General features: G+C 32.5%; 115 protein-coding genes and 1 tRNA gene (2 of these 116 only partly in view). 65 read left to right on the top strand and 51 right to left on the bottom strand.

The features are described from left to right. From araA to FJOH_RS05815, 4 genes are all read right to left on the bottom strand, one after another. Positions 1-1,049 carry the 5' portion of an L-arabinose isomerase gene (gene araA, locus FJOH_RS05830; protein ID WP_012023206.1) on the bottom strand. The gene continues 460 nt to the left of window position 1, outside the view, so 1,049 of the gene's 1,509 nt are visible here — the first part of the coding sequence; the start codon lies at positions 1,047-1,049; its stop codon lies off the left edge, out of view. A 123-nt stretch (positions 1,050-1,172) separates the two neighbouring features. Further along, on the bottom strand, positions 1,173-1,874 hold the full coding sequence (locus FJOH_RS05825) for an L-ribulose-5-phosphate 4-epimerase (protein WP_012023205.1): 702 nt from the start codon (positions 1,872-1,874) through the stop codon (positions 1,173-1,175). Then, entirely contained in the window at positions 1,858-3,549 is a 1,692-nt protein-coding gene (locus FJOH_RS05820) for a ribulokinase (RefSeq protein WP_012023204.1), read from the bottom strand. Before FJOH_RS05820 ends, FJOH_RS05825 begins: the two co-directional genes overlap by 17 nt. 249 nt (positions 3,550-3,798) lie before the next feature. Further along, positions 3,799-5,343, bottom strand: a complete 1,545-nt coding sequence (locus tag FJOH_RS05815; protein WP_012023203.1) for an alpha-N-arabinofuranosidase — start codon at positions 5,341-5,343, stop codon at positions 3,799-3,801. A gap of 563 nt (positions 5,344-5,906) precedes the next feature. Here FJOH_RS05815 and FJOH_RS05810 point away from each other — a divergent pair. Continuing rightward, on the top strand, positions 5,907-6,596 hold the full coding sequence (locus FJOH_RS05810; protein ID WP_012023202.1) for an NUDIX hydrolase: 690 nt from the start codon (positions 5,907-5,909) through the stop codon (positions 6,594-6,596). 294 nt (positions 6,597-6,890) lie between these two features. Here the strand turns inward: FJOH_RS05810 and FJOH_RS05805 are convergent, their stop codons facing one another. Further along, positions 6,891-7,889 carry a GntR family transcriptional regulator gene (locus FJOH_RS05805; protein WP_012023201.1) on the bottom strand — a complete coding sequence of 333 codons (999 nt, stop codon included), beginning with the start codon at positions 7,887-7,889 and terminating at the stop codon, positions 6,891-6,893. Between the two features lie 102 nt (positions 7,890-7,991). Between FJOH_RS05805 and FJOH_RS05800 the strand changes: the two genes are divergently transcribed. The 5 genes from FJOH_RS05800 (at position 7,992) to FJOH_RS05780 (ending at position 13,978) form a co-directional block, all read left to right on the top strand. Beyond that, positions 7,992-9,047: an aldose epimerase family protein gene (locus FJOH_RS05800; protein WP_012023200.1), complete on the top strand. Its 1,056-nt coding sequence runs from the start codon at positions 7,992-7,994 to the stop codon at positions 9,045-9,047. A gap of 21 nt (positions 9,048-9,068) precedes the next feature. After that, on the top strand, positions 9,069-10,229 hold the full coding sequence (galK, locus tag FJOH_RS05795) for a galactokinase (RefSeq protein WP_012023199.1): 1,161 nt from the start codon (positions 9,069-9,071) through the stop codon (positions 10,227-10,229). Between the two features lie 13 nt (positions 10,230-10,242). Further along, a complete protein-coding gene (locus FJOH_RS05790) occupies positions 10,243-11,304 on the top strand; it encodes a UDP-glucose--hexose-1-phosphate uridylyltransferase (protein WP_012023198.1) in 1,062 nt (353 codons plus the stop codon). 248 nt (positions 11,305-11,552) lie between these two features. Then, positions 11,553-13,238, top strand: a complete 1,686-nt coding sequence (locus FJOH_RS05785; RefSeq protein ID WP_012023197.1) for a sodium/sugar symporter — start codon at positions 11,553-11,555, stop codon at positions 13,236-13,238. 134 nt (positions 13,239-13,372) lie between these two features. Beyond that, positions 13,373-13,978, top strand: a complete 606-nt coding sequence (locus FJOH_RS05780; RefSeq protein ID WP_012023196.1) for a hypothetical protein — start codon at positions 13,373-13,375, stop codon at positions 13,976-13,978. Positions 13,979-14,206: 228 nt separating this feature from the next. Here the strand turns inward: FJOH_RS05780 and FJOH_RS05775 are convergent, their stop codons facing one another. After that, entirely contained in the window at positions 14,207-15,457 is a 1,251-nt protein-coding gene (locus FJOH_RS05775) for an NAD(P)/FAD-dependent oxidoreductase (protein WP_012023195.1), read from the bottom strand. 101 nt (positions 15,458-15,558) lie between these two features. Between FJOH_RS05775 and FJOH_RS05770 the strand changes: the two genes are divergently transcribed. The 36 genes from FJOH_RS05770 (at position 15,559) to dusB (ending at position 50,538) form a co-directional block, all read left to right on the top strand. Further along, positions 15,559-17,079, top strand: coding sequence for an HAL/PAL/TAL family ammonia-lyase (locus FJOH_RS05770; protein WP_012023194.1), 1,521 nt, complete (start codon positions 15,559-15,561; stop codon positions 17,077-17,079). A gap of 68 nt (positions 17,080-17,147) precedes the next feature. After that, the gene (locus tag FJOH_RS05765) at positions 17,148-18,377 is read left to right on the top strand and encodes a WG repeat-containing protein (protein ID WP_012023193.1); all 1,230 of its coding nucleotides are present in this window, start codon (positions 17,148-17,150) and stop codon (positions 18,375-18,377) included. 9 nt (positions 18,378-18,386) lie between these two features. Then, positions 18,387-19,118, top strand: a complete 732-nt coding sequence (gene fabG, locus FJOH_RS05760; protein WP_012023192.1) for a 3-oxoacyl-ACP reductase FabG — start codon at positions 18,387-18,389, stop codon at positions 19,116-19,118. A 171-nt stretch (positions 19,119-19,289) separates the two neighbouring features. Continuing rightward, on the top strand, positions 19,290-20,525 hold the full coding sequence (locus FJOH_RS05755) for a beta-ketoacyl-[acyl-carrier-protein] synthase family protein (protein ID WP_012023191.1): 1,236 nt from the start codon (positions 19,290-19,292) through the stop codon (positions 20,523-20,525). Further along, positions 20,518-20,772, top strand: a complete 255-nt coding sequence (locus tag FJOH_RS05750) for an acyl carrier protein (RefSeq protein ID WP_012023190.1) — start codon at positions 20,518-20,520, stop codon at positions 20,770-20,772. The genes FJOH_RS05755 and FJOH_RS05750 overlap by 8 nt, the downstream gene beginning before the upstream one ends. Then, positions 20,772-21,650, top strand: coding sequence for an LpxL/LpxP family acyltransferase (locus FJOH_RS05745; protein ID WP_012023189.1), 879 nt, complete (start codon positions 20,772-20,774; stop codon positions 21,648-21,650). The genes FJOH_RS05750 and FJOH_RS05745 overlap by 1 nt, the downstream gene beginning before the upstream one ends. Before the next feature lie 288 nt (positions 21,651-21,938). Next, complete coding sequence (locus FJOH_RS05740) at positions 21,939-22,841, top strand: hypothetical protein (protein ID WP_012023188.1); 903 nt, start codon at positions 21,939-21,941, stop codon at positions 22,839-22,841. 17 nt (positions 22,842-22,858) lie between these two features. Then, positions 22,859-23,992, top strand: coding sequence for a beta-ketoacyl-ACP synthase III (locus FJOH_RS05735; protein WP_012023187.1), 1,134 nt, complete (start codon positions 22,859-22,861; stop codon positions 23,990-23,992). Further along, entirely contained in the window at positions 23,992-24,423 is a 432-nt protein-coding gene (locus FJOH_RS05730) for a hypothetical protein (protein WP_012023186.1), read from the top strand. The genes FJOH_RS05735 and FJOH_RS05730 overlap by 1 nt, the downstream gene beginning before the upstream one ends. A gap of 63 nt (positions 24,424-24,486) precedes the next feature. Continuing rightward, positions 24,487-24,894, top strand: a complete 408-nt coding sequence (locus FJOH_RS05725; RefSeq protein WP_012023185.1) for a hypothetical protein — start codon at positions 24,487-24,489, stop codon at positions 24,892-24,894. Continuing rightward, positions 24,887-25,207, top strand: coding sequence for a hypothetical protein (locus FJOH_RS05720; RefSeq protein WP_012023184.1), 321 nt, complete (start codon positions 24,887-24,889; stop codon positions 25,205-25,207). Before FJOH_RS05725 ends, FJOH_RS05720 begins: the two co-directional genes overlap by 8 nt. Before the next feature lie 9 nt (positions 25,208-25,216). Beyond that, positions 25,217-25,621 carry a hypothetical protein gene (locus tag FJOH_RS05715; RefSeq protein WP_012023183.1) on the top strand — a complete coding sequence of 135 codons (405 nt, stop codon included), beginning with the start codon at positions 25,217-25,219 and terminating at the stop codon, positions 25,619-25,621. Further along, positions 25,622-26,620, top strand: a complete 999-nt coding sequence (locus tag FJOH_RS05710; protein WP_012023182.1) for a BtrH N-terminal domain-containing protein — start codon at positions 25,622-25,624, stop codon at positions 26,618-26,620. A 7-nt stretch (positions 26,621-26,627) separates the two neighbouring features. Continuing rightward, positions 26,628-27,380: an ABC transporter ATP-binding protein gene (locus FJOH_RS05705; RefSeq protein WP_012023181.1), complete on the top strand. Its 753-nt coding sequence runs from the start codon at positions 26,628-26,630 to the stop codon at positions 27,378-27,380. Further along, a complete protein-coding gene (locus FJOH_RS05700; RefSeq protein WP_012023180.1) occupies positions 27,370-28,653 on the top strand; it encodes an ABC transporter permease in 1,284 nt (427 codons plus the stop codon). The genes FJOH_RS05705 and FJOH_RS05700 overlap by 11 nt, the downstream gene beginning before the upstream one ends. After that, positions 28,628-29,077 (top strand): acyl-CoA thioesterase, encoded by a 450-nt coding sequence (locus FJOH_RS05695; RefSeq protein WP_012023179.1) that lies wholly within the window; start codon positions 28,628-28,630, stop codon positions 29,075-29,077. Before FJOH_RS05700 ends, FJOH_RS05695 begins: the two co-directional genes overlap by 26 nt. Before the next feature lie 109 nt (positions 29,078-29,186). Beyond that, positions 29,187-30,326, top strand: coding sequence for a beta-ketoacyl synthase N-terminal-like domain-containing protein (locus FJOH_RS05690; protein ID WP_012023178.1), 1,140 nt, complete (start codon positions 29,187-29,189; stop codon positions 30,324-30,326). Continuing rightward, a complete protein-coding gene (locus tag FJOH_RS05685) occupies positions 30,323-31,123 on the top strand; it encodes a DUF5984 family protein (protein WP_012023177.1) in 801 nt (266 codons plus the stop codon). The genes FJOH_RS05690 and FJOH_RS05685 overlap by 4 nt, the downstream gene beginning before the upstream one ends. A gap of 72 nt (positions 31,124-31,195) precedes the next feature. After that, positions 31,196-32,194, top strand: a complete 999-nt coding sequence (locus FJOH_RS05680; RefSeq protein ID WP_012023176.1) for a virulence RhuM family protein — start codon at positions 31,196-31,198, stop codon at positions 32,192-32,194. Positions 32,195-32,220: 26 nt separating this feature from the next. Continuing rightward, the gene (locus FJOH_RS05675; protein ID WP_012023175.1) at positions 32,221-32,838 is read left to right on the top strand and encodes a hypothetical protein; all 618 of its coding nucleotides are present in this window, start codon (positions 32,221-32,223) and stop codon (positions 32,836-32,838) included. Positions 32,839-32,840: 2 nt separating this feature from the next. Then, on the top strand, positions 32,841-33,098 hold the full coding sequence (locus FJOH_RS05670) for a phosphopantetheine-binding protein (protein WP_012023174.1): 258 nt from the start codon (positions 32,841-32,843) through the stop codon (positions 33,096-33,098). Positions 33,099-33,240: 142 nt separating this feature from the next. Then, positions 33,241-34,440, top strand: a complete 1,200-nt coding sequence (locus FJOH_RS05665) for a beta-ketoacyl-[acyl-carrier-protein] synthase family protein (protein ID WP_012023173.1) — start codon at positions 33,241-33,243, stop codon at positions 34,438-34,440. Position 34,441: 1 nt separating this feature from the next. Next, the gene (locus tag FJOH_RS05660; protein ID WP_012023172.1) at positions 34,442-35,503 is read left to right on the top strand and encodes a beta-ketoacyl synthase N-terminal-like domain-containing protein; all 1,062 of its coding nucleotides are present in this window, start codon (positions 34,442-34,444) and stop codon (positions 35,501-35,503) included. A 92-nt stretch (positions 35,504-35,595) separates the two neighbouring features. Further along, the gene (locus tag FJOH_RS05655; protein WP_235023000.1) at positions 35,596-36,285 is read left to right on the top strand and encodes a polysaccharide deacetylase family protein; all 690 of its coding nucleotides are present in this window, start codon (positions 35,596-35,598) and stop codon (positions 36,283-36,285) included. A gap of 109 nt (positions 36,286-36,394) precedes the next feature. Further along, the gene (locus tag FJOH_RS05650; RefSeq protein WP_012023170.1) at positions 36,395-37,021 is read left to right on the top strand and encodes an outer membrane lipoprotein carrier protein LolA; all 627 of its coding nucleotides are present in this window, start codon (positions 36,395-36,397) and stop codon (positions 37,019-37,021) included. Then, on the top strand, positions 36,987-37,622 hold the full coding sequence (locus FJOH_RS05645; protein WP_012023169.1) for a hypothetical protein: 636 nt from the start codon (positions 36,987-36,989) through the stop codon (positions 37,620-37,622). Before FJOH_RS05650 ends, FJOH_RS05645 begins: the two co-directional genes overlap by 35 nt. Positions 37,623-37,659: 37 nt before the next feature. Further along, complete coding sequence (locus FJOH_RS05640) at positions 37,660-38,262, top strand: porin family protein (protein WP_012023168.1); 603 nt, start codon at positions 37,660-37,662, stop codon at positions 38,260-38,262. Beyond that, a complete protein-coding gene (locus FJOH_RS05635; RefSeq protein WP_012023167.1) occupies positions 38,262-38,879 on the top strand; it encodes an outer membrane beta-barrel protein in 618 nt (205 codons plus the stop codon). Before FJOH_RS05640 ends, FJOH_RS05635 begins: the two co-directional genes overlap by 1 nt. A gap of 12 nt (positions 38,880-38,891) precedes the next feature. Then, positions 38,892-39,263, top strand: coding sequence for a 3-hydroxyacyl-ACP dehydratase (locus FJOH_RS05630; protein WP_012023166.1), 372 nt, complete (start codon positions 38,892-38,894; stop codon positions 39,261-39,263). 2 nt (positions 39,264-39,265) lie between these two features. Next, complete coding sequence (locus FJOH_RS05625) at positions 39,266-39,751, top strand: hypothetical protein (protein WP_012023165.1); 486 nt, start codon at positions 39,266-39,268, stop codon at positions 39,749-39,751. Positions 39,752-39,769: 18 nt separating this feature from the next. Next, positions 39,770-40,957 (top strand): DUF2062 domain-containing protein, encoded by a 1,188-nt coding sequence (locus tag FJOH_RS05620; protein WP_012023164.1) that lies wholly within the window; start codon positions 39,770-39,772, stop codon positions 40,955-40,957. Between the two features lie 153 nt (positions 40,958-41,110). Beyond that, positions 41,111-44,791 (top strand): 1-acyl-sn-glycerol-3-phosphate acyltransferase, encoded by a 3,681-nt coding sequence (locus FJOH_RS05615; protein WP_012023163.1) that lies wholly within the window; start codon positions 41,111-41,113, stop codon positions 44,789-44,791. Further along, positions 44,792-46,309 carry a phytoene desaturase family protein gene (locus tag FJOH_RS05610; RefSeq protein ID WP_012023162.1) on the top strand — a complete coding sequence of 506 codons (1,518 nt, stop codon included), beginning with the start codon at positions 44,792-44,794 and terminating at the stop codon, positions 46,307-46,309. Positions 46,310-46,315: 6 nt separating this feature from the next. Further along, a complete protein-coding gene (locus FJOH_RS05605; RefSeq protein WP_012023161.1) occupies positions 46,316-47,983 on the top strand; it encodes an acyl-CoA--6-aminopenicillanic acid acyl-transferase in 1,668 nt (555 codons plus the stop codon). Then, positions 47,980-49,269: a phenylacetate--CoA ligase family protein gene (locus FJOH_RS05600; protein ID WP_012023160.1), complete on the top strand. Its 1,290-nt coding sequence runs from the start codon at positions 47,980-47,982 to the stop codon at positions 49,267-49,269. Before FJOH_RS05605 ends, FJOH_RS05600 begins: the two co-directional genes overlap by 4 nt. A 276-nt stretch (positions 49,270-49,545) precedes the next feature. Next, positions 49,546-50,538 carry a tRNA dihydrouridine synthase DusB gene (gene dusB / locus FJOH_RS05595; protein ID WP_044047535.1) on the top strand — a complete coding sequence of 331 codons (993 nt, stop codon included), beginning with the start codon at positions 49,546-49,548 and terminating at the stop codon, positions 50,536-50,538. An 85-nt stretch (positions 50,539-50,623) separates the two neighbouring features. Here the strand turns inward: dusB and FJOH_RS05590 are convergent, their stop codons facing one another. From FJOH_RS05590 to rbfA, 5 genes are all read right to left on the bottom strand, one after another. Then, the gene (locus tag FJOH_RS05590; protein ID WP_012023158.1) at positions 50,624-51,274 is read right to left on the bottom strand and encodes a leucine-rich repeat domain-containing protein; all 651 of its coding nucleotides are present in this window, start codon (positions 51,272-51,274) and stop codon (positions 50,624-50,626) included. A 338-nt stretch (positions 51,275-51,612) separates the two neighbouring features. Then, positions 51,613-51,933: a DUF7716 domain-containing protein gene (locus FJOH_RS05585; RefSeq protein ID WP_012023157.1), complete on the bottom strand. Its 321-nt coding sequence runs from the start codon at positions 51,931-51,933 to the stop codon at positions 51,613-51,615. Positions 51,934-52,009: 76 nt separating this feature from the next. After that, the gene (locus tag FJOH_RS05580) at positions 52,010-53,437 is read right to left on the bottom strand and encodes an MATE family efflux transporter (RefSeq protein WP_012023156.1); all 1,428 of its coding nucleotides are present in this window, start codon (positions 53,435-53,437) and stop codon (positions 52,010-52,012) included. A gap of 171 nt (positions 53,438-53,608) precedes the next feature. Further along, positions 53,609-54,808, bottom strand: coding sequence for an ABC transporter permease (locus tag FJOH_RS05575; RefSeq protein WP_044047534.1), 1,200 nt, complete (start codon positions 54,806-54,808; stop codon positions 53,609-53,611). 1 nt (position 54,809) lies between these two features. Then, positions 54,810-55,202 carry a 30S ribosome-binding factor RbfA gene (gene rbfA / locus FJOH_RS05570; RefSeq protein WP_012023154.1) on the bottom strand — a complete coding sequence of 131 codons (393 nt, stop codon included), beginning with the start codon at positions 55,200-55,202 and terminating at the stop codon, positions 54,810-54,812. Positions 55,203-55,374: 172 nt separating this feature from the next. On the opposite strand from rbfA, the gene FJOH_RS05565 reads away from it, so the two are divergent. Beyond that, positions 55,375-55,794 (top strand): CBS domain-containing protein, encoded by a 420-nt coding sequence (locus tag FJOH_RS05565; RefSeq protein ID WP_012023153.1) that lies wholly within the window; start codon positions 55,375-55,377, stop codon positions 55,792-55,794. Positions 55,795-55,824: 30 nt separating this feature from the next. On the opposite strand, the gene FJOH_RS05560 is transcribed toward FJOH_RS05565, so the two are convergent. The 19 genes from FJOH_RS05560 to FJOH_RS05470 all read right to left on the bottom strand — a co-directional run bounded on the left by FJOH_RS05560 (position 55,825) and on the right by FJOH_RS05470 (position 74,646). After that, complete coding sequence (locus FJOH_RS05560; protein WP_012023152.1) at positions 55,825-57,078, bottom strand: murein hydrolase activator EnvC family protein; 1,254 nt, start codon at positions 57,076-57,078, stop codon at positions 55,825-55,827. A gap of 24 nt (positions 57,079-57,102) precedes the next feature. Beyond that, positions 57,103-57,882 carry a DUF4292 domain-containing protein gene (locus FJOH_RS05555; RefSeq protein WP_012023151.1) on the bottom strand — a complete coding sequence of 260 codons (780 nt, stop codon included), beginning with the start codon at positions 57,880-57,882 and terminating at the stop codon, positions 57,103-57,105. A gap of 12 nt (positions 57,883-57,894) precedes the next feature. Continuing rightward, positions 57,895-59,244, bottom strand: coding sequence for a tetratricopeptide repeat protein (locus tag FJOH_RS05550; protein ID WP_012023150.1), 1,350 nt, complete (start codon positions 59,242-59,244; stop codon positions 57,895-57,897). 39 nt (positions 59,245-59,283) lie between these two features. Next, positions 59,284-60,300 (bottom strand): sugar phosphate nucleotidyltransferase, encoded by a 1,017-nt coding sequence (locus FJOH_RS05545; RefSeq protein WP_012023149.1) that lies wholly within the window; start codon positions 60,298-60,300, stop codon positions 59,284-59,286. A gap of 131 nt (positions 60,301-60,431) precedes the next feature. Beyond that, on the bottom strand, positions 60,432-60,866 hold the full coding sequence (gene dut / locus FJOH_RS05540) for a dUTP diphosphatase (RefSeq protein WP_012023148.1): 435 nt from the start codon (positions 60,864-60,866) through the stop codon (positions 60,432-60,434). Between the two features lie 28 nt (positions 60,867-60,894). After that, positions 60,895-62,355, bottom strand: coding sequence for a lipopolysaccharide biosynthesis protein (locus tag FJOH_RS05535; protein ID WP_044047533.1), 1,461 nt, complete (start codon positions 62,353-62,355; stop codon positions 60,895-60,897). A 94-nt stretch (positions 62,356-62,449) separates the two neighbouring features. Further along, the gene (locus FJOH_RS05530; protein WP_012023146.1) at positions 62,450-62,896 is read right to left on the bottom strand and encodes a GNAT family N-acetyltransferase; all 447 of its coding nucleotides are present in this window, start codon (positions 62,894-62,896) and stop codon (positions 62,450-62,452) included. Positions 62,897-63,487: 591 nt separating this feature from the next. Next, positions 63,488-64,348 (bottom strand): ATP synthase F1 subunit gamma, encoded by an 861-nt coding sequence (gene atpG, locus FJOH_RS05525; protein WP_012023145.1) that lies wholly within the window; start codon positions 64,346-64,348, stop codon positions 63,488-63,490. An 83-nt stretch (positions 64,349-64,431) separates the two neighbouring features. Continuing rightward, positions 64,432-66,009 (bottom strand): F0F1 ATP synthase subunit alpha, encoded by a 1,578-nt coding sequence (gene atpA, locus FJOH_RS05520; RefSeq protein WP_012023144.1) that lies wholly within the window; start codon positions 66,007-66,009, stop codon positions 64,432-64,434. 37 nt (positions 66,010-66,046) lie between these two features. After that, a complete protein-coding gene (gene atpH, locus FJOH_RS05515; RefSeq protein WP_012023143.1) occupies positions 66,047-66,580 on the bottom strand; it encodes an ATP synthase F1 subunit delta in 534 nt (177 codons plus the stop codon). Positions 66,581-66,584: 4 nt separating this feature from the next. Continuing rightward, the gene (locus FJOH_RS05510; RefSeq protein WP_012023142.1) at positions 66,585-67,085 is read right to left on the bottom strand and encodes a F0F1 ATP synthase subunit B; all 501 of its coding nucleotides are present in this window, start codon (positions 67,083-67,085) and stop codon (positions 66,585-66,587) included. An 89-nt stretch (positions 67,086-67,174) separates the two neighbouring features. After that, the gene (gene atpE, locus FJOH_RS05505) at positions 67,175-67,372 is read right to left on the bottom strand and encodes an ATP synthase F0 subunit C (RefSeq protein ID WP_008465835.1); all 198 of its coding nucleotides are present in this window, start codon (positions 67,370-67,372) and stop codon (positions 67,175-67,177) included. A gap of 33 nt (positions 67,373-67,405) precedes the next feature. After that, positions 67,406-68,581 carry a F0F1 ATP synthase subunit A gene (atpB, locus tag FJOH_RS05500; RefSeq protein WP_012023141.1) on the bottom strand — a complete coding sequence of 392 codons (1,176 nt, stop codon included), beginning with the start codon at positions 68,579-68,581 and terminating at the stop codon, positions 67,406-67,408. A 118-nt stretch (positions 68,582-68,699) separates the two neighbouring features. Next, positions 68,700-69,092 (bottom strand): hypothetical protein, encoded by a 393-nt coding sequence (locus tag FJOH_RS05495; protein ID WP_012023140.1) that lies wholly within the window; start codon positions 69,090-69,092, stop codon positions 68,700-68,702. 49 nt (positions 69,093-69,141) lie between these two features. Further along, entirely contained in the window at positions 69,142-69,369 is a 228-nt protein-coding gene (locus tag FJOH_RS05490; RefSeq protein ID WP_012023139.1) for an AtpZ/AtpI family protein, read from the bottom strand. Then, a complete protein-coding gene (locus FJOH_RS05485) occupies positions 69,350-69,745 on the bottom strand; it encodes a bactofilin family protein (RefSeq protein WP_012023138.1) in 396 nt (131 codons plus the stop codon). The genes FJOH_RS05490 and FJOH_RS05485 overlap by 20 nt, the downstream gene beginning before the upstream one ends. A gap of 4 nt (positions 69,746-69,749) precedes the next feature. Beyond that, entirely contained in the window at positions 69,750-72,362 is a 2,613-nt protein-coding gene (gene porW, locus FJOH_RS05480; protein ID WP_012023137.1) for a type IX secretion system periplasmic lipoprotein PorW/SprE, read from the bottom strand. 87 nt (positions 72,363-72,449) lie between these two features. Next, on the bottom strand, positions 72,450-73,145 hold the full coding sequence (locus FJOH_RS05475) for an ABC transporter ATP-binding protein (protein WP_012023136.1): 696 nt from the start codon (positions 73,143-73,145) through the stop codon (positions 72,450-72,452). Between the two features lie 40 nt (positions 73,146-73,185). Then, positions 73,186-74,646, bottom strand: a complete 1,461-nt coding sequence (locus tag FJOH_RS05470) for a DUF5687 family protein (protein ID WP_012023135.1) — start codon at positions 74,644-74,646, stop codon at positions 73,186-73,188. Between the two features lie 128 nt (positions 74,647-74,774). On the opposite strand from FJOH_RS05470, the gene FJOH_RS05465 reads away from it, so the two are divergent. Both FJOH_RS05465 and FJOH_RS05460 read left to right on the top strand, forming a co-directional pair. After that, positions 74,775-75,827 (top strand): ferredoxin--NADP reductase, encoded by a 1,053-nt coding sequence (locus FJOH_RS05465; protein ID WP_012023134.1) that lies wholly within the window; start codon positions 74,775-74,777, stop codon positions 75,825-75,827. A 276-nt stretch (positions 75,828-76,103) separates the two neighbouring features. Beyond that, positions 76,104-76,538 carry a hypothetical protein gene (locus tag FJOH_RS05460; RefSeq protein ID WP_012023133.1) on the top strand — a complete coding sequence of 145 codons (435 nt, stop codon included), beginning with the start codon at positions 76,104-76,106 and terminating at the stop codon, positions 76,536-76,538. 193 nt (positions 76,539-76,731) lie between these two features. On the opposite strand, the gene FJOH_RS05455 is transcribed toward FJOH_RS05460, so the two are convergent. Together FJOH_RS05455 and FJOH_RS05450 are read right to left on the bottom strand one after the other, a co-directional pair. After that, positions 76,732-77,739, bottom strand: a complete 1,008-nt coding sequence (locus FJOH_RS05455; RefSeq protein WP_012023132.1) for a glycosyltransferase family 9 protein — start codon at positions 77,737-77,739, stop codon at positions 76,732-76,734. Between the two features lie 43 nt (positions 77,740-77,782). Next, positions 77,783-78,388, bottom strand: a complete 606-nt coding sequence (locus FJOH_RS05450) for a DUF4254 domain-containing protein (protein WP_012023131.1) — start codon at positions 78,386-78,388, stop codon at positions 77,783-77,785. Positions 78,389-78,499: 111 nt separating this feature from the next. Here FJOH_RS05450 and upp point away from each other — a divergent pair, with 111 nt between their 5' ends. After that, complete coding sequence (upp, locus tag FJOH_RS05445) at positions 78,500-79,153, top strand: uracil phosphoribosyltransferase (RefSeq protein WP_012023130.1); 654 nt, start codon at positions 78,500-78,502, stop codon at positions 79,151-79,153. Here upp and FJOH_RS05440 read toward each other — a convergent pair. After that, the gene (locus FJOH_RS05440; RefSeq protein ID WP_012023129.1) at positions 79,148-80,077 is read right to left on the bottom strand and encodes a DUF6427 family protein; all 930 of its coding nucleotides are present in this window, start codon (positions 80,075-80,077) and stop codon (positions 79,148-79,150) included. The two genes, upp and FJOH_RS05440, sit on opposite strands and share 6 nt — an antisense overlap. 136 nt (positions 80,078-80,213) lie before the next feature. Between FJOH_RS05440 and FJOH_RS05435 the strand changes: the two genes are divergently transcribed. Further along, positions 80,214-80,444 (top strand): DUF6341 family protein, encoded by a 231-nt coding sequence (locus FJOH_RS05435; RefSeq protein WP_012023128.1) that lies wholly within the window; start codon positions 80,214-80,216, stop codon positions 80,442-80,444. Between the two features lie 39 nt (positions 80,445-80,483). Here the strand turns inward: FJOH_RS05435 and purD are convergent, their stop codons facing one another. Beyond that, positions 80,484-81,758: a phosphoribosylamine--glycine ligase gene (gene purD / locus FJOH_RS05430; protein WP_012023127.1), complete on the bottom strand. Its 1,275-nt coding sequence runs from the start codon at positions 81,756-81,758 to the stop codon at positions 80,484-80,486. Positions 81,759-81,892: 134 nt separating this feature from the next. Between purD and FJOH_RS05425 the strand changes: the two genes are divergently transcribed. From FJOH_RS05425 to FJOH_RS05415, 3 genes are read left to right on the top strand one after another with little or no spacing between them, the layout of a single operon-like run. Beyond that, positions 81,893-83,203 carry a phenylacetate--CoA ligase family protein gene (locus FJOH_RS05425; protein WP_012023126.1) on the top strand — a complete coding sequence of 437 codons (1,311 nt, stop codon included), beginning with the start codon at positions 81,893-81,895 and terminating at the stop codon, positions 83,201-83,203. Positions 83,204-83,213: 10 nt separating this feature from the next. Then, positions 83,214-84,302, top strand: coding sequence for a non-hydrolyzing UDP-N-acetylglucosamine 2-epimerase (gene wecB / locus FJOH_RS05420; protein ID WP_012023125.1), 1,089 nt, complete (start codon positions 83,214-83,216; stop codon positions 84,300-84,302). Beyond that, a complete protein-coding gene (locus FJOH_RS05415; protein ID WP_012023124.1) occupies positions 84,302-85,489 on the top strand; it encodes a glycosyltransferase family 4 protein in 1,188 nt (395 codons plus the stop codon). The genes wecB and FJOH_RS05415 overlap by 1 nt, the downstream gene beginning before the upstream one ends. Before the next feature lie 57 nt (positions 85,490-85,546). Here FJOH_RS05415 and FJOH_RS05410 read toward each other — a convergent pair whose 3' ends face one another. From FJOH_RS05410 to FJOH_RS05400, 3 genes are read right to left on the bottom strand one after another with little or no spacing between them, the layout of a single operon-like run. Further along, complete coding sequence (locus FJOH_RS05410; protein ID WP_012023123.1) at positions 85,547-86,530, bottom strand: UDP-glucuronic acid decarboxylase family protein; 984 nt, start codon at positions 86,528-86,530, stop codon at positions 85,547-85,549. Positions 86,531-86,581: 51 nt separating this feature from the next. Then, entirely contained in the window at positions 86,582-87,718 is a 1,137-nt protein-coding gene (locus FJOH_RS05405) for a glycosyltransferase (RefSeq protein ID WP_012023122.1), read from the bottom strand. Then, positions 87,699-88,799 (bottom strand): glycosyltransferase family 4 protein, encoded by a 1,101-nt coding sequence (locus tag FJOH_RS05400; RefSeq protein ID WP_012023121.1) that lies wholly within the window; start codon positions 88,797-88,799, stop codon positions 87,699-87,701. Before FJOH_RS05400 ends, FJOH_RS05405 begins: the two co-directional genes overlap by 20 nt. A 119-nt stretch (positions 88,800-88,918) precedes the next feature. Between FJOH_RS05400 and FJOH_RS05395 the strand changes: the two genes are divergently transcribed. From FJOH_RS05395 to FJOH_RS05380, 4 genes are read left to right on the top strand one after another with little or no spacing between them, the layout of a single operon-like run. Continuing rightward, positions 88,919-89,167 carry a hypothetical protein gene (locus FJOH_RS05395; protein WP_012023120.1) on the top strand — a complete coding sequence of 83 codons (249 nt, stop codon included), beginning with the start codon at positions 88,919-88,921 and terminating at the stop codon, positions 89,165-89,167. Between the two features lie 45 nt (positions 89,168-89,212). Then, positions 89,213-90,451 carry an oligosaccharide flippase family protein gene (locus tag FJOH_RS05390; protein ID WP_012023119.1) on the top strand — a complete coding sequence of 413 codons (1,239 nt, stop codon included), beginning with the start codon at positions 89,213-89,215 and terminating at the stop codon, positions 90,449-90,451. Further along, positions 90,444-91,346: a hypothetical protein gene (locus tag FJOH_RS05385; protein WP_012023118.1), complete on the top strand. Its 903-nt coding sequence runs from the start codon at positions 90,444-90,446 to the stop codon at positions 91,344-91,346. The genes FJOH_RS05390 and FJOH_RS05385 overlap by 8 nt, the downstream gene beginning before the upstream one ends. After that, a complete protein-coding gene (locus FJOH_RS05380) occupies positions 91,343-92,560 on the top strand; it encodes an O-antigen ligase family protein (RefSeq protein WP_044047531.1) in 1,218 nt (405 codons plus the stop codon). Before FJOH_RS05385 ends, FJOH_RS05380 begins: the two co-directional genes overlap by 4 nt. Here the strand turns inward: FJOH_RS05380 and FJOH_RS05375 are convergent. The 7 genes from FJOH_RS05375 to FJOH_RS05345 form a co-directional block, all read right to left on the bottom strand. Then, positions 92,498-93,694: an O-antigen ligase family protein gene (locus FJOH_RS05375; RefSeq protein WP_012023116.1), complete on the bottom strand. Its 1,197-nt coding sequence runs from the start codon at positions 93,692-93,694 to the stop codon at positions 92,498-92,500. The genes FJOH_RS05380 and FJOH_RS05375 overlap by 63 nt on opposite strands. Before the next feature lie 34 nt (positions 93,695-93,728). Continuing rightward, complete coding sequence (locus FJOH_RS05370; RefSeq protein ID WP_012023115.1) at positions 93,729-94,706, bottom strand: hypothetical protein; 978 nt, start codon at positions 94,704-94,706, stop codon at positions 93,729-93,731. A 9-nt stretch (positions 94,707-94,715) separates the two neighbouring features. Further along, on the bottom strand, positions 94,716-96,395 hold the full coding sequence (locus FJOH_RS05365; RefSeq protein ID WP_044047529.1) for a DUF6909 family protein: 1,680 nt from the start codon (positions 96,393-96,395) through the stop codon (positions 94,716-94,718). A gap of 119 nt (positions 96,396-96,514) precedes the next feature. Continuing rightward, positions 96,515-96,904, bottom strand: coding sequence for a hypothetical protein (locus FJOH_RS05360; protein ID WP_012023113.1), 390 nt, complete (start codon positions 96,902-96,904; stop codon positions 96,515-96,517). Then, positions 96,904-97,242, bottom strand: a complete 339-nt coding sequence (locus FJOH_RS05355) for a hypothetical protein (RefSeq protein WP_012023112.1) — start codon at positions 97,240-97,242, stop codon at positions 96,904-96,906. The genes FJOH_RS05360 and FJOH_RS05355 overlap by 1 nt, the downstream gene beginning before the upstream one ends. An 18-nt stretch (positions 97,243-97,260) precedes the next feature. Continuing rightward, entirely contained in the window at positions 97,261-98,745 is a 1,485-nt protein-coding gene (locus FJOH_RS05350; RefSeq protein ID WP_012023111.1) for a GH3 auxin-responsive promoter family protein, read from the bottom strand. 11 nt (positions 98,746-98,756) lie between these two features. After that, positions 98,757-99,260, bottom strand: coding sequence for a hypothetical protein (locus tag FJOH_RS05345; protein WP_012023110.1), 504 nt, complete (start codon positions 99,258-99,260; stop codon positions 98,757-98,759). A 210-nt stretch (positions 99,261-99,470) separates the two neighbouring features. Between FJOH_RS05345 and FJOH_RS05340 the strand changes: the two genes are divergently transcribed. Both FJOH_RS05340 and FJOH_RS05335 read left to right on the top strand, forming a co-directional pair. Continuing rightward, complete coding sequence (locus tag FJOH_RS05340) at positions 99,471-99,650, top strand: Sec-independent protein translocase subunit TatA/TatB (RefSeq protein ID WP_012023109.1); 180 nt, start codon at positions 99,471-99,473, stop codon at positions 99,648-99,650. Positions 99,651-99,765: 115 nt separating this feature from the next. Beyond that, on the top strand, positions 99,766-101,163 hold the full coding sequence (locus FJOH_RS05335; RefSeq protein ID WP_012023108.1) for a glycosyl hydrolase family 8: 1,398 nt from the start codon (positions 99,766-99,768) through the stop codon (positions 101,161-101,163). A gap of 71 nt (positions 101,164-101,234) precedes the next feature. Here the strand turns inward: FJOH_RS05335 and FJOH_RS05330 are convergent, their stop codons facing one another. After that, entirely contained in the window at positions 101,235-103,358 is a 2,124-nt protein-coding gene (locus FJOH_RS05330) for a Tex family protein (RefSeq protein ID WP_012023107.1), read from the bottom strand. 116 nt (positions 103,359-103,474) lie between these two features. On the opposite strand from FJOH_RS05330, the gene FJOH_RS05325 reads away from it, so the two are divergent. Continuing rightward, positions 103,475-103,744 carry a DUF1294 domain-containing protein gene (locus FJOH_RS05325; RefSeq protein ID WP_012023106.1) on the top strand — a complete coding sequence of 90 codons (270 nt, stop codon included), beginning with the start codon at positions 103,475-103,477 and terminating at the stop codon, positions 103,742-103,744. Positions 103,745-103,899: 155 nt separating this feature from the next. Here the strand turns inward: FJOH_RS05325 and rpiB are convergent, their stop codons facing one another. Both rpiB and FJOH_RS05315 read right to left on the bottom strand, forming a co-directional pair. Next, positions 103,900-104,331, bottom strand: a complete 432-nt coding sequence (rpiB, locus tag FJOH_RS05320; RefSeq protein WP_012023105.1) for a ribose 5-phosphate isomerase B — start codon at positions 104,329-104,331, stop codon at positions 103,900-103,902. An 815-nt stretch (positions 104,332-105,146) separates the two neighbouring features. Continuing rightward, the gene (locus tag FJOH_RS05315) at positions 105,147-105,380 is read right to left on the bottom strand and encodes a putative signal transducing protein (protein WP_012023104.1); all 234 of its coding nucleotides are present in this window, start codon (positions 105,378-105,380) and stop codon (positions 105,147-105,149) included. A 110-nt stretch (positions 105,381-105,490) separates the two neighbouring features. Between FJOH_RS05315 and rnr the strand changes: the two genes are divergently transcribed. The 3 genes from rnr to FJOH_RS05300 are packed head-to-tail and all read left to right on the top strand — an operon-like array spanning position 105,491 to position 109,055. Next, entirely contained in the window at positions 105,491-107,671 is a 2,181-nt protein-coding gene (rnr, locus tag FJOH_RS05310) for a ribonuclease R (RefSeq protein WP_012023103.1), read from the top strand. Positions 107,672-107,694: 23 nt separating this feature from the next. Beyond that, positions 107,695-108,363 (top strand): head GIN domain-containing protein, encoded by a 669-nt coding sequence (locus FJOH_RS05305; RefSeq protein WP_012023102.1) that lies wholly within the window; start codon positions 107,695-107,697, stop codon positions 108,361-108,363. A 14-nt stretch (positions 108,364-108,377) separates the two neighbouring features. Then, positions 108,378-109,055, top strand: a complete 678-nt coding sequence (locus FJOH_RS05300) for a LysE family translocator (protein WP_012023101.1) — start codon at positions 108,378-108,380, stop codon at positions 109,053-109,055. 271 nt (positions 109,056-109,326) lie between these two features. On the opposite strand, the gene FJOH_RS26785 is transcribed toward FJOH_RS05300, so the two are convergent. The 4 genes from FJOH_RS26785 to FJOH_RS05285 form a co-directional block, all read right to left on the bottom strand. Next, a tRNA-Cys gene (locus tag FJOH_RS26785) sits at positions 109,327-109,397 on the bottom strand. A 94-nt stretch (positions 109,398-109,491) separates the two neighbouring features. Next, on the bottom strand, positions 109,492-109,851 hold the full coding sequence (gene folB / locus FJOH_RS05295) for a dihydroneopterin aldolase (RefSeq protein ID WP_012023100.1): 360 nt from the start codon (positions 109,849-109,851) through the stop codon (positions 109,492-109,494). Between the two features lie 2 nt (positions 109,852-109,853). Beyond that, positions 109,854-110,150, bottom strand: coding sequence for a hypothetical protein (locus tag FJOH_RS05290; RefSeq protein WP_012023099.1), 297 nt, complete (start codon positions 110,148-110,150; stop codon positions 109,854-109,856). Further along, positions 110,150-110,371 (bottom strand): hypothetical protein, encoded by a 222-nt coding sequence (locus tag FJOH_RS05285; protein WP_044047526.1) that lies wholly within the window; start codon positions 110,369-110,371, stop codon positions 110,150-110,152. Before FJOH_RS05285 ends, FJOH_RS05290 begins: the two co-directional genes overlap by 1 nt. A 151-nt stretch (positions 110,372-110,522) precedes the next feature. Here FJOH_RS05285 and FJOH_RS05280 point away from each other — a divergent pair, with 151 nt between their 5' ends. The 5 genes from FJOH_RS05280 to FJOH_RS05260 form a co-directional block, all read left to right on the top strand. Beyond that, positions 110,523-112,640, top strand: a complete 2,118-nt coding sequence (locus FJOH_RS05280; RefSeq protein ID WP_012023098.1) for a glutamine--tRNA ligase/YqeY domain fusion protein — start codon at positions 110,523-110,525, stop codon at positions 112,638-112,640. Positions 112,641-113,944: 1,304 nt separating this feature from the next. Next, on the top strand, positions 113,945-114,424 hold the full coding sequence (locus tag FJOH_RS05275) for a hypothetical protein (RefSeq protein ID WP_012023097.1): 480 nt from the start codon (positions 113,945-113,947) through the stop codon (positions 114,422-114,424). Between the two features lie 81 nt (positions 114,425-114,505). Continuing rightward, the gene (locus FJOH_RS05270; protein WP_012023096.1) at positions 114,506-114,832 is read left to right on the top strand and encodes a YtxH domain-containing protein; all 327 of its coding nucleotides are present in this window, start codon (positions 114,506-114,508) and stop codon (positions 114,830-114,832) included. Between the two features lie 73 nt (positions 114,833-114,905). Then, a complete protein-coding gene (locus FJOH_RS05265; RefSeq protein ID WP_012023095.1) occupies positions 114,906-115,256 on the top strand; it encodes a hypothetical protein in 351 nt (116 codons plus the stop codon). 5 nt (positions 115,257-115,261) lie between these two features. Next, positions 115,262-115,343, top strand: partial view of a DUF6327 family protein gene (locus tag FJOH_RS05260; RefSeq protein WP_012023094.1) — the 5' end (the start) only. 173 nt of this gene lie beyond the right edge of the window; 82 of the gene's 255 nt are visible here — the first part of the coding sequence; its start codon is at positions 115,262-115,264; its stop codon lies beyond the right edge, outside the window.

The following is a 115,343-nucleotide window of genomic DNA, read 5'->3' as shown; positions in this document are numbered from 1 at the left end:
TGAGAACCTAAAACATACGATTTTTGAGGTGTGAAATTATACGTATAATCTTCCATGAAAGAAGTTCCGCCTTCAAGACCAATACACATTACTTTTAAAGCTCTTACCATTGCAGCGGTTTTCCAATCTCCTTCGCCTCCAAAACCGTAACCATCGGCCATTAATCTTTGTGTTGCGATTCCTGGTAATTGTTTCCAAACTCCAAGGTTTTCAAATGTATCTGTAAAAGCACCAAATCCTCCTTCTTCAAGGAAAGCTCTTAATCCTAATTCGATTTTTGCCGCTTCAACCAAAGAACTTCTTTGCGCTCCCCCTTCTTTTAAAGAATCTGTTAAGTTATAAGAAGACTCATAAACTGCTAATAAATCAGCTAATTGTTTATCTGTTACTTTCTCGATATGTTTGGTAACATCTGAAGAATCGTATCCGTTTACAGACATTCCAAAACGAATTTGAGCTTCTACTTTGTCTCCTTCCGTTACGGCAACTTCACGCATATTATCTCCAATACGAGCTACTTTTAAGTTTTGAAGTTCGTCCCATCCAAGAACCACTCTTGACCAGATTCCTAATTGTTTTTGAACTCTTTGATCTTCCCAGTGTCCAACCACAACTTTACGTTTTTTGCGTAATCTTGACATGATAAAACCAAATTCACGATCTCCGTGAGCCGATTGGTTTAAGTTCATGAAATCCATGTCGATAGATCCCCACGGAATTTCAGCATTGTATTGTGTATGTAAATGACATAATGGTTTTTTAAGAATATTTAAACCGCCAATCCACATTTTTGCAGGTGAAAAAGTATGCATCCAGGCAATAATTCCGATACAATTTTTAGCAGAGTTTGCCGCCAGACAAACATCTAAAATCTGCGAAGGCGATTTTACCACATCTTTGTAAACCACTTTTACCGGAATTGAAGACGAAGCGTCTAATCCTTTTGCAATAATCTGTGAATGTTCTGCTACTTTTCTTAGTGTTTCTTCACCGTATAATTCTTGGCTTCCTACTACAAACCATACTTCTTTTTGAGATATATCTATCATGTTGTTTAATCGTTTATTTGTTTAATCGTCAAATCGTTTTTCTTTGTCTAAAAATCCACGATTAACGAAAATCTTTTCTCTTTGTTCTTTATTCTATTTTCTTTAATCTAAAATCTAAAATCATTACTGTCCGTAATACGAATCTTTTCCGTGTTTACGATTGTAATGTTTCTTTATTAATGAATCTTTTAATCTTGGCGCGTTTGGGTTTATTTGCAAAGTCAGATATGCCATTTCGGCCACAACTTCCAGAACCTTGCTGTTATAAACTGCTTTTGCTGCATTTTTTCCCCATGCAAATGGACCATGATTTCCAATCAAAATCATTTCTACTTCTTCATAAGAAAGATTTTTTTCTTTGAAACAATCCAGAATTTGAATTCCAGTATTGTGTTCGTAGTTTCCTTCGATAAGAGAATCAGCCATTGGTGGCGCACACGGAATGTCAGCAGTTAAATGATCGGCATGCGTTGTTCCGAAAATTGGAATATCCAATTGAGATTGTGCCCAAGCCACAGAATAGGTTGCGTGTGTATGTGCAACTCCTCCAATATTTGGCCAGTGTTTGTATAAATAAGCATGCGTTTTAGTGTCTGATGACGGACGCATTGTGCCTTCGATTACATTGTTGTCAAAATCGACAATTACAATATCTTCCGGTTTTAAATCTTCGTAAGGAACACCGCTTGGTTTAATGGCAAAAACACCATTTTTTCTGTCTACGGCACTTACATTTCCAAAAGTGTACACTACCAAATTCAATGCATTTAACTGCATGTTGGCTTCGTAACATTCTTGTTTTAAATCTTTATAAAGAGAACTCATGCTGCGATATTTTAAGGTTTGGATCTGCAAAAGCGCTTAATTGTTCGTAAGCTAAAAGCAGTTTGTGATATGCTTCTACTTTATCTGTCTGAGGGAAATATTCTCCGTCAAAATCACTTCCGATTTTCTGGCTTGCTTCGATTACATTTGGATAAATTCCAGCAGCAACGGCTGCATAGATTGCTGCACCTAAAGCCGGAGTTTGGTCTGAAGCAGCAATTTTAATTGGCTTGTTTAAAACATTAGCCAAAGTCTGCATGATAAAAGGAGATTTTCTCGCCACACCGCCAATTCCGATTACGCTGTCGATTTTTACACCTTCCTCTTCAAAACGGTCTACAATTTTCTTCGCTCCAAAACAAATTGCGTTTACTAAAGCTTTAAAAATATGAGGCGCTTTTGTTCCTAAAGAAAGGTTCGAAATAGCACTTTTTAATTCCTGATTTGCATCTGGAGTTCGTCGCCCGTTAATCCAGTCCAAAGCAATTGGAAGACTTTCTGAAACGGGAATTTTCTCTGCTTCTTTCGTTAATTCAACAATTAATTTATCGCTGAATTCTTCTCTTAACTGTTCTTTTTGAGCATCATTTAAAACAGAAGAAGTTCCTAATAAATGTTCTGTTGGCCACATTAAAAGTTCTTTGTACCAAGCCAATAAATCTCCAAAAGCAGATTGTCCTGCTTCTAAACCAATAAAGCCCGGAATAACAGAACCGTCAACTTGTCCGCAGATTCCTCTAACTGTTTTTGTTCCAACCTCATCATAAGAACCAACCAGAATATCACAAGTTGAAGTTCCCATAACGCGGACTAAAGTATTTTCTTCGATTTTAGCTCCAACTGCTCCTGAGTGCGCGTCGAAAGTTCCAACAGCCACAACTGTTTCTATCGAAAGTCCTAAACGATCTGCCCATTCCTGGCTTAGTTTTCCTGCTGATAAATCTGATGTATATGTTTCATCATATAAGTTACCGCGAAGCTGCGCTAAATACGGATGTAATTTTTCTAAAAATTCAACTGGCGGTAATCCGTTCCAGTCTGTGTGCCACATAGCTTTATGTCCTGCTGCACAACGACTTCTTTTGAAGGTTTTTAAATCTTTATCTTCAATTAACAAATACGTCATTAAATCGCAGTGCTCCATCCAGGTGTGTGCTGCGTTTCTAACCGCTTCGTCTTGTCTTGCTATATGAAGAATTTTTGCCCAAAACCATTCAGATGAATAAATTCCTCCAACATATTTGGTAACATCTTCTCCGCCCCAGCTAACTGCCAGTTCGTTGATTTCGTTTGCTTCATTTATTGCTGTATGATCTTTCCATAACACCATCATGGCATTTGGATTTTCTTCAAAACCTTTTGTTAGAGCGAGCGGTGTTCCGTCTTTAGTAACCGGAACCGGAGAAGATCCTGTTGTATCAATACAAATTCCTCGTACTAGTTTTGGATCAACTTTGCTTTCTTTAATAACGGTTTGAATCGTAATTTCTAAGCCCTCGATATGATCTAAAGGATGCTGACGAAATTGATTTATGGATGCGTCGCAATACTGCTTATTTTTCCATCTTTTGTAATGAGAAACATTGGATGCCAATTCCTGCCCATTTTCAGTATCTATAAGAACCGCACGAACAGAATCTGTTCCGTAGTCTAATCCTATGACATAATTTTTCATTCGAAATTTATTTTTAATGGTGACAAATATACTTATAAAATATTATAAGTGTACAAAAAACACTTAACAAAAAAGCTATGAGATTTTTTTGCAGATATTGCACTAAAACAGCGTTTTATGGTTCAAAGAAAAAATAAACGTTTAAATAACATTTATTTTAATGCGATTATTTCATCTTTACGCTTAAAACGGTAAAATGCAGCCTGCTTTTCTAACTATATTTTATATGATTTTTTCTCTTTTTTTAAATTATTTTCCTTCTAAAACCAAAACTGAAAAAGGAGGTAAATTGATCTCTAATTTTCCTTTTTTCATATCAAAATCTTTAAATGCTGCAGGACTGATTTTATTTGGATTCTCAAAAGAATTAAAATCCTGCAATTTCGATGAAGTAATAATATGGGCAGTAAAATTTTTCACACCCAAATCTTTCGTATCAATTTCGATTTTATGTTTACTTTTTGCATCCACATTTACCAATGAAATATGTACAACACCGTTTTTATCTTTTGAAGCCGAAGCCGAAACTGCCGGAAGCGTTTGATCTTTAAATGTATATAATGGCGAACTGAAATTTATTGGCAGCAGTTTCGCATCCTGATGCACATTGTACATTTGCATAACGTGATAGGTTGGTGTTAAGATCATTTTGGTTTTATCAGTCAGGATTACTGCTTGAAGCACGTTTACGCACTGAGCCAAATTTGCCATTCGAACCCTGTCTGCATGATTATTAAAAATATTAAGTGTTGCTCCAGCCAAAACTGCATCTCTAATGGTATTTTGCTGATATAAAAATCCCGGATTTGTTCCTTTTTCTACATCATACCATCCGCCCCATTCATCAACTACCATTGCTACTTTTTTCTCAGGATCGTATTTATCCATTACTGCAGCATGCTTCGTTACGAGCTCTTCCATTTTTAAAGCCTCTTTCATGGTTTTAAAATATTGCTCTTCCGAAAAATTAACCGCATCTCCTTTTTTATTCCAGTCAATTACAGAATAATGATGAACCCCAACTCCGCCAAGCATATTAAGCGGAATATTTTTCATTAAAACTTCCGTCCAGTTATAGTCACTGCTGTTGGCTCCCGAAGCAATACGATTTATACCGCCTGTATTATTCCAGTCTGCCATAAAAGTGGCAAACTTGCGGTATTCGTTTGCATAGTATTCTGCTGTCATGTTACCGCCGCAGCCCCAGGCTTCATTTCCAATTCCCCAGAATTTAACTTTCCATGGTTCTGTTCTTCCGTTTTTTTTACGCAGATCACTCATTGGGCTTTTGCCTCCAAAATTGGCATACTGAATCCAGTCGGCAAATTCCTGAACTGTTCCGCTTCCTACATTGCCGGATAAATAAGGTTCTGCCCCCAGAACTTCACATAGATTTAAAAAGTCATGAGTTCCAAAACTATTATCTTCTGTTACGCCTCCCCACCATTGATTTACAATTGTAGGTCTTTGTTCTTTTGGACCAATTCCGTCTTTCCAGTGATAGGTATCAGCAAAACAGCCTCCCGGCCATCTTAAATTTGGAATTTTTAAATCTTTTAAGGCTTTAATAACATCATTTCTGACTCCGTTTGTATTTGGAATTTTAGAAGTATCGCCAACAAAAAATCCGCCGTATATACAGCGTCCTAAATGTTCAGCAAAATGACCGTAAATATTTTTATTGATGGTTGGTGCGGCAGGATCATTTTTTATAGTAATAACTATTGGTTCTTTCTGCGCAGAAATTGTCTGTATACAAATTGTAACAAACAATAGTAGTAGTGTTTTTTTCATAGTCTATCGTGGTTGGTGACTTTTAGAAAAGTAAGGCTGGTTAGTTATAATTTTTATTGTTTTTTGTTTTTTCTAATACATAATCAAAATAAGTGTTTGTTTGACATTTGTAAATTTAAGCAAAAAAAAGTCTTAAAAACAAATTAAAATCTTAAAACAACTGGTTGCAAAAAACGGATTTGATAATTTCATTTTTAAAAAGCACAGAAAACAATAGGCTTTTAAATGCTAATTGGTTTTTCACAAGAAGTTTAAAAATTACAAATTCTACAAAAAACCGTAAAGAACAAGTCTTTTATAACATTTTTAAAGAGGCAGAATTTTACTAAAATAAAAATTATAAGACGCATATCAATTCTCTTTAAAATGTTTTTACCTTTGATTCGGATTTCGGCATTTGATTTTGTAAGAAAAAAAGAAAACAAAGATGTTTTTAAAATTGCCGGATTCAATTGTTAAAGCTTTCGTGTTTTTATAAGTATATTTACATAAGTGTAAAAGTTACATTAATAAATTATGAAACAATTTAGGAAGTTTATATCTTTACCAATAAATTATTGAATATGTTAAACAGTTATAGCTCTGCCGATAAGGTTTTACTAGCGGTAGATTGTATTATTTTCGGATTCGACAGTGAAGGCCTAAAGATACTTTTAATTAAAAGGGATTTTGAACCTGAAAAGGGGAAATGGTCTTTGATTGGAGGTTTTTTAAAACGTGACGAAGTTTTAGATGATGCTGCTATTAGAATTTTAAATACATATACCGGTCTTAACGACATTTATATGGAGCAGTTATATGCTTACAGTGAAATTGATCGTGACCCGGTAGAAAGAACTATTTCGGTTTCGTATTTTGCTTTAATTAATATTGAAAACCACAATACAGAATTAATTAGAAATTATCATGCAGAATGGTTCCCTATTAACGATGCTCCAAACCTAATTTTTGACCACAACGAAATGGTCGATAATGCAATTAAAAGACTTCGATACAAAACTTCGATAAAACCTATTGGGTTCGAACTGCTTCCGGAAAAATTCACTATGCGCCAGCTTTTAGAATTATACGAAGCTATTTTAAGCAAAGAATTAGATAAAAGAAATTTCATCAGTAAAATAAATTCTCTTGAAATTCTAAATAAGCTTGAAGAAAAAGATATGCAGTCGTCTAGAAAAGGATCTTACCTCTATACTTTTAATAAAGAAAAATATGAAGAGAAACTTTTAAATAATTTTTCTCTTAACTTATAAAAAAACAAAACCCTGAAATCCACAACTTTCAGGGTTTTTTCTTCAATAAAACTACTATTAAAAAAAATAAACAAAATTATTATCTTTTAACCTTGTTGAAGCAATCATTATGAACACTAATCGCTGTAACAATAATAAGTGTAAAATTTACATTTGCAAATGTAAGCAAAATAAACATTCAAAAGCAAGAAATAACATCTTTATTTTTTTAATTAATAAATAAAAGATTTTTTAAACAAAAACCGATTTGCTTGTGATATAGTTAGTTTGTAAGCAAAATTCTTTATCAATTCTTTACAAAGAGTTTCGCATTATCAATGAAGACTTATTTTCTATTTGTTCTTTTTTATTTTTTAAAACCATCTCTGCCAGAATTTTTCCCATTGCTTCAAAATGAGTTGAAATAGTTGTAATTCCGTTTGCAGCAATTTTTTTCAGCGGTGTTTCATTATAGGATATAATTCCAAAATCAGATCCGAGTTTCAAATTCTGATCGCGGGCGTTTTCAATTACCCTAACCAAATCACGATCATTAGGTATTATGTATAAATCTCCGGCAGTAATTTCTCTGTTCGTAAATTCAGTTATAATTTCAGATTCAAAATTATATTCGGTACAAAAATCTTCAAAGCCCAATTTCATTCCAAGCGGTTCACGAAATCCAGGAAAAATTAAAATCAGTTTTTTGTATTTGCTTAATCTTTGATTTCCTTTTTGCAATCCTTCAAAAATATCTTTTTGATGGTTTTGGTAAATGGCAGGATAAGCTTTAAGATCTGGATTAGTTTGATCAAGAATAATAACATCACCTACTGGTAGGGTTTTTATTGAAGAAACAATATCCTGCAGATTTGTAGGCATCAGGATATACTTAGTATAATTTCCGTTGCTGTCGTTTAACAGCTTTTGAAAAACCTGACTGTTAAAATGATGAAAGAAAATATCTACCTGAACATTTTTGCCAATATTATTTAAAAAGGAATTATAAATATCTTCTTTAAAAATATTCAACTCATCAAAAAGTAAAAAAATCTTCTGCTTTATAGTGATTTCAACGCTTTTAACGTAATATCCTTTTCCTGGAATGGCATAAATGATACCTCTTTTTTTTAGTTCATCATATGCCAGTAAAACGGTATCGCGAGACAATGAAAAAGCCAGACAGACTTTGTTTACTGACGGAAGGCGGTCGCCTTTGATCAATTTTTCTTCTTCGATAGCTTTTTCTATTGAAAGAATAATCTGCTTATATTTTGGCAGGCCAATGTTATTTTGGATCGAAATGATATTCATCTGTAAATAGAATTTTGTGCAATATACAAAAACTGGTAGGTACTGGTATGTAAAAACAAAGAATGTTTCTATTTTTGAATTTTCACTTTTGGTAAAATTTGTATGGAAATAAAACATAAATCGCATTTAAAGGAAACTTCTAATTCTAAATCTTTTGGTTTCATGCCAGATAACCGAGAAATTCACTCTTTTGAATTATCGAATAAAAAGGGAATGAAGGTTACGATTATAAATTATGGAGCAACCATAACTTCATTAGAAATTCCAACTTCTGAAGGAAAAATTGTTGATGTAGTGTTAGGGTTCGACTCTCTTTCTTCGTATTTAGAATCGTATTATCTGCCAAGTGCGCCTTATTTCGGTACAACTGTAGGACGTTATGCAGGACGAATCCATAATGGGACTTTTACTTTAAATGGAACAAAATACGAATTAACCAAAAACAATAACGGAAACTCACTTCATGGCGGTAATATAGGTTTTGGAAGAAAAGTGTGGAATGTTACAAATCAAAACTCAGGTGAAAATCCGTCGATAACTTTTAGTCTGTTAAGTGAAAATCTGGACGAAAATTATCCGGGAGAATTACACATTGATTTGACCTATACACTTACAGAAGAGAATGAATTGAAATTAGATTATAAAGCTGTTTCTACAGAAGACACTATTATAAATTTAACGCATCACAGTTATTTTAACCTTGACGGACACAATACAAGTGTTTTGGATCAAAAGGTTTTTGTTAATGCAGATAAAATGCTGGAAACGAATCATGAGAATATTCCAACTGGAAATTTTACAGCGCTTACAAATCATGATTTTGATTTTAGAGCAGAAAAAAAATGTCCGGCTTCTATAGATAATTCGTTTGTTATAAACCAGACAGATACAGTTGCAGCAACGTTATTGAGCTCAAAAAATAATTTAAAAATGAGTGTTTTTACGAATCAGCCGAGTGTACATATATATGTAGGCGGAAACTGTTTTGATGTTTTGAAAGGAAAAAACGATGCTGTTTACCATAAAACAAGCGGTATTTGTTTTGAAACTCAAAATTTTCCAGATGCCCCAAATCAGGCACATTTTCCTGATTCAGTTTTAAAGAAAGGCAGAGAATATATTCAGGAAACCGTTTATAAATTCGAAAATATCAACTAAAACCAACCAATTACAATTATAATGAATGATATTTTAATACAAAATACTACTGCTTTTTTTGAAAAGTCTTTTGGTTCTAAACCAGAAAAAGTGGTGCTTTCTCCAGGAAGAATCAACATTATTGGAGAACATATTGACTACAACGACGGATTTGTTCTGCCGGCTGCAATCGACAAAGTAATTTGTTTTGCATTTGAAAAAAACAATTCAAAAAAATCAAAAATATTCGCAATTGATTTAAATGAAGATTTTGAAATAGATTTAACCGAAGAAGTAAAACTAAGCGATACTGTCTGGACAAATTATATTCGCGGCGTTATTAAACAATTACAAGACAAGGGATTTATTTTTGAAGGATTTAATTGTGTTTTTAGCAGCAATATTCCGGTTGGTTCCGGTTTATCATCTTCGGCAGCTTTAGAATGCGGCATGATCTTCGGAATTAAACAGCTTTTTGATTTAAAAATTGGAAAAGTTGACATAGCATTATTAGGACAAAAAGCAGAACACTGGGTAGGGATTAACTGCGGTATAATGGATCAGTTTTCGAGTGTTCACGGTATCGAAAACAAAGTAATAAAATTAGACTGCAATACTTTGGATTTTGAATATCATAATGCTGATTTTAAAGATTATGCACTTATTTTATTTGACAGCAATGTTAAACACTCTCTTTTTACATCTGAATACAACACGCGCAGAATAGAGTGCGAACAGGGATTAGCCGTTATTAAAGAGAGTTTTCCTGAAGTTAAAAGTTTTAGAGACTGCTCTGAAGAACAGCTTTTAAGTATACAGGATAAAATGAATCCAACAGTTTTTAAAAGAGTTCATTTTGTTGTAAAAGAAATTAACCGTGTTATAAGAGCGTGCGAAGCTCTCGACAACGGCGATATAGAACTTTTAGGACAATTGCTTTTTGAAACTCATTATGGTTTATCTCAGGAATATGAGGTTAGCTGTGCTGAATTAGACATGCTTGTAGACACTGCAAAAGCAGATAAAAATATCATTGGTTCTCGTGTTATGGGAGGCGGTTTTGGCGGCTGCACCATAAATTTAATTAAAAAAGGTCATGAAAATGAGGTAAAACGTAAGTTTTCGAATCTTTATTTAGATACATTTGGGATTGAATTAAAATTTTATGACGTAAAAGTCTCAAACGGAACAACATTACTTTAATACCAACCAACCAATGAAAAATTTTGACATTAACGAAGATCCACACAGACGTTTTAATCCTTTAATTAATGAATGGGTTTTGGTTTCACCTCATCGTGCAAAACGCCCTTGGCAGGGACAAAATGAGGTGATTTCTGCCGAAACACTTCCAAAACATGATCCAGACTGTTATTTATGCCCAGGAAATGTTCGTGCAAACGGAGTAAATAATCCGGCATACAAAAACAGTTTTGTGTTCGACAATGATTTTGCCGCTTTAAAACAAGACGAAATCATTTTTGAGGAAGATATTAAACATACTTTTTTTAAGGCAGAACCTGAACAGGGAATTTCAAGAGTGGTATGTTTTTCACCAAGACATGATTTAACTCTTCCGGAAATGGAAGTTTCTGATATCGAAAACATTGTTAAAACATGGCAGAAAGAATACGCAGAATTAGGAAGCATTAAATATATTAATCACGTTCAGATTTTTGAAAATAAAGGAAGTGTTATGGGATGCAGCAACCCGCATCCGCATGGACAGATCTGGGCACAGTCATCGCTGCCAACTCAGGTTGAAAAAACACACAACAGCTTAAAATCATATTACGAAAAAAACAAAAGAACATTATTAGAAGATTATGTTCAGGCCGAATTGAGAGTAGGAAGCCGTATTGTAATCGAAAATGATCACTTTGTGGCATTAGTTCCGTTTTGGGCAATCTGGCCTTACGAAACGATGATTGTAAGCAAAAGAGCCATCAGCAAAATCACTGATTTTAATGCTGAAGAAGTGACCGCTTACGCGAAAATTTTAAAGCAGTTAACTATCAAATACGATAATTTATTCAGTACTTCATTTCCGTATTCATCAGGAATTCATCAGGCTCCAACAGATGGTCTGGATCATCCTGAATGGCATTTCCACATGCATTTTTACCCGCCATTGCTTCGCTCGGCAACCGTAAAAAAATTCATGGTTGGATATGAAATGATGGGAGAATCTCAAAGAGATATTACACCGGAAAAAAGTGCCGAAATTATAAGACAGCAGTCCGATATTCATTATAAAAACGAAGTTAATATCCGCTAAATAATTAAATATGAAATCGTCAAATTTAAAATTTAACATAATAATCCTTCTATAAATGTAAATAACACATTTACAATGGTTGTTTTTTAAGTTTTTATTTTAAATTTGGCTTTTGTTCTTGTTTTGATAAAAAAATAACAAAATAAAAACACATATTTCATTTTTAACAAGATTACACAACACAATAAACATTTTATAACTTTTAAAACAACAATCACCTATACTAATTATCTAAAATACTATTACCAATGAAGTCAAACCTCGCTCTCGCAGATTATGCGGTTTTTATTATTTATTTCATAGTAGTTTCTGTCTACGGTTACACGGTTTACCGAAAACGTAAACAAGACGAACAAGATGCTAAAGCTTATTTTCTTGCAGAAGGAAATTTAACCTGGTGGGCGATTGGAGCATCATTAATTGCCTCAAACATTTCTGCAGAACAATTTATTGGAATGAGCGGCGAAGGTTTCTTTTTAGGAATAGCGGTTGCGGCTTATGAGTGGCTTGCGGCTATTGCTTTAATTATTGTAGCTGTTTGGTTTATTCCTGTATATCTTAAAAATAAGATTTACACTATGCCTCAGTTCTTAAAAACACGTTATAATGAATCGACTGCTTTGATTATGGCTGTTTTCTGGTTGTTTTTATATGTTTTTGTTAACTTAACTTCTATTCTATATTTAGGTGCGGTTGCAATTAACGGTCTTGCCGGCGGTGAATATCTCCATATCATTATGATTGGTCTTGCCGTTTTTGCTTTGTTTATCTCTCTTGGAGGAATGAAGGTTGTAGCTTATACTGATGTTATTCAGGTAGCTGTACTTATTATTGGAGGTTTAGTAACTTCTTATATTGCTTTAACAACAGTGGGTCAATATTTTGGAGTGGGCGAAAATGCAATCGCTGGTTTCAAAGTTTTAATGAAAGAAGCTCCTGAGCATTTTAAAATGATTATCCCTAAACCAACTGCATCTTCTTCTCAGCTGGAAATAGACAAATATTTAACTTTCCCTGGATTATTATCGTACGCGGCAGGTATCTGGATTATCAATTTAAACTACTGGGGATGTAACCAATACATTACTCAAAGAGCACTTGGAGCAGATTTACAAACAGCTCGTACCGGAATTTTATTTGCTGGTATGCTAAAATTATTAATGCCGCTTATCGTAATGCTTCCTGGTATTGCTGCTTATGTTTTATATACAAACGGACATTTACCTCAATTAGTGGGTGGAAAAGATGGTGCATATTCTGCTGTATTGACTTTCCTTCCTACTGGATTAAAAGGACTTTCGGTTGCAGCTTTAACTGCCGCAATTGTAGCTTCGCTGGCTGGAAAAGTAAACAGTATTTCGACTATTTATACTTTAGATATTCATAAAAAATACATTCAAAAAGAAGCTGGTGAAAAACAACAGGTAAACATTGGAAGACTTGCTGTTTTTGCAGCAATGCTTTTAGCTGTTTTATTTACATGGAATGATATTTTAGGAATTGGCGGTGTTGGTGGTTTCACTTACATTCAAAAATACACAGGATTTATCAGCCCGGGAGTTTTTGCTATGTTCTTCCTTGGTATGTTCTGGAAAAGAACAACCGGAGCAGCAGCTATCGTGGGTGTAATTTTAGGTTTCGTTTTATCTGTTTTATTCAACGAATATGCGCCTGCTTTATTTGGAAACGATACGCTTTTATATACAGCTTACCCTAACGGAAAAGGAGCTTTTGAAATTCCATTCCATATCTGTATGGGATTGTCATTCTTCTTTACAATGTTAGTAATGATCTTAATGAGTTTTGCTGGTCCAAAAGTAAACCCTAAAGCATTCGAAACAGAACCGGGAATGTTTAAAGTTAAACCGCAAACAACGGTTTTAATCGTTATTACAATGTTGATTATTATTGCATTATACGTTAAGTTCTGGTAACAGAATTTCAATATAAATTTCAAAAAGAGGATCCAGATTTGGATCCTCTTTTTGTTTGCACAATAAATTTTTTAATTAATTGTTTTAACTACTTTTAACCCGAAAAAAAACTAACCTTTAATCAAACCAAAAAAATGAAAAAACTAATTCTTGCCGTATTTCTTATTTCTGGCGCTGCATTTGCTCAGGACATAAATGTTGTTCAGGGAAATTTTGCCTTTTTAAAAGATCAGAAAGAAATCAATACCGAATTTGATTACAGCGGCTTTACTATGATGAAAGAAAAAAAATCGGAAGCACAGTATGTTCAGGAGCACAAAGCCGATTTAGATCAAAAAGCAAAAGGAAACGGAAACATCTGGGAGAAAAAATGGATCGCTGCAAAAGATCAGATCTGGACTCCTAAATTTTTAGAAATTGCCAATATCGTATTAACTAAAGAGAAAAAAGATTTAAACTTTCAGGAAGGTTTAAATACTCCTTACACCTTAATTGTAAAAGCTGTATGGATTTATCCGGGCTGGGATGCAGGAATTATGAAACAGCCTGCAAAAGTAACTACCAATTTAAAATTTGTTGAAACCGCTAATAAATCAAATGTTTTATTAGAAATTACAAGTGAAGAAGCACCTGGAGATCAATGGGGAAGCAACTTTAGCAACGAAACCAGAATTGGTGAAGGATTCGCTAAAACCGCAAAAACAATGTCTAAATTGATTGCAAAAAAAGCGTATAAATAAAAACATATATATTCCGTTAGGAATATCTCGTCGGTAGAAAAAAATATTATCGTTTTGCATTATGTCCTGTAGGGACATCTGATTTACGGAAATAATATACATATCCATAAATCAAACGTTCCTACGGAACGTATAACCGTAATTCAAATTTCATTCTACTACCAACGAAACATTCCTACGGAATGAATCTCGAAATAAAAATTATTCTTTTAATAGAAAAAGCCCTAATTATTCAGGGCTTTGTTCTTTTTGCATATTTAGTAAATATGCCATATTGGCTATTACGTGATCGTGTTTCTTGACAAACGAATTTTCTTCATTCCAGACATACCCTGCTAAAACAGCGCATATTTTTTCTTTTACGTCTGGATTTTCCGGCTGATGGAAAAACAACGTTTGCAGATTTCCTGTATACCACTCCTGTACATAAGTTGTGAAAACTGCGATACCTCGTTTCATATACTGTGTAAACTCAACTTCCCAGTCAACAGGAATTCCCTGTGATTCTTTTAAATATAATTTTGCCGCAAGCATTCCAGATTCAGTTGCAAAAGCTACACCAGATGAAAAAACCGGATCTAAAAACTCAGAACTGTTTCCGGTTAAAGCAAAACCGTCACCGTACATTCTTTTTACCGCTCTTGAGTAGTTTTCTAATTTAACCGGTTCAAACAGAAATTCTGTTCCGGCAAATCTTTTAATATAATAATCCGATTTTTGAATTGCATTTTTCAAAGCCTCGGCATTGTCTTTATTTTCAGAAAGAGAATTGATAAAATCTGTTGGTCCAACCACACCTAAACTCGTGTTTCCATTAGAAAACGGAATTACCCAAAGCCAAACTTCAGTTTCCAGGATATCAAATGAAATTTGAGTTCCTTCTTCCCCTTCTTCTCTATTAATATCTTTTACGTGCGTAAAAATAGAAGAATGCGGATCTAATTTCGAAGGTGTATCTAAATCTAAAAGTCTTGGCAGTACACGTCCATAACCGCTTGAGTCGATAATAAAATTGGCGTGAATTTCTTTTAGATTTCCATCTTTATCTTTTACGATTGTTTTTGATTTTTTTCCTTCAAAAGAAACTTCAAGAACTTCGGTTTCAAATTCCAGATCAACACCTTTTCTAACGACTTCCTGAGCCATTGTATTGTCAAAATCTGCACGAGGAACCTGCCAGGTCCAGTCCCAGCCTTCGCCAAATTTTTTGCTGAAATCAAAAACACAAATTTCTTCACCTCTAATGAAACGGGCTCCCAATTTTTTTTCAAAATTCATTGCATCTAGAGCCTCAAACAATTCTGCCTCAGCAAAATGATCCATTACTCTCGGAATTAAGCTTTCGCCAACAACGAGTCTCGGGAACTTTTGTTTTTCTACAACTTTTACCTTAACATTATTTTTATGAAGATACGATGCTGATACGCATCCGGACGGTCCGGCGCCTATTACTAAAACATCTACAAACTCCTTTGTCATAATAAGAATATTATCAATTATTAACCTACATTTGCCATCATCAAAATAACTACATTTATTTTGATAAATAAAATTAAATTAGCACAATCAAAACCGATTTAATGAATACAATTAACGAATATTTAAGTTTAGAAGAATTTGAGGCCATAATCTTTGGAAATCAAAAAGTTACAATTAGCGACGTTGTCGTAAACCGAGTTAATGAAAGTTTCAATTTCTTAAAAGAATTCTCTGGGAATAAAGTAATTTACGGCGTAAACACTGGTTTTGGACCAATGGCGCAGTATAGAATTAAAGAGTCTGATCAAATTCAGCTTCAATATAATTTAATTAGAAGCCACTCTTCGGGAACCGGAAAGCCATTAAGCCCGGTTTGTGCTAAAGCAGCAATTTTAGCTCGTTTAAACACTCTTTCATTAGGAAATTCAGGCGTTCACCCGTCAGTAATCAACCTAATGTCTGAGCTTATCAATAAAGATATTACCCCTTTAATCTTCGAACACGGAGGCGTTGGTGCCAGCGGTGACTTAGTACAGCTGTCACATTTAGCTTTAGTGTTAATTGGCGAAGGTGAAGTTTTTTATAAAGGTGAAAGAAGACCAACTCCTGAAGTTTTTGAAATTGAAGGTTTAAAACCAATTCAGGTAGAAATTAGAGAAGGTCTGGCATTAATTAACGGAACTTCAGTAATGACTGGAATTGGAGTTGTAAATGTTTATCATGCTAAAAAATTATTAGACTGGTCATTAAAATCTTCTTGTGCAATTAACGAATTGGTTCAGGCTTATGACGATCATTTCTCAGCAGAACTAAACCAGACTAAACGTCATAAAGGACAGCAGGAAATTGCGTTGAAAATGCGTCAAAATCTTTCAGACAGTACTTTAATCCGTAAAAGAGAAGATCATTTATATTCTGGTGAAAATACCGAAGAAATCTTCAAAGAAAAAGTTCAGGAATATTATTCATTAAGATGCGTTCCTCAAATTTTAGGACCGGTTTTAGAAACTATTAATAATGTAGCTTCTATTCTGGAAGACGAATTTAACTCGGCAAACGATAACCCAATTATCGATGTAAAAAACCAGCATGTTTACCACGGCGGAAATTTCCACGGAGATTATATTTCGCTTGAAATGGATAAACTAAAAATTGTTATTACCAAATTAACAATGCTGGCAGAACGTCAGTTGAACTATTTATTAAATTCAAAAATCAACGAATTACTTCCTCCGTTTGTAAACTTAGGAACATTAGGATTTAATTTCGGAATGCAGGGTGTTCAGTTTACAGCAACATCTACAACGGCAGAAAGTCAAATGCTGTCGAACCCAATGTATGTTCACAGTATTCCAAACAACAACGACAATCAGGATATCGTAAGTATGGGAACTAACTCGGCAGTAATTACCTCAAAAGTAATCGAAAATGCTTTTGAAGTTCTGGCTATCGAAATGATTACTATCGTTCAGGCAATTGATTATTTAGGACAAAAAGACAAAATTTCATCTGTTTCTAAAAAATGGTACGATGAAATTAGAAATATAATTCCAACATTTAAGGAAGATCAGGTAATGTATCCTTTCGTTCAAAAAGTAAAAGATCATTTGATCAACAATTAAAAATTGATATACCAATACGCCCCAAAGAGTTTTAGTTTTTTAATCATTAAACATTGAATTTTAAAATCATGAAAAAGACACTTATTTTTTTGCTGCTGGCAAGTATTCAATTTGTTAATAGTCAAGAACTGGCTTTAGTTAAAAAGAATTCTAAAATTGGATATATTTCCAAAGACGGATCATTTAAAATCGAACCTCAATACAAATCGGCCAGAAGTTTTTCTGACGGTTTGGCTGCTGTAGAAAACGGCGGAAAATGGGGATTTATTGACAGTAAAGGAAGCTGGGTAATTCCGGCAGATTTTAAAGATGCCAAAGATTTTAACAACGGAATTGCCGTAGTACAAAAAGATAAGGAATGGGTTTATATTGATAAAAAAGGTGAAATTCAAAAAGCTCCTGCTTCAGAAAAACTATTCGATTTTAATAACGGTGTTGCTTTTATCAGACAGAACAATAAAGTAGGTTTGATTAACAATAAAATGGCGGTTGTTTTAGAACCAAAATACGATCAGATTAAATCTTTTGAAAATGGTTATGCAAGAGTAGAACTAAACAAAAACTGGGGGATCATAAATACAGAAGGAAAAGAAGTAGTGGAGCCGGCTTATGCTGAAATTGGAAACTACTTTAAAGGAACAACCTGGGCAAGAAAAGACAAAACCTTCGGATTGGTAAGCGGCGGGAAATTTACTCCAGTTGACGGAGCCGAAAAAATCTGGGATTTTGAAACTCAGGATTTGACTTTTGCTAAAAAAAATGGAAAAATTGGTTATATCGATTTAAAAGGAAACTGGGCTATTTTACCTATATATGATAAAGGAAAAGCTTTCTCAAAAAATTTAGCTCCTGTTTTAGTTGGAAAAAAATGGGGATTCATCAATCCTGAAGGAAAATTTGTAATTGAACCTACTTACAATGATGCCGAAGTTTTCAGTACAAATGGTTTAGCACCAGTAAAAGAAAGCAACTGGGGATTCATTAACGAGTCAGGAAAACTAATAATTCCAACACAATACGGCATTACTACAAATGCTATTATTGCCATGTTTGTACAACAGGACAAAGGCTTTATTGATGGAGTAGCAAGGGTAAAAAATGAAGGAAAATGGGGTTTTCTTAAACCAGACGGAACTGTATTAAGCAACCAATGGTTTGAAAATGCTGAATTATTTTCAAAATCAGCCGAAAAACCTCAGCCTGCAGCAACTCCTGTTGAAGCTCCAAAACAAGAAACAAAAACAACCAAACCAGCAGCTAAAGCGACAGCAAAACCAGCAGCTAAGAAAAAGAAATAAATTTCACTTATGAAGTGTGTATTAGTAACAGGCGGTTCGAGAGGAATTGGAAGTGCTATTTGTAAAAAATTAGCCGTTGAATCTAATTATCATATTCTGATTAATTATCATTCAAACAAAACTGCCGCCGAAGAAACATTACAAGAAATACAAAAATTAGGCGCAACCGGAGAAATTTTAGGTTTTGATGTTGCCAATTTTGAGCAGGTTCAAGACGTTCTTACACAATGGCAGGAAGCAAATCCTGAAAAATTAGTAGAAGCGATTGTAAATAATGCCGGAATTACAAAAGATGGTCTTTTTATGTGGATGACACCGCAGGACTGGAACAGTGTTATGAATACAAGTGCAAACGGATTTTTTAATGTAACGCAGTTTTTTATTCAAAAAATGCTTCGCAATAAATATGGCCGAATTGTAAATGTTGTATCAGTATCTGGTGTAAAAGGAACTGCAGGACAAACCAATTATTCAGCAGCAAAAGGTGCTATTGTTGCTGCAACAAAAGCATTGGCACAAGAAGTAGCAAAACGTAACATTACAGTAAATGCTGTTGCACCGGGTTTTATTAAAACCGATATGACAAGTGAACTGGATGAAAAAGAATTATTAAAACTGATTCCAGTAAATCGTTTTGGCGAAGCCGAAGAAGTAGCAGATTTGGTAAGCTTTTTGATTTCAAAAAAATCAAGTTACATTACCGGAGAAATTATTAATATAAATGGCGGAATATATTCTTAAGAATATTATGTTTGCGATATTATTTTTAAGTTTTTTTTAACATTGAAAAATTACCTGCAATCCTGACAATTGTTGGGATTGCAGGATTAAAAATAAAAGATAGATAAAAACCTTTGTGCCTTTGTTTAAAAAAATTACACTTTAAGGATTAAAAAATTACTTTGAAAGACGATGAATAAGAGAGTTGTAATTACTGGAATGGGAATTTATTCTTGTATCGGAACTTCTTTAGATGAAGTAAAAGAATCGCTGTATAATGGAAAATCAGGGATAAAATTTGATTCTGACCGAAAAGAATTTGGTTTTCAATCAGCCTTAACGGGAATGGTTCCTAAAGCTGATTTAAAAAATTTACTGACCCGCAGACAGCGTATGAGTATTGGTGAAGAAACCGAGTATGCTTATATGGCAACTATCGAAGCATTGAAAAATGCTAATATCGATGATGCTTTTTTTGAAACTCGCGAAGTGGGAATCATGTACGGAAATGACAGTGTTTCTAAAGCTATCATTGATGCTACAGATATTGTCCGTGAGAAAAAAGACACTGCTCTTATTGGTTCTGGTGCGATTTTTAAATCGATGAATTCTACCGTTACCATGAATCTTTCAACGATTTTTAAACTTCGTGGTATTAATTTAACCGTTAGTGCCGCTTGTGCAAGTGGTTCACATTCTATTGGATTGGCTTATTTTTTAATTAAAAGTGGTTTTCAGGATATTATTATAACCGGCGGAGCGCAGGAAATAAACAAATATGCTATGAGCAGTTTTGACGGACTGGGTGTTTTCTCTAACCGTGAAGGCGATCCAGAAAAAGCGTCAAGACCTTTTGATGCCGAACGCGACGGATTGATTCCTAGTGGCGGCGGTGCAACTTTAATTCTCGAAAGTTACGAATCTGCTATTGCGCGCGGTGCCAATATTATCGCCGAAGTTTCAGGTTACGGATTTTCATCAAACGGCGGACATATTTCGACACCAAATGTCGAAGGTCCTTCTACAGCAATGCAGAGAGCATTAGATGATGCTAAACTAAAAGCATCAGATATTGAGTATATAAATGCACACGCAACTTCAACTCCGGTTGGTGATGCAAACGAAGCCAAGGCGATTTTTGAAGTTTTTGGTGAGAAAAATCCTTACGTAAGTTCTACAAAATCAATGACAGGACACGAATGCTGGATGGCTGGAGCAAGTGAAATTATTTACTCTATCATCATGATGCAGAACGATTTCATTGCCCCGAACATCAATTTAGAAAATCCAGACGAAGATGCTTCAAAATTAAATTTAGTTAAAACTACGTTAAACAAAAAATTTGACATATTTTTGTCCAATTCTTTCGGTTTCGGAGGAACCAACTCTGCGTTGGTGGTTAAAAAGTTTAAATTGAACGATGAATAAAGAAGAGATTATAGCAAAAATTAATGGTTTTTTAGTTGATGAATTTGAAGTTGATAATGACGACATTGAACCAAATGCTAATTTAAAAGATACGCTTGGATTAGACAGTTTAGATTATGTTGATTTAGTAGTTTCAATTGAATCTAACTTTGGCGTAAAACTAGTTGAGGCAGATTTTGTTGGAATTTCTGATTTCCAAAGTTTCTACGATCTTATTGAAACCAAATTAAAAGCCAAAACAGCTTAATGAGTCAATGGGATGGTAAATCAAAAGGAACTGTTTTAGGTTATAGAATATTCGTTTTTTTGATAAAGAAAGCGGGTGTTAAGTCTGCTTATGGTTTACTTTACTTTGTTGCTTCTTATTATTTCCTGTTTCTAAAAAAAAGCAACCGCGCGATTTTTTATTACTTTAAAGAAAGGCTTCAATATTCCACTTTTAAATCTAAAAAAATGGTTTTCAAAAGTTACTATACTTTTGGGCAGACCATTATTGATAAAATTTCCATTTCGGCCGGAATGCGAAATAAATTCACCTATGAATTTGACGGAATCGAAATTCTAAAAAATCTTTTAGCCGAAAAAAAAGGCGGCGTTTTAATAAGCGCGCATGTTGGGAATTTTGAAATCGCCGAACACTTTTTAGGCGATATCGATCTTGATTTTCAAATCAATCTTGTTACTACAGATTTAGAGCATTCCGCAATCAAAAATTATTTAGAAAGCGTTACCCAAAAACCAACCGTAAAATTTATTATTATTAAAGAAGACTTGTCTCATATTTTTGAGATCAATGCAGCTTTGGCTAATAATGAACTGGTTTGTTTTACCGGCGATCGTTATTTTGAAGGTACAAAATCTCTTTCTGAAAATATTCTCGGCAAAGAAGCCAATTTCCCGGCAGGGCCATTTTTAATCGCATCAAGATTAAAAGTTCCGGTTGTGTTTGTGTATGTAATGAAAGAACCAAATCTGCATTATCATCTTTATGCAAGAGAAGCTACAGTAAAACACCGCGACGAAAAAGCACTTTTAAAAGAATACGTAACAAGCGTAGAAAGCATTGTAAAAAAATATCCGCTGCAATGGTTTAATTATTTCGACTTTTGGAATGATTTAAATTAATCACAGATTTAACTGATGGAATAGATTTACGCAGTATAAATAATGCCCCTTATCTGCTTTTTTAAGAAACTGCTTAAAACATTCATCGAAAACCCGTTTAATCTGTAAGAATATAAGAGCTTCATTGTATTTCTGTTTAACGTTATTATTTTTTTTAAACCTGTGAAAACCCTTCTAATCCTTTAGATCGCGGGCAATTAAAACTCCTAAACATTAATGCGTTAAACAAGAAAATTCGTTTAAATAAATTTACTTACTTTTGTCCGCAACCAAAGCAGTAAAACCTAAATGAAAAATGTTCTCGTTATTTACTATTCTCAATCAGGACAGTTAGAAACGATTGCGCAAAACATCGCAAAACCGTTTTTAAACTCAGAGAATATAAATGTAACTTTTCACGAAATCCAGCTCGAGAAACCTTTCCCCTTTCCGTGGAATAAGGATGCGTTTTTTGATGCCTTTCCAGAATCGTTTTTACAAATTCCAACAACATTAAAACCAGTTCCTGAAGCAATTTTAAATACAAAATTTGATTTAATTCTTTTCCATTATCAAGTTTGGTATTTATCGCCGTCAATTCCAATCAATTCATTTTTAAAAAGTGAAGATGCCAAAAAAATCCTGAACAATACGCCTGTAATTACAATAAGCGGTTCAAGAAACATGTGGATTATGGCACAGGAAAAAATAAAAACATTACTAAAAGAAGCAAACGCACAATTAGTGGGAAATGTTGCCTTAGTAGATCGTGTTGGAAATTTAATCAGCGTGATTACAATTGTAGAATGGATGTTCTCTGGAGTTAAGAAAAAATATTTAGGTATTTTTCCGCTTCCGGGAGTTTCAGAAAAAGACATAAAAGAATCTCCAAAATTTGGAGAAGTAATGCTTTCTGCATTTAACGAGAATAGTTTAGAGCATTTACAGCCAAAATTAGTAGAAATTGGGGCAGTAAAGATCAGTCCGTATTTAGTGACTGTTGACAAAACGGCCAATAAAATTTTCAATAAATGGTCAAACCTTATTTTTAAAAATCAAAAAAACCGAAAAAAGCTTCTAAAAGTATTTAATGTTTATTTATTCTTGGCAATTTGGTTAATCTCACCAATAGTGTATATATTGCACTTTATTTCCTACCCTTTTAAGTTAAAAACCATAAAAAGAGAAACTCAATATTATCAAGGAGTTTAGAAGACTATTTTTAGATTATGTTTGAAGTATATATCACAAAAGCTGCAAAATATTTGCCAAACGAAGCTGTTTCGAATGATGAAATGGAAGCCTATTTAGGTCTGATCAATGATACTGCCTCAAAAGCAAGACGTATTATTTTGCGCAATAACAAAATTACAAGCCGTTATTACGCTGTTGACAAAACAGGAAAAAGCACACACAGTAATGCCGAATTAACGCGAAATGCTATTTTACCGTTATTCGACGAAAATTTTACGCCTCAGGATTTAGAAGTACTTTCATGCGGGACCTCAACTCCTGATATTTTTCTGCCTTCGCATGCTGCGATGGTTCATGGTCTGCTAAAAAATAAATCAGTAGAATTAAACTCTTCAACGGGAGTCTGCTGTGCCGGAATGAACTCACTTAAATTTGGTTTTCTTTCGGTACGATCTGGAAATTCAAAAAATGCAATCTGTACAGGATCTGAAAAAGTTTCAACCTGGCTGAATGCTCAAAAATACAATCACGAAACCGAAAACTTAAAAAGTCTTGAAGAACAGCCTATCATTGCATTCAAAAAAGATTTCTTAAGATGGATGTTATCTGACGGTGCCGGTGCATTTTTATTAGAGAATAAACCCAAAGGGCCAATCTCTCTTAAAATAGAATGGATGGAAGCTTTTTCGTATGCTTACGAATTAGAAACCTGTATGTACGCCGGAGGAGATAAACAAGAAAATGGAGAAATCAAAGGATGGAGCGATTATGCACCAGAACAATGGTTAAACGAATCTGTTTTCTCAATTAAACAAGATGTAAAATTATTAGATGAATTTATCCTTACCAAAGGTGCAGACAGCATGAAAGAGGCAATGGATAAAAACAACATCAAATCTGAAGATATTAATTATTTCATTCCTCACGTTTCATCTAACTTCTTTGTTGAAGGATTAAAAAAAGGATTAAGCGAAAAAGGAATTGGAATGAGTGACGAAAAATGGTTCATGAATCTTTCAAGAGTAGGTAACGTAGGTTCTGCCTCAATTTACCTGGCTTTAGAAGAATTAATGAATTCAGGAAACCTGAAAAAAGGAGATCACATTCTTTTATCAGTTCCGGAAAGCGGAAGATTTTCTTTCGCTTATGCCTATTTAACAGTTTGCTAATGGAAACAATGGCTTCTTTAGAAAAAGAAATGGTAGAAAATTTACTGCCGCAAAAGTTCCCTTTTGTGATGGTCGATGCCATGCATTCTTATACCGAGACTTCTTTAGTTTCTGGTTTAAAAATTCAGCAGGATAATATTTTTGTAAAAAACAATATTTTTTTAGAAGCAGGTTTAATTGAGCATATGGCACAATCTGTGGCATTACATACCGGATATCAATATTTTTTAAGAAACGAAACAGCACCAACAGGCTATATAGGTTCTATTAAAGAAATTGAAATTAAAAAACTGCCTCAATTAAACAATACCATTCAATCTGAAGTTACTATTCTGCAGGAATTTGCAGGAATAACTTTGGTGAATATTGTTACGACATTAAATAATGAAGAAATTGCAAACGGACAGATGAAAACCGTTTTAGCTAAATAATATAGAATTTTGAATCCCGTAGTTGACATACAAAATTATTTACCGCACCGGGCACCATTGCTTATGGTAGATTTAATTCTGGAAATTGATGCCAACTTTGTAGAGACCATTTTTTTGATAAAAGAAGACAATATTTTTGTTCAGGATAATGTTTTTATTGAAGCGGGTTTAATCGAAAACACGGCGCAGACTTGTTCGTCTATTGTTGGGAAAAAATATTTTTTTGATGAAGACGGAACAGAAAATGAAAACGTAAATGTAATTGGATTTATCAGTGCCTTAAAAAATGTAAAAATTCATTCGCTGCCAAAAGTCGGCGACACGATAATTACCAAAGCAGATTTAGTTTCAAAATTCGCTGGCGACGATTACACTTTATGCACGATGAGCTGCAGCAGCTCTGTCGAAGACCAGATACTCTTAGAATGCGAAATTAACTTGTTCATTCAAAAAACAGTTTCGGTTGGGTAATTCAAAAAAAATCATTTTACATCTCGTAATCCGAATCGGAATTTTGATTCTTTTACTTGCATTACTTTTTGCATTTTGGTATTTTACCTATGATCCTCATAAGTTTTGCGATGAAACCGGACACAAACATGTCGACGGCGGATTGGGATTATTCATCATGGGATTTATAATAACCCAGATGTTTTATGCAGGAATGCTGATCGAAATGATTTATTTATTTGTAAAAAAACAACGAACACTGGCTTTCGCCAATCTTGGATTTTTAATAATTAGTTTATGTATAGTTTCAGTCTGTATGTTTCTAATAAATTAAATTAGCAATATGGAAAAAGATAAAGTACCACAAGACACCAGCAATTTAACCAAAAATAACGTCAAAGAGCTTTTATATGCAACCGACGAAAATGGCAACTATACCACAACCTTAAGTACAGGCTGGGAACCCAAAACAATTGCATTATCGAATTCTATCGATGAAATAAACGAACGTATTGCCGATGCCAGACAACAGGTTTTAGATGGCGAAGTAAGTCCAATTGTTTATTTTATGGAAATCAATAAAATGGATCTTACTATTTTATCAAGCTATGTAGGATTCTGGAAATGGCGTGTAAAAAGACATTTTAAACCAAGTGTTTTTGCCTCATTAAGCGATAAAGTGCTGCAGAAATATGCCGACACTTTTGAAATTTCAATTGACGAATTAAAAAACAGCATTACCAAATAAATGGAATTAACTTTCACACATCATCAGTCTGCTCATTGTGAGAATGGAGTAGCGTCGAATCTGCTAAAAAACAGCGGACTAAACATCAGCGAACCGATGGTTTTTGGTATTGGCTCCGGGTTATTTTTTGTATACCTGCCTTTTATAAAAGTAAATTATGCTCCGGCAATCAGCTACAGAACTCTGCCTGGACAAATCTTTAATAAAGTAGCAACCCGTTTAAACCTAAAAATAAAAAGACAAAAATTTTCATCGGTATCAAATGCCAATAAAGCATTAGATGAAAATTTAAAAAATAATATTCCAACCGGATTACAAGTCGGCGTTTACAACTTAAGTTATTTTCCGGACGAATACCGTTTTCATTTCAACGCACACAATTTAGTAGTTTACGGAAAAACCGATAAAGATTATTTAGTGAGCGATCCTGTAATGGAAACTGTTACAACTTTAACGCACGAAGAATTAGACAAAGTTCGTTTTGCAAAAGGAGCATTTGCACCACGCGGCCAAATGTATTATCCTATTCAAATTCCAAAAGATGTCGATTTAAAAAGTGCAATCATTAAAGGAATAAAAAATACCTGCCGCGATATGCTGGCACCAATGCCAATTGTAGGTGTTCGCGGTATCAAATTTGTTTCTAAGCAGATTAGAAAATGGCCTATAAAACACGGTACTAAAAAAGCCAATCATTATCTGGCGCAAATGGTTCGTATGCAGGAAGAAATTGGAACCGGAGGCGGAGGTTTTCGTTTTATTTATGCCGCATTTTTACAGGAAGCTTCGGTTGTTTTAGGTAATGAAGAATTGAAAGAACTTTCTAAAGAAATGACAAAAATTGGCGATTCATGGCGAGATTTTGCCGTTGAAGCTTCGCGAATTTATAAAAACAGAAGTGCCAAGGAAGACGCTTACAATACTATTGCCGATGAACTTTTGGACATTGCCAATAGAGAAGAAATCTTTTTTAAAAAATTAAAAAAAGCGATCAGCTAAACATATTTTGCAGCCTATAATTAAAATAGAATCCCTTTCGAAAAAGTACAAAGAAGCCGATCAGTATTCTTTGAACGATGTTTCGCTGGATATAAACGAAGGAGAAGTTTTTGGTTTATTAGGTCCAAACGGTGCCGGAAAAACAACCCTGATTTCAATGCTCTGCGGATTGGTAAAACCAACATCCGGGCATTTTACCATAAATGGTTTAGACTATCAGCACCATTCTTCAAAAATTAAAAAAATCATAGGCGTTGTTCCTCAGGAATATGCCTTATACCCTACTCTTACAGCGAGAGAAAACCTGCATTATTTTGGAAGTATGTACGGTTTAAAAGGTTCAGATTTAAAAGATAAAGTAGTCGAAACTTTAGACCTTTTGGGATTATTAAAATTTGCCGACAAACCTGTTGGAACTTTTTCCGGCGGAATGAAACGCCGTGTGAATTTGATTGCCGGAATTCTTCATAATCCAAAAGTTTTATTTTTAGACGAACCAACTGTTGGAGTTGATGTACAGTCTAAAAATGCTATTATGGATTATTTAAAAGTATTAAACCAAAACGGAACCTCTATTATTTATACTTCGCATCATTTAGCTGAAGCCGAAGATTTCTGCAGCACGATTGCGATTATTGACAGAGGTCAGATTTATACAAAAGGAACACCTTCAACCTTAATTAATTCTGTTAAAGATGCCCGCAATCTCGAAGACGTTTTTATTTCATTAACCGGTAAAGACTTGAGAGATGCTATATAAAATTTGGATGTCGATCGTAAAAGAATTTTTACTGCTTAAACGTGATTTAGGCGGATTGATTATTTTGTTTATAATGCCGTTGGTTTTGGTTATTACCGTTACGTTAATTCAGGACAGCACTTTTAAAACCGTAAGCGATTCTAAAATTCCAATTTTATTGGTGGATAACGACAAAGGTTCGGTTTCGAAAACTGTTTTTGAAAATTTAGAAAAAAGCAATCTGTTTAGTGTTGTAACACGAATCGATAATAAAACAATTAGTGAAGATGTTGCCAGAGAAAATGTTTTCAAAGGAAAATTTCAATTGGCAATTATAATTCCAGAAAAATTAAGCTCTGATTTACAAGCCAAAGTAGATCAAAATGTCGAAAAAATTGTCAGCAATTTAGGTTTTGCAGATAGTACAGCGGCCAGCGAACCTCAGCGCATTATCAAAGAAAAAGAGGTAAAACTATATTTTGATCCGGCAGTGCAGATGAGTTTCAAAAATGCGGTCATGAGTTCGATTGACAAAATGATTTCGCAGATCGAAACCAAATCAATTTACACCACTTTCGAAAAACAATTAGGAGAAGGAAGCACCAATTTTGAGCAGAAAAGTTTCATTTCTTTTAAAGAGATAATTCCAAAGATAAACAACAAAGAAATTCGTCCAAATTCGGTGCAGCATAACGTTCCGGCGTGGACACTCTTTGCGATATTTTTCATTGTAATTCCGTTATCGATTAATATTGTAAAAGAAAAATCACAAGGAACTTTCGTTCGATTAAGAACCAATCCAGTTTCTAATTTAGTGGTGATTATTGGTAAAACTATCACGTATTCTGTAATCTGTATGATTCAGTTTTATATGATGGTTGCCGTTGCAGTTTTTCTATTTCCATCCATCGGACTGCCGTCTTTAAATATTGAAGGCCATTTAGCATTAATGAGCGTTGTAGCCTTGTTTTCAGGTTTCGCCGCCATTGGATTCGGAATTTTATTAGGAACAATTGCAAGCACACAAGAGCAATCGGCTCCGTTTGGTGCAACAAGTGTGATCATTCTAGCTGCAATTGGCGGTATCTGGGTTCCGGTTTTTGCCATGCCAAAGATTATGCAGATTATTGCCAAATCGTCTCCAATGAACTGGGGATTAGATGCTTTTTACGACGTTCTTTTACGCAACGTTTCTTTCCTTGAAATTATTCCAAAAATAAGTTTGTTATTTTTGTTTTTCATTCTCACAACAGCCATCGCATTATTTTATGATAAAAAGAAAAGAGCAGTTTAAAGAAGCTGAAAATTTAACCGTTTCACACGAAATTAGAATTCGTTTTAACGAAACTGATCCGCTTGGAATTGTTTGGCACGGTAACTACATTACCTATTTTGAAGATGGACGTGAAGCTTTTGGGCGTGAACACGGATTGACGTATCTGGATATTGCCAAAACCGGATATACAACGCCAATTGTAAAATCGACCTGCGAACATAAATTGTCTCTGCGTTACGGCGATGTGGTAACTATTGAAACAACAGTTGTTGACACGCCCGCAGCCAAAATGATTTACCGTTTTAAAATTATTGACGACAAAGGAGAAGTAGCCTGTACTGGCGAAACAACTCAGGTTTTTTTAGATAAAGAAGGAAATTTAATGCTGACCAATCCGCCATTTTATGAAGAATGGAAACGAAAAGTCGGCTTATTGAAATAAAACACGAATTGCACAAATTAGCACGAATTAAAAATAAATAATTTGTGTAAATCCGTTTGATCTGTTAAATCTGCGTGCCATAAAAAACACGCTGGAATAAAATCATAAAATGTTAAGAGAAATATACATTACAGAAACCAATTGTATCACGCCATTAGGTTTTGATGTCGAATCAAATGTTGAAGCGATTCTTCGCGGCGATTCTGGCATTCAGCTTCATAATGATATTTCTTTAATGCCCAATTCATTTTATGCTTCGATTATTTCTGATGAAAAGATAAACAGTGCTTTTTCAAAAATCAGCACTGAAACCCAATATTCTCGTTTAGAGAAAATGATGATTTTGGCTTTAAAGCCAATTATCAAAAAATCAAGAGTTGAACTAAATTCAAAAACAGCTTTTATACTTTCCACCACAAAAGGAAATGTTACGGCTTTAGCAAATGATTCTGAAGAAAATTTCAACAACGCACATTTAGATGTTTTAGCCAAAAACATTTCAGATTTCTTCGGATTTAAAACACAGCCAATTGTGGTTTCAAATGCGTGTGTTTCTGGAATTTTAGCGGTTTCAATTGCTAAAAGAATGATTCAGTCTGAACTTTACGACAATGTTTTTGTAGTCGCTGGCGATGAAGTTTCAGAATTTGTTTTGTCTGGTTTTAATGCATTCCAAGCCATGAGCGATTTACCTTGTAAGCCGTATTCTAAAAACAGAACCGGAGTAAGTTTAGGCGAAGCAACAGCAGCAGTTTTAGTTTCGGCGAATCCGGCAACTGCTAAAATAAAAGTGATTGGCGACAGTTCAATAAACGATGCCAATCATATTTCGGGTCCGTCAAGAACAGGTGAAGGTTTGTTTCGAAGTATTCAGAATGCTTTAAAAGAAGCTCAAATCGAAGCCGACAAATTAGATTATATTTCAGCACACGGAACCGCAACGCCTTATAACGATGAAATGGAAGCTATTGCTTTAAATCGTTTGGGTTTACAAAACGTTCCTGTAAATAGTTTAAAAGGATTTTACGGTCATACCTTAGGTGCTTCAGGATTATTGGAAACTGTAATTGCAATAGAATCTGCTAATCAAAATAAACTTTTTGAATCGAAAGGTTTTGATGAAATTGGAGTTAGTGAAGTTGTAAATGTAATTGAGAAAAATCAAGAGGCGACTATTAAGTATTTCCTGAAAACGGCTTCTGGTTTTGGAGGTTGTAATACGGCTGTGGTTTTTGAAAAAGTGAAATGATAAATTTTAAATTAAAAAATATTGATGAAATAATTCCTGCTGGTCAAGATCCAAATCAAACATTAAGTTGGTTTTGGTTAACAGATGGAGAGTTATGGCTTGATTTCAAAAATGACATAATTTATGAATATTCGGATGAAGCAATCCATTATTTTGGAAGTAAATCAACATCATACAATGATTATTATTTAGTCAGATTCATTGAGGATTTTACCGAAATTTTTGGGAAAATAAGCGAAAACATTCTTGAAAGATTTTACACTTTAACCGAAGATTTAAAAAAGTTTAAAACTGAGTCAAAAAATTGGCTTGATATTCATGATATAGATGAAAATGAAAATACTGATTTTTATTTTGATGAATATTATAAATTAGTTTCATGGATTGATGAGAGAAAATTAAGTTCAGGACACTTAATTGGCGGTCCGAATTTATTTTTCTTCAGAAGAAATGATAAAATAAAAATTATCTGGGAAACTGAATATATTTTAGAAAATGGTATAAGTTTATGGACAGCAAAAGATGGTTTCTGTGAAATGAATTATCATGATTTTGTGAATGAAATTAAATTGTTTGGAGAAAATTTTTTTAATAAAATGGACGAGCAAATTGCATTAGCATTGTCTAAAGATTTTAAGAATATACAGATTGACAAACAAAGATTAGTTGAAGAACATAAAGAAAGAAAGGAAGATTTCTGGAGTGCATTCACAATGCTAACGCAAGAATCTAATATTAAAACAAATTGGACAGGTATTGAGCAAATATATAATAGCATCAAAAAAGAAATAAGATAATATATTTTCTGAAAACGGCTTCTGGATTTGGAGGTTGTAATACAGCTGTGGTTTTTGAAAAGATAAAATGAAATGGAAAATAAAGAAACTAAATTTATAATTTATAGTCAACCTAGCGGAAATGTTAGGATTGATGTTTTTCTACAAGATGAAACTGTATGGCTCACACAAAAAACTATGAGTGAGCTATTTGATACTACAACACAAAATATTACAACACATTTAAAAAACATTTTTGGGTCAGGTGAATTAGAAGAAAATTCAACTTGTAAAGAAATTTTACAAGTTCAACAAGAAGGTAATCGTCAAGTTTCCAGAAACCAAAAATTCTATAATCTTGACGCTATTATTTCTGTTGGTTATAGAGTAAATTCAACAAAGGCTACACAATTTAGAATATGGGCTACTCAAGCCCTAAAAGAATATATAATCAAAGGTTTTGTTTTAGATGATGAACGTTTAAAACAAGGACAAACAGTTTTTGGTAAAGATTACTTCAAAGAATTATTACGTAGAGTTCGTTCTATTCGTGCCAGCGAACGCCGAATTTACCAACAAGTCAGTGATATTTTTGCAGAATGTAGTATTGATTATGATAAAAATTCAGAAGTCACTAAAAGTTTTTATGCTATGGTTCAAAACAAATTTCACTTTGCCATAACAGGAAATACGGCTGCAGAAATTATTCATAAAAATGTCGACAAAACCAAAGACAATATGGGACTTACCACTTGGAAAAATGCTCCAGAAGGAAGAATTATAAAATCAGATGTAATTGTTGCTAAAAATTACTTACAAGAAAAAGAAATTAATCAATTGGAAAGAACAGTTACAGGTTACTTTGATTACATAGAAGGTTTGATCGAAAGAGAAAATACTTTTACAATGGAACAATTAGCTACGAGTGTAAATAAATTTCTTTCATTCAACGAGTACAAAATTCTAGAAGGAAAAGGAAAAATATCGAAAATCCAAGCAGATAAAAAAGCGATTAAAGAATATGATGAGTTCAATAAAACTCAAAAAATTATTTCAGATTTTGATAAAGAAATAAAGAAAATCAGAAAATAAACAAGGTGTTTTCATTACTTAATTAAATGACTCAAAATAAAACCAACATACAATCCTACATCACCATCCAAAACAACGAAATTGTTTTGAACGGAACTTCTGTATTCAAAACTGAACCGACAGATTTTGCTGATTTCTCGAAACAAGCGTATCGTAATTTTGAAATGCAATATCCAAAGTTTTTCAAAATGGATGCTTTAAGCAAACTGGCTTTTTTAGGATCAGAATTGCTTTTGAGTCCAATAAGTTCAACAGAAGAAGAGAATAATATTGCTTTGGTTTTGGCCAATAAATCGTCAAGTTTAGATACTGATGTAAAATATCAGGAATCAATTTCAGACAAAGAAAACTATTTTCCGAGTCCGGCGGTTTTTGTTTATACGCTGCCAAATATCTGTCTGGGCGAAATAAGTATCCGTCATCAGCTGAAAAGTGAAAATTCTTTCTTTATATTTGACACCTTTAATACCGAATTCATGTCGAATTATTCTAATATTCTTTTGAATACGAATAAAGCAGATATCGTTTTGTGCGGCTGGGTAGAATTTTTTAATGACAATTATAAAGCTTTCCTCTGCACTATAAGCAAAGAAGAAAACACAAAATATACAAACGAAACTATCAATACATTATATAATAAATAATCATGGAAGCATTAAAAGAAGAATTGAAAAACAAAATTATCACAACTCTAAACCTTGAAGATATAACAATTGAAGACATTGCTGATAATGATCCTTTGTTTGGAGATGGTTTAGGTTTAGACTCGATTGATGCACTTGAATTGATCGTGATTTTAGATAAAGATTACGGAATTAAATTAGTAGATCCGAAAGAAGGAAAAACAATTTTCCAGTCTATCGAAACTATGGCGGCTTACATTAGCGCTAACAGAACGAAATAATTTTAGATTTTAGACTTCAGATTTTAGATTTGCTTTTGGAATCTAAAATCTAACCTGTTTTAAAATCCGTCAACTTTGTCAAAGTTTAAAATTTTGACAAAGTTCTAAGAATCTAAAATCTAAAATCAAAACTCTAAAATTAATGAGTAAAGGTGTTGCAATAACGGGAATGGGAATTATCTCCGCAATCGGGAATTCGGTTGAGGAAAACTACCATTCATTAATCGAAAATAAAATCGGGATTTCCCGTATCTCCAATATTTCTACAGTTCATGCAGATGTTATTAAAGTGGGGGAAATTAAAAAAACCAACGATGAACTGATCAGCGAACTGGAATTAAACAGCGATAATAATTTTTCGAGAACCGCTATGATTGGTACTTTGGCAGCAAAACAAGCTGTTGAAAATGCCGGCATAACCTCTATCAACGAATTTAGAACCGGACTTATTTCGGCTACTAGTGTAGGCGGAATGGACATGACAGAGAAACATTATTACGATTATTTCGAAAAACCGGAATTGGTTAAATATATTACCTGTCACGACGGCGGCGATGTTGCTGAAAAGATTGCCGAAGAACTGGGTTTAAAAGGAATGGTGTCGACAATAAGTACCGCTTGTTCGTCTGCAGCCAATTCAATTATGCTGGGCGCGAGATTAATCAAAACCGGAAAACTGGACCGCGTAATTGTAGGCGGAGCCGATGCTTTGTCAAAATTTACCATAAACGGATTTAAGACTTTGATGATTTTATCTGACGATTACAACAAACCTTTTGACAATAACAGAAAAGGGTTAAATCTTGGAGAAGCTGCTGCTTTTTTGGTTTTAGAATCGGATGAAATTGTCGAGAAACAAAATAAAAAAGTATTGGCAAGAGTTTCAGGTTATGGAAATGCCAATGATGCTTTTCACCAAACGGCTTCTTCTGAAAACGGAGACGGTGCTTTTCTGGCTATGAAAAAAGCTTTTGAAGTTTCGGGTTTAAAACCTTCTGAAATTGACTACATCAACGTTCACGGGACTGCAACGCCAAATAACGATTTATCCGAAGGAAGAGCTTTACGCCGCATTTACGAAGAAGAAAAAGTTCCGGATTTTAGTTCTACCAAACCGTTTACTGGTCATACTTTAGCAGCTGCAGCGGCAATTGAAGCGGTTTACAGCGTTTTGGCAATTCAGAATAATGTTGTTTATCCGAATTTGAATTTCGAAACGCAGATGGAAGAATTTGACTTAACACCACAGACTTCTTTAATAAATAAAAATATCGAACACGTTTTATCTAATTCTTTCGGATTTGGAGGAAACTGTTCAACACTTATATTTTCAAAAAGCTAAAATGAAAAAAACATATATAAATGGAGTAGGCTGTATTTCGACTCAAAAAACATTTGATACTGTTTTTTTAGAAGAGGCCAATGTTAATCACGATGAAAATGTACTGGCAATTGTTTCGCCGGCATACAAAGAATATATTTCTCCGGCCGCAAGCCGAAGAATGGCAAAAGGTGTAAAAAACGGAATTGTAGCTTCGGCCTTAGCCATGAAAGATGCAAATGTCGAAAAAGTCGATGCCATTATTACCGGAACCGGTTTAGGCTGTATCGAAGATTCTGAAAAATTCCTGAAAAGTATTTTAGATAATAAAGAAGAGTTCCTTACTCCTACTTCTTTCATTCAATCGACTCATAATACAGTTGGTGCGCAGATTGCACTTTTACAGCAATGTAAAGGCTATAATTTTACGTATGTAAACGGTGCGGTTTCTTTTGAATCGGCACTTTTAGATGCTAAAATGCAGATCGAAGAAGATGAAGCCAATTCAATTTTAGTTGGCGGTGTTGATGAAAACGGTGATTATACTACTGCACTTTTCAAATTAAAGGGACGAATTAAAGCTGATAATTCGGCTCCTTATGACGTTTTAACTTCTAAAACAAGCGGTGCCGTTTATGGTGAAGGTGCCAGTTTTTTTGTTTTAGAAAACGAAAGAAAAGACAATACCTATGCTGAACTTCTAGATGTTGCTATTGTAAATACCCTGGAAGCAAATGAAGTTGAAACTGAAATCAAATCTTTTCTAAAATCTAATAACTTAGAAATTTCAGATATTGATGCTTTGGTTTTAGGTTTTGACGGAAATGCAGATTTTGAAAATTATTATAGAAATCTGGCCGAAAATGCTTTCTCAAAAACTCCTGTTTTGTATTACAAACATTTGAGTGGCGAATATGATACAGCTTCGGCTTTTGCTTTTTGGATGGCTGCAAAAATTTTAAAAACACAGGAAGTTCCTGAAATCATAAAAGTAAATCAGCTTACAAAATCAGCTTACAAAACCATTTTATTGTACAACCAATTAAGCGGAAAAAATCATAGTTTTACGTTACTGTCAAAATGATAACGCATAAAAACATCTCGATATTTTTTATCCTTTTATTGCTTTTACTGTTTCTTCTGAATCTTTATATCGCAATACATGCATGGTGTTTTTTGGCTGTAATTTTTCTTTGGATTGGAATAAACGCTTTTGGTTCTTCGAGAATTTCGTCTAATTATCATGTAAAAGCGTTTTGTAATAATCCATTAGAAAAAGAGAAAAAAATTGCGCTGACTTTTGATGACGGCCCAAGTGAATTTACTTTAGAGGTTTTAGAACTTCTAAAAAAATACAATGCCAAAGCGGCTTTTTTCTGCATTGGAAAAAATATTGAAAAGCATCCTGAAATCGTAAAACAAATTATTGCTCAAGGTCATTTGGTTGGAAATCATTCGTACAGTCATTCCAATTTTTTTGATTTTTACAATGCCGGACAAATACAAGAAGAAATCGAAAAAACCGATGCTCTTCTGGAAAAACTCACTTCAAAAAAAATAAACTTTTTTCGTCCGCCTTACGGGGTTACGACGCCTTCTATTCGGAGAGCTTTAAAATTAACCGGACATAAAACAATTGGCTGGAATATTCGTTCTCTTGATGGCGGGACCAAAAACCAGGAATTAATTTTAAACCGAATTACAAAACGAGTTTCTCCCGGCGGAATTGTACTTTTGCATGATACAGGCGAGCACTCTGTTTTGGTCTTGGAACAGTTTTTGCAATTTTTACAGCAAAATAATTATCAGGTCGTTTCGATCGAAGAACTTTTGAATCTTAATGCTTATGAAATTGAACACGGATGAAACGGATTCGCTATCGCGAAGACGCGGATACAACGGATTTTTATTCAATAAAAATCTGTGTGAATCTTTTTAATCAGTGGGAAAAACATTAAGCACAATTTTAAAAATTATGAAAACTAAAATAGCTCTACTAATTCTATTTATTTCAGGCGGTTTGTTTGCTCAGGAACAAAAAATGACCGCTGCCGAAATAGCACAATTTAAAGAAGACGTAAATGTTGTATCTAAAAAAATCAAAACCTTAAGTACTGATTTTGTTCAGTACAAACATTTGGATTTTTTATCAAAAGATATTGAAACTTCGGGAAAAATGGTTTTTAAAGAACCTTCGCTTTTGCAATGGCAGTATAAAAAACCATACAATTACAGTATTACTTTTAAAAACGGAAAAATCCTGATTAACGACGAAGGAAAGAAAAGTGCAGTTGATATGGGCGACAGTAAAATTTTTGCCCGAATCAATAAATTAATCGTAGGAAGCGTGAGCGGTAATATGTTTGACGACAAAGAATTTACGATTTCGTATTTTAAATTGAAAGGTCAGAACCTTGCTAAATTTATTCCGAAAGATGCAACGCTTAAAAAATACATTAAACAAATTGAACTGACTTTTGACAAGGAAGAAGCAACTGTGGTTCAGGTAAAATTATTAGAATCATCTGAAGATTATACCAGAATTGTACTTAAAAATAAAGTAATCAATGCAAAAATCGACGATTCAGTTTTTACTAATTAATTGCTTTCTGGCAATCGTTTTGGTTTCTTGCGGCTCGGTCACAAAAAACTATACGCCAAAAAAATTAGACAAAACGTCTTATGCGGTTCCGTATTTTTCAGATTCAAAAACCGATTATGTTTATAAAACCAACATAAGCGTTTACGGAAATGAATTATCAGGAATTTTTATTACCAAAAAAATAAACGACACTACACACCGAATCGTTTTTACAACCGAATTCGGAAACAAATTAATGGATTTTGAAATCTCTGAAACAGACTTTAAAGTCAATTCTATTGTTTCAGAATTAGACCGAAAAATATTGATTAATACTTTAAAAGAAGATTTTCGTCTTCTTCTAAAAAAAGAATACTTGATTCAGGAACAGTTTGAAAACGAATCGGCAGACATTTATAAATCAGCAGATGGTAAACGGGACAATTATATTTTTATCTCCAAAAAAGATCAGAAATTAGAGAAGATCGTTCACTCGTCTAAAACAAAAGAAAAAATTACGCTGTATTTCAATTCAGAAAACAATATTTTTGCTGAGAAGATTCAGATTATCCATCAAAATATTAAGCTTAAAATTGAGTTGAATTATTTCAAGTCTGAGTAGAATATTAAACTAACCATAAAATTAAACTAATCAAAAAATGAAAAAAATAACCTTAATTGCATTCGTTTTATTTATCGGACTTGTAAAATCACAAGCCCAGGTAAAAGTTAGTCCGGGTTTAAGAGGAGGATTAAATGTATCAACATTAACCAATATTGATGATAATAGATCAAAAACGGATTTCTATATTGGTGGATTGGTAAATATTAAATTTAACAAATATTTTTCGTTACAGCCTGAGTTAACGTATTCAAGACAAGGTGATGAAGGAAGAGAATATTTTGGAAACGGCTATAATTATCGTTATGTAAATTATGAATTAAACTACTTAACGGTTGGTGCGGTTGCAAAATTTAATATTGGCGGAAAAGGTTTTCACATTTTAGGCGGTCCGTCATTAGATTTCAAAATTGATGACAATTATATAAACAGCAGCCCTGAAAATTTTGACCTTGCCATTGTTGGTGGCGTTGGTTATACACTGCCAAACGGATTAACATTTGAGGCCAGAATCAAACAAGGATTGATAGACATTTATGGTTATGACGGAATTAATAATGATGATAATTATTACTATAATGATGTTATATTAAATCAGGTTTTTCAAATTGGTATCAGCTACACTTTTAAAGTAAAATAATGTATAAAAAGAAAGCAGCGATTGCCATATTGCTTTTTTTTGCAATCGTAAACATACAAGCCCAAGTAACTTTTAAACCCGGTTTAAGAGGTGGTTTAAGCCTTTCTACAATTTCAGAAATGCACGCCGATTACAGGCCTGATTTTTATTTTGGCGGTTTTGGTGAAATAAACCTAACTAAAAAATATGCGTTACAACCCGAAATAACTTACGTCAAACAAGGATCTAATAATGTTGCACGAAATTATTATGACCCTGTTTCAGAAACAAATAAAGTGGCGTATCAGGATTTAAGACTGGATTATTTATCTCTTTCGATGATAAACAAATTTACATTCGGGCAGGGTTTTCAGGTTTTATTTGGTCCTTCTTTAGATGTTCGCTTAACGGACAATTTAGTTCGAAGAAAAAATTATAACGACTTTGCTTTTAACTTAGGTCTTGGTTATCGAATGCCATCGGGTCTTGCTTTTGATGTTCGATTTAAAAAAGGTTTTCTGGATATTCTGGACAGCGATTACTATACAAACGATTCTAATAATCACTATTTATTTGGTGATTATAATACAAATATCAATTTTCAAATAGGTGTTTCGTACTCTTTTGATACGAAATAAAAAAATAAAATTATGGTTTTAAAAGACTTTTACAAAGTACTTTCACAAGAAAAAACTGGCGATACTAAATTTAATATTCGTATATTAGTTAATGCCAATCATGAGGTTTTTAAAGGTCATTTTCCTGGAAACCCAATTATGCCGGGTGTTTGCATGATTCAGATTATTAAAGAACTTACAGAGTCTATTACTCAAAGTTCATTGATGATACAAACGCTTTCGAATGTAAAATTCATGGCATTAATTAATCCGGAAACGAATCCAGAACTTCGTTTAGAACTTGACATTACAACCACAGAAGATGATTTGGTAAAGGTGAAAAACACCACATATTTTAACGACACCGTAGCGCTTAAATTAAGCAATACGTATAAAAAATTATAATTATGAAATTACTAGTATCACTACTTCTATGGATAAATTTTGCCAATACACCAGATTTGGCTTCTATCCGAAAAATCTACCCTGATGTTGCAAAATCAGAAGCTAACGCTAAAGAATTTACAGAAAAACTTTCCAGCGTTTCTAACAACGATGAGAAAATTTTAGTGGCTTACAAAGCCGCTTCAATCTTAGTAGATTCTAAATTTGAAAGCATAATGGGAAGTAAAATTTCACGCTTTAAAGAAGGCGCGAAACTTCTTGAAGCAACCATTAAAAGTGATCCGAGTAATATTGAAATGCGAATGATCAGACTGAGTATTCAGGAAGATGTTCCGGCTATTACGGGTTACAAAAAAAATATTAAAGAAGATAAAAAATTCATCACTACTTATTATCCATCACAGAGTGGTGCTTTAAAAGAATATCTAAAAGATTTTGTTTTACAATCTAAAAGTTTCTCTGAAAAAGAGAAGCAGTTTGTAAAATAAGCTCATGAAAAATTCTCAATGAAACCTATTATATCAAAGCAGGAATTGCTCGATTCAACTTCTTTTTGTGTTATTGTTCCAACTTACAATAACCAGAAAACATTAAAAAGAGTACTGGATTCTATTTTAGATTTCACTTCAAATGTCATTATCGTAAACGATGGTTCTACAGACGAAACCAGCGAGATTTTAAAACAATATTCGCAGCTGACTCAAATTCACCATCCTAAAAACTTAGGAAAAGGAAGAGCGCTGCGAAATGGTTTTAGAAAAGCAATTGAATTAAATTTTGAATATGCCATTACGATAGATTCTGATGGTCAGCATTTCGCTTCTGATATTCCCATTTTTATTGAAGAAATTCAAAAAGAACCAAATTCGCTTTTAATTGGAAGCCGAAACATGACTCAGGAAAATGTTCCTAAGAAAAGCAGTTTTGGAAACAAATTTTCGAATTTCTGGTTCAAGTTTGAAACCGGAATTGTTCTCGAAGATACACAATCAGGTTTTAGATTATATCCCTTAAAATTAATCCCAAAACGATTTTATACCAATAAATTTGAGTTTGAAATCGAAGTCATAGTTCGTTCTGCCTGGAAAGGAATTGTTGTAAAAAATATTCCAATTCAAATTTTGTACGATCCGGCTGAACGCGTTTCACATTTCCGTCCTTTTAGAGATTTTACCCGAATCAGTATTTTAAATACCGTTTTGGTAACTAATGCTTTATTGTACATCAAACCTCGCGATTTTTTTAGGCGGGCAAAAAAAAAAGGTTTTAAAAAATTCTTCCTTGAAGATATTTTAGAAAGCAATGATTCTAATTTCAAAAAATCGGCTGCGATTGCTTTGGGAATTTTTATCGGGATTTCGCCTTTTTGGGGATTTCAAACTATCCTGCTTTTTACTTTCGCTGCTTTATTCAGGCTCAATAAAGTCATTGCTTTTTTGTCGTCAAATGTGAGTTTTCCTCCCTTTATACCGCTTATAATTTACGGTTCTTTAAAAACCGGAAGCCTTTTTGTATCCAGTGATGCGCCGTTAATTTTAGACAGTTCGGCCACACTCGACGATATTCAAAAAAATGCTGCTCAATATATCGTTGGAAGTCTTATTTTAGCAACCGTTTTAGCACTATCAGCAGGAGTAATAAGTTATTTGCTTTTAACCACTTTTAGTTCTAAAAATAAAACGAATAGTAAATAAGGTTTTGCCACTAATTAAAGGATTTTTACATCCAGTTTGTCAGGCTGAGCGAAGTCGAAGCCCACATCCAATTGGAACGCCCTTCGAATTTGCTCAGGGTCACAAACTAAAGCTAATCTTTTAATCTGCGGCAAAAAACAATAATAAATAACCATGCATCAATATTTCTACGCCATTCATTTATTTGTAAATCGAAGAAAATCACTTTCGGTTTTTCTGGCTGTTTTGATGCTTTTGGTATTTGGCTTTTTCGCTTCGCAGATTAAGTTTGAAGAAGATATTACCAAACTTATTCCAACAAATGATAAAGCCGACGCAACTGCAAAAGTTTTAAAACAATTAAACTTTGCCGATAAAACCACGGTAATTTTCAAACTCGAAAAAAACGGTTCTGCCGAAGATTTAAAAGAAATGGCTTCTGTTTTTTCAGACAGCGTTTCTAAATCCTGCAAACCATACATTTCAGGAATTCAGGGAAAAATTGACGAAGAAAATATTCAGGAAACTATTGATTTTGTTTACAACAATCTGCCCCTTTTTCTGGATGATAAAGATTATGCCTTAATTCAGGAAAAACTTCAAAAAGACAGTATTGCGGCAACCGTTCAAGGGAATTATAAATCGATTATTTCTCCATCCGGATTTATTACAAAAGATTTTATTCTGCAGGATCCGCTTGGGATTTCTTTTATTGCGTTAAAAAAATTACAGCAATTAAATATTGGCGACGATTTTACGCTCGACAATGGTTTTGTAATGACAAAGGATAAAAAGAAATTACTGCTTTTTATAACTTCAGATATTTCATCGAGCGAAACCGAAAAAAACAGCATTTTTGCCGAAAAGCTAAAATCGATTCAGGAAAATTTAAATACCCAGTTTAAAGGCAAAACTTCGGTAAGTTATTTTGGTTCTGCCTTAATTGCGGCAGCCAATGCAAAACAAATTAAAAGTGATATTGTATTGACAACTTCAATCGCGATGTTTACCTTAATGCTGATTTTGATTTTGTTTTACCGAAAAATATTTATTCCGTTAATCATTTTTCTTCCAACGGTTTTCGGGGCTTTATTTGCCGTAGCATTTTTATATTTTGTTAAAGAACAAATCTCGGCTATTTCACTCGGAATTGGTTCTATCTTATTAGGAATCACGATCGATTATTCGCTTCACATTCTTACGCATTACAAACACAACAGCGACATCAAAACGTTGTACAAAGACATTACAATGCCGGTAATTATGAGCAGCTCTACTACAGCCGTTGCATTTTTATGTCTGCTTTTTGTAAAATCGGATGCGTTGAACGATCTCGGAATTTTCGCTGCCGTTATTGTTATGGCAACCGGAATTTTTTCGCTTTTGATTGTTCCGCATTTATATAAACCAAAAGAAAACAATTTCGAACACAAGAAAAATGCAATCGATAAACTGGCTCATTTTTCATTTCACAATAATAAATTCTTAATTGGGTTTTGCGTTATCATTACCATTATCTGCTGTTTTACTTATAATGATGTAGGTTTCAACAACGATTTGTCGCAGTTAAATTTTGTTCCAAAAGATATTAAAACGGCCGAAAAGCAATTGGAAGAAAGCACCAGCTTAACTTCTAAAACCATTTATGTGGCGTCGTATGGAAAAAGCATGGAAGAAGTGCTTCAAAACAACAGCAGACTTTTTAACGATTTATCAAAAGAAAAACAACAAAACAAAATATTAAATTTCAGTTCAGTTGGCGGTATTGTGCTTTCGCAGAAAGAGCAAGAGCAAAAAATACAGAAATGGAATTCATTCTGGAGTTCAGATAAAAAACAAATTTTAAAAGCTGGATTAATTGCCGAAGGTTCAAAACTCGGTTTTAAGCCCAGCACATATTCTTTATTTTTTGATCATTTAGATTTTGATTTTAAACCTATTTCGACAGAAGATTATTTAAAAGTTCAGGCATTGCAGCTGAAAGAATTTGTAACCGAAAAAAATGGTTTTTATACGATTTCTACTTTAGTAAAAGTTACGCCGGAACAGCGTGATCATTTTGTAAAATCGGCTTCCGCCAAAGAAAATATTATTGCAATCGACCGCCAGCAGATGAATGAAACTTTTTTCAGCACTCTGAAAACCGATTTTAATTCGCTTGTAAATTATTCTTTTGTTGCCGTAATTTTAATTCTGTTTTTCTTTTTCCGAAGAATCGAATTGGTTATCATCAGCTGTATTCCTATAGCTTTAACGGGAATTGTAACGGCAGGAATTATGGGCATTTTTGGCATTCAAATGAATATTTTCAGCATGATTGTCTGTACTTTAATTTTTGGTCACGGAGTTGATTTCAGCATCTTTATGACAAGCGCATTGCAAAAGGAATATACCAACGGAAAAAATGAAATCGCGATTTACAGAACTTCAATTATTCTGGCAGTAATTACGACCATTTTAGGAATTGGCGCCATGATTTTTGCCAAACATCCAGCATTGCGATCTATTTCGTCTGTTTCCTTAATTGGAGTTTTTGCCGCGTTAATTATCACCTTTATTTTTTACCCGATCCTCTTTAAAGTCTTTTTATCGAATCGTCCTAAAAAAGGAAATCCGCCATTTAAACTCCGCACGTTTATTCATGGTGTAATCTCGTTTACTTATTATGGTTTAGGCGGTTTTGTGATGTCGGTTTTCAGTTTTACGCTTATGCCGATTATACCGCTGAGCGCCAAAACAAAAATGAAAGGATTTAGATATGTGGTTTCAAAATTAATGAAATCAGTATTGTATTCGAATCCGTTTATAAGCAAAAAAGTCATTAATAATTATAACGAAACTTTTGAAAAACCAGCTGTCATTATTGCCAATCATTCTTCTTTTGTTGATATTTTAGCAATGGGAATGCTGAGTCCAAAAATTATCTTTTTGGTAAGCGACTGGGTTTACAACTCTCCTATTTTTGGCGGTATTGTTAGAAAAGCAGGATTTTATCCCGTTTCTGAAGGTTTAGAAGGCGGTGTAGAACATTTACGCAAAAAAGTAGACGAAGGCTATTCTTTAATGGTTTTTCCGGAAGGCACGCGTTCAGAAAACAATGTTATTAAAAGATTCCATAAAGGCGCTTTCTTTTTAGCCGAAGAATTCAACCTGGATATTATTCCTGTTGTTATTCACGGCGCGTCAGAGGCCATTCCAAAAGGCGATTTTGTAATTCACAAAAGCGCTCTTACCGTTTCGATTTTAGAAAGAATTGCACCTGATAATCTTTCTTTTGGAAATAATTATGCCGAAAGAACGAAACAAATAAGTACTTTCTTTAAAGCAGAATACCGCAGGATAAGACAAGAACTTGAAGGTCCGGATTATTTCAAAAAAATGGTGGTCAATAGTTACGATTACAAAGAAATTGAAATTGGCGACAGTGTAAAAAAAGATCTGAAACAGAATTTAGAAATCTATTACAACTTAAATAAACACCTGAATCCCAAGGCTAAAATTTTACATCTTAGCAGTGATTACGGGCAATTGGATGTTTTATTGACACTTCAGGAACCGCAGCGAAAAATAGTTTCTTTTATCAATGATGAAGAAAAATTATCGGTTGCCAAAACAAATTATTTCCTCAAAAAGAGAAAAATATTTTATGTAGATCAATTAGAATCTGCATTTGAAAATCAGCACGAAGTACTTTTAATTTCTGATGAAAGTTATGCTGCTGCAATTGAAAAAGCCGTTTCTGCTATTTCGTCTGTTATTTTAGTAAATTGTTCCGGTTTAAAAACACAGCTGCTTAATGCTGGTTTTGAGATTATTTCAGAAGAAAACGGAATAATTGTTTTAAACAAAAAATAAATGAAAAAGCAATATGATGTAGTAATTGTTGGCAGTGGTTTAGGCGGCTTGGTTTCGTCTATCATTTTGGCTAAGGAAGGCTACAGCGTTTGTGTACTCGAAAAAAACAATCAATACGGAGGAAATCTCCAGACTTTTGTTCGCGATAAAACTATTTTTGATACCGGGATTCACTATATCGGAGGTTTAGAAAAAGGACAAAATCTCTATCAATATTTCAAATATCTCGGCATTATCGATCATCTTAATTTAAAAAAATTAGATGAAGACTGCTTCGATATGATTTCTTTTGAAAACGATCCAAACGAATATCCGCATGCACAGGGTTATGAAAATTTCGTAAATCAGCTTGCTGTTTTCTTTCCGGAGGAAAAAGAAAATCTCTACAACTACTGCGAAAAATTAAAAACAGTCTGCGATGCTTTTCCGCTGTACAATTTAAACTGGGAAGGAAAATACGATCCTGAAATTCTGGAACTTAATGCAAAAGAAACTATTAATGCCTTTACAGAAAATGAAAAACTAAAAGCGGTGCTTGCCGGATCTAATTTCCTATATGCAGGAATTCCGGATAAATCGCCTTTTTATGTTCATGCACTTTCTGTTAATTCCTATATTCAAAGTTCGTGGCGCTGCATAAACGGCGGCAGCCAGATTACGAAACAGCTTTTAAAACAACTCAAAAAGTATGGCGGAGAATTCTATAAGTACAAAGAAGTTACCCGTTTTAATGTTGAAGAAAACAAAGTCGTTTCTGTAGATTTAAAAAACGGAACACAAGTTTCGGGTTCGATTTTTATTTCGAATATTGAACCTAAAACAACTTTAAAAATGGCGGGTTCAGAAAACTTTAGAAAAGCTTTTTTTAACCGAATTCAGGATCTCGAAGATGTCATTTCGGCTTTTAGTTTGTATATCGTTTTTGAACCGGAAAGTTTTAAATACATCAATCATAATTTTTATCATTTCAAAAAAAGTGATGATGTCTGGACGGCTCAGGAATATGATGAAAGTTCGTGGCCAAAAAGTTATATGGCATCCATGAATGCTTCTAAAAAAGAAGAAATCTGGGCAGAAGGAATGACTTTTTTAACGTACATGAAATACAAAGATGTCGAACCCTGGGCAGATACTTTTAATACAACTGCAGAAGAAAATGACCGCGGGGAAAGTTATGAGGATTTCAAAAACCGAAAAGCAGCTAAATTTCTGGAAGAAATCGAAATCAAATTTCCGGGAATTAGAGATTGCATAAAATCAATTCATACTTCTACTCCATTATCGTATCGTGATTATATTGGCGGACATAATGGAAATATGTACGGATATGTTAAAGATTCTAATAATCCGATGAAAACAATGATTCCGGTAAAAACTAAGCTGGAAAATCTGTATCTTACGGGCCAAAGTACTAACATGCACGGGGTTCTGGGTGTTACCATTGGAGCCGTAAATACCTGCTCTGAAATTGTTGGGAAAGAATATCTCTTAACTAAAATTAATACGGAATCTGAATAGTGGGTCATGAAAAACCGAATTTTATTTTTCTTATTTATCGGTTTTTTGCAACTGTTCGTTTCTTGCGGTACATCAAAATCAATGCGTCATAAACCTGATCTTTCAGGTTTCAATTCACAAAAACCAATTGTCGTAAAAAAATCAGATTCGGTTTTTGTTTCTGGAAAAAATTCTCTTTTAAAAAACAAACAAGGTCTTTGGGAATTATACGCCGAAGGCGATCCGCTGGAAATAGGTTTAAACACCGGAGCTTTAACAGATTCTCTTTTAAAAAAACAACAACAGATTTTCTTCTCTAAAATAAACGATTTCATTCCGTCAAGTTTTCAGCAAAAACTGCTTCGCCAGTTTCTAAGATGGTACAACCGAAAATTGTATTTGAATGTTCCCGAAGAATATCAAACCGAAATTTATGGCGTTTCTGAATATACATCGGATGAATTTAATACTATAGCACCAAAATATCAAAGAGGTTTATATCTGCACGGTGCGCACGATATTGGACACGCTTTGCAAGATCTGGCTTTAGTTGGCTGTTCTTCTTTTGCGGCGTGGAATGAAAAATCAGAAGACGGCAGTTTAATTCTGGGACGCAATTTTGATTTTTATGTAAATGACGCTTTCGCGGAAAATAAAATTGCTGCTTTTATAAATCCAAAAGATGGTTATCCGTTTATGATGGTTACCTGGCCGGGAATGGTGGGCGCGGTTTCGGGAATGAATCAGGAAGGTTTAACGGTAACGATTAACGCTTCGAAATCTAAAATTCCGCTGATTGCGAAAACACCAATTTCAATTTTGACCCGCGAAATTTTACAACACGCCAAGAATATTGACGAAGCCGTTGCCATTGCAAAAAAAAGAAAAGTATTTGTTTCTGAATCTATTATGGTGGGAAGTGCCAATGATAACAAAGCTATTTTGATTGAGGTTTCTCCAACAAAAATGGACGTTTACGATGTTCCAAACAGCGATCAATTAATTTGTTCGAACCATTTTCAGGGTAAAGCTTTTGCAGCCGACAAACGAAATAAGGAACAGATTTTAAACAGCCATTCTGAATACCGTTTTGAAAGAATGCAGGAACTTTTGTCGCAAAACCCAAAAGTGAATCCTGAAATTGCATCAAAAATTCTTCGAAATAAAAACGGTTTAAAAGATATCGAATTGGGTTATGGTTCAGAAAAAGCTCTGAATCAGTTAATGGCACATCACGGAATTATCTTTAAACCAAAAGAAAAATTAGTCTGGGTTTCGGCAAATCCGTATCAATTAGGCGAATTTGTGTGTTATGATTTAAATTCAATTTTTTGCAACAGAAAAAATGATTCTGTGGTTTCTTTTCAAAAAGAAAATTTAAATATTGCAAAAGATCCTTTTTTAGAAACAACGGCTTATCGTGATTATCAAAAATTTAGAATTGAAAATCATAAAATAGATTCTCTCCTTGAAAATAAAGAAACGATTTCGCCAGAGTTTCTTCATAATTATCAATCATTAAACCCTGATTATTGGGTTGTGTATTATAAAGCAGGATTGTACTTTTACCAAATAAAAGAATTCGGCCAGGCGAAGCTTAATTTTGAAAAAGCTTTGACCAAAGAAATTACCACTTTGCCTGAAAAAGAACAAATTGAAAAATATTTAAAAAAAATCAAAAGAAAGTTACAATGATTCCAGCAATAGAAAAAGATTCTTTAGAAGACATTAAAATTTTTCAGGAAAAAAAATTAGCCGAACTTTTAGCTTACATCAGCGAGAATTCTCCTTTTTATAAAAGACTTTTTGCGGGACAGAATATTGATGTTTCAAAAATTAAAACGCTTGAAGATTTACAGTTTCTGCCTGTTACAACAAAAGAAGATTTACAACAGTACAACGACGATTTTTTGTGTGTTCCGCAAAATAAAATTATCGACTACGCCTCTACTTCGGGAACTTTAGGTGATCCTGTTACTTTTGGTTTAACGGATTCTGATTTAGACCGATTGGCTTACAACGAAGCGATTTCGTTTGCCTGCGCCGGAATTGCAGAAGGCGATGTAGTACAGTTAATGACTACAATTGACAGAAAGTTTATGGCCGGACTGGCTTATTTTCTGGGATTGAGAAAATTGAAAGTAGGCGTTATTCGTGTTGGTGCCGGAATTCCGGAAATGCAGTGGGATTCGATTTTAAAATACAATCCAACGTATTTAATTACGGTTCCTTCTTTCTTATTGAAATTAATTGAATATGCCGAAATTCACGGAATCGATTATAATAATTCAAGTATAAAAGGTGCGGTCTGCATTGGCGAATCATTGCGAGAGCAGGATTTTGCAATGAATACTTTATCTAAAAAAATCACAGATAAATGGAATATTAAGTTGTTTTCGACTTATGCTTCTACTGAAATGAGTACGGCTTTTACGGAATGTGAACACGGAAATGGCGGGCATCATCATCCGGAACTGATTATTGTTGAAGTTCTGGACGAAAATAATTTACCTGTAAAAAACGGCGAAACGGGCGAGCTTACTTTTACAACTTTAGGAATCGAAGCAATGCCTTTACTGCGTTTTAAAACCGGCGATATGGTACAGCTTCATAACGAACCTTGTGCCTGCGGAAGAAACACATTACGTGTCGGCCCGGTTGTAGGCCGTAAAAAGCAAATGATAAAATATAAAGGAACAACGCTTTATCCGCCAGCAATGAATGATGTTTTGAGCGGCTTCGACAATATCGAAAATCATATTATCGAAATTTCAACCAATGATTTAGGCACTGATGAAATCGTAATAAAAATTGCTGTAAAAAATCAGTCTCCAGAATTTTTACAGGAAATTAAAGATCACTTTAGAGCTAAGTTAAGAGTTACTCCAAAAATAGAATTCGCTTCAAAAGAAACTTTAAATCCTCTGGTTTTTAACCCAATGAGCCGAAAACCTATTCGATTTTTTGATTATAGAACGTAGTATAAGGTACAAAGGTTCTGAGGTACATAGGGACAAAGGTTTCTTAATCTAACCTAACCAGGTTCTGTATGTCATTTCGACCGCAGGGAGAAATCACACTCGAAACTCTACAAAGATTGGCGATTCTCTAACTGGGAATACAGGTCCGATTTCTCATTCGTCGAAATGACCTAATATCTACTTAAAAAACCTTTGAAGCTTTGCTGCTCTGAACCTTTGAACCTCAATTTGGTACAAATTGAACTAAATGTTGTAATTTTGCAAAAAATAATGAAGATGGTCAAGATTGGCAACATAGAATTACCCGAATTTCCTTTACTACTCGCACCGATGGAAGATGTGAGCGATCCGCCGTTTCGCAGATTATGCAAAACGCATGGCGCTGACATGATGTACTCTGAATTTATTTCATCGGAAGGATTAATTCGTGACGCTATAAAAAGCCGTATGAAGCTGGATATTTTTGATTACGAACGTCCTGTTGGAATTCAGATTTTTGGAGGTGATGAGGAAGCAATGGAAATGTCATCTAAAATCGTTTCGACTGTAAAACCGGATTTAGTGGATATCAATTTTGGATGTCCGGTAAAAAAAGTAGTCTGTCGTGGTGCCGGAGCCGGAGTTTTGAAAGATGTAGATTTAATGGTTCGTTTAACCAAAGCGGTTATTAAAGGAACTGATTTACCAGTTACAGTAAAAACTCGTCTGGGCTGGGATGAAAGCTCAATTAATATTGATGAAGTTGCAGAAAGACTTCAGGATATTGGTGTTCAGGCTTTAACAATTCACGCCAGAACACGTGCGCAAATGTACAAAGGCCACTCAGACTGGTCGCATATTGCACGTGTGAAAAACAACCCAAGAATTACAATGCCAATTTTCGGAAACGGTGATATCGACAGTCCTGAAAAAGCATTACAATATAAAAACGAATATGGAATTGACGGTATCATGATTGGTCGTGCTGCGATTGGTTATCCGTGGATTTTTAACGAAATCAAACACTATTTTAAAACTGGTGAGCACTTACCTGCTCCAACGGTTATTGATCGTGTTGAAGCTGCCAGAAATCATTTAAAATGGTCTATGGAATGGAAAGGCGAGCGTTTAGGAATTGTAGAAATGCGTCGTCATTATACCAACTATTTTAAAGGAATCCATTCGTTTAAAGAATTCAAACAAAAATTAGTTACAACTGATGAACCTGAAAATTTATTCGCTATCATGAAAGAAATTGAACAGGTTTATGCAGGATATGAATTTGTTTAAAAAATAAATTAATCTTTCCAAAGTTTAAAACTCTATCAAAGAACTATAAAAGAGAGAACTTCAAAATTTGAAGTTCTCTCTTTTTTTATAATTTTTTACTCCTTTCAAATAATAAATTATTTATCTCATCTTTCTTATGAGAATAGTATTTTTTTTGGGGATGAAAAGAAACTTCTTTTAAAGTTGGGCATTCTAGCAAAGGCGATAAGTCACTACTTTTACAATTCCAAAAATTAATGTTTTCTAACTTCTTCATATTTCTTACAAAATCCAGTGAATCTAAATCTGAAATTAGCAATTTCTTTATACTGTTGTTATTATTTAAAAATGAATAATCCAATAGATTCTTACATCCTTCTACCCATATCCATTCTAATTTATTCAATTCTCCAATACTATTTGCATCTGAAAGTTGATTGTTAAATGCTAACCAAATAGTTTTTAAATTTCTTAAATTTCTAATTCCTTCTAATGAAGTTAACTTTCGAGAACCATCAATACGTAAATACGTCAATCCTTTTAAGTCTGAAAATTCAGAACAATCCGTTTTTGAATATCTAAAGAAATAAAGCTCTTTTAAATTTATTAACGAGCCTAAATTTTTATAGCTTTCATTATTAAGAAATAATTTTTCTAATTGTTTTAATTGCGAAAAATCAATATCTATTGGTAAAGCTATTGTAAAATCTTTCAATTCATTCAAAGAATAAACAGCTTCGATATTTTTAATACTCAAAAGTTTAAATGAATCATCAATTGATAGTTTTTTGATAAAAGCCTTATTTTTTAAAGGTGATAAATCTAAATGACATTTAAAGTTAAAATCATCTACGCCTTTAATACGAATTGAATTGATTTTTTTTCCTCAGCTACTTGAATCCCTTTCTCTAAATATCTAGGATCTATTTCATACGCATTTATGGCGTCGTTATAAGTATATTTTTTCATAGCATTTTCTACTTCAAAAAATTAAATTATTTTTATATGTTAAAATACATTTAGAACCAAAAAAGACCTTCAAAATTTGAAGGTATTTTTTATTTTGAATAGAATCTTTCATTCATTATGTTTATTTTAAAAGTCAAGAAATGCATCATTTTTATAATAAAAAATAAATGAATTAAACAGCTGATCAATTGATGGATTTTCGAGTTGGTTTTTTGCATATTCTACCAAATCTTCAATACTTACACCATCTAATATTTCTATCCAGCCATATTTTTCCACTTCTTCAGGTAAATAGTCTTTCGAGTCTGGTGGAAAATCATAACTATCAAGTGAAAATACGCCCATTGTATCTAAATTCCATTCTTCTTTATTCGGTGGAAGATAAAACCATGTCCCCGGATTTTTTTCTGGGTAAGATAATATATCTCTAATACTCACTAAATTCATTTTTAAATCATTATAATTTTCTAGAGCACAAATATATATAACAATTTGTAATACTTTACATGTAAAAATTATTCAATTATACTTGAACTCGTTTCCACTTTCCTCTTTTATAGAAAAAAATTCCGGCTAGAGTTATTGCAGTTTCAGCAACAGGAATAGCAATAAAAACTCCGGTTGGTCCCATATTAAAATGTTTGGCTAACACAAAAGCAAGCGGAATTTGAAACAGCCAAAATCCAAAAAAGTTAATTCCGGTTGGTGTCCAGGTATCTCCCGCTCCGTTGAAAGTATTGATTAAAACCATTCCTATTCCGTAAAAGATAAATCCGATACTCATAATTTGTAAAGCTTCAATCGCAACTGTTTTTACCATTTCATCATTCGTAAAAAACGAAATAATATATTGGCCAAAAACTAAAGTAATAACCATAATCGAAGCCATGAAAATTACATTATATCTTGCCGTAGTGTAAACCGATTTTTCGGCACGTTCAATTTGTTTTGCTCCTAAATTCTGCCCCACTAAAGTAGCAGCGGCATTACTTAATCCCCAAGCAGGAAGTATGAAAAACATCATAATTCTCAACGCTGTCTGATATCCAGCAGAACCATGATCTCCTCCTGTTGTAGCAACTAATTGTGCCAGGAAAATCCAGCTGCAGGATGCGATTACAAATTGTAAAATTCCAGGAGCAGCGATTTTAACCAAAGCTTTTATTTGTTTGAAATCTGGTGCGAAATAAGCAATTTTAATTTTTAAAACTCCGTTACCAAAAAACAAATGATATACCTGATATAAAACTCCAATACTTCTTCCTAAAGTTGTCGCAATAGCTGCTCCTATTAAACCAAAAGCCGGAACTGGTCCTAAGCCATTAATTAAAATTGGGCATAAAATAATATTACAAATGTTGGCAATCCAAAGACTTTTCATTGCAATTGCTGCATTGCCGGCACCGCGAAAAATTCCGTTAATCAGGAATAAAAGCATAATGCATAAACTGGAACCAATCATAATTTGAGTAAATCGGTAACCGTGTTCGGCTGATTCTATTGAAGAACCCATTACAATCAGAATATCTTTAGCATAAATAATTCCAAAAATGCTCAATAAACTGTTAACTGCAAAGGCTATAATTATGGCCTGCATTCCGGCTTTTGCGGCAGCAATTGGATCTTTTTCTCCAATTCGGCGTGCTACAACTGCCGTTGCTGCCATACTCATCCCTATTGCAAGAGAATATATAATGGTCAAGACAGATTCTGTAAGACCTACTGTTTGAATGGCAAAACTGCTGTGTTTTAAATGACCAACGAAATATAAATCTACTAAAGCAAAAACCGATTCCATCATCATTTCTAAAACCATAGGAATGGCTAATAGAATTACGGCTTTTTTGATACTTCCAGAAGTATAATCAAATGATTCGTCGCCTTTTAAAGCTTGTTTTAAAGTGGTAAAAATTTTGGAAATGAAAGTTTCCTTTATAGTTGTTTCTGTCATGATATGTTAGGATAAATGATAAAATTTGTCCAGATGTATAAATCTGAACTAAAAAAGTAAAAACGTAAGTATCCTAATTATTCTAAAAAATAAAATTAGGATTAGGCAGAAACAATCATATGCTGTAGATTTTCAAGGCGGTAAATATAAGTAATATTTTTAAAGAAGAAATTAATCCAGTAATTTTTTACTTACACGGCTGCTTGCAATTAACGAAGCAATAAATCCAAGAGAAACAATGGTTGCCATTACGATCAAAACATTTTCCAGTGTAAAAACTACAGGATAAGCTAAAGTCGGCGTGATCATAATTAACTCATATTGCTGCTGCAGAATCACTAGAATAATTCCTAAAGCCAACCCGATAATACCTCCAAAAATGCTCAGAAGCGTTCCCTGAAGCAGGAATATTTTTCGCAGATTGTTGATTTCTGTTCCAAGATTAAAAAGGGTTTTAAGATTTCCTTTTTTATCTAAAATCATCATAATCAAAGCTCCAATCAGGTTAAAAAGTGCCACAATAATTACAAGAGTAAAAATTAAATAAACGGCAATATTTTCGGTATTGAGCATTTTGTACAAAGACTCATTTAACTGTGCCCTGTTTTTTAAAGTAATTTTATTATTGAAAATCTTTTCAAGCTGTGCTTTTACAGCATTTTCATCTGCATTTTCTTTGAGATGAAATTCGATTCCTGAAATCTGATTGGGTTTATACATCAATAATTCCTGTGTTAAACCTAAATCTGCAAAAACATATTTAGAATCTAAATCTTCGCTTATTGAGTAAATTCCAACTGGCAGAACATCTGTTTTATTAAAAGCTTCTTCGGGATTTTCGATTGCACCTTTTCCCGGTTTTGGAGCGAAGATTTGCAGCGGGTTTTCAAAATCGAGAATTCCCATCGAAAAATCCTGTGCAATTCCGTAGCCAATAACTACCTGATAGGAATCTGGTTTTAGCCACTGCCCATTAAAGAGTTTTCTTTTAATATCGTTTACAACAGGATAAAGGCTGTCAACACCTTTTAAATAGGTAACGTGCTGTTTATCCTTGAATATAAACAAAACACGTTCTTCAATAATTTTAGTATAAGAGGCTACACCATTTATTTTTTTTAGGTCTTGTTCCTGCTGAGCCGAAATAAAAAATGATTTTCCTAACGTACTGGTCATTTTTAAATCTGGATCGATCTCGTTTGTGAACGAAAGACTAAAAACTTTTAATCCGCTAAAAACAGATAAAACCACAAACAAAGCCATTGTCCCAACAATGATTCCCATGCTGGCAATGTAATTAATGATATTAATAGCGTTGTTTTTACTTCGGCTAAAAATATAACGTTTGGCTATGTAAAATGGGAAATTCAATTTATGATTTTCTTCTTTTGTCTAAAAGATCACGGTTTTCTATTGGGTTTTCTTTTCCTGCTAATGCATTGTCAATTTTCTCGATATAATCCAGAGAGTCATCGATAAAGAAAACTAAATTTGGCACACGGCGTAATTGCAAACGAACTCGCTGTGATAAATCATGTTTAATTAAAGTGGTATTTGATTTTATTCCTTCTAAAGTTTCTTTTGCTTTTTCTTGTGGAAAAATGCTTAAATATACTGTTGCCACAGATAAATCTGAGGTTACACTAACTTTGGATACTGAAATTACCAAATTGCTAACTCCGTTTTTTCTCACTTCACCTTGCAGAATATCAACCAGATCTTTCTGAATTACGCTGCCTATTTTTTTCTGTCTATTTGTTTCCATAGTGCAAAAATACTATTTTTAAATTCATTCGCCGCAATTTCAATTAACTAAAGGATTATTCTCAAAATTTATCTTTTATATCTCCTTTTTATTTCATTTAAACGATGATAAAGATCATATGATTTATAGGTATTGTTTTACATATTTGATGTAAATATAAAACTGATCTATTATGAAAAAAAGAGAACCAATTAGTCACATCATGACTAAAACCGTGGTGACTGTAAATCAAAATGACGATTTAACAAAAGTAGTAGAAAAACTAAAATCGAACTCTATCAGGCACCTTCCTGTAGTAAACGGGAAAAAAGTAGTGGGCATTATAAGCCGGACTGATATTAACCGTCTTACTTTTGGCGCTTTATTCGATGGTCAGGAAGGAAGCGATGAAGCTATTTTACAAATGCTGACAATTCCGCAGGTTATGACGGCAAAACCAAAAACTGTTTCTTCTGATGCTATTATTCGAGATTTAGCCGAAATTTTTTCGAAAGAAGAATTTCATGCCTTACCAGTTGTAGATAATGATGAACTAAAAGGAATTGTAACGACTACTGATGTTATTAAATATTTTTTAGAACAATATGATTAAATAAAAAAGGGAGCTTTTCAGCTCCCTTTTTTATCTGTTTTGTAACCAATTTTCAGGATCGGAATTTGTTGTATTTTGAAGAATCAAAAACTTGATAATCGTTTTTCCTGTATCACCGCTGGTTCTTACTTTTCCAATGTTTTGCTTAATCGAAACTTTATCGCCCTGACTAACAGAAACTGAACTTAAGTTTTGATATACTGTAAAGAAATCTCCATGCTGAATTACAACTGCTTTATTAACCGGAGATAAAACTATTACTTTAGAAACTTCACCTGCAAATACTGCTCTTGCACTGGCACCATCTTCGGTTGTGATCTCAACTCCGGAGTTATGTACCGTAATTGAAGGATGCAGCGGGTGAGGCTGGTCTCCATAACCAAGAGAAATAAATCCTTTTTCTACCGGCCAAGGCAGTCTTCCTCTATTCGCTTTAAAGTCGGCAGCCAAAACTTTATCTTCTGGTGTCATTGCAATTTTAGAAGATGAAACTGGTGCTTTTGCTGCTGTCGATCCGGGATTTTCTTTTGCTTTTTCAGCTGCTGCTTTTCTGTTTGCTTCAGCAATGGCTTCACGAATCAAACGATCGATTTGTCTGTCGATTCTTTTAGATTCACTTTGTTTTGCTTTAATATCGGCAGCAATTCTGTTTTTATCTTTTTTAATTGAGTTAACCAGCTTTTGCTGTTCTTTTTTCTCAACTTCTAAGCTTTGTTTTTCTTTTTCATTTTCAGCAATAATCTTTTTCTTAACCTTTCTCTGCCCGTCTAACTTGGCATTAAAATCAACTAATTGTGCTGTTTTCTCCTGAATTTCCAAACCTTGGTTTTTTCTGAAATTCGTATATTGTTTTAAATATTGTGCTCTTTTGTAGGCTTGCAAAAAGCTTTCAGATGACAAGATAAACATAGCACGGCTTTGCTCTGAACGGCTTTTATAAGATTTCAAAATCATTTTTGCATAATCTTCTTTTAAAACCGCCAGTTCTTTTTTTAGTTTATTAACCTGAACCTGGTTAATATACATGTCATTGCTAAGGACTTTTTCTTGTTTTGCCGTTGTATTAATCAGCTTTTCTTTAAGCTTGATTTTATTGGCCTGAATTAAATATTCATTTACCGCTGATTTTTCTTTTTTCCTTACAGACTGCAGCATTTTTTCATTGTCTTTTATTTCCTGAAGAATCTGCGCCTTGCGCTGTTCAAGTTTTTCTTGCTGCGAATCCTGCGCCCAGACAAAAGTCGTGGCACAAACAAAAATTAGGCTTAGGAGAAATTTCGGCATCTTTCTATTTATATTTTTGCAAATTTACTTAATTAAAACTTTTTTATAACCGCTTGGTACGCTATAAGGAAAAGAAAGTTCTTCGTTAAATGAAATGTTATTGTAATTCAGATTAATATTGGTAGTTCCTTTAGGCTGTACAGCATTAATTGCGATAGCCGTTGGAATTGTTCCTTGATTGTATATTTTAATATCAGAATAATTGATTTCTAGTTTTCTGTTTTCAGATGGCTGCGAAATCTCTTCTTTCTGAACTAAATATTTTTCAGGATCTAAGTAAAATGCTTTTTTAATGTTTTCATCTTTTTGATCTTCTAAACGGAAAAGATTTTCTACAATAGTCTGAGTATATTTTCCTTCTCTTAAATCGTCAAAAGCTTCACCAATTAATAAGTTTTGAACTTTTGTATAATCTAATTCAGTTCCCAGCCATTTGCTTAAACTGCTAAAATCTCCTTCGTAATATGTACTGTTTATTTTTTCGTAATAACTTACTGCTGATGGTGTTATTAAAGCTTTTGCCATTGTAATTCCCAAGAATCTAACGCTTATTAAAATCTGTTTGTCTTTCTCGATTCTTATTTCGGCAGTAACGTTTTGACTTTGTTTTTCGTCAACATATTTAGCGCTGGCTTTTATGTATAAGGTTGAAAAATCCAGTTTGTTTTCGTAATGTTTCTCTATTGCTTTATTGTCTTTTTTTGTAACGACTTCGGCAGTATTAGTGTTCTGAACAGCAACGGCTTTTGATTTACATGAAACCACAAAAACCGATATTAATACTATTATAATATATTTTTTCATCTTAATTTCTCCTTACTTCTTTTGTTTTAATAATTCGTTTGCCTTCAAAAAGTATTCCTCTTTTTTCTTAGCATCTCCTAATCCATTATATGCTTCTCCCAATTGAATATTAAAATCTGCTTCTAATTTTTTATCATCAACCACATAATCAAGTCCCATTTCTAAAACGGTTTTTGCATTTTTAAACTGCTGTAACTGATTGCTTCCTAAACCTGCATAGTAATAAAACTGAGGCTGGCTCGGATAAACTTCAATCATAGTCATGGCTCTTTTTGTCATGGGCGCAAATTGTTTTGCTTTACTATATGCTTCAAGCAAAAGCAAATTGGTTTCACGATCTGTGTCTGAATTGGTCATTAAATCTTTTTCATAATATTTAATGGCGTTTTCAAATTGGTTTTTACTATGATAAAATTTTCCAATTTCTTTGGCAACGTCAACATCCTTATCGTTATCAAAATAGGAAATGGCTTTTTCTAAATCCGGTGCATACTGCGGATTTTTATTTACATAAATCAAAAACTCGTTTAAAGTTCGATGTTTTATTTTTGAATCAATTTTTGAACTTGACAAAATTGTATTCATCGACTTAATTGCTTTGTCTGCCTGATTCGAATCTAAATACGTTTTAAATAAACTTACCTGCCCCCATTCTGAATTTGGAAGTTCTTTTGCCAATTGTTTTGCTACATCGACAGCTTTGTCTGTTTCATCTGATTTTGAATACAAAAAAATCAGGTTTACATAATTGGATTCTTCTTTTGGATTTTTTTTAATTTGTTCAATTAAATTTGAAATCTCGGCATTTTGATATTTACCCTGCGATAAAATCTGGCTTTTGTATACTTCGCGATCTGATGATTTTCCGAATTTGTCGTTCATTTCATTAATCGCGATAAGTGCTTTATCGTATTGATTTGTAATCATATATAGCGATATTAAATCGTCTTTATATTCTTCATCAAAAACAATAATTTTCTGAATGGTTTCTATTGCCAGAGGATAATTTTTGGTTTCGTAACTTACATCATAAATCCCCAGCCAGTACCATTTATTTTTTGGATTTAGCTGTGTTGCTTTTTCAAATGCGGTCTGGGCATTTTGATATTCTTTTAAAGCCAGATAATTTTTTCCAACTTCAAAATAAGCAACAGCATCTGAAGGTTTTAGTTTAATACATTTTTCTAAAGATGCTATAGCTTTATCGTAATTTTCGATTCCTTTTTGTTTCAAAGATTCATAAAATGCATCTTGATATTCATCTGGTGCCAAAGCAATATCTTCTGGTTCTGTCTGTGCAAAAACCGAAGCTGCATTGCTTAACAAAGCAAAAAATAAAATTATCAAAACCCTTTTTTTCATCTTTTTACGATTTCATTTATACGAAAACGAATTTATTTTTTATTCTAAAACTGAATAATCTCCAATGCTTATACTGGTAAATTTTCCATCATAACTCACATGATTTCCAATCATTGCATTATCTAAGTTAGCATTTTTTATTTGAGAATACGTTTGTATTAAGCTATTTTTAATAGTACTGTCTGTTACATGACATCCATTTCCTATCGAAACATTAGGCCCGATTGTGGTGTTTTTAAGTACTACATTTTCTCCAATAAAACATGGTGGAATAATAGTAGAATTATCTAATACCACATTTTGATCTACTAAATGTTCTCCGTCATTATGTAAAAAGCCTAACATTCTTGTATTAGTTTCTACTGTAACATCTTTGTTTCCACAGTCCATCCATTCGTCAACGCTTCCGGTTTTAAAAACTTTACCGTTTGCCATCATGGCTTTGATTCCGTCGTTAATTTGGTATTCTCCTCCATTTTGAATGTTGTTGTCTAAAACGCCTTGAAGTTCTTTTTTCAAATCGCCGACTTCTTTAAAATAGTAAATTCCAATAACGGCTAAATCACTTACAAACTCTTTTGGTTTTTCAACCAATTCTATAATTTCAGTATTCTGATTTAATTTTACAACTCCAAAAGCTTCAGGCTGTTCTACTTGTTTTACCCAGATTACAGCATCTGCAGAAGGATCAAGTTCAAAATCGGCTCTGATTAAAGTATCTGCATAAGCGATAACTGCAGGTCCTGATAAAGAATCTTTTGCACACATAATAGCGTGTCCTGTTCCTAAAGGCTGATCCTGACGATATATAGAAGCTTTTGCTCCAAGTCCTTTTGCTAAATCTTCAAGACTTTCTACTACATCTGCTCCAAAAAAAGCTTCATCGCCCAGAATAAAAGCCACTTCTTCGATTGGCTCTTTTAATATTTTGGCAATATCTTCAACCAAACGGTGAACGATTGATTTTCCAGCAACTGGAATTAATGGTTTTGGAACTGTTAATGTATGTGGGCGAAGTCTTGAGCCGCGACCTGCCATTGGGACGATTATTTTCATGTAATTCTATTTTTATGTGTGAAGATTTAAAAATCTCCTGTTTGGTTAGTTCAAGTTTTAATTTTAAAATTCGCAGAGAATTCTACAACATTTAGTAATTCCTGTAAAAAACTGAAAACTGCGACTGAAAATTATTTTACGCCGGTACTTCCAAATCCGCCTTCTCCTCTTGAAGTTTCAGAAAGTTCTTCAACCTCAATCCACTCTGCTCTTTCGTGTTTGGCAATAATTAACTGTGCAATTCTTTCTCCGTTTTCGATTACAAATTCTTCATTTGATAAATTCACCAAAATCACACCTATCTCACCTCTGTAATCAGCATCTACAGTTCCTGGAGAATTTAAAACGGTAACTCCTTTTTTTGCTGCCAGTCCGCTTCTTGGTCTTACCTGAGCTTCGTAACCAATTGGCAATTCAATAAAAAGACCCGTTTTTACAATTGTTCTTTCTAAAGGTTTTAACGTAATTGGTTCTATAATATTGGCACGCAGATCCATTCCTGCAGAAGCTATTGTTTCGTAATTTGGTAAATCGTGTCGTGATTTATTGATAATTTGTATTTTCATTTTATTATAAAAGATTAAAAAAGCATCTTTACTTTCTGTTCATAATTCCTTTGATCGTGTCTTTTTCGTTGTGGTACACAAAGTACATAAAGGCTAATAATAACGGAATTCCAACGAAATAATTTTCTCTAAATCCGTAAAAGGAAATAGCCGAAAATAAAATTGAAATTCCTAAATAAGCTCCAATTTTATTCATATCATAAGGTATTGGATAATACTTATTTCCTAAAATATAGGATATCAACATCATACTTCCGTAAGCAGAAATTGTTGCAATCGCAGAACCGTAATAGCTGTATTTTGGAATTAAAAAGTAATTTAAAACTAATGTTATAATAGCACCAACAATTGAAATGTAGGCTCCAATTTTTGTTTTATCTGTTAGTTTATACCAAACAGAAAGGTTATTGTAAATTCCTAAAAAGAAGTTTGCCAAAATAATTAATGGCACTACTTTCATTGCTTCCCAATATGATTTATTATCCAGAAGAAGGAATTTTAAAACATCGGCAAAAACGATAACTCCCAATAAAATCAATGATCCAAAAATTACAAAGTATTTTGTAATTACGGCATAAGTCTGTGGTGCTTTTTCGTTTTTGGCATGGCTGAAAAAGAAAGGTTCAATTCCTAATCTAAATGCGGTTGCAAATAAAACCATAAATAAACCTAGTTTATAACAGGCAGAATAGGCTCCAACTTCAGATTTTGCCAAATTTTCGGGCAATAAATATCCTAATAAGATTTTATCGAAATGTTCGTTAACTGCAAATGCAAGTCCGGCTACTAAAATTGGCAGTCCGTATTTCATCATTTTTTTCCAAAGTACAGGATCAAATTTTCGTCCAAGCGAAAGATAATTTGGAGAAAGAACAATGAAAGTGGCTAAACTCGCTAAAAGGTTTGCAATGAAAATATAAGCGATCTGGAAATTTTCTACATATAAATTATCCCAAACTGAATTAGGATTTGCAGCTGCTAATTTTGGCAGATACATTAAAAAGAAAATATTCAGTAATAAATTAATGACTACGTTTCCAATTTTAATTGCTGCATAAACCATTGGGCGCTGGTTGGCTCTTAGTTTAGAAAACGGTACTAAAACCAATGCATCTAAAACCAAAATCCAAACTGAATAGGTAATATACTGTGCATCGACTTCGGCCCAATTTGCGAGGGTATTTCTAAAAATTAAGGCTGCAAACAAGAACCCGATTGATGACCAAAATATGGATATTGTAGATGTTGCAATAACATTTTTCTTGTCTTCTTCGGCACTGTAAAATCTAAAAAATGCCGTTTCCATTCCGTAAGAAAGAACTACGTTAAAGAAAACCATCCAGGACAATACAATCGAAACTTCGCCATATTCGGCGGTAGGCAAAATACCTGTATATAATCTGACCAATAAAAAACTAAGCATTCGTGGTAAAACGGTTGCCAGCCCATAAATCGCAGTTTGTTTGAATAGATTTTTATATAATCCCAAAATAATTAGTAATAAAGTTCGGAAAACAAAAATAACCAATTCTTTGGTTTTATTAGTGCTTTTAAAGGTTCAATAAAAAAACTTACTAAGAATTTTATTGAGTTAATTTATTTTCGTCTAAAACTTTCACAAAATGAAAACCTTTTGGAGCATAGCCCTGATTGTAATAAAAACGATGAGCCCCAAAATTTCCTGTAAAAGCATCAAGAACAATACTGCTGCAACCCAAGTTAATGGCTTTTTGTTCAATAAAATCAGTTAATATTTTTCCAATTCCTTTTGAACGATGTTCAGGATGAACTACAAAATTATCGATTTCGAGATATTTTCCGGTCCATAATTTTGTTGCTGACCAGCATCCTGTAATTCCCAAACAGACATCATTTTCAAAAACTGCTATTTGTGTATAATTATGCGGCAGCATATCTGAAAGAAAGGACTTGTATTTTTCTAAAGTTATTTTTGGATATAGAAATCTGATGGTATCAATTTGAGTCAGCATTTCGTCAATCGTAGTGAGTTCGCGAGTTTGTAAAGTCATTGTAATAGAAATATATACCAAAAATACATAACTTTTTTTATGCTATTTATATAATTAACAAGACACTAACATGTGAAATATATAAATTACGGCAGAAAATTATGTAACTTTTTTTTAACAGTGTTTTCTTAAATTTGTTTCACAGGGATTGAGAAAGCTAGATACAACCCTTATAAAAAAGGAAGCACTGGGACTAATAAAGCTTGTTTGTTCCCATAAAAGACAAAGCATAAGGGATTGATTCTGCTGTATTGTAACCCTAATAAAAACAGAGCATTGGGACTAATAAAGCTAGTTTGTTCCCATAAAAGACAAAGCACAGGGATTGATTCTGCTGAAATGTAACCCTTAAAAAAACAGAGCATTGGGATTGATAAAGCTAGTTTGTTCCCATGAAAGACAAAGCAACAGAGTGATAAAATCTGTGTCAATAATTTTATAAAATGGTATTGATTCTCAATTTTGGGTAAATTGAGAATCACCATTTTATAAACTTTCTTGTTTATAGATATTCTTAAAAAAGAAAAAAACTTCCAAAAAAAATAGCCGGTAAATATTTACCGGCTATTTTTTTATATATCAATGAATTAATTATCCATTCAAAGCTTCTGCTCCACCTACGATCTCTAAGATTTCGTTTGTAATTGCAGCCTGACGTGCTTTGTTGTATGTTAATTTCAATTGGTTTCTTAATTCTGTTGCGTTGTCAGTTGCTTTGTGCATAGCTGTCATACGTGCTCCGTGCTCTGAAGCAAATGAATCGCGAATACCTTTGTATAATTGTGTTTTTAAAGACTTAGGAATTAAAGTCAAAACAATTTCTTCTTTTGAAGGTTCAAAAATATAATCTCCTGCAGAAGCTGATACCTCAGATTTAAGCGGTGCTAATGGCAAAAACTGCTCTGTTTGAACAATCTGCGTTGCAGCATTTTTAAACTGATTGTAGATTAATTCGATTTTGTCATATTCTCCAGACAAGAATTTCTCTGTCAAATTATCTGCAATTCCAGCAACATTTTCGAAAGTTAAATGATCGAAAATTGCATTGTGGTGACCGTGAACTTTATGAGTTTTGCTTAAAACATCATTTCCTTTTTTACCAATAGCAAAAACGTCAACTTGTTTTCCTGCATAAAAATCTGTACGATTTTTAATCTCTTTAATAACATTTGAATTGAATGCACCACATAAACCTCTGTTTGAAGTTATAGCTACAAGCAATACTTTTTTTACTTCACGTTGTGTTGTGTAAGCCCCTCCTACTTCACCTTCAAGTGTAGCAGAAAGATTTTGCAGCAACTCCGTTAATTTCTCGGCATAAGGGCGCATCGCAGTGATTGCATCTTGTGCTTTCTTCAGCTTTGCAGCAGAAACCATTTTCATCGCAGATGTAATCTGCATCGTCGATGAAACGGAAGTAATTCTATTACGGATTTCCTTTAAATTTGCCATGTACTATCGTTGTTGGTTGTTAGTTGTTGGTTGATAGTAATGGAAAATTCCAAAAACAATCAACCAACAACCGTCAACTAAAATTAGTTATATTTTGCTGAGATTTCTTTTGCTGCTTTTTCGATAACATCTGTAATGCTGTCATCTAATTTACCAGCTTTCAACGCGTTAAGCGTATCTTTATGTTTACTGTTTAAGTATGCTAAGAAATCAGCTTCAAATTCTTTTACTTTTTCTACAGGAACGTTTCTTAATAAGTTTTTAGAACCAGCATAAATAATAGCTACTTGGTTTTCAACTGTATAAGGATCATTTAAACCTTGTTTCAAGATCTCAACGTTTCTTTTTCCTTTTTCAATTACGTTTAAAGTAACAGAATCTAAGTCAGAACCAAATTTAGCGAAAGCTTCTAATTCACGGAATTGAGCCTGGTCTAATTTTAAAGTTCCAGAAACTTTTTTCATTGATTTAATTTGAGCATTACCTCCAACACGAGATACAGAGATACCTACGTTAATTGCAGGACGAACCCCTGAGTTGAACAAATCTCCATCAAGGAAAATCTGACCATCTGTAATCGAAATTACGTTTGTTGGGATATATGCAGAAACGTCACCAGCCTGAGTTTCGATAATTGGTAAAGCAGTTAAAGAACCACCACCTTTTACGATAGGCTTAATAGACTCTGGTAAATCGTTCATGTTTTTAGCGATACCATCATCAGCAATTACTTTACAAGCACGCTCTAATAAACGAGAGTGTAAGTAGAAAACGTCTCCAGGGTAAGCCTCACGTCCCGGTGGTCTTCTTAATAAAAGAGAAACCTCACGGTAAGCAACAGCTTGTTTAGATAAATCATCATACACGATAAGTGCTGGACGACCTGAATCTCTAAAGTATTCTCCAATTGCAGCACCAGCGAATGGAGCATAAACTTGCATTGGAGCTGGATCAGAAGCATTAGCAGCAACGATAACTGTATAAGCCATTGCTCCTTTTTCTTCTAACATTTTAGCGATTCCTGCTACAGTTGAAGCTTTTTGTCCAATTGCAACATATATACAGAATACAGGTTTTCCTGCATCGTAAAATTCTTTTTGATTTAAGATTGTATCGATACAAACAGTTGATTTACCTGTTTGACGGTCACCAATTACAAGCTCACGTTGTCCACGACCTACCGGGATCATAGCATCAACTGCTTTTACTCCAGTTTGTAATGGCTCAGTTACCGGCTGACGGAAGATAACACCAGGTGCTTTTCTTTCTAATGGCATTTCGTATAAGTCTCCGCCAATTGGACCTTTTCCATCAATTGGAAAACCAAGAGTGTTAACTACACGTCCTACCATTTGCTCACCTACTTTAAGAGAAGCAATACGCTGAGTTCTTTTTGCAGTAGATCCTTCTTTAATTCCTGTTGATGGTCCTAAAAGTACAACCCCAACATTATCCTCTTCAAGATTCAATACGATACCTTCCATACCGTTATCGAATTCTACTAACTCACCATATTGAACATTAGATAGCCCGTAAACACGAGCAATACCATCTCCAACTTGAAGTACTGTTCCTACTTCCTCTAGCGTAGCACCAGATTCAAAACCTTCTACTTGCTTTCTTAATATTGCTGAAATTTCAGCAGGTTTGATTTCCGCCATCTTAATTTATAATTTAGACACTTTTTGTGTTATAAAACTAATTACTTAACTCTCTTTTTAATACTTGTAATCTGTTTGCAACAGAAGCATTGTATTGATTATCACCTATTCTTAAAATAAATCCGCCAATGATTGAAGGATCTACTACATTTTCAATTGTAATTTTCTTATCTGATAATGTTGCAACTTTAGCTAAAACTTTAGCTTCTAATGCAGCATCCATAGGAATTGCTGTAGTAACTTTTGCTACTTCAACGCCATTGCTTTCATCAAATAATTTATTGTATTCTACTGCAATTGCATCTAGAATTTCAAATCTTTTGTTTTCAAATAATAAATGAAATAATCCTTTTGTTACTCCATTTACATCTGCGAAAACTTCTAAAAGAGCACTTTCTTTAACTTCAACAGTAGTTGTTGGGTTTTGAATAAATGTACTCAATTCTGTATTAGTCTCAATTGCTGATGCAATTGATTTCATATCGTTATTGACAGCTTCGGCAACACCTTTAGAGTTTGCTAAGTCTAGAATTGCTTTTGCATAACGAATTGCTGCTCTTGTACTTGCCATAATCTTAGTTTAACTTTACGTCACCTAACATTTTCTCAACTAATTTAGTTTGAGATTCTTTGTTAGATAATTCTTCTTTCAATAATTTTTCAGCGATGCTTAATGATAAAGTTGAAACCTGAGATTTCAATTCTGCCATTGCAGCATTTTTTTCGCTTTCGATAGCCGCTTTTGCCTGCTCAATCATTTTTTGACCAGCTTCTTGTGCTTCGTTTTTAGAATCAGCAATCATTTTCTCTTTCATTTCGCGAGCTTCTTTTAACATCGCGTCACGTTCTGCACGAGCTTCATTCAAAATTCTTTGATTGTCAGCTTGTAAATTTTCCATTTCTCTCTTTGCGTTTTCAGCAGAAAGCAATGCATTTTTAATACCTTCTTCTCTTGCAGTAATAGATTCCATAATTGGTTTCCAAGCAAATTTTACTAAAAGCAAAATTAATATTACCAAGATTAAAGCCTGCCAGAAGAATAATCCGAATGAAAAATCGTTAATTAACTTATCCATTTTATAACTATATTAAAATATTTAATTTCTTTTTTAAAAGTAACAACATCTTTAACCAACCGTTAAAGATGCTGTTATTTCTCTCTTTATTATTTTCCTAAGATTAAAGCAGCGAATGCTAAACCTTCTAATAAAGCCGCGATAATAATCATCGCAGTTTGAATTTTACCAGCAGCTTCTGGTTGACGAGCAATAGCGTCCATAGCAGATCCACCGATTTTACCTAAACCTAAACCTGCACCGATTACTACTAAACCTGCACCTACTAAAGTTGGAATTGTTCCCATAAGTATTTATATATATAAAATTAAACTTCTAAATTAAATAATTGCTGTTTCGTCTTCATGGTGGTGAGCGTGATCATGATCCTGAACAGCCATACCAATAAATAATGATGATAACATCGTGAAGATGAAAGCCTGTAAAAATGCAACTAAAACTTCAATAACAGAGATAAACAATGTTAATCCTAATGAGATTGGCAAATCTGCTGCTAAATTTTTACCTACGAAAATCATAGCAATCAAACTCATAATTACTACGTGACCTGCAGTAATGTTTGCATACAAACGAATTAATAATGCAAATGGTTTTGTTAGTGTTCCTAAAACCTCAATTGGAGCTAAAATGATTTTCATTGGAACTGGCACTCCTGGCATCCAGAAGATGTGTCCCCAATAATCTTTGTTTGCACTAAATTGAGTAATGATAAATGTAAATGCTGCTAAACAAACTGTGATAGCAATATTACCTGTAACGTTAATTCCAAGAGGAGTCATTCCTAATAAGTTTAACAACCAAACAAAGAAAAATACAGTTAAAAGGTAACCCATATATTTACGGTATTTTTTCTCTCCAATATTAGGAACTGCAATTTCGTCTCTGATAAAAATAATAAGCGGTTCTAAAACTCTTCCAAATCCAGTTGGGATTGGTCCTTTTTTATATGATCTTGCTAAACCAGTAAACATTAAGAATAATAATACTGAAACAAAAAGCATTGATACAACATTTTTTGTAATCGAAAAATCTAATGGTTTTACGTTTGAAGGATGACCATGTTCGTCAAAGTTGATTGTTCCGGCTGCATCTGTTTTGTAAATTTTACCGTGAACTAATTTATAATAGTTTCCATCAACTTCTGCCACTTCTTCTCCGTGGTGTAATTTTGAAGATGAGAAAATTTTCAATCCTCCATCTATAAGTATAACTGGTAACGAAAACCCATAGTGTTTATTTTCTTTTTCATCTGAAAAGAAAACAAAGTCATGAGAATCCTGTAAGTGGTGATCAATAAAAGCATCCACTTTTGCTTTTGGATCTTTAGCTGCGTGTTCGTCTTCACCATGTGTTTCATGTGAAATTACTTTCTCTTCATGAGCACTTTCATTTTGTACATGCGTTGAGTCAATCTCTGAGTTTGCGAAACTCATAATAGGCAGAGAAGCTACAAAAGCTGCAAGAATTAATCTGAGTGGTTTGTTTGAAATCACCATATCGTGGAAAATCTTATTTTTTTACGTTTCTAAAATTTGGTGCAAAGGTACATTTTTTATTAATATTCAAAAGGATATGAAAAATTATTTTTGAACCTTCTTTTAAAGAATCCGCATTTTAACGCTTTTCATTTAATAATCGGACAGTTAAAAGCGTCTCAAATAACAAAAACAAAATAAATGTTATAAAAAAACTGACTTTTTCAACAGCAGCGATTTCAGAATTGCTTTTTAAAATTGGCTGGAGAATTAAATATGCTAACAGCATTTGTGTAAAAGTTCCAAATAAGAAAACCATTCCAACAATTTGAAAATTCTTCTTTTTTACTACTAATAATATAAGGTATAATAAAACGGCTGTTCCGAAGAAAATTAAATACAGAAGTTCTATACTATAATGGAAGTTTTCTGTTTTGATTTCTAAAAAATAGAAAGCTGCTTTATGCAATATGCATACTGCAGCAGTAAATAAAAATAAATGAAAAACAGGTTTGTAGTTTTTTAAAAGCATTTGAAATATTTTTTTTTGCAAAGATGCAACTTTTATCTAAAGCTTCTAATTACTTTGTTTTGTTGATGTCATTAACCTGCCGAATGACATTATATAAAGCCAGCCCCACCCCAAGCATTACAAAAATAGTGTTGTAATACACTTTTGGACTTGGATGATTTTCGTCTAGCCAGGTTCCGAAATAAGAGAAAATAAAAATAATGACCCCCATTTGAAAAGGAATATTTATGAGGGCCAGCCATTTGTTTCTTCGATTATTATTCGGATCCTTTTCCATCTTTTACGATTACCTCTTTATTATGTGTAAGCATTGTACAAGTTGCTGTAAACTCTGCTCCTGGTTCAATGGAAAGTTTTCCAACGGCAACTTCTCCATGAATTCTTGCTGTAGCTTTAATATTAAGAACTTCCAGAACTTTAATTTTTCCGTGAAATTCTCCTTCAATATCGGCATTGTTACAAATAATTTCTCCTTTTATAACGCCTGTTGCGCCAATAACTAATTTTCCCTGCGATGTAAAATTTCCAATTAATTCGCCGTCTAATCTAAAATCTGCTTTTGAGACTATGTCTCCTACAATAGAGGTTCCTTCAACAATTCGGTTTGTTTTACCTAAAAGTTCTGTTCCGTTTTTTTTCACTTTGTCAAACATTATATTATGGGTTTTTTGGGGTCAGATAGGCTTCAAGGTTTTTCTTAATTTGAACCACTTTGTAGTTTTCAGTTGATATAATAATTGCCGGCTGTGCAATTTTATATTTTTTATCATCTCTAAAAACTCCCGCAACATCTTGGGCATAAGCCTCAGATTTTAAACCATGAATAGCTACAAAACTTTGGGTTCTGTTGTATTTATCAAATGAAGTTGTTAATCTTTCGAAATTTTCGACTAACAAAAACACTCTTATAGCTTCTTCAATTTGCTTAAGCGTTTTAGTATCGTTATTAGAAATTAAATATAAAATTTTCCAGTTTTTATTATCCTCTGTTGTAAAATTTAATCTCTCTAAAGTTGGAACTTGTTTTTCAAGAATTTCTCTGGCATTTTTACCTTCATCACTATTTGGGTAATTATCTGCTACATTCTCCAATCCTTTTTTATAAGCTTCTAACCCGTTTACTTTTCCTAATGTGTTTGCTTTTAATAATTCAAACTTAGAAACAATTTCATCTCCAGAATATTGATTGATGAGATTGTCAATATTATCTAAGACAACATCAAACTTCTCTTCCTGAAAAAGCTTGTACCATTTTTGGTATTCTTTTTCCGGTGAAGGAATATCATCTGTATTGGTATTGTTTAAAATCTGAGCATATCTTGAACCAGGATAATTGTTTGTAATATCTGATTTTATTTTTTCGGCTTTTGCAGGATCTGTAATTTGGTAAATTTTATACAAATTATACATTGATGGCAGGATCAGCTTTTCTTCTGGATTGTTTCGTAACAATTGTTCCAGTTTGTCACTTGCCAAAGTATATTCTTTAAATTTCTCCTTATATATAAGACCTAACTGATAATACGCGAAATTGCGTTCTTTACCAATGCTGTCAATAGCAATTTGTGTTTTTGGAAGTTGTTTTTCGTAAAAAGCAGTTGTGTATTTTTCGATTACAACTGTATCTTTTAGTTTGTTTGCTTCTGCTTCATTTATACTATCATTAAGCATTGCCGCATCGTTTGCCGCTTTTATTGCAGATAATCTCCAGTTACCGCCTATAGTACGATTACCCCACATTTTCTTAAACTGTAATTTTCCGTAAGCCACTGTTGTTGGGTTATAGAAATAAAAAGTACTTACAGCATCATTTCCTGAAGGTGGCCTAATTCCGTCTGTATCCATGTTTGCTGGTTTTCCTAAAGAATTTGGATTAACCGCAGTTGGTGCACTTGAAGCACTGTTGTTTCGCTCAACATTCGCCAGTTTTTCTTTTTCTTTTTCTTCCAGAATTCGTTTGGCTTCATCTTTCTTTTTAAGTTCTGCGATGTAGCTTTCAAAATAAATTTTTCTTTCAGAATCCGGCATTCCGTAAACTTTGATAATACTGTCATTGCGTTTTGCAATACCTTCGTATTTAATTACGTTATCAAGATTTTTTCTATTTTTTTCTATAAAAGCAAATTCTCTGGTCTTTGGATTGAGTTTTGTTAAAGTACTGTCATAATATTTGGCAGCCATTGTATAATCTGTATTCTTAAAATACATGTTTCCAATGTTTCGATATGCCGATGCCATTAAATAAGGATCTTTAGATTTTCTGCCCAAAGATTTATTGTAAAATTTCAGTGCATTTTCTTTGTCTTTCTTTTTATCATAAAAGACTCCCATTTCATAAAAAAGGACATCATAATAAGGTCGGTTTTCACGATCTGCAACTAGCTTATTATACGTTTTTAAGAAAATAGTATCATTGCCTTTTTCATAATCATACATCTGTGCTTTTTTTGCATAAGCATGCATCATGTACTTTCTGTCGGCTTTGCGGTTCATATGAATTACGCCGTCATAATAATATGTCGCACTGTCCTTATTTCCAACTTCCTGATACATCTGCCCCAGAATAAATTTATATCTGGCACGGTCTTCATTTATTCTCGAAAATTGTTCGGCAATTCTAAGTTTGGCAACAGCGCTGTCTCTTTCTTCTAAATTTAAAAAGGCTTCTGCCAATAAAGCATTAGCATCAGAAAAAGTCTGTTTGTTTAAATCAGTCTTTTTTAATAACTGATTAATATTTTTTACAACAATGGCATCATTTCCTAAACGCATATTAGTTTTTTCACGCCAGATTTTTGCTGTGTAAATGTTACTGCTGTTTGGATATTTGTACAGAATATAATTGAAAGCTTCTAAAGCCGGAATAAAACGCTGATCATAATATCTGGCTTTTCCAAGCATCAAATATGCTTCGTCGATCTGGTAGTTTCTTTCTCTTCCTCCAATATTCATGGAGTGTTTTTGAATTGCTTTTGTGGCCTTTGTTTCTGCTTTTTCAAAATCAGGATTTTTTGTTTTTTCTCCTTCAGAAAAATTTTCATCAAACTGCATTTTTTCTATCGGAAGCATTTTCCAGAAATTGTCCTGATCATTAGCCTTAATAGCCTGCAGTCCTTTCTCAAGTCCAAGACCTCCATTATACAAAATGTTGTATTTTGTACTCAATGCATGGGAGTTTCTGTTCACAAAAGTGTTATTCTTGGTAGAACATGCTATCAAAAAGAGAAAAAAGATGAGAAAAAAACTATATTTAAGAGTATTCTTTTTCAATAGAACTGATTTTAAAGCATTAACTTCTAAAAAGTATTTTTAGTATAAAGACGGGTAAAAATACGCTTCTTTTTGTAATATAGAAACTTAAACCGCAAAAAACGATTCGAGTTCTTGTAAGGTTTCTTTTGATGTTTGAATATCCTTTACAATTTCGCCTTTGTTGAGTGCAACAATTCGATCACAAACTTCGACCGTGTGTTGTAAATCGTGGCTTGAAACCAAAACAGTAACATTTGGATCATCAGCTAATTCATTAATAATTTTCTTTAAACGGCTTACTGTTGTTGGGTCTAAATTGGCAAAAGGTTCGTCTAAAATTACAACTTCAGGGTTACCAATTAAGGTCGCAATTATGCCCACTTTTTTCTGATTTCCTTTAGATAAATCGCGAAGGTATTTTTTGTTGTTTAAAATTTCTCCGTTAAAAAATTCTTCGTGCTTAGCCAGTAATGCATCAATATCGGCTTTGTTTTGATGGCGAAGATCTCCAATAAAATAAAAATATTCCTCTGGTGTTAAGTATCCTATCAAGAAACTTTCATCTAAAAATGAACCTGTAAAAGATTTCCAGTTTTCACTTGTATTTACCTGAATATCATTGCTTTTTACGTATCCTGTAGTTGGTTGAATAAGGTCTAACAGCAGACTAAAAAAAGTGGTTTTTCCTGCTCCGTTATTTCCCACTAATCCAAAACTTTGTCCTTTTGGGATTTCAAGATTGTTAATATTCAAAACTGTAGTTCCGTTATATTTTTTTGATAGTTGATTTACTTGTATCATGGTATAGTTGTAGATTTTTTATTTTAGATTAATTATCTAATTAACTCTTTTGTTTATAAGCACTTATTGTACTGTATTTTTCAATTTTATATCTTTTTTCGATTAATGAAAAAACTTTTTCTTTAAATATAAAACCCAAAATACCAGCGCCCGCAACCAAACTTAGTGCCACTGTTTTATCTGCATAATGTAATCCAAGCCAATACAGTAATAATGGTAAAAATATTTTTGGCAGTGATAAAAGAATGGCACTTACATTAAACACTTTTTTATCTGTAAAAGCACCGCCGGCAATACTTAAATCTATTGGCGTTTTAGTAAATGCACCGCCCAAAAGCACTAAATGAGAATTTACTCCAATATTATAAATTGCCCCAACTACAATTGTTAAATATACTTCCCATCCATAAAGGAGGTAAAAAGAAGCCAGTATAGTCGAAATAAAAGTTGCAATAACAATAAGCCACCATTTTGATGTAATGTAACCTCGATACGGAATATTTTGTGTCATCATTAATTGATAATACGAACTGTCCCAGCTTGGTACAAATTGTCCAAAGACAAATAGAAATCCTCCCGAAACAAATATTCCTGCAAAAATCTGCATAGCTGGCGGCTGGTGTGTATTACCAAAAAAAATCAATCCATAAAACAAAAAGATCACACTCATTACAATTGTTGTTTTTGATCTTTTGTTTCTTTTTATCAGTTTAATATCATTTTTTAGAAAAGTGCCCAAAGTTCCAAACTGATTGAGCCATGAAAGATTTTCTGTAGTTGCAACATCATGTTTTACAGATAGTCCAGCGTCCAGAAATAAGTTATTTTTAAAATATTTAAAAGTAAAAACATATAAGCCTGCTAAAACTAAAACAGGAATTAAAAACAGGCCTTCTATATTATAAAAATTCTGAAAAAACGGAGTCGTAAATGTTGTAATATCAAACAATTGATAATACTGTGCCCCTGCCAAAGCCAAAATTAAAGCCACAAATACAACAAACAATCTGTCAATATTGCTTAAAATAATATTCAAAAAATTATTGATATAAATAAAAGCCATTGCTCCTAAATACCAAAAAACGATTCCAATAACGTCGTATCCTTCTAAGATTAATACAACTGAAAAAGGCACAAAAAATAAAGCGTGAACCCAGTTAAAAAAAGATAAAACTGTTTTTCCTAATGAAAAATGAACAATTACTGGTTTTTTAAATGGTAAAACCAATAATGGTTTGATATTGAGAACAGGAATCGATTGAAGTAATAACCTTATTACTAAATCAAAGAGGAAATAATAAATTAAAAATTTGTTTACTGTTACTAATGGTTCCAGATTCATGTCTTTTAGAATATAAAATGCCCCAACGCCCATTGCAACAAAAATTAATGAAAAATATATCATTAAAAAACCTATTATAATTTTCATTGCCAGGTTTTTACCAAATGACGCCGACCTAATAAAGGCTTTCCATTCGAGATAAATAAACTTTTTAATCATGGTTAATTTAGTTTGGATTTTTGTAGTAAGAGACCAAATGTAGGAAAACGTTACAAAAAAAGTTAAAAAAAATATTTTAGTAAGTGTCAATTACTTATGGTTTGCTACTTTTGCAAAAAATTTAAATCATGCCTTCATTCTTAAAACTTATAATTAAAGAGGTAAAACGCGAAACTGCCGATGCTGTTTCGGTTCTTTTTAATGTTCCTGAACAACTTAAACAAGACTATAAATTTATAGCCGGACAATACATAAACTTAAAATTAACTCTTGATAATCAAGAAATTCGTCGCGCTTATTCTATTTGTTCTGCTCCCGAAAGCGGAGAATTGAGAATTGCAGTTAAGGCGGTAAAAAACGGACTTTTTTCTCAGTTTGCCAACACTAGATTAAAAGCCGGTGATGTTCTTGAAGTAGGCCAGCCAGAAGGAAAATTTACTTTTGAACCAGATGCTGAAAGACAAAAAAATTATGTGGCATTTGCTGCAGGTAGCGGAATCACGCCTGTTTTATCTATTTTGAAATCGGTTTTAAAAAATGAACCAAAAAGTTCATTCGTATTGGTGTATGGAAATAAAACTCCTGAAGATACAATTTTTCATCAGGAACTTCATGATTTACAGTTACAATATGTTGGACGTTTTTTTGTACATTATGTTTACAGTCAGGCAAAAGCTGAAAATGCTTTGTTTGGAAGAATTGAAAAATCAGCAGTAAATTTTGTTTTAAATAACAAACACAAAGAGCTTCAATTTGATAAATTTTTCCTTTGCGGACCAGAAGAAATGATTAATACCGTTTCTAATGTTTTGAAAGAGAAAAATGTAAAAGATTCTGCTATTAAGTTTGAACTTTTCACCTCGTCTTCTGAAGAAAACGTAATTCAAGGTTCTCAGGAAGGGCATACAAAAATTACCGTTTTGGTTGACGATGAAGAAACTACTTTTGAAATGTCTAAAAAACAAACCATTCTTGATGCCGCTTTAAAGCAAGGTGTTGATGCTCCTTATTCTTGCCAAGGCGGAATTTGCAGCAGTTGTTTAGGACGTGTAACTGCAGGTTCTGCTGAAATGACAAAGAATTCTATTTTAACAGACAGCGAAATTGCCGAAGGATTAATCTTAACTTGTCAGGCACATCCAACATCAGAAACTATTTATGTTGATTATGACGACGTATAATATTTGAAAATTTCAATCCCCAAATTTCGGGATGAAAATCCAAATTCCAGACTAAATTGGAATTTGGATTTTTTTTATTCTATATTCACAATCTTGTCACGATATGAAAATTTTCCTTCATATAGCTTAAGGTTGCAATAAAACCAAATTTAAGCCAAAATATTGCGGAATTTTTATTATATTAGAGGGAAATTACCGCAATCATAATCTCCATATCTTTTATGCCGATTTTGTTGGGCTAAATCAAATTTGTCAAACATTTAAACATTAAATATCATGACAGCTCACGTACACCACTTTCATTTATATCTCTTTATTATGCTGGTTGTAACTGCTTCGCTATGCGTTCTGGCAGTTATTATAAAAATGAAAAACAAAAAAGGTCCCAAGTTGCTCAAAAGAGATAAATACAATTCAACTATGACCGAAAAAATGGTAGAAGTAAAAAAAACAGATTCGAATGTTTTTAATATCTGGCCTTATGTAAGCAGACTTAAATCGGCTAAAATTTTATCTAAAAAAATTAAAGATCAAGACTTAATTTATAAAGTTTACAGAGATTCATCACAAAAATTCGAACATATTCTATTGTCAACCGAAGATAAAAATAACTTTGTCTCTATCATAGTAAACAAAAAAAGAAGAAAAACAATAGGATATTCTTTCCTCGATTCTAATGAAAAATACGATTTGAACAAGAATATTGCTTAAAATATTATTTTATAGCAATTGCCCAACGGGGTAAAATATTTATAGAATCACAATAAAAGAAAAAAGCTCCAGCGGAGCGACATGTTTTATATAATATGTCGCTCCGCCGGAGCTTTTACTTTGTGAATACCATTCTTTGCTATAAATATTTTGCTTCTCCGAAGCTTACAAAAAAACTCTTTTTAGTCTTTCATTAAAGCTGCTCTACAACTTTGTCAACAACCTTTTGCGGTAAAATTGTCCTCATCGCATCCTCATAACCTTCAACAATTTTATTACCATAAACTGATGTTGGCAGTTTTGGATATTGATTTCGGTCTGAAGTTAAAGCGTTTTCTAAACTTTGGTTAAAAGGTAAGAATCCTGCGTATGGATGTGTAGCGCCCCAAAGCGTAACGACTTTTACACCCAGCATTGCTGCAATGTGAGCATTTCCAGAATCCATAGAAAGCATCACATCAAGATTGCTTATTAATTGTAATTCCTGCTGAAACTTAATTTTTCCAGCCATATTAATTACATTTTTATACGGTTCTGAAAGTGAATCCAGTATTTCGATTTCTTTCTTTCCGCCTCCAAAAAGTAAAATTTTGTACGATGAATTTTCAGCTAATTTTGCAATTACTTCTTTCATTAAATCTAAAGGATAAACTTTAGAATTATATTGTGCAAAAGGCGCAATTCCGATAAGTTTTTGATTTTCATTTCCGATAATGTCTAGAATATCAGAGTTTAAAACTGCTTTTTCAGGAAATTGCGGATTCGATAAGTTTAGAGGAAAACCAAGTTCTTCAAAAACTTTTGCATGTCTTTGGAACATGGTTGGCAATTGCTTGAAAATCTTGTTTTCAACTCTTGTCAATTCTTTTTTTCCTTCGCGTCCTTTGTCAACAGTGGCTCTTTTTTTTCCGCTTAAAGCGAAAAGCAAACTCACAACCTTAGATCTTAAAACATTATGAAGATCTGCAAAAGCATCAACTTTTAGTTTTTTTATGTCTTTATATAAGCGTAGAAGACCAGGAAAACCTTTATGTTTTTCTTTTTCATCAAAAGCAAAAAACTCAAGATTTGGAATTCCTTCAAAAAAAGGTTTGAAAAACGGACGCGAAATAACGGTTAGTTTTACCGTTGGATATTGTTTTACAAAAGCACGTAAAACAGGAACCGTCATGGCGACATCTCCCATTGCGGATAGTCTCATGACGGCTATATGTTTAATCTTGTTGTTCGACAACTCTGCCAAATTATTTTTTATTTTGATATAAAACCGGGTTCAATTCGTCGTCGTTGTACATTTTCATTTGTTTGTACACTTTCATGAATTTATCGCCGTTTTCAATATCTGTCAATAATTCTTCGATTGCTGTAGATAAATCTGTTCTTTGTTCTAAAAGTACATTTAATTTTTCCTGACATTTATCTCTGTGTTCCTGAGTTGCTTCTGCACGAGTAGCTTCTTCGTTCATGTGATAAATTTTCAATGCTAAAATTGATAATCTGTCAAATGCCCAGGCAGGACTTTCAGAGTTAATTTTTGCTCCGTCTTTTGCTTGTACATCACTGTATTTTTGCAAAAAGTAACTGTCGATATATTCAACCATATCTGTACGCTCCTGATTTGAAGCATCGATTCTTCTTTTTAAAGTCAAAGCTGCTACAGGATCAATCTGCGGATCACGAATGATATCTTCAAAATGCCATTGTACAGTATCAATCCAGTTTTTTAGATATAATAAATGTTCAAATTTATCTTTTGGATATGGATTGTTAATTGGCTGATCAACATTATCAAACTGGTGATAATCTTTGATGCTTTGTTCGAAAACTGAATATGCTAATTTTGAAAACATGTCTTTATTTTTTTATAGATACAAAGATACTTTTTATACTTTTATGCTGCGAAAAAAAGAAATTATTTTTTGTTTTCATACAATAGTTCGTTAATAAATTAAAAAATCATCATGAAAATTCATTATATATCTGAAAACAATAGTGTTCTAAATCATTTTCTGGGACAAATTAGAAATGTAAATGTGCAGAACGACAGCATGCGTTTTAGAAGAAATATTGAACGCATTGGCGAAATTATGGCTTATGAATTAAGCAAAATTTTACCTTACAAAGAGGTTGAAATTCAAACGCCGCTTGGCATTAAAAAAACTACTGAAATAGATACTGATTTGGTTTTATGTCCAATTTTAAGAGCCGGATTGCCGCTTCATAACGGATTTTTAAATTATTTCGATCATGCCGAAAACAGTTTTGTTTCTGCCTGCAGATATCATCCAAATGGTGATGATGAATTCGAAATTTTAGTTGAATATCAGGCTATTTCAAATTTAAATAACAAAACCGTTTTGCTTCTGGATCCAATGCTGGCAACAGGACAATCTATAGTGGCGGTTCACAAAAAATTAATTGAAAACGCTGCACCTGCAGAATTTCACATTGTTGTAGTTATTGCTGCTCCAGAAGGAATAGCACATCTTGAGGAAAATCTTCCTGAAAATTGTCATTTGTGGGTGGCATCATTAGACGAAAAACTTAACGAGAAAAACTACATTGTTCCTGGTCTTGGCGATGCCGGCGATCTTGCTTACGGAAGTAAATTATAACTGAGAGAAAAAAGTAAATAAGCTGCACAAAATCAGCACATAAAATACAATTTCGTTATTGAGTTTTTGCTGCATATATTCAACATGACTGGCTGCCATCATGGCTAATGGTGCAATACTAAACAATAATAAGTCATTGCTTTTATCTGGCGAAATGATGTAAACAAGAACAGCAATAAAAAAACAGGCTACTACTTTTTTATAAGAAGTATGTACAATTTGCGGTCTGTTTGACAAGGTAGTCAGCATTGAAAATACAAAAAATACAACTACTGCCGCATATATTGAAAGTGCTCCGTTTTCGTAATTATCTTTAAAATAATCTATTCTAAAATCGATTACTGCACGTTCCTGAAAGAATTTCGCAGCGTCGATATTGAACATTAATGAAATCATGAAAAAGATTATTGATACTGCTAAGAGTGCAATAAATGGCAAAACCCAGTTTCTATAATCTCTTGAAACGTGAAAAATAATGGATATAAAAACCAGTATTAAAAAGAGAACACTCCAAAATTGAAATAAAGAAGCTACAAAAATCCAGAATGAAGCATCAAATATTTTTTCTTTTGATGCTTTTAAAGACTGCAGTGAAATCAATCTTCGTAATGCCAATAAAATAAAAAAGTTGGCATAAACTACATTTGGATTATTAAATACTGTTGGAAAAAATAATAGAAATAATAAATAGAAAAATATTGCGTAACCATTGTCTTTACTAAGCCCATTCTTCTTTACGATAAAATTTACCATAAAAAAAGAAGCAAAAATAAAGCACAATAAACTTATTTTTTGAAATATCGTAAAATAAGAATTTATCCAAGTTGTTTCTCGAATTTGAAACATAAAGAAGAAAACCAGTATCAAAATTACAACCAAGGAATAATTTAATGGCGTAGATTTTTTAAAAACACTTGTTATCATAAGGATATTTTATACTTTTGTGATTGTAAATATAATACTTGTTTAAAAAGGAAACCAACAAGTTGAAGAAAGATTCTTCTTTTTGAATTTTACTTCAATGCGTTAAAACAATAATAATCTATAATTTAATAAAATTATGAAAGCTTTTTTTGAAGGAATTCAATACTTATTCGTTAACATTTTGTTTGCTCCGCTTGACTTTTTACGTCGTTTGGAATTAGTTACATGGTTTGGCGCAAATACTATTAACTGGATTTTCATGATCATCTGTGCATGTGCAATCGTTTATTGGATTAAACAATTACGCATTTTTGATGATGCCGGAACAGAAAACCAAGATACAACAGCTCATTCATTTTTAAAATAAAACCAAACCCTTAATTAAAAGGGCTGGTTCAAATATTTTTTAAATTAGATCGAAGCCGATATCTTTTCTAAAATACATCTTATCAAAGCTTAGTTTATCTATGTTTTGGTAAGATTTTTTTATGGCCTCCTGGAAATTATCTCCATAAGAGGTTACAGCAATTACACGCCCTCCATTAGTAACGACATTTTTGCCATCTAATTTTGTTCCTGCGTGAAAAACTATCGAATCTGTAATATTTTCTAATCCAGAAATTACTTTTCCTTTTTCAAAATCTTCAGGATATCCGCCAGAAACTACCATTACAGTTGTTGCGCTTCTTGGATCAACTTCTAAATTAAAGTCTCCTAATTTTTGATCTGCAACAGACAAAAACAATTCAACCAAGTCAGATTTTAATCTTGGAACCACAACTTCAGTTTCAGGATCTCCCATTCTTACATTGTATTCAATAACGATTGGTTCTCCTTTTACATTGATAAGACCAATAAATACAAATCCTTTGTATTCGATTCCATCTTTTTGAAAACCTTCGATTGTTGGTTTTACGATACGTGTTTCAATTTTTTCCATCAAAACAGCATCCACATAAGGAACTGGAGAAACTGCTCCCATTCCGCCTGTATTTAAACCTGTGTCTCCTTCACCAATTCTTTTATAATCTTTTGCAGTTGGAAGAATTTTATAGCTTTTTCCATCTGTTAAAACGAAACAGCTTAATTCGATTCCATCTAAGAATTCTTCAATAACTACTTTTGAACTTGCTGTTCCAAATTTAGCGTGAACCAGCATGTTGCGTAATTCTGTTTTTGCTTCTTCAAGATCCTGAATAATCAAAACTCCTTTTCCAGCCGCTAAACCGTCGGCTTTTAAAACGTAAGGAGGCTGCAAAGTTTCCAGAAACTTACATCCTTCTTCAACAGTTTCGGCAGTAAAACTGTCATAAGCTGCAGTTGGGATATTATGTTTCATCAAGAATTCTTTTGCAAATTCTTTACTTCCTTCTAACTGCGCCCCAAGTTTTGATGGCCCAATAACCGGAATATGTTTTAAACTATCGTCGTTTTTAAAATAATCGTAAACTCCTTTTACCAACGGATCTTCTGGGCCTACGACTACTAAACTTATATTTTCTTTAAGCACTAATGCTTTTACTGCTTCAAAATCAGTTGGAGATATTGCAACGTTTTCAGCAATTGCAGCAGTTCCTGCATTTCCCGGTACTACAAAAAGTTTTTCGCAAAGCGGACTTTGAGTCATTTTCCATGCAAATGCATGCTCTCTTCCGCCTGATCCCAATAGTAAAATTGTCATGGTGTTGTTGTATTTAGTTGTGGTGCAAAAATACTTGCTTTTGTACGTAAAAAATAATTAAATCTTTAAAAAGTTGTTGGTTCTGCACTGTTAGTAATTCGTAAACATTATTTTTGACGAAAATTTTTCTGAAAATGATCCTCCTTTTTGATATTTCTCTTCAATTAAATGGTTTTCCTATAAAGAAGGCTAAAACCGAATTGGATAAAATTGTTCGTTTTTCTGAAAAAGAATTTGCTTCATTTCTTGAAAGCAAGAAAACAGAAATTGTTGATTTTCATCTCAAAAACAATCCTTTTTACAAAGGATTAGCAGGAAATGCAACGGCTCAAAATTGGGAAAATCTTCCTGTTTTAAATAAACAAAATTTACAAAAACCACTGGAAGAAAGACTTTCAAAAGGTTATTCTAAAAAAAATGTTTACCTCAACAAAACATCCGGATCAAGCGGAACTCCTTTTGTTTTTGCCAAAGACAAATATTCGCATGCTTTAACCTGGGCATCTAATATTATGCGTTTTGGCTGGTTTGGAATTAATTTTAATCATTCGTACCAGGCACGTTTTTATGGAATTCCAATGGATTTTATTGGATATCAAAAAGAACGTTTCAAGGATTTCTTAACACATCGTTATCGTTTTCCGGTTTTTGATTTATCTAATGAAGTTTTGGAGAAATTTCTACAGAAATTCAAAACAAAAAAATTCGATTACCTCAACGGATATACCAGTTCTATTGTTTTGTTTGCTAAATTTTTAGAACAAAAAAACATTATTTTAAATGAAATTTGCCCAACCATAAAAGCTTGTTTTGTTACTTCGGAAATGCTTTTTGAAATGGATAAAAAATTGCTGGAAAAACAATTCGGAATTCCAATTATCAGCGAATACGGCGCATCTGAACTAGATTTGATTGCTTTTGAAAACCCTCAAGGCGAATGGCAGGTAAATGCAGAAACTTTGTTTGTTGAAATTTTAGATGAAAACAATAATCCTGTTCCAAACGGTACAGAAGGAAAAATTGTAATTACTTCTCTTTTTAATAAAGCAAATCCTTTTATTCGATATGAAATTGGCGATATTGGAATTCTCGACGAAAAAAGCACTCCGCAAAAACCAATTCTAAAAAAACTTATTGGAAGAACAAACGACGTTGCGATTTTACCAAGCGGTAAAAAATCGCCTGGTTTGACCTTTTATTATGTAACCAAAAGCATAATTGAAGATGATGGAAATGTAAAAGAATTTATCATTAAACAAACCAAATTAGATACTTTTGAAATAGAATATATTGCTGAAAAAGAGTTAATTTCGGCGCAGATTGAAAAAATAAAAGATGCAATTGATTTGTATCTGGAACCTAATTTAAATTTTATCTTTTCTAAAAAAATAAAAATAGATCGAAACAAAAGTGGAAAACTAAAACAGTTTTCATCATTGCTGTAAAACTAAAAAAATGAAAATTACCATAATTGCAGGTGCAAGACCTAACTTTATCAAAATAGCTCCCATAATAAATGCTATAAAGCAAAAACAAAATGAAGGATTTGATATTTCATTTCGTTTAGTACATACTGGCCAGCATTATGATAAAAATTTAAGTGATACTTTTTTTGAAGAACTAAACATTCCTCAGCCCGATATCAATTTAGAAGTTAAAAGCGGTTCTCAAGCAGAACAAACAGCAGCAATTATGATTGCCTTTGAAAAAGAGTTAATTCAAAACCCTTGTGATTTGGTTTTAGTTGTTGGCGATGTAAATTCGACAATGGCTTGTTCTATTGTTGCCAAAAAATGTAATACAAAAGTGGCACATGTAGAAGCCGGAATCCGTTCTGGAGATTTAACTATGCCTGAAGAAATCAACCGAATGCTCACAGACAGTATTACCGATTACTTTTTTACAACCTCAACTTCAGCATCAGAAAATTTATTAAAATTAGGTTCAGATCCTAACAATATTCACTTTGTGGGAAATGTTATGATCGACACTTTATATCAAAATATTAATAGAATTTCGGCTCCAGATTTTTGGAACGAACATAAATTAAGCGAAAAAAAATATATCGTTCTAACTTTGCACCGCCCAGCAAATGTTGATGAAGTTTCATCGCTTATTAAATTATTGGAGGGAATCGATCTTTTGGCAAATGATAAGAAGATAATCTTTCCTATTCATCCAAGAACTCAGGCTATTTTAAAAGAAAGTAAAACTGATTTTAGAAATATTATTTTTGTTTTACCTCAAGGTTATCTGAATTTTATGTATTTAATTAAAAATAGTTTTGCTGTCATTACAGATAGCGGCGGTATTTCTGAAGAAACAACTGTTCTTGGAATTCCATGTTTTACAATGCGGGATAATACCGAAAGACCTGAAACAGAAACTATTGGTTCTAATACAATTGTAGGGACTTCTTTAGAAAATCTGAAAAAAGTTTTTGGCAGTTTTTTACAAAACGGTGCTAAAAAGTGCGGTATTCCAGATTTATGGGACGGAAAGGCATCTGAAAGAATTATTTCTATTTTATTGGATAAAAAATAATGAAAGACATTCTTATTATATCCAATTATTATCCGCCGGAAAAAGGAGCTGCTGCAAACAGAATTGAACAGCTCGCTTTAAAACTGGATCAAAACGGGTATAACGTTTCTGTGATTTCTCCTCTTCCAAATTATCCTAAGGGCGAACTTTTTCCAGAATATAAAAACCGATTTTCAGTTACCGAAAAAATTCAGAATATAACTTTAAAACGTCTTTGGATTTATCCGAGTAACAGTTCTAATATTTTTAAAAGAATTGTTTCTACATTATCGTTTTCTACAACTTTATTTTTTTATTTATTGTTTTCTAAAATACCAAAGAAAGTAATTGTACAATCTCCACCCTTATTATTGTCTTTTACTGCGGTTTTGGCTCTTTGGCTTAGAAGAAAAAAAATAATTTTGAATGTTTCTGATCTTTGGCCCACAGCTGCTATTGAACTTGGTGTTTTAAAGAAAAACAGCATTTCACATAAATTCCTGCTCTTTATTGAACGCTTTATTTACAGAAAAGCAAACCATATTTTCGGGCAGTCTAATGAAATTATAGATCATATCCATTCAATATTTCCAGAAAAAAAATGTTTTTTATACCGCAATTATCCTGATCATTTTATTGAAAACAGATTAGAAGAAAAACAGAATTTGAGTGAACCAATAAAACTATTTTATGCCGGCTTACTGGGAGTTGCACAAGGTGTTTTTGAACTTATTCAGGAATTGGATTTGAAAAATCTAAACATTGAACTTCATATTTTTGGGGATGGTGCCGAAAAAAATCAAATTCTAAATTTTTTAGAAAAAAACCAGACTGAGAAAATTATCTTTCATGGAATGTTAGAACGAAATGTTTTGCATAAAACTTTACAAAATTTAGATATTGCATTAGTCCCGCTAAAAACAAGAATTTATGGATCTGTACCTTCAAAAATATTCGAATACAGCGCCTTAGGTTTCCCGGTTCTTTATTTTGGAGGCGGTGAAGGAGAAAATATTGTTGAAGAAAATAATTTGGGATGGGTTGTTCCTGTTGAAGATTTTAAAAACTTAAACGACACATTAAAGCAAATTTCAGAATTTGGTAAAGAAGAAATTCAAATTATGAAAAAGACAATTTTCCTTCATGCAAAATCTCATTTCAATCTTGATGAACAAATGAAGAAATTAATTGAAAATAATGCCTTTTAATAAAATTGAATAAAAAAGAAAAAGGGAGAATATTATAGAAATATTTTCCCTTTTTTATTATTTAATGTAACTCGAAAAATCTTTATGTTCTTCTTTTGCCAGTTCTTCCGGAGAAAGTGATTTAAAATACTCATAGGTAATTTTCATTCCTTCGGCACGGCTTACTTTTGCTTCCCAGCCTAATAATTCCTTTGCTTTTGTGGTATCGGGCTGACGCTGTAATGGATCGTTTATTGGCAGCGGATGATATACTACCTTTTGATTTGTTCCAGTCAATTTAATAATTTCTTCTGCAAAATCTTTGATTGTGATTTCGTCCGGATTTCCAATGTTTACCGGATAAACATAATCTGAATGTAGTAATCTGTAAATACCTTCAACCTGATCGTCTACATAGCAAAAAGAACGTGTCTGCATTCCATCGCCAAAAATCGTTAAATCTTCGCCTCGTAACGCTTGCCCAATAAAAGCAGGAATTACGCGTCCGTCGTTTAATCGCATTCTTGGTCCGTAAGTATTAAAAATACGCACTATTCTGGTCTCTACACCATGAAAAGTATGGTATGCCATAGTAATTGATTCCTGAAAACGTTTTGCTTCGTCATAAACACCGCGAGGACCAATTGTATTTACGTTTCCATAATATTCTTCTGTCTGTGGATGCACCAACGGATCTCCATAAACTTCTGAAGTTGAAGCAATCAAGATTCTAGCTTTTTTTACTCTTGCCAATCCTAATAAATTATGCGTTCCCAGAGATCCAACCTTAAGTGTCTGAATTGGAATTTTTAAATAATCAATAGGACTCGCCGGTGAAGCAAAATGCAATATATAATCAAGATCGCCAGGAATATGAACGAACTTGGTGATATCATGATGATAAAATTCAAAATTTTCTAATTTGAATAAATGCTCAATATTTTTAAGGTCACCTGTAATCAGGTTATCCATCCCAATAACAAAATATCCTTCTTTGATAAATCTGTCACATAAATGCGATCCTAAAAATCCTGCCGCTCCAGTAATAAGTATTCTTTTCATGATAATTGTTTATACATCGCAAATGTAACTGATTTGAAAATTATTTTTCGGTTATAATTTCAAATTATCTTTATTCAACAACTGTTGATGTTCTTTATATTTTGTTCCAACAAATTCTTTTATCTCTTTTTCAAATCGTTGCTTTGAAAATGTAACAGCATGTTCGCGTATAATTTGAGGGTCGAAATTTTTTGTTTCAAAATTAAGTACTGCTTCTTTGATTTTTTCTGCAGATTGCTCTACAAAGAAAATTCCGGTTTTGTTTTCTATAACTGTTTCAAGTGTTCCTCCTTTTGCTAAAGCAATAACAGGCGTTCCGCATGCTTGTGCTTCAACAGGAATAATTCCAAAATCTTCCTCAGCAGCAAAAACAAATGCTTTCGCTTTCTGCATTAAGCTTCTCAGCTTTTTATTTTCAATATATCCTACAAACTCTATGTTGTTTTTGGCTGTTTTTTGAAGTTTTTCTAATTCTGGTCCGTCACCAGCAACAATCAATTTTAAATGTGGTAATTCGTTGAAAGCTTCTACTATCAATTGTGTTTTTTTATACGGAACAAGTCGTGAAGCTGTAAAATAATAGTCTTCTTTTATTTCTTCTAAACTAAAAAAATCAACATCAACTGGCGGATAAATTACGGTGGACTCTCTGTTATAAATCTTTTTAATTCGCTCAGCAATATGCTTTGAATTAGCAATAAAAAAATCAACATTATCTGAATTTGAAAGATCCCATTTCTGGATTTTATCTAATACTGATTTTGCATATAAACCTTTTAAACCTTTGTTTAATCCGGCATCTTTTAAATATTGCTCTCTCAAATCCCAGGCGTAACGCATTGGAGAATGACAATAACAAATATGCAATTGATTTTTGTTTGTCTTAATTCCTTTTGCCACAGCTGAAGAAGAACTGATTATTAAGTTATAGTCTCTTAAATCAAACTGTTCTACAGCAATTGGAAATAACTGTAAAAATTTGCGGTGATTTTTTTTTACTGTTGGTAATTTCTGGATGAAACTAGTTTTGGCTTTTTTTCCATTTAAAATAAACTTTCGGTCTTCATCATTCAAAAAGTCAATTAATGCAAAATGGTCAAAATCATCCCAGATTGAGTTTATAGAATGAATTACTTTTTCAGCACCTCCATTCACATAATACCAATCGCTAATTAGTGCTTTTTTCATTATTTTGTAAAATATTTCTAAATGCTTCCAAATGATTTTTAATAGATTTTTTCCAAGTAAATTTATCTAATTGTACTGCCCTTTTTTCTATTTCAATGCTTACTTTATTTTCTAAACAGTCTTTTATTTTTTGAGACAACTCTATATCATTTTTTGGATCAAAATAAATAACAGCTTCTCCTCCTATTTCCGGCAGACTTGAAGCGTTAGAACTAATCACCATTGTTTTTGCTGCCAATGCTTCTAAAACTGGTAATCCAAAACCTTCGTAAAGAGATGGAAATACAAATAACGATGCATTTTGATAATATAAAGGCAAATCTAAATCAGTTACATGTCCTGTAAAAATAACATTTCTTTCTAATTGGTTCGATTTTATGAATTCATTTATCTGATTATCTTCCGTAATAAATCCATCTTTTTTACCTACAATTAAAAGTTTATATTCTTCTTTTAATTGATTTGATAAAGCATTATAAGCTTTTAATAAAACAATTAAATTTTTATGAGGTTTGACATTTCCTATATATAAAATAAAATCGTTTGGAAGTCTTAAACTATTCTCTTTAAAATCTTCAAAAAATGGCGCATCTACTCCACAATAAACTACTTTAATTTTTTCAGATTCGGTGTTGGTATATTTTAGAATCTCACTTTTTGAAAATTCTGAAACAGTAAAAATTAAATCTGCTTTTTTTACTGCATTATCATATAAAATAGAACTATACTTTTTTTTAAGGAAAGAAATTGGAGAAATCCCGGTAAGATGATTTACGTCATGAATTGTTACAACTTTTTTCTTTGCACGAATAGGAAAAATAGGAAAATTAAAATGTGGAGACCAAAACACATCACATTTTGGTATTTTAAAAGCATAATAAAATTGTTCTTTTAGAGAATACATTTTACAATTGAACTCTATAACCTCAACTTTATTACTCCAATCAAATTGCATGATTTCATTTTTGTTTCCAAGAACTGTAACTGCATTAAATTCTGAAATTATACCCGGCAACACATTTTTTATGTAAGTACCAATTCCCGAAGCATTTATAAAACGAACATCAATTACTAATTTCATTTATATTAATTGGTTATAATCCTTTTCAAAAGTAAGTTTTAAAAATTTAATGATGTTTATTTTTTGTTTAAAACACATTCACCTTTAATAAAAAAAATTACTTTTGAAAAAAAAACCAAATGAAAAAAACAGCCTTTTTAATCAGTGTATCTTTATTAATTATTTCTTGTCAGCAACCTCAAAAAAAAGAAGAGGAAAAAACTCAAATAGGTAAATATCAAATGACTGTTATTCAAAGAGCTGATACTGGAGAGGTCTGCTTGTTTGTATTAGATACCGAAACCGGAACAGTTACCATGCGAAATGATAAATCAGGTTCATGGGCTCCTCAAGGAAATCCAGATGATTCTATTGACAAATCACTTTAATAATGGCAGGCTTCAAATGTTTTGGAGCCTTTATTTTCTAGAATTGTGATTAAAAACATCTTTTATAGTTTTAGCATTAATTTTATAAATTTTCTATTTCCATTAATTCTAATTCCATTTTACATTCATGTATTTGGAATTACTAATTATGGTCTTATTGCTATTTCTTTGTCTTTAATTAATTACATTTCAGTTATTAATGATTATTCCTGGAATGCTTTAGGTCCAATTAAAATTGGTCGATTAAATTCTGATATTGATGCAATCAGCAAATACATTTCAACAGTAATAAATACTAAGTTTTTATTAACTATTCCTTCTTTTTTATTATTGTTTTTACTCGCTCAGCTTTATAGTAATATTAGCAGCAATGCTTTATTTTTTCTTTCTTTATTTTTAATGCTTTTCTCGCGTACGCAGAATGCACATTGGGTTTTTATTGGTTTAAACAAAGTCAATGTGTATTGCATAATTAATTCAGTATTTAAAATAAGCTGTCTTTTAACTATATTGTTTTGTGTGAAAAACAAAGATTCTTTTCAAATTTTATTTTTTATACTTGGCATATTTGACAGCCTTATTTTTATAGTTTCTTACATTTATTTGTTATTAAAAGAAAACTTTGTTTATTCAAAAACCTCTTTTAAAGATATTTTTGCTGAATTACAAAGCGGTTTTAAAATGTTTCTAACTAATTTGACTGTTTGTTCTATCTTAAATTCCGGGACTCTTATTTTAGGTGTTTTTTTCGATTCCAAAATTGTTGGTATCTACAGTGTTTCTGAAAAAATTATTATGCTTGGTAAACATTGTATTGGAGTATTATTTCAAGGCGTTTTTCCTAAAATTTGTAATATTGGTATCGCTTCAATTTCTGAATTAAACAAAACGCTGCGTCAAATTTTCCAGTCTTATTTACTGCTCTTTTCCATTGGAACTGTGATATTAATTATATTTTCTGAACAAATTATCTCTGTATTAAGCAGTGAATATATTACTGAATCGAGTCAGTATTTAATTTTGCTTTCGCCTATTCCTTTAATTGCGTCTCTTAATCAATCTGCATATATGTCTTTGTTAATGCACGAAAAGAAAAACATTTACTTTAGCGGTTATTTTATTGGTTTAGTAATTAATGTTTCTCTTTCATTTCTATTGTCTTTTTTCTTTAAAGTCGAAGGAATGATTGCCGCACTTATTATAACTGAATTATTTATCACATTGTTTCTAAATTATAAAGTACTTTGCGATAAGAGTTTAAATTTCTTTAGAAAAAATGATTAAAGTTGGATTTCTTGTTTCATACGATTTCAAATATTTATACAAATCGATTCCACTCGTTTACGATGCTTCTGATTTGATCGTACTTGCTGTAGATAAAGATCGTTTAACATGGAGTGGAAATCCATTGTTTATTGATCCATCCTTTTTTGAATGGGTAAAAAAATTTGATACCTTAAACAAAATTGTAATCTACGAAGACACCTTTTACATTCCTGAAAATTCTCCTTCTGAAAATGATACACGAGAACGCAATTTGCTCGCAAAAGCAATGGGAGATGGCGGATGGCATATTCAAATAGACAGTGATGAATATTTTAATGATTTTAAAAATTTTGTTTCCTTTTTAAAAGAAAAAAAAGATTATTTAAAAAATCCCGAAAAACATCCTGTAGAAATTCATGTGCAGTGGATTACATTATTTAAAAAAGTTGAAGGGGGATTTTTATACATAAAAGATTCATTAGATGCTATTGAAGTGGCAACTAATTATCCTAAATACAAGTATATGAGAGCCACAAGGCACTCAAAAAAAATAATAACTAAATTTATCTTACTGCATCAATCCTGGGCAAGAGACGATGAAGAAATTTATACCAAAATAACAAATTGGTCTCACAGGGACGATTCTGACAACGCTGCGTTTTATAAATTTTGGAAAAATATAAATATTGATAATTATAAAGAGTTTACTAATTTTCATGAAAACGATCCAACAAAATGGAAATCACTTGAGTTTATTGCTGAAGATGAAATAGATTCTCTAAAAATAGAAATTAGCAGTTTTCAATTATTTAAGTTGAAAACTAAAAAATATCTAGTACAGTTTATGCGTGAAAAACTGCCAATATCGATTCAGAAAAAAATTGAAACTACTTTTAAAAGATTAGTTAAATGACAGAAACTAAAACAAATAAAACTGCTGTTTATTTTTTATACCTTTTAGCATTTGCTTCCTCTTTATATATGTTTGAGGCTGTTCAGTCAATTATAATGTCTGCTGCAAGTCTTTTTCTATTACTTCAATACAATTCAAAAAAGCACTTTTTATCAATTAAAACAGTGCCATTTCTTTTATCATTTTTTGTCCTCCTTGCTTTTAATATTTTTTATTATAATTCGAAAAGTCTGCAGATTATTGCTAACAGTTTTTTAATATTTATTATACCGCTGTTTAGTACATTTCTTTACGACTCTCCTTTTTTTAAACAGCAAAGAGAAAAGATTCTCCTTGTTTATTCCTTTTGTATTACCTTAATCAGCACATATATTGTAATTTTCTATATAAATGATATTCCCAATCATCATTTTAACTGGTATTTTGCTCGTTTTAATCTAGAAAATAATATTGATATTCACGGTACTTATATTAGTTTGTGGATTGCAATTGCGTTTCTTTTTGTTTTTAATTTTCTAGTTAAAACTCAAAATACAGCCTTGAAATTCAAAATACTTTTAATAGTTATTTGTATTGTTTTATTAGCAAGTTTGGTAATCGTTAATGCCAGAATGATCCTTTTTTCTACTTTATTTTTGACTGGATTAAACTGTTATTTTTTCTTTTATAAAAAAGATAAATTAAATACTAAAATGATTTTTTTTCCATTAATAATTCTATTCATGGGAGTGATTTTTTTATCACAACGATACAAAGATGATATTCAGTTTTTAAATAAAAATAAAATTGAAAACTCAAGTAGATATACCCTTTGTTTTTGTTCTTTAAAAGTAATTACTGATTCTCATTTTTTAGGAACAGACAATGGCTCTATACAGCCAAAACTTAATTCATGTTATGATGAATATGGTTTTAATGACTTATCAAAAGAAAATTTAAATTCTCATAATCAATACCTTGATTATTTTATGAAAGGCGGTTTTTTACTTTTTATTGCTTTTATTTCCACTCTTTTTATAAAACTTCGTTTTGCTTTAAAAAGCAGGAATTATTTATATTTTTCGATTTCTCTGTTGTTTTCTTTTTCTTTTTTGACCGAAAATATTCTGGTTCGTCAATACGGAATTTACATTTTTCTTCTCTGCGATGTTCTATTCCTCGGCTCTGTTGTGACGAATGAAGGCCATCGTACAAATGAAATAGAAAAAAACTAGTGTAGGTATTAAAAGCATACATCCGTCGCTTAAACAAACAAATAAATACGTTAATATTCCTAATAAGTAAACCTGGTTGTTATTTTTAGTTTGTAAAAAAATATATACCGGAGCAAAAAAAGAAACGCAAAATAAAAATAAACCAACAATACCAAATTGTCTAAATATAGATAAGTACACAATTTCATCAATTATCGTATAAGGGCCATTTCCAAAAAGTGTGATATCATTTACTTTTCTAATTTGTAAAATCCTTCCGCCAAGATTTGAGTCTAGAATAAATCCTTCCAGGGAACCATATTGAAAATATCTGGTCATAAGAACTGATCCAATAACAAAAAGTAAAATCGCTCCTGCAAGATAAATTTTAGCTAATTGATATAATTTATTCCTATAAAGAATTAAAAAGAAGAAAAGTAAACCAATCCAAACTGTTCTTGATAAGGTTAATAGTAAAGCCAGGATAACAATGAAAATTTTAATTTTTGATGTTGTTTTTTTATAAAAAACAGGAAAAAGCATTAAAGTACATACTCCAAAAATATTTCCATTATTATACGTTGAGATTAATTTAGCAATAGAACCTCTTTGATTAAATTTAGATCTTGCCAGCTCTCCCAAATCATCAGCATTAACCGTTATATAGGGAATTTCTAAAAAATGACCATAAATCTGTTTGTATGAAAACAAGAAAATACCATAAACAGAGATTAGAAAAACAGCATTAGCTATTATTTTTTCAATATAATCATGATTTATTTTAGTTAGAAAATATCCTAAAATAATATAAAATAAAAAAGGCAGGAAAACAAAGCTGATGTAGAAAGCAATAAAATTACCCGTTGAACCTTCGTATCCAAATATTAATAAATGAAGTGAAAAATATACCACAAATGGTAAAGTTGCCACATAGCACATAAAATGCCGGCTGTTAACCGGGAATTTATATTTGCTGACTATAATAATTGTCGAAAGAATTAATAAAAAACCCAGATATAAATATCCCCATGTCAAAGGAATTCCGGCAATCTTAAATCCTCCTTTTGGAATTATTATCAATAATAAGACTCCTAAAAAAAATAAAATCTCTCTTAGTCTTTCATTATTTAATTTAAGTAATAAAATGTTTTTCATCTTAAAAATAAGAAATGACTGCCTACGATAATAATTAGGCTTGTAATGCCTGTTGTTTTTTATAAAATCTTTTTAAAAATACTATACTAATAAAAGCAAATACAAACAAAAATGGTAAAATAAACCTCATTTTTCCCTTTAAAGTTTCAAAATTTTCAATATTTGTAACGATTGAACTTTCTTTTATAATTTTATTAGAAGTAATTAACTCTACTTTTAAGACTCCATTTTCTCTAACAAGACCTTCTTTTGTTTTAAGTATATCATTAAGCTGTATGTTTTCATTATAATATACCAGCTTATCATTTTTTACTGAACCCAACGATTCTGAATTAGAAAATTTGTTTAGAATATTATCAATTTGCAAAAGAATTTGATCATTTGCCTTTATCTTTTGTTTGATATTATCTACAGTTGTTTTTTGTACCTCAGCATAATAATCACTTGTATTAAAATAATTCAATAATGCTTTTACCGTATTTTCATCTTTCAATGGAAATTTGGTTGAAAAAGTAATAATGTAAAAAGGATAATTTTTAGTAGTGGTTGTTTCCTTAATTATAGATTTTAAGTCTCCGTTTGTCATTAACTTTAAAACCTCTAAATTTTGCTCATTGTTATTAACAAACTTAAAAACATCAACAATTGGTTCTATTTTTATATTGGATATTCTTGAATTCTCTGTTAATCCAATTTTATTAAAAAATGATTTGTCATCAGTTATAATTTTCGATTGAATTAAATCAACCTTACCGTATAAATAATCGACACTGCCAAAATTTGGTGTTACAATTATTTGATTATTATATGTTTTTTGAGTCTTATCTAAAAAAAGTCCTGTTCCAAATCCTACAACAACTAAAATCAAGACAATCAGCCAATTTCGTATAAAGAATTGAATGCTTCTAAAGATAGAAGTATTAATTCTTTCAAAAAAGTTACTTATTTTTTTTGAAATCAAAACCAAATCAACCTCTTGATCTGTGATATCCTGCGGTACTTTTGTACTCATTTACAATTATTATTTGATGTTGAAAATCTGTTCTAAAATCTTAATCGTAATTAAATACGTTGGTTTTACTCCAGTCGTTCCTAATCCGCCCGAAGCCAATGTACTTCCGGTTTCTAATGGATTATCTGAAGCATAATAAGCATAACGAACTTTAATATCTTGAGGAACGCTTTTTCTAATTTTTGATGCCGACTGAATTGCTTTTTGGTAATAAGATCCTTCCATTTCAAGACCAATTACACCCCAAGTCGACTCGTGAAAGAATTTCAATAAATCTCGGTTTTGTAATGATGTTCCTAAAACCGTTACCATTGCACCTTCATAAATGTCAATATCGTTTCCTTCGAACATTGCGCCTGTAAGTTCGTTTTCAAAGAAATAATTATCTGCCGTTCCTTCGTTTATATGTGCCGATGGAATCATGATATCTCCTTTTCCACCTTCCAGAATTCCGGCTTTACCCATTATAGAAACCGATTTTACATTTAGTAATGTTTCTTTTTTATAAGGTTTTAAAAGCTCGTCTATAGTTTCATAAGCCTGCTCACCAAAAGCATAGTCCATTACAATAATAACCGGTTTTTCTTCGCCTACATTGGCATGAGAAAATGCAGTTTTTGCCCAGTCAATTTTGGCAGTATCAAAAATCTGGACGTCGATATTAGTTCCTGATGTGTCTGGAAGAGAAATCATTCCATTTTTCAAAGCTAGTTCTTCAACCTGAGATCTTATTTCTTTTGAACCTGAATTGCTCAATTCCTCATAAATAAAGAAATCTGTTTTGCCTTTAAATTTTGATGTTAATAAAGGTGTCGCAAAAATTGAGTTCATCACACTATGCATATTGGCACTAATTACGTGAATTGGACGTTTTAAAAGGCTGTTTGCCTTTAAAACTTCCTTAATGTTAGTAGCCCAGATTTCTCCGTGAATATGGTGTCCTAATCGTTCACGTAGAACGGGACTAAAAGTTATTGTGCGTTTGTTGTTTTCAACAATTTCTTCGATCGCTAATTTTCCTAACCAATAAATTACATGCAAAAAACGATCTGGCGCACTTTCTGAACCAAAAGCATCGTAGATATCCAAAACTTCTTCAAAAGTTCTGGCTAAAATATTTGCTGCGTGCGAAATCGCTTTTTCTTTTTCAATCTGTGTCAGCTTTTTGGTTTGCGTTACAGCTTGTTCTAATTTTAACCAATCACGCGAAACTTCTCCGCCATCGTCAATTAAAACTCTGTTTTTTATTTTGTGTGATTCGATGAAAATAAAAGTCAAATGCGTCAGGATATCATAAATGTCTGAACGTCCGCGCGTGATTTCGACATTCATTTGTTCTTCGTCGATTCTGTAACAGTTTCTTCTTCTTTTTGGAGGAACAATTGGCTGAAAATGTGATTTAGAATATCCTTCATCAGAAGTTAAATTGATAAATCGGCATTGTTCTATTCCTATTGGAAGACGTTCTATAACGTATAAAAGTCCGTTTAGTTCTACTTTTTCTTCGGCAATATTTCCGTAGATTTCAGGACGTAATGCTAATAATGATTCGCGTAAGCTGTCGCCAGAAACCCCCATTGGTTTATAAAAACCACGGTTAAATAAATGGCGCATTGTAATGTACATTTTTTCAATCGCTGCCGATGATTCCTGAGCTCTTGATCTTGATATATGTTTAGTTTCTTTCATTCTATATGTATTTAAAATCTTCGTAATAGTGAAGACCATTCTATCTTTTCGATAAACGAAAGTAGGAAATATTAATATTATTTTTGTTGAAAACTAGAAATGTGTTTTAATTATAACATTTATTTTAAATTAGGATTTACAACTTCGATAACTTCGCATTCAGCTGCCTTATGAGGTCCTTCCATAAAAAAACCTTTTAAACCAATTTTAATTCGTTCTTTATGAAGTTCAATAAGGCTTTCATTTAATATCCACATTTTTGCTTTTCCAGAAGTTGGAACTCGTAATGATTTATCTAAAATAATATTATTGTCATTATCTAAAAATTCAGGCCAAATCATCCATAATTTTTTTGCTTCTTCATCTTCAGAATACATAAAATCAGAACGATACCCTTGCATTGGATTTCCTGTTTTTCGACCTCCTTCGTCTGGTGTAAAAAATCTATAGGTAACTATAAAATCACATTCTCGATTTTTAATTTGTTCGTAAGGTGTATGAACATCCATTATTTATATTTTTCAAAATCAACCTCAACTTTTTGAAAGTGTTTATTTGTATCTAAAAGTAAATCTATTTTAATGATACATTCCTGATTATCATCTGCCGTTATAAAAGCAAAATCCCAAATGTCTTTTGAAATGGAAAATAAACCAATGTCTGAACTGACTTCCATTAAAATTTCATCGTTCATCCAAAGATCATTAATTTCATCAATTTTTGGGTTTATTGATGCCATTGAACCTAATAAATCGGTAAGAAAATATTCGTTTTCTGCTCCACTAAATATTTCAATTAACAAATCCTGAGATTTATATCCGGGCCTTAAATGATATTTATATTTCATGAGTAAAAAACCTCATTTCTATTTCAAATTATCTGCAATCTTTCTGTCATTCGACAATCTCGGAATTTTGTTCTGTCCGCCTAATTTTCCCTGCGATTTCATGTATTCCTGAAATCCGTTTTTTGAAACTCTGGTTATTACAACTTTTTGCAGCACATTTCCGGTAATTAAATCGTCGTAATAAATGTTTTGTTTTCGCATCGAATCGTCTATAGCTTCGGCGAAAGCCTGCATATTTTCGGGCTCTTTTTCGAACTCAATCAGCCATTCGTGGTACGGCAGTCCATTTGCAGGCGTAATTTGCGGAGCAACAGTAAATTCATTTATTACAATGTTGGTACCCGCTGTTGCCTCTTTCATTGCATTTTCGACTTCGTTAGCGATAACATGTTCTCCAAAAGCCGAAATATAATGTTTTATACGTCCTGAAACTATGATGCGATATGGTTTTAAAGAAGTAAACTGAATCGTATCTCCAATATTATATCCCCAAAGTCCTGCATTTGTAGAAACAATTAATGCATAATTTACGCCAATCTCAACTTCGCCAATCGTGTAACGTTTTGGGTTTTCGGTAAAAAACTCATCGGCTTTAATAAATTCATAGAAAATCCCCGAATTTAAAAGCAGCAGCATTCCTTTTTCTTTTTGTGAATCCTGATAGGCAAAGAAACCTTCAGAAGCAGGAAACAACTCAATGCTGTCAACTTTTTTACCAATCATTTGTTCAAACTTAGCGCGGTAGGGTTCGTAATTAACACCGCCATAAATAAACAAATTAAAGTTTTTAAAAATCTCTCCTATCTTTTTTCCGTCGCTTTTTTCCTGTAAACGCTCAAAATACATTTGTACCCAAGACGGAATTCCGGAAATAACAGACATGTTTTCTTTTATTGTTTCGCCAACAATCGCATTTACTTTTGTATCCCAGTCTTCAATACAATTGGTTTCCCACGAAGGCATTCGGTTTTTTTGTAAATATTTCGGAACAAAATGTGCCACAATTCCAGAAAGCCTTCCAAATTTAATCCCGTGTTTTTCAGTCAAAATTGGGCTTCCCTGCAAAAAAATCATTTTTCCATCAACAAAATCAGCATTTCCGGTTTCGTTTATGTAATGCAAAATTGCGTTTCGTGCAGCATTTACATGCGTAGGCATTGATTCTTTGGTAAGCGGAATATACTTAGCTCCCGAAGTTGTTCCCGATGTTTTAGCAAAATAAAGCGGTTTTCCTTTCCACAAAATGTTTTCTTCGCCAATTTTTACCTTTTCGATATAGTCTTTTAAATCTTCGTAATCTCTAACAGGAACATTTTTCTGAAAATCTTCAAATGTCTTTATAGTATCAAAATGATGGTCTTTTCCAAATTGGGTGTCTTTTGCATTTTGAATCAAACTTTTAAAAACTTCAAATTGTGTTTCGACTGGTTTAGCAGACCAGGCTTGAGTTTGATTGTATATTTTGCGGGCAAATATCTTTGCTGCTATCGATTTAATTGACATTTTTTGTGGTATTATTTTTTGTCACCCTTGTTTTTCTTTGTCTTACTTTCACCCGACTCCTTCTCTGTTTTGGCAACATCTTCTCTCAATTTTATTTCTTCTTCAGAAGCTTTCATATTAAGGTCTGTTGGCACATCGGCATCAGCCAAAATAGAATCTTTATTGAATTTAGCATATTCTAATTCCCCTTTCAAAACTTTTTGAACTCCTTTTATATAGGCTTCGTTTTTTTTGAGCGCTGTTTCTAGTGAGTCTGATTTTATCGCCAGCTTAGTTGCATTTTTTTTCAATTCAGAAGAAGAATAACCCGGAATAAATTCTCGGAGCGGTGTAAATGCAATAATAAAAGTAGTAACTAAAATTAAAAATATACCGCCTAAAGTAAACGTTACAAATACGTTCATTAAAGTAAGTCTGAATGAAAAAATCTCTTCAAAAGTGTCTTCATTCAAAATTACCAGTCGGTTTTTGATGAATAATTTCTTTCTAAGGTTTCTTTTCTTTTTCTTAGCCATTATGGTAGTTTATACGAGCAAATATAGCAATTAATAGTCTTGCTAATAACTGAAAAAAAGGTCTAAAATTATTAATTTAATGATTTTATAAAATATTTAACGCAGTAAAAAACAAATATTTTAATCCAAAAACACTTGTTGTTCGTATATTCTATATACCTTTGCGGTGAAATTTTAAATCAATTTGCTTCGGCATTAAATATAATAGTCATGGGAAGATTAGGTCTTACAGAAATCCTTGTTATCGTAGGTATTGTGATATTACTTTTTGGAGGTAAAAAAATTCCAGAATTAATGAAAGGTTTAGGAAGTGGAATTAAGGAATTTAAAAACGCTGCTAAAGACGATCAACCTGCTCCTGCTAAAAAACAAGAGGAAGAACAAAAATAGTAACCTTCAACTTATCAATGAGTCCCAGACTGCAATTTATAGAATTGTAGTCTGGGATTTTTTTTATATCTAAAAAATCTTACTTTTAGAGTCCCAAACTTATTAAACAATAATTATGAAAAACCTACTTCTGATTACTGTTGCTTTTTTGTGTCTCGAAAGTAATGCACAAAAGCAGCCGTTTCCGGCCAATGTTGTTTTTAACAATGGCCTAATGCCTTCTGCCAAAAACAGTCAGGATGCAAAAAACAATTATGATACCTGGAAAACCAATTTTGTAGAAGGCTGTTCTAATGGACGCTATCGGGTAAAATTTGATTCTTCCTGGGAAACTGTTTCTGAGGGAATTGGATATGGAATGCTGCTTAGCGTTTATATGGCCGATAAAACTCTTTTTGATGGGCTTTGGCTGTATTACAAAGACAATGTAAACAATAACAAAGTAATGAATTGGAAAATTAACGGCTGTTCTGGAACTATTGGTCAAAACGGAGCAACTGATGCTGAACTGGATGCTGCTTTTGCTCTTATCGTTGCCGATTATCAATGGGCAAGTGCCGGAACTATTCATTATAAAAATGACGCCACGGCTCTAATTTCTGCCATAAAAAATCACGAAGTTGAAGCAAATACTTATGTTTTAAAACCCGGAGACCAATTTGGCGGAAGCCAGATTACAAATCCGTCTTACTTCTCTCCTGCTTATTATAGAGTTTTTGGAACTTTTACAAATGATACCGCTTTCTGGAATCAGATTGCTGCGAAATCGTACACTATTATCAACAACAATTTAACGCAAAATAATGCTGTAGGCGGTTTGGTTTCTGACTGGTGCGAAGCTTCCGGCGCTTATTCTTCTCAGGCAGGAGGTTATGCTAATGGCGGTAAAATGTATACTTACGACGCGGCAAGAACCCCATGGAGAATCGCTGTTGATTATTTATGGCACGGAAATGCTGATGCTAAGGCTTATGCAAAAAAATCATCAGATTTTGTTCGTGTCAATCTTGGCGGATCTTTAAACATTAAAGACGGTTACAATCAAAACGGAAGCGTAAGCGGTCAATGGCATAATGCTACTTTTGTAGGGGCGTTTGCCTGTGCAGCGATGGCGGGTGAAAATCAAAACCATTTAGATGCTTCTTATACCGACTTAAAAAATCTTAACGAGCCTAACAGCTATTTTAATCATACACTAAAAACACTATACTCCTTTTTACTAACAGGTAATTTTTATTTACCGCTAAACGCCAATTTGTCTAATGATACTTTTGATATTGAAAAATCTACAGTTACGCTTTACCCAAATCCGAGTCCTGATCGAATCACAGTTAACGCACCTCAGCAATCAACTATTTCAGTAATTTCGCCTTCAGGCAGTGTGATTTATCAAAAGAAAACAACATCTGAAAATACCGAAATAAACCTGGGTTCTCAATCGTCTGGAATTTATTTTGTAAAAATATCTAATGATGATTTTAAAAGCATAACCAAAAAAGTGATTTTGAAATAATCCTAAAAATAGAAACTCCCAAATTACGAATGTAATTTGGGAGTTTTTTTATTATTCCAGTTTTGGAATTTTTATAAAATCATTGTCAATTGAATTCTCTTTCTATCTTCGTCAACTTCAGTAACCTTAACATCAACATGTTGATGCAATTTAACCACTTCGTTTACGTCGCTTACAAAGCCGGCTTTTAACTGCGAAATATGCACTAATCCGCTTTCTTTGATTCCGATGTCAACAAAACAGCCAAAGTTGGTGATGTTATTAACAATTCCCGGAAGAATCATTCCTGTTTTCAAATCTTTGATTGATTTTACATTTGCATCAAATTCAAAAACCTTAGCAGACTTTCTTGGGTCTAATCCAGGCTTTTCAAGCTCTTTTATGATGTCTTTCAGCGTAAGTAAACCAATTTCAGGTGTTACATACTTTTCAGGCTTAATAAGGGCTGTTTTCTCTTTATTAGCAATTAAGTCGTTTAAAGAAATATTCAAATCTTTTGCCATCTTTTCAACAACTGGATAAGCCTCTGGGTGTACAGCCGAATTATCCAGCGGATTTTTAGCATTTGTAATTCTAATAAACGCTGCTCCCTGCTGATAAGCTTTATCTCCTAAACGCGGTACTTTCTTAAGCTGTTTTCTGTCTTCAAAAGGTCCGTTTTCAGAACGGTATTGTACAATGTTTTCGGCCAGCTTCTCCCCAATTCCACTCACATAGCTTAGTAAATGTTTACTTGCTGTGTTAATGTTAATTCCAACCGAGTTCACGCAGCGAATTACTGTACTGTCCAATTCTTCTTTTAGTTTTGTCTGATCAACATCGTGCTGATACTGTCCTACTCCAATTGCTTTTGGGTCAATTTTTACCAATTCGGCCAACGGATCTGAAAGTCTTCTTCCAATAGAAACTGATCCACGAACTGTTACATCATAATTCGGAAATTCTTCTCTCGCAATTTTTGAAGCTGAATATACCGAAGCTCCTGCCTCAGAAACCACAAAAACCTGAACTGGCTTGTCGAACGCGATTTTTTTGATGAAAAATTCAGTTTCGCGAGAAGCCGTTCCGTTCCCAATAGAAATGGCATCAATTTGATATGCATTTACCATCGAACGAATTTTCTTGATCGCCATCGATTCCTCATTTTGCGGCGCATGTGGATAAATCGTTTCGTTGTATAATAAATCGCCTTTTTCGTCCAGACAAACCACTTTACAACCGCTTCTAAATCCTGGGTCAATTGCCAAAATACGTTTTTCTCCCAACGGTGGCGCTAATAATAACTGTCCTAAATTGTTAGCAAAAACCTGAATAGAATTAGCATCGGCTTTTGCTTTTGCTTCCTGCAGGGTTTCATTTCCAATTGCCGGATTCAATAAACGTTTATAACTATCTTCAATTGCTAATTGCAAATGAGCTGTTGAATTATTTTGCTTTTTAATGATAATTTCGTCAATAACATCGTAGGCATCGTCGATATCAACATCGATTTTCATTTTAATAAAACCTTCATTTTCTGCACGTAACATTGCTAATAAACGGTGTGCCGGCGCTTTTGTTAAAGGCTCTTCCCAATCAAAATATTGGTTGAATTTTTGTGCGCCTTCTTCCTCTGCTTTCTTTTTAACCACTTTTGTTGTGATTGTCGCTTTACGTTGAAACAATCTTCTTAATTGTTTACGAACGTAAATATTTTCGTTAATCCATTCTGCTACAATATCTCTTGCGCCTTGAATAGCGGCTTCTTCGTTAATAACATTTTCATTAATGTATTGTGTCGAAATAAAATCGATATCAGCGTCACTTTCAGATATAATCAGTTTTGCCAAAGGTTCAAGACCAAATTCGCGCGCCACATCGGCTTTTGTTTTTTTCTTCTTTTTATATGGAAGGTAAAAATCTTCAATTTCTTGTAAATCAAAACTTTCTTCAATTTTTTTCTTCAATTCTGGCGTAAGTGCTTTTTGCTCTTCAATTGATTTTAAAACGGCTTCTTTACGTTTTATAAGCGTATCATAATCTTTTTGAAGTTTCGCAATCTGCTCAATTACAGTTTCATCAAGATTTCCGGTAGCGTCTTTTCGGTATCGGGAAATAAACGGAATCGTACAATCTTCCTCTAGTAATTTTACTGTGTTTTGAATACTGACTGCCGGTGCCTGAACAGACTTGGCAATGAATTGAATATTAGTCATACTTTTAATGAAATAAATTCTTAATTATAAGTTGATATAATTTACTTGTTAAAACGAATTGGTAAATTAATCAAACATTTGGCTAAAATAATATCTTTGTTTTTAATTTTACGCCAATGAAAATTTTTTTACTTTATTTTTTAGTTGTTAACATATTCGTTTTTATTCTGGCCGGTTATGATAAAAATCTGGCTCGGAAAAATAAACGAAGAATTCCCGAAAATACGCTGTTCTTTCTACAACTAATTGGCGGAACACCTGGTTTATTAACAGCTATGTTTTTGTTTAGACATAAAACGAGGAAAACTTCATTTATTGTCAAATTCATATTAATTCTCTTGGTGCAGGCTGCTTTTATTTATTTAAAACTATCGGGCAGAATATAGATATTAACATTGTTAATAACCTCAAAAAGTATCATTTTAGAACAAATTAATTGCCTGATTTTAAATATTTTAAATAAAAAACCGGATGAATTTAAAAAATCCGCCCGGTGTGTTTTATCTATATTGGTGCGAAGCACCGAATTTTTTTTGACTTTTTACGAACAAGCAATCTTATTAACTCGGTTTTGATGTCTTCCGCCTTCAAAAGCCGTATCAAGGAAAGTTTCGACGATTTCAACAGCTTGATGAATTGATGTAAATCTCGCTGGAATACTTACAATGTTTGCATCGTTATGTAAACGCGTTAAATAAGCAATTTCTTTAGTCCAGCATAAACCAGCTCTTACTTTAGGGTGTTTATTAACCGTCATTGCAATTCCGTTACCGCTTCCGCAGATTACGATTCCAAAATCTGCTTTTCCTTCAGATACATCATTAGCAACTGGATGTCCAAAATCAGGATAATCAACAGAAGCATCTGTATCTGTTCCATAATTGGTCACTTCATATCCTCTTGCTTCAAGCATAGCTACAATTGATTTTTTATATTCTGGTCCTGCGTGGTCGTTTCCTATCGAAATTTTCATTTTTCTATACTATTAAGTTGTGTTATGCAAATTTACTTAATAAATAGATGTTCGCCACGAATTGCACCAATTTTCACAAATTTTTTTCTTTTAAATAGTATATAAACACACAATATAAATTCGTGTACATTCGTGATCCAGATAAGTATCTGGAGTAGCAAAACACTTTATTTTACAACTATCTTACTGTCAAAACCTTATCAGTTATTAACAATTTTAATAACTTCATAAGTATCTCATAATCAATAAATAATAAGCATAAAATTTGTTAAAATTTTGAGGTGTTAATAGGAGTTTGTAATTGCTTGATATTCAATTAACTTTAAGTTAACAGAAAATGTTAATAAGTTCGAAAAGAAAATTAGAAGTTTTTTTTGGTTGTTTCAAAAAAATACCTAATCCAAAACTGGAATTAAATATGCAAGAAAAGTTTCGTGAATTTTTGGAAAAGTTATCAATATCAAAAATACCATTTTCAACAGAAATCAACATATCAACTTATCTACAAAATGAATTCAATTTTGGTTGTCAACCGTTGTTAATTAAAATACAAAAAGTCTTATAAATAAGTAATTTAACTAAAAATAACTATGTTGATAACTCAGAATAAATAAGTAAAACGAGATTTCAATGACTTCAAAAAAAAAATTATTCGACATATTAACAAGCTATAATAACCATAATTTTTTTTAAAATTTTTAAAAATCTTTTTTGTTGTATTTAATATATGTTGAAAACTAAAAAAGTTGAAAAGGAAAAAAAATTTTTTGAGTTTGAATTTTACTTCTGTTTTGAGTTTGTTTTTGAAGTTTGTTTCAGACGATTTTGAGAGGATTGTTGAGATTGTCCAGAATTTGCTGAACTTGTTCGAAGTCTTCCGGATGAACTTTGAGTTTGATTCCGCCCAGTGCATTTGAGTAAAGAGGCATAACGGAAAGTGTCATTTCGTTTTCGAAAAAATACGGGATTTCTTCCTGTTCAAGTAAGTGTTTGAGAACCACTGTTTCGTGTTGATAATTGAATACGGCGATTGTCTTAAAGCTTTCCATATGAGGTCTTTTTGTAAATGTACGAAAAGTTATATTTTTAATAATTCTATTTGTTAAAAAGAATTATCTGATTTCTTATTTGTAATTTTAAACCTTATAAGAAAAGATATATGAGTAAGAAAATTAGAAAGCCGATAAAAAAAGAGAAAGATTTCTCTGGGAAGATCCTTAAAATTTTATCGCAGAATGCCAATAAGCCATTTAATTACAGACAGATAGGAGCGAAGTTAGAACTTGACGATACAAAAAGCAGAAACCAGATTATCAAAGACTTAAAGATTCTGGCTGCACAAAAGAAAATTATAGAAACAGAACCTGGAAAATATTTAGTTAAAGCTGTTAGTCAGGATTACTACGAAGGAACGATAGATATGACGAGCAGAAAAACGGCATATTTTATTTGTGATGAATTTGAAGAAGATGTTTTTATTCCGACCAATAATTTGAATCGTGCTTTAGACAAAGACAAAGTAAAAGTTTACGTTTATAACCGAAGAAAAGGAAAAAGACCTGAAGGTGAAGTAATTGAAGTAATTGAAAGAGATAAAACAGAGTTTGTTGGTGTAATTGACATTCAGCCAAACTTTGCTTTTGTTTCTACTGCCAATCCAAAAATGTACACCGATATTTTTATTCCAAAAGATAAATTGGGAGAAGCAGAAAACGGTGATGTTGTTTTAGTTAAGATTGAAGACTGGCCTAAAAGAGCTGATAGTCCGTTTGGATCTGTAATTCGTGTTTTAGGAAAACCTGGAGAACACAATACAGAAATTCATGCTATTCTGGCTGAATATGGACTGCCATCTGATTTCCCGGTAGAAGTAGAGGTATATGCTCAAAAGCTGGATACCTCAATTCAGGAATCAGAGATTGCAAAACGTCGTGATATGCGTGATACACTTACGTTTACGATAGATCCAAAAGATGCAAAGGATTTTGATGATGCCTTGTCTTTCAAAAAGTTAGAGAATGGAAACTTTGAAATTGGAATCCATATTGCCGATGTTTCGTATTATTTAGAAGAAGGAACCATTCTTGATGATGAAGCGTACCAAAGAGCAACTTCAGTTTATTTGGTAGATAGAGTAGTGCCAATGCTTCCGGAAGTATTGTCTAACTTTGCCTGTTCACTTCGTCCGAATGAAGAAAAATATACATTCTCTGCTATATTTGAAGTTTCGCCAACTGCACAAGTTATCAACCAATGGTTTGGAAGAACGGTAATTTATTCAGATCAGCGTTTTGCTTACGAAGAAGCACAATATATCATTGAAACAAAAGATAATACAATTCCGGTTGATGTTTCTATTACCGGAGAATCGTATGTGGTTTCAGATGAAATTAGAGAAGCAACTTTGAAATTAGATGAATTAGCGAAGATTTTAAGAAAGAAAAGAATGCAGCAAGGTGCTATTTCTTTTGATAAAGTTGAAGTTAAATTTAATCTTGATGCAGAAGGAGAACCAGAAGGAGTTTACTTCAAAATCTCAAAAGATGCCAATCATTTGATTGAAGAATTTATGCTTTTGGCAAATAGAAAAGTAGCTGAATACATTGGTAAACAAAAGAAAACCTTTGTTTATCGTATTCACGACGAACCAAACGAAGATAAGTTAATTGCAATGCAAACTGTAATTGCTAAATTTGGTTATAAAATTGATTTTAGAAATAAAGGTGATATTGCCAAATCATTGAATTCTTTAATGGAAGAAGTAAATGGTAAAAAAGAGCAAAACTTAATTGATACTCTTGCAATTAGAAGTATGAGCAAAGCCAAATATTCAACAGATAATATTGGTCATTATGGTTTAGCTTTTGATTATTACAGCCATTTTACATCGCCAATCCGTCGTTATCCTGACGTTATGGTACACAGATTGCTGCAATATTATCTGGATGGAGGAGCTTCTGTAGATGAAGAAACCTACGAAACAAAATGTCTGCATTGTTCGAACATGGAAAGTTTAGCGACTAATGCTGAACGTGATAGTATCAAATACATGCAGGTTAAATACATGCAGGATCATCAGGACGAAGAATTCCTTGGTGTTATTTCTGGTGTTACCGAATGGGGAATTTATGTTGAAATCGTTTCTAATAAATGCGAAGGAATGGTAAGAATCAGAGAAATAAAAGATGATTACTATACCTTCGATGAAAGACAATATGCTTTGGTTGGTGCTACTTCAAACAGCATTTTGCAATTAGGGGATGAAATTTATGTTAAAGTAAAAAATGCCGACTTAGTGAAAAAACAACTGGATTTTCATTTTTTAAGACGAGCAGAATAAATATTAATTAAAAAAATAAAAGTATGAGAAAGCTAATTATTGGAGCAGCAATTTTATTTGTACAAATGTCTTTTGGTCAGGTAACCAAAGAATTAGGAGATTTTGATACCGTAAAAGTTTACGACAAATTAAGTGTAAAATTAGTTCAGTCATCTGAAAATAAAGTTGTTATAAAAGGAACAAGAGAAGCAGAGTTAGAAGCTGTTAACAAAAATGGCGTATTAAAATTAAGAATGCCTTTTCCTAAACTTTTGTCAGGAAATGATCTTGAAGTAACTTTGTATTATAAACATATTGAACTAATTGATGTTAATGAAGGCGCTTCTGTAAACAGTAATGAAACTATAAAAGCAACTTCATTTAAAGTTAGTGCGCAGGAAGGTGCAAAAATTAATGTAGATTTGAATGTTGATAAACTAAAAGTAAGTTCAGTTTCTGGCGGAGAAATTACAGTAAATGGTAAAGCAGACAATCTTGAGGCGAGTTTAGGAGCCGGCGGTTACTTCCTTGGAAGTAAATTAACCACTTCTCAGACCAAAGTAAGCGTTTCTGCGGGCGGAAAAGCTGATGTTAATGCTTCGACCCTTGTCGATGCAAAAGTAAGCGCAGGAGGCTCTATTTATATTTATGGAAATCCGAAACAAGTAAATCAGAAAACAGTTTTAGGCGGTAAAATTGAAATAGTAAAATAACAAGTCGTATTTTGATGATAAATGATATTCTGGCTGGACTGCCATGGGGACTTTTTCTAAGCTTTATGGTAGGTCCGGTATTTTTTATACTATTAGAAACCAGTATTACTAAAGGATTCAGAGCTGCAATAGTCTTTGATTTTGGAGTAGTTCTAGGTGATATTTTTTTTATAGCAATTGCTTATTTAGGAAGTTACAGATTGATTTCCAGTTTAAAAGATAAACCTGCACTCTTTATTTTTGGAGGAATCATAATGCTGGCTTATGGGATAATTTCTTTTGTAAGATTAAAAAATGAAGAAAAAATTGATGATGAAGAAATTGACCGGGATATTATTAAAAGAAATTACGGAAGTTTATTCATAAAAGGCTTTTTACTCAACGTTATTAACATTGGTGTTTTAGGTTTCTGGCTTGCAGTAATTATTTCTGTAGGGCCAAAATTAGAAATGCAAAACTCAAGAATGTTTACTTTTTTTACAGCTGTAATTATAACTTACTTATTGGTTGACTGCCTTAAAATAGTATTAGCCAAACAGTTAAAATCTAAAATGACACCAACTAATATCCTAAAAATTAAAAAAGGAATTAGTATTGTTTTAATGGTATTTGGAGTTGCTTTAATGGTTCAGGGCTGGTTTCCAAAAGAGAAAGAAATGGTAAAAAATGCTTTCGAAAAGATAGAAAAGTAGTTGTTAATAACTCTAGAATATAAAATCAAACCTCTGAATTTCAGAGGTTTTTTTGTGTTTATAAGTCATTGCGAGGAACGAAGCAATCTCACTAAGTTATTCACACAAAGTTTGTCATTTCGACCGAAGGGAGAAATCTTCGCAAGTAACTCCGCAATGAGAAACCAATCTTTGTCGAGCTTCTCGCGAAGATTTCTCCCTTCGGTCGAAATGACAAGAATGTGAAAAAATTAGGCACAAAAAAAAGAGACACATTTCTGTATCTCTTTTGAGGCATCGTCCGGATTCGAACCGGAGTAGGAGCTTTTGCAGAGCCCAGCCTAGCCGCTCGGCCACGACGCCATTGCTTGAACGGATGGCAAAAGTAACTAAAATCTTTAAATTTCAAAAGTTTCGAATGAACTATTTTAAAATTTTAGGATTTTAATTTTTAATATTACTTTCTGGTTTCCGTCATTTTTATAGTAACTGACTCAACATCACCACCAATAGGTGGATTAATTTTAGAAACCCAAACTGTAGTTTTTACTACCATTTCTATCTCTGCCAGTACACGAATATTGATTCTTTTGGCTACATGTTCCAATAAATGCGAACGAATTGCCATTTCTTCTGCTACAATTTTGTTCAAATGAACATAATCTACCGTGTCTAAAAGATGATCTGTTTCTGCTGATTTCTGTAAATTAGTTTTAATTTTTAGATCTACAGTATAATCAGATCCTATTTTTCCTTCTTCAATTAAACATCCGTGGTAAGAAAAAGTACGGATATTTTTCAGTTTTATAACTCCCATTTTTATAGTTTTATTCTTGTAGTGTTTGGATTTTGATAATTGGATGTTACAGCGTATACTGTAACTATTTTGTTAATTTCATCAACTGTAAAATGAATAGTGTATGGGAATTTTTTCAAAGATAATGTTCTGACTATATTATACTTTTCTTCAAAAAATGGAAATGTATTTAAAGTATCTACATACTTTTGATATTCATTAAAAAATTTTGTTCCTAAACCATTAGAAAGAGATTCATAATATTCAGCAATTTCATCTACTTCTAATTCAGCTCTTAAGAGAATATTTATTTCGAACATTACTTCTTATTCCATTTAGCATTGAGTCTTTTTTTCGACTCTTCCCAACTAATAAAATCCTCTGGTTTAGCATTTTTTATACGATTCAAAACCATTTCTTGTTGCCATAATGGAATTTCATTCTCAACATTTTCATCTATAGAAACATCAGGAACATGTTTGAAAAAACTAATAAAAGTTTCGTAAAAATCGTCTGGAATTGTAACAGTTAATTGTCTCATAATTCTGAATATTTATACAAAAATACTAAATAAATTAATTAAAGATTTTGAGTTTAACGTTTCATGTTTTCAGTAAGTTTCCAAAGAAAACCATAAACCATAAACTATAAACTATAAACTTTTTTATCTTTGCTAAAATTACTATAAAATAATGGCATCAGAAGAGAAATCACTCAATTTTATTGAACAAATCATAGAGGAAGACGTAAAATCAGGTCTTTCAAATACTAAACTTCGCTTTCGTTTTCCACCAGAGCCTAATGGTTATTTACACATTGGGCACGCGAGTTCTATTGCGTTAAATTTTGGTTTAGGAATTGATTATCAATCTCCTGTGAATTTACGTTTTGATGATACAAACCCTGAAAAAGAAGAACAGGAATTTGTTGATGCTATTAAAAAAGATGTGGAATGGTTAGGATATACTTGGGCTGAAGAATGTTATGCATCAGACTATTTCCAACAATTATACGATTGGGCAGTTTTCTTAATTAAGAAAGATAAAGCGTATGTTGACAGTCAGACTTCTGAAGAAATGGCGATCCAGAAAGGAACTCCAACAACTCCAGGAACTGACAGTCCGTACAGAAATCGTTCTGTTGAAGAAAACTTAGATTTATTCGAAAGAATGAAAAATGGTGAATTTGAGGCTGGTACTCATATTCTTCGTGCAAAAATTGACATGAAATCAACAAACATGTTAATGCGTGATCCTATCATGTACAGAATTTTACACAAACATCACCACAGAACTGGAGATGCTTGGAAAATCTATCCAATGTACGATTGGGCACACGGACAAAGTGATTATTTAGAACAAATTTCTCACTCATTTTGTACACTTGAATTCTTGCCTCACCGTGAATTATACGATTGGTTTTTAGATCAGATTTTTGATGATAATAAGCTGCGTCCAAAACAAAGAGAATTTGCCAGACGTAACTTATCACATACTGTTGTTAGTAAAAGAAAATTACAGCAACTAGTTAAAGAAAAGCATGTTAACGGTTGGGATGATCCAAGAATGTCAACCATTTCCGGGTTAAGAAGACGTGGTTATACAGCTGCTTCTTTACGTAATTTTGCTAACACAATTGGTATTGCAAAACGCGATAATTTGATCAATGTATCGGTTTTAGAATTTTGTATTCGTGAAGATTTGAACAAAATTGCACCTCGTGTAATGGCTGTTTTAGATCCTGTAAAATTGGTAATTACAAATTATCCAGAAGGAAAAGGAGAGTGGTTAGAAGCTGAAAACAATCAGGAAGATGAAAATGCAGGTTTCAGAAAAGTGCCTTTTTCTCGTGAATTATACATCGAAAGAGAAGACTTTTTGGAAGAAGCTCCAGCTAAGTTTTTCCGTTTGACTTTAGGAAAAGAAGTTCGTCTTAAAAATGCTTATATCATTAAAGGTGAATCAGTTATAAAAGATGAAAACGGAAATATTACAGAGATTCATGTAACATATGATACCGATTCTTTAAGCGGAAGCGGAACAGAAGCAAGCCAAAGAAAAGTGTCTGGAACATTGCATTGGGTTTCTATCAAACATGCATTAGAAGCAGAAGTTCGTTTGTACGATCGTTTGTTTACAGATGAAGCTCCGGACAGTTATAAAGAGAAGAATTTCTTAGATTTTGTGAATCCAAATTCGTTAGAAATTGTAACTGGATATGTTGAACCAAGTTTATCAACAGCTCAAAATGAAGATAAATTTCAGTTTCAACGTTTAGGTTATTTTACTGTTGATAAAGACTCAACTCCTTCAAAATTAGTATTTAACAAAACGGTTGGACTAAAAGATGCTTGGGAAGAAAAGGGTAAAAAAGAAGAAAACAGCATTAATAATTCTTTGAAAGATATCAACAAATATTTTAAAGTTGAGACTAAACCGGAGAGAATTGCAATTGAAAGTGCAATAGGGGAGAACATCAAAAATATCTCTACTTTTTCACTTTTACAGAATTCTTTAAAGAAAAACATCAACAATAATAAAGCTTCGTTGTTGTTTTCTCAGTTTATTTTGAAATATTCTAGCTGGAAATCAACTGATTTTGAGGAAGATGATATTAAGAAATTATATTCAATGTCTTTAAAAAGTGAATCAACTTATGTTAGATCAAAAGGACTTTTAAATTTAAGAGATATTGAAAGTGAAAGTTTCAAAAATCAGTATGATGATGAAATTTTAAAATTATATTCAAATCCTCCAAAAAATGCTTCGGAGAGAGAAATTGAAATTTTATCTGAAATGGTAAAAAAGTAAAACATAATTAAAATCTATAAAAAAGCGCTTTTTAAAAGCGCTTTTTTTATTATATATAAAATCTATTAAATTTTTAAAATTATAATTTTAGTAGATTAAAATTGGCTTTCATATTTTTATTTTAAAGAAGAATTAAAATTTATTGGATAACTAACCTATTTTTTGAATTTAAATTGATTTAATAGCTTTATTTCAATTTTTAATTTTTTTGAGCTCAATTTTTTCTACAATACTTTATGTTATAAATTTATGCAATATAAAATTATTTTTAAATTTATTTTAATTATTATTTATAAAATCTATTATATATGTTTTTATTATAATTTTATTGAATTAAAATTGACTTTTATATTTTTATTTTAAAGAAGAATTAAAATTTTCCGGATAACTGATTCATTTTTTAAATATTAATTCATTAAATCTCTTTATTTAAGTTTTTATAATTTTTAAGCCATCTTTTTCTAGAGAATGTTTGTATTATAAATTTTAATGATAATATATTATAATTTTATATTGTTTTATTTATTATTTATGAAAACTATTAATATTTAAATTTATAGTATATTTTAATTTTAAAAAATTTTATCTTTTAGTTTATGAAATAATGAATGGATTAACTTTTCGTTTGATAGAGATTTTATAATTTTTTTATCTCTGTTTTTCCATCTTTTATAAAAAATAAATAATTAAGTTTTTTCTTATTTTTTATGTTTTTACTTTTTCTTCTTATTTTATAGATTTTATTAATTGATAAATATTATAATTTAGTTTTTACTTATTATTAATATAATTGATTATAGAATAGAAAATAATAGTTTTTATAAATCGTTTTTCACCTCCATAAATCGTTTTTAAGACGCTTTTTAAAAACGGTAAATAGATAATTCATTTTTTGAATTATTGTTTATTTAAAGCTTTTATTTAACTTTTTGCTGTTATTTTTGTCAGTTTAACGGCTTGTTAACACACAATTGTTTATAAAGTTGCTATTTTTAACTCAATACCAAAAGTCAGAGATGATTTTATAGAAAATTGATATTTCCGAAGAGATTCTAAATTGATTATTATTTACAATTAAAAAAGACAATTTTTTATTTGATTTATTAATTCAAACCTGAATTCTTGAAAAGACAATTTTATGTTCTGTTTTTTATTGTGATGTGGTTTTGATAATATTTCGCGTAAAAGGTATTTTTCAAATTACTTCATAATTATGAAATTTCCATAGCATTAGTTTTAGGTCATTATTGTTTTTGTAATTCAATCTGACAAATTTTAATTATTAAACTTAAAATCCAATTATCATGAAAATTTTATATTTTACGCTGGCGATGTTATTTGCAAATATTGCAATTTCTCAAACACATCAAATTACAAAACACAATGGGGAACAACTAGATGTTAATTTCATTAAAAACGAAAATGGTTTAATTTATTATTCCTTGAACGGAAGTTCTGAAGAAGTTAAAATTAGCAAATATGCTGTTTCTCAAATTACTAATAAACAAACCAAACAAACTCAGAAAATTTCAGATAAGATAATAGTAGATTCAAAAGACGATTACAAAATGGTAACTGTTTTGCCTCAGGAAAAGACAATAGGACTGAAACAGGCTGCTAGTTTTACAGGTGTTTCGACAAGGACAAAAGGTGAACCGCCAATTGCAAATCAAAAACAGACTGCTATGAGAATCAAATCTAAGTCAGCTTCAAATGGTTATCCTTTTGTGAGTATTATTGAAAAAGCTGACGGTAAGTATGAAGCAGTTTCGTATGTGTATTAATTATATTGTTAAATTTTAAATTTTGAAGTTTAGCATTTTAAAAAAGAAGTATCTTTATTAATCACTTTAAATATAAATATCATGTCAAATAATTCAAATACAATTGCAGCGATTTTGGCTGGTGCTGCAGTAGGAGCGGCGATCGGAATTTTATTTGCTCCGGATAAAGGATCAAAAACGAGAGCTAAAATTAAAGAAGGAATTGATGATGCAAAACATAATTTGCAGGATTCTTTTGAAGCAAGTTCTGAAGTACTTCGTGAAAAGTTTACAAATGCAACGCACAATCTTGACGGAACTTTGAATGATTTACTTTCAAATGTAAGTCATAAAACAGAAGAAGTGATCACTTTTTTAGAATCTAAATTGGCTGATTTAAAAGCGCAGAACGCTAAACTTCAAAAATAATATCTAATACAAAAGCACATAACTTGCTTATTTTTAAGAGAGTTTTGTGCTTTTTTTATTTAAAAAACTAATTATGGCATTTGAAGAGTTAAGAGAAAATACTGAAAAAATTCAGGATCAGACTAAAGTTTATATAGATAGTCATTTAGCTTACTACAAACTTTGGGGTTTTAAAGTAGCCATGAAATCCACAACTTTAATTTTCAAATTTACTTTGATATTATTGTGTTTTAGTATGGTTTTACTTTTTGGATCTTTTGCAGCTGCGTATGCTTTTGGAGATTTATTTGGAAGCAATGCTTTAGGATTTTTAGCAGTAGGAGGGATCTATCTTTTATTTACTATTTTACTTTTCTTGATAAAAGATAAGATTGTCGAAGGTCCGATTTTAGAGAAATTTTCAGAAATATTTTTTAACGATTAAAGATTATGGAAAAGAAAAAATACTCGTCTTACGCTGAAATCGACAGAGATTTAGAAATTCTAAAACTTGAAAAAGATATCAATTATC

Source organism: Flavobacterium johnsoniae UW101 (assembly GCF_000016645.1).
GTDB classification, from domain to species: Bacteria; Bacteroidota; Bacteroidia; order Flavobacteriales; family Flavobacteriaceae; genus Flavobacterium; species Flavobacterium johnsoniae.
The sequence above is the reverse complement of the archived record's forward strand: the minus strand, read 5'-3'. Positions and strand labels throughout refer to the sequence as shown.

Excerpts from the sequence above, each read along its gene's own strand:
- FJOH_RS05825 (WP_012023205.1), bottom strand. The coding sequence starts at position 1,874 with ATGAGTTCTCTTTATAAAGATTTAAAACAAGAATGTTACGAAGCCAAC.
- FJOH_RS05820 (WP_012023204.1), bottom strand. The coding sequence starts at position 3,549 with ATGAAAAATTATGTCATAGGATTAGACTACGGAACAGATTCTGTTCGT.
- FJOH_RS05815 (WP_012023203.1), bottom strand. The coding sequence starts at position 5,343 with ATGAAAAAAACACTACTACTATTGTTTGTTACAATTTGTATACAGACA.
- FJOH_RS05810 (WP_012023202.1), top strand. The coding sequence starts at position 5,907 with ATGTTAAACAGTTATAGCTCTGCCGATAAGGTTTTACTAGCGGTAGAT.
- FJOH_RS05805 (WP_012023201.1), bottom strand. The coding sequence starts at position 7,889 with ATGAATATCATTTCGATCCAAAATAACATTGGCCTGCCAAAATATAAG.
- FJOH_RS05800 (WP_012023200.1), top strand. The coding sequence starts at position 7,992 with ATGGAAATAAAACATAAATCGCATTTAAAGGAAACTTCTAATTCTAAA.
- galK (WP_012023199.1), top strand. The coding sequence starts at position 9,069 with ATGAATGATATTTTAATACAAAATACTACTGCTTTTTTTGAAAAGTCT.
- FJOH_RS05790 (WP_012023198.1), top strand. The coding sequence starts at position 10,243 with ATGAAAAATTTTGACATTAACGAAGATCCACACAGACGTTTTAATCCT.
- FJOH_RS05785 (WP_012023197.1), top strand. The coding sequence starts at position 11,553 with ATGAAGTCAAACCTCGCTCTCGCAGATTATGCGGTTTTTATTATTTAT.
- FJOH_RS05780 (WP_012023196.1), top strand. The coding sequence starts at position 13,373 with ATGAAAAAACTAATTCTTGCCGTATTTCTTATTTCTGGCGCTGCATTT.
- FJOH_RS05775 (WP_012023195.1), bottom strand. The coding sequence starts at position 15,457 with ATGACAAAGGAGTTTGTAGATGTTTTAGTAATAGGCGCCGGACCGTCC.
- FJOH_RS05770 (WP_012023194.1), top strand. The coding sequence starts at position 15,559 with ATGAATACAATTAACGAATATTTAAGTTTAGAAGAATTTGAGGCCATA.
- FJOH_RS05765 (WP_012023193.1), top strand. The coding sequence starts at position 17,148 with ATGAAAAAGACACTTATTTTTTTGCTGCTGGCAAGTATTCAATTTGTT.
- fabG (WP_012023192.1), top strand. The coding sequence starts at position 18,387 with ATGAAGTGTGTATTAGTAACAGGCGGTTCGAGAGGAATTGGAAGTGCT.
- FJOH_RS05755 (WP_012023191.1), top strand. The coding sequence starts at position 19,290 with ATGAATAAGAGAGTTGTAATTACTGGAATGGGAATTTATTCTTGTATC.
- FJOH_RS05750 (WP_012023190.1), top strand. The coding sequence starts at position 20,518 with ATGAATAAAGAAGAGATTATAGCAAAAATTAATGGTTTTTTAGTTGAT.
- FJOH_RS05745 (WP_012023189.1), top strand. The coding sequence starts at position 20,772 with ATGAGTCAATGGGATGGTAAATCAAAAGGAACTGTTTTAGGTTATAGA.
- FJOH_RS05740 (WP_012023188.1), top strand. The coding sequence starts at position 21,939 with ATGAAAAATGTTCTCGTTATTTACTATTCTCAATCAGGACAGTTAGAA.
- FJOH_RS05735 (WP_012023187.1), top strand. The coding sequence starts at position 22,859 with ATGTTTGAAGTATATATCACAAAAGCTGCAAAATATTTGCCAAACGAA.
- FJOH_RS05730 (WP_012023186.1), top strand. The coding sequence starts at position 23,992 with ATGGAAACAATGGCTTCTTTAGAAAAAGAAATGGTAGAAAATTTACTG.
- FJOH_RS05725 (WP_012023185.1), top strand. The coding sequence starts at position 24,487 with ATGGTAGATTTAATTCTGGAAATTGATGCCAACTTTGTAGAGACCATT.
- FJOH_RS05715 (WP_012023183.1), top strand. The coding sequence starts at position 25,217 with ATGGAAAAAGATAAAGTACCACAAGACACCAGCAATTTAACCAAAAAT.
- FJOH_RS05710 (WP_012023182.1), top strand. The coding sequence starts at position 25,622 with ATGGAATTAACTTTCACACATCATCAGTCTGCTCATTGTGAGAATGGA.
- FJOH_RS05700 (WP_012023180.1), top strand. The coding sequence starts at position 27,370 with ATGCTATATAAAATTTGGATGTCGATCGTAAAAGAATTTTTACTGCTT.
- FJOH_RS05695 (WP_012023179.1), top strand. The coding sequence starts at position 28,628 with ATGATAAAAAGAAAAGAGCAGTTTAAAGAAGCTGAAAATTTAACCGTT.
- FJOH_RS05690 (WP_012023178.1), top strand. The coding sequence starts at position 29,187 with ATGTTAAGAGAAATATACATTACAGAAACCAATTGTATCACGCCATTA.
- FJOH_RS05685 (WP_012023177.1), top strand. The coding sequence starts at position 30,323 with ATGATAAATTTTAAATTAAAAAATATTGATGAAATAATTCCTGCTGGT.
- FJOH_RS05680 (WP_012023176.1), top strand. The coding sequence starts at position 31,196 with ATGGAAAATAAAGAAACTAAATTTATAATTTATAGTCAACCTAGCGGA.
- FJOH_RS05675 (WP_012023175.1), top strand. The coding sequence starts at position 32,221 with ATGACTCAAAATAAAACCAACATACAATCCTACATCACCATCCAAAAC.
- FJOH_RS05670 (WP_012023174.1), top strand. The coding sequence starts at position 32,841 with ATGGAAGCATTAAAAGAAGAATTGAAAAACAAAATTATCACAACTCTA.
- FJOH_RS05665 (WP_012023173.1), top strand. The coding sequence starts at position 33,241 with ATGAGTAAAGGTGTTGCAATAACGGGAATGGGAATTATCTCCGCAATC.
- FJOH_RS05660 (WP_012023172.1), top strand. The coding sequence starts at position 34,442 with ATGAAAAAAACATATATAAATGGAGTAGGCTGTATTTCGACTCAAAAA.
- FJOH_RS05650 (WP_012023170.1), top strand. The coding sequence starts at position 36,395 with ATGAAAACTAAAATAGCTCTACTAATTCTATTTATTTCAGGCGGTTTG.
- FJOH_RS05645 (WP_012023169.1), top strand. The coding sequence starts at position 36,987 with ATGCAAAAATCGACGATTCAGTTTTTACTAATTAATTGCTTTCTGGCA.
- FJOH_RS05640 (WP_012023168.1), top strand. The coding sequence starts at position 37,660 with ATGAAAAAAATAACCTTAATTGCATTCGTTTTATTTATCGGACTTGTA.
- FJOH_RS05635 (WP_012023167.1), top strand. The coding sequence starts at position 38,262 with ATGTATAAAAAGAAAGCAGCGATTGCCATATTGCTTTTTTTTGCAATC.
- FJOH_RS05630 (WP_012023166.1), top strand. The coding sequence starts at position 38,892 with ATGGTTTTAAAAGACTTTTACAAAGTACTTTCACAAGAAAAAACTGGC.
- FJOH_RS05625 (WP_012023165.1), top strand. The coding sequence starts at position 39,266 with ATGAAATTACTAGTATCACTACTTCTATGGATAAATTTTGCCAATACA.
- FJOH_RS05620 (WP_012023164.1), top strand. The coding sequence starts at position 39,770 with ATGAAACCTATTATATCAAAGCAGGAATTGCTCGATTCAACTTCTTTT.
- FJOH_RS05615 (WP_012023163.1), top strand. The coding sequence starts at position 41,111 with ATGCATCAATATTTCTACGCCATTCATTTATTTGTAAATCGAAGAAAA.
- FJOH_RS05610 (WP_012023162.1), top strand. The coding sequence starts at position 44,792 with ATGAAAAAGCAATATGATGTAGTAATTGTTGGCAGTGGTTTAGGCGGC.
- FJOH_RS05605 (WP_012023161.1), top strand. The coding sequence starts at position 46,316 with ATGAAAAACCGAATTTTATTTTTCTTATTTATCGGTTTTTTGCAACTG.
- FJOH_RS05600 (WP_012023160.1), top strand. The coding sequence starts at position 47,980 with ATGATTCCAGCAATAGAAAAAGATTCTTTAGAAGACATTAAAATTTTT.
- dusB (WP_044047535.1), top strand. The coding sequence starts at position 49,546 with ATGGTCAAGATTGGCAACATAGAATTACCCGAATTTCCTTTACTACTC.
- FJOH_RS05585 (WP_012023157.1), bottom strand. The coding sequence starts at position 51,933 with ATGAATTTAGTGAGTATTAGAGATATATTATCTTACCCAGAAAAAAAT.
- FJOH_RS05580 (WP_012023156.1), bottom strand. The coding sequence starts at position 53,437 with ATGACAGAAACAACTATAAAGGAAACTTTCATTTCCAAAATTTTTACC.
- rbfA (WP_012023154.1), bottom strand. The coding sequence starts at position 55,202 with ATGGAAACAAATAGACAGAAAAAAATAGGCAGCGTAATTCAGAAAGAT.
- FJOH_RS05565 (WP_012023153.1), top strand. The coding sequence starts at position 55,375 with ATGAAAAAAAGAGAACCAATTAGTCACATCATGACTAAAACCGTGGTG.
- FJOH_RS05560 (WP_012023152.1), bottom strand. The coding sequence starts at position 57,078 with ATGCCGAAATTTCTCCTAAGCCTAATTTTTGTTTGTGCCACGACTTTT.
- FJOH_RS05555 (WP_012023151.1), bottom strand. The coding sequence starts at position 57,882 with ATGAAAAAATATATTATAATAGTATTAATATCGGTTTTTGTGGTTTCA.
- FJOH_RS05550 (WP_012023150.1), bottom strand. The coding sequence starts at position 59,244 with ATGAAAAAAAGGGTTTTGATAATTTTATTTTTTGCTTTGTTAAGCAAT.
- FJOH_RS05545 (WP_012023149.1), bottom strand. The coding sequence starts at position 60,300 with ATGAAAATAATCGTCCCAATGGCAGGTCGCGGCTCAAGACTTCGCCCA.
- dut (WP_012023148.1), bottom strand. The coding sequence starts at position 60,866 with ATGAAAATACAAATTATCAATAAATCACGACACGATTTACCAAATTAC.
- FJOH_RS05530 (WP_012023146.1), bottom strand. The coding sequence starts at position 62,896 with ATGACTTTACAAACTCGCGAACTCACTACGATTGACGAAATGCTGACT.
- atpG (WP_012023145.1), bottom strand. The coding sequence starts at position 64,348 with ATGGCAAATTTAAAGGAAATCCGTAATAGAATTACTTCCGTTTCATCG.
- atpA (WP_012023144.1), bottom strand. The coding sequence starts at position 66,009 with ATGGCGGAAATCAAACCTGCTGAAATTTCAGCAATATTAAGAAAGCAA.
- atpH (WP_012023143.1), bottom strand. The coding sequence starts at position 66,580 with ATGGCAAGTACAAGAGCAGCAATTCGTTATGCAAAAGCAATTCTAGAC.
- FJOH_RS05510 (WP_012023142.1), bottom strand. The coding sequence starts at position 67,085 with ATGGATAAGTTAATTAACGATTTTTCATTCGGATTATTCTTCTGGCAG.
- atpE (WP_008465835.1), bottom strand. The coding sequence starts at position 67,372 with ATGGGAACAATTCCAACTTTAGTAGGTGCAGGTTTAGTAGTAATCGGT.
- atpB (WP_012023141.1), bottom strand. The coding sequence starts at position 68,581 with ATGGTGATTTCAAACAAACCACTCAGATTAATTCTTGCAGCTTTTGTA.
- FJOH_RS05495 (WP_012023140.1), bottom strand. The coding sequence starts at position 69,092 with ATGCTTTTAAAAAACTACAAACCTGTTTTTCATTTATTTTTATTTACT.
- FJOH_RS05490 (WP_012023139.1), bottom strand. The coding sequence starts at position 69,369 with ATGGAAAAGGATCCGAATAATAATCGAAGAAACAAATGGCTGGCCCTC.
- FJOH_RS05485 (WP_012023138.1), bottom strand. The coding sequence starts at position 69,745 with ATGTTTGACAAAGTGAAAAAAAACGGAACAGAACTTTTAGGTAAAACA.
- FJOH_RS05475 (WP_012023136.1), bottom strand. The coding sequence starts at position 73,145 with ATGATACAAGTAAATCAACTATCAAAAAAATATAACGGAACTACAGTT.
- FJOH_RS05470 (WP_012023135.1), bottom strand. The coding sequence starts at position 74,646 with ATGATTAAAAAGTTTATTTATCTCGAATGGAAAGCCTTTATTAGGTCG.
- FJOH_RS05465 (WP_012023134.1), top strand. The coding sequence starts at position 74,775 with ATGCCTTCATTCTTAAAACTTATAATTAAAGAGGTAAAACGCGAAACT.
- FJOH_RS05460 (WP_012023133.1), top strand. The coding sequence starts at position 76,104 with ATGACAGCTCACGTACACCACTTTCATTTATATCTCTTTATTATGCTG.
- FJOH_RS05455 (WP_012023132.1), bottom strand. The coding sequence starts at position 77,739 with ATGAGACTATCCGCAATGGGAGATGTCGCCATGACGGTTCCTGTTTTA.
- FJOH_RS05450 (WP_012023131.1), bottom strand. The coding sequence starts at position 78,388 with ATGTTTTCAAAATTAGCATATTCAGTTTTCGAACAAAGCATCAAAGAT.
- upp (WP_012023130.1), top strand. The coding sequence starts at position 78,500 with ATGAAAATTCATTATATATCTGAAAACAATAGTGTTCTAAATCATTTT.
- FJOH_RS05440 (WP_012023129.1), bottom strand. The coding sequence starts at position 80,077 with ATGATAACAAGTGTTTTTAAAAAATCTACGCCATTAAATTATTCCTTG.
- FJOH_RS05435 (WP_012023128.1), top strand. The coding sequence starts at position 80,214 with ATGAAAGCTTTTTTTGAAGGAATTCAATACTTATTCGTTAACATTTTG.
- purD (WP_012023127.1), bottom strand. The coding sequence starts at position 81,758 with ATGACAATTTTACTATTGGGATCAGGCGGAAGAGAGCATGCATTTGCA.
- FJOH_RS05425 (WP_012023126.1), top strand. The coding sequence starts at position 81,893 with ATGATCCTCCTTTTTGATATTTCTCTTCAATTAAATGGTTTTCCTATA.
- wecB (WP_012023125.1), top strand. The coding sequence starts at position 83,214 with ATGAAAATTACCATAATTGCAGGTGCAAGACCTAACTTTATCAAAATA.
- FJOH_RS05415 (WP_012023124.1), top strand. The coding sequence starts at position 84,302 with ATGAAAGACATTCTTATTATATCCAATTATTATCCGCCGGAAAAAGGA.
- FJOH_RS05410 (WP_012023123.1), bottom strand. The coding sequence starts at position 86,530 with ATGAAAAGAATACTTATTACTGGAGCGGCAGGATTTTTAGGATCGCAT.
- FJOH_RS05405 (WP_012023122.1), bottom strand. The coding sequence starts at position 87,718 with ATGAAAAAAGCACTAATTAGCGATTGGTATTATGTGAATGGAGGTGCT.
- FJOH_RS05400 (WP_012023121.1), bottom strand. The coding sequence starts at position 88,799 with ATGAAATTAGTAATTGATGTTCGTTTTATAAATGCTTCGGGAATTGGT.
- FJOH_RS05395 (WP_012023120.1), top strand. The coding sequence starts at position 88,919 with ATGAAAAAAACAGCCTTTTTAATCAGTGTATCTTTATTAATTATTTCT.
- FJOH_RS05385 (WP_012023118.1), top strand. The coding sequence starts at position 90,444 with ATGATTAAAGTTGGATTTCTTGTTTCATACGATTTCAAATATTTATAC.
- FJOH_RS05380 (WP_044047531.1), top strand. The coding sequence starts at position 91,343 with ATGACAGAAACTAAAACAAATAAAACTGCTGTTTATTTTTTATACCTT.
- FJOH_RS05375 (WP_012023116.1), bottom strand. The coding sequence starts at position 93,694 with ATGAAAAACATTTTATTACTTAAATTAAATAATGAAAGACTAAGAGAG.
- FJOH_RS05370 (WP_012023115.1), bottom strand. The coding sequence starts at position 94,706 with ATGAGTACAAAAGTACCGCAGGATATCACAGATCAAGAGGTTGATTTG.
- FJOH_RS05365 (WP_044047529.1), bottom strand. The coding sequence starts at position 96,395 with ATGAAAGAAACTAAACATATATCAAGATCAAGAGCTCAGGAATCATCG.
- FJOH_RS05360 (WP_012023113.1), bottom strand. The coding sequence starts at position 96,904 with ATGGATGTTCATACACCTTACGAACAAATTAAAAATCGAGAATGTGAT.
- FJOH_RS05355 (WP_012023112.1), bottom strand. The coding sequence starts at position 97,242 with ATGAAATATAAATATCATTTAAGGCCCGGATATAAATCTCAGGATTTG.
- FJOH_RS05350 (WP_012023111.1), bottom strand. The coding sequence starts at position 98,745 with ATGTCAATTAAATCGATAGCAGCAAAGATATTTGCCCGCAAAATATAC.
- FJOH_RS05345 (WP_012023110.1), bottom strand. The coding sequence starts at position 99,260 with ATGGCTAAGAAAAAGAAAAGAAACCTTAGAAAGAAATTATTCATCAAA.
- FJOH_RS05340 (WP_012023109.1), top strand. The coding sequence starts at position 99,471 with ATGGGAAGATTAGGTCTTACAGAAATCCTTGTTATCGTAGGTATTGTG.
- FJOH_RS05335 (WP_012023108.1), top strand. The coding sequence starts at position 99,766 with ATGAAAAACCTACTTCTGATTACTGTTGCTTTTTTGTGTCTCGAAAGT.
- FJOH_RS05330 (WP_012023107.1), bottom strand. The coding sequence starts at position 103,358 with ATGACTAATATTCAATTCATTGCCAAGTCTGTTCAGGCACCGGCAGTC.
- FJOH_RS05325 (WP_012023106.1), top strand. The coding sequence starts at position 103,475 with ATGAAAATTTTTTTACTTTATTTTTTAGTTGTTAACATATTCGTTTTT.
- rpiB (WP_012023105.1), bottom strand. The coding sequence starts at position 104,331 with ATGAAAATTTCGATAGGAAACGACCACGCAGGACCAGAATATAAAAAA.
- FJOH_RS05315 (WP_012023104.1), bottom strand. The coding sequence starts at position 105,380 with ATGGAAAGCTTTAAGACAATCGCCGTATTCAATTATCAACACGAAACA.
- rnr (WP_012023103.1), top strand. The coding sequence starts at position 105,491 with ATGAGTAAGAAAATTAGAAAGCCGATAAAAAAAGAGAAAGATTTCTCT.
- FJOH_RS05305 (WP_012023102.1), top strand. The coding sequence starts at position 107,695 with ATGAGAAAGCTAATTATTGGAGCAGCAATTTTATTTGTACAAATGTCT.
- FJOH_RS05300 (WP_012023101.1), top strand. The coding sequence starts at position 108,378 with ATGATAAATGATATTCTGGCTGGACTGCCATGGGGACTTTTTCTAAGC.
- folB (WP_012023100.1), bottom strand. The coding sequence starts at position 109,851 with ATGGGAGTTATAAAACTGAAAAATATCCGTACTTTTTCTTACCACGGA.
- FJOH_RS05290 (WP_012023099.1), bottom strand. The coding sequence starts at position 110,150 with ATGTTCGAAATAAATATTCTCTTAAGAGCTGAATTAGAAGTAGATGAA.
- FJOH_RS05285 (WP_044047526.1), bottom strand. The coding sequence starts at position 110,371 with ATGAGACAATTAACTGTTACAATTCCAGACGATTTTTACGAAACTTTT.
- FJOH_RS05280 (WP_012023098.1), top strand. The coding sequence starts at position 110,523 with ATGGCATCAGAAGAGAAATCACTCAATTTTATTGAACAAATCATAGAG.
- FJOH_RS05275 (WP_012023097.1), top strand. The coding sequence starts at position 113,945 with ATGAAAATTTTATATTTTACGCTGGCGATGTTATTTGCAAATATTGCA.
- FJOH_RS05270 (WP_012023096.1), top strand. The coding sequence starts at position 114,506 with ATGTCAAATAATTCAAATACAATTGCAGCGATTTTGGCTGGTGCTGCA.
- FJOH_RS05265 (WP_012023095.1), top strand. The coding sequence starts at position 114,906 with ATGGCATTTGAAGAGTTAAGAGAAAATACTGAAAAAATTCAGGATCAG.